Source organism: Ectobacillus funiculus, assembly GCF_004138295.1.
GTDB lineage: Bacteria > Bacillota > Bacilli > Bacillales > Bacillaceae_G > Ectobacillus > Ectobacillus funiculus.
On sequence record NZ_SCFM01000014.1, the window covers coordinates 57,317 to 157,763 of the forward strand.

Sequence of the window (100,447 nt, forward strand, 5' to 3'; positions counted from 1 at the left end):
AGGAAATGGATGTAGTTGGAGCGCTTCAACAATGTATTCGTATTATGGTGACAGCAGAAACGACGCTAACACAGCAAGAGATTATACACGTATATAAAGAGAAGGCTGTTCAGCTGCGTCCCGATTTACAAAATTGATTGACTGAAGTGAGGGAATTTTTATGAACGTAAAACAACAGCTATTATCGTTAAAAGCTTATTCGCCTGGAAGAACGATTGAAGAAGTAAAAAAGCAATATGGATTGGAAAAAATCATCAAACTTGCATCAAATGAGAATCCTTTCGGCTGCTCTCCGAAGGTTGCGGAGGCATTAGCAGCTCTTTCCTCACAGTTTGCATTGTATCCGGATGGTGCTGCAACAGTATTACGCCAAAAGGTTGCAGAGCATGTTGGAGCTGAGCAAAATCAACTGTTGTTTGGAAGTGGATTGGATGAAGTAATCCAAATTATTAGCCGAGCACTCTTAGATGAAACAACAAATGTTGTTATGGCATCACCGACGTTTTCACAATATCGCCACCATGCGGTGATTGAAAATGCGCAAATTCGTGAGGTGCCATTGCGAGATGGTGTTCATGATTTGGAAGCTATGCTTGGACAAGTAGATGAAAATACAAGAATCGTTTGGATCTGTAACCCGAACAATCCAACGGGAACATATGTGAATGAGGCAGAGATTGTTTCCTTCCTAGAGCGCGTACCAAAAACAGCGCTTGTTATTATGGACGAGGCGTACTATGAATATGCAACGGCGGCGGATTATCCGAATACATTGGCGCTTCTTCCTCGCTACGAAAACTTAATGGTACTGCGCACATTCTCGAAAGCTTATGGTATTGCGGCACTTCGTATGGGGTATGCGGTCGGTCATGCAGATCTTATTCAGAAAATTGAAGTGACAAGATTGCCATTTAATACATCAACAGTTGCACAAGCGGCAGCTATTGCAGCATTAGACGACAAGGAGTTTTTAGAATATTGTGTGAAAGTAAATGAAGAAGGTCGTCAACAATATTACGAGTTTTGCAAAGCGCATGACATCCCGTATTACCCATCTCAAGGAAACTTTGTGTTTATGGAGATCGGTAAGACAGGTGATGATGTGTTCCAGTATTTGATGCAAAAAGGCTTCATTGTTCGTTCTGGTGCGGGTCTAGGACTTGGAAGAGGTGTTCGTGTAACTGTTGGGAAACGGGAGGATAACGAGCAATTAACGCAGTTGTTGCTTTCATTCTTAAACAGCAGCCGTGAGGAGACACGTTCGTGAAACAGCGCGTTTTGCTTGTCGGTGTTGGGCTCATCGGTGGTTCGGTAGCACTTGCTATCAAACAGGAGCACGATGTAACCATTATCGGACAAGATGTTAATGCGGAGCACTGTAAGCTTGCCCAATCATTAAATATTATTGATGAAATCACAGATCAGTTTATGGAGGAGGCCGAGCGGGCAGATTTAATTCTGCTCGCTGCTCCTGTGCAGGAAACGGAAAAGCTTCTTACGCAGCTAGAACAATGTTCCTTAAAGGAAAATGTGATTATTACTGATGTAGGAAGTACAAAGGAAAGAATTATGGAGCGCGCACGCGTGCTGCATGAGAAAGGCATTACCTTTATCGGTGGCCATCCAATGGCTGGTTCCCATAAAACCGGTGCTGGCAGTGCAAAGGCTCATCTATTCGAAAATGCTTTTTATATTCTCACTCCGTTTGCAGATACGAAGAATGAGAAGGTTGAGCAGTTGAAGGAATGGCTCAAAGGGACAAAAGCACGATTTTTAACGATGGATGCGATGCAGCATGATAGGTTGACAGGGATTGTAAGTCATTTTCCTCATGTCATTGCGGCAAGTCTTGTACGCCAGGTTAAGCAGCATGCTGACAGGGATGACCTTGTAAATGGGCTTGCAGCAGGCGGATTTCGTGATATTACGCGTATCGCGTCCAGCAGTCCGTTTATGTGGCGTGATATTATCAAACACAACAAGGAAAATATTCTCTCGTTCCTCGATGAATGGATGGAGGAAATGCGGGAGGTACGCAGCATGGTAGAGCAAGGAAATGGGGAACAGTTATACGATTATTTCCGCGGCGCCAAGCAGTTTCGGGATACACTTCCGATTCGGTCAAAGGGTGCCATTCCATCCTTTTACGATTTATATGTAGATATCCTTGATCGTACAGGTGTTGTCTCGCATATTACAACCTTGCTCGCTATTAAAAATATCAGCATTACGAATATTCGAATTCTTGAAACGCGTGAGGACGTATACGGCGTACTGCGGCTTAGCTTCCAAACGGAAGAGGACAGGGCGAATGCGAAGCTTTGTCTCGAGCAGCACGGATACGGAACCTATACGACGATGTAGGGGTGACAACGATGACAAAATTGATGAAAGCAACGCAAGGCTTACGCGGAACGTTGCAGGTACCGGGAGATAAGTCTATTTCTCACCGAGCTGTCATGTTCGGAGCAATTGCAAAAGGGAAAACAACAATTAATGGATTTTTGCCAGGTGAAGATTGCCTAAGCACGATTTCATGCTTTCAAAAACTTGGCGTAACGGTTGAACAAAATGGTGACTATGTTGAAGTATACGGAAATGGAATTGACGGCTTACAGGAGCCAAAGGAAGTATTGGATGTCGGCAATTCTGGCACGACGATTCGCTTAATGATGGGTATTTTGTCGAACACGCCGTTTCATTCTTGCTTAGTGGGAGATAGCTCTATCGCCAAACGTCCAATGAAACGCGTAACAGAGCCCCTAAAGCAGATGGGCGCACAGATTGATGGGAGAGAAGGCGGTCAATTTACGCCAATCAGCCTTCGCGGCGGGCAAGTGAAGGGAATGCATTACGATTCTCCTGTTGCAAGTGCGCAGGTAAAATCAGCTGTGCTTTTAGCTGGTTTAAAAGGAGAAGGCGTGACTTCTGTAACAGAGCCACTGCAATCACGTGATCATACAGAGCGAATGCTGCGTGCTTTTGGATGCAGCGTACAAACAGATGGACGCACTGTTTCCTTACAGGGACAGCAAGAACTGAAGGCAGTTCATATTGAGGTACCTGGCGATATTTCCTCAGCGGCGTTTTTCCTAGTAGCAGGTGCGATTGTGCCAGACAGCAAAATTACGTTGAAAAAGGTTGGACTCAATCCAACAAGAACAGGTATTTTAGATGTGCTAAAGGCAATGGGTGCAGCTATTACCATTGAAAATATCCAAAATGAAGAGTTTGAGCCATTCGGTGATGTAACAATCGAGACTTCTCAATTACAAGGAACAGAAATAGGTGGGGATGTAATTCCTCGTTTAATCGATGAAATTCCAATTCTTGCATTAGCAGCAACTCAAGCACAAGGAGTAACAGTTATTAAGGATGCGGCGGAATTAAAAGTAAAGGAAACAAACCGCATTGATACGGTTGTACATGAATTGCGCAAAATGGGTGCAAACGTGGAAGCAACAGAAGACGGCATGATCGTATACGGAAAATCCAGTCTTTCTGGCGCTGAGGTAAATAGCCATGGAGACCATCGGATTGGTATGATGCTTGCAGTGGCGGCATGCTTGGCTGATGGAGAAACGGTTATTGAAAACAGTGAAGCGGCAGCTGTGTCCTATCCGAATTTCTTTGAACAGTTGAAAGAATTGCAACAGTAAGAATCTCCCTTTGGGGGATTCTTTTTTTCACTGTCGGAAAGTATAAATTTCCAGCCAGAAGCCAATTCGACGTAATCGGAAATGTTAGGAATACAGTATAAGTGCAGCTACGCCTCTGTGGAACATTTACAGTGTGATAAAGAGGTTGTACGACCGTTACTTAAGGGGGGAGAGGTTCTATAGTTGCCCTATTCTTCTCAATTGTTTATCATAATAAAAATGGCAGTATTACGGAAAAGGAGTACTATATACGATGAATAAATTGAGTCAAGCTATTGATTACATAGAACAAGGGGAAATTGAGGAAGGTTTAAAGCTCCTTAATGCTTGCGTTCAAGAAGGTACGGATGAAGAAAAATATAATATCGCTCGCTATTATCATACATTAGGTTTTGTTGAACAAGCGTTAAAAGTGACTGAGGAACTGCGCATGCGCTATGAAACCGAGAGTGAGCTTACGCTGTTTTTGGCTGAGCTATATACTGATTTGGACAGGGAGGATGAAGCCATTGAAGTGCTCGGTGAGGTTACGGAAGATGATGATTTATACGTACAGGCATTATTGACGCTTGCTGATTTATACCAAATGCAAGGATTGGAGGAAGTTGCAGAGCAGAAGTTGTTAATGGCACGCCGCTTGATGCCTGATGAATCTGTCATTGCGTTTGGATTAGGAGAACTGTATAGCGGACGCGGCAGTTATGCAGAGGCTGTTCCTTATTACAGAGAGGTACTTGCTGAGCATGACGATATAGCGGGGGTCAATATTTCACTTCGTTTAGCAGAATGTTTAAGTGCGCTTGGACAGTGGGAAGAAGCTGTTCTTTATTATGAATCAGGTTTGCAGGAGCAGCGAGATATTCATTCATTGTTTGGTTATGCGTTTACACTCTATCAGGCTGCTTTGTATGAAAGAGCAATTGCGGCTTTCTTAGAGGTGAAACAAGAGGATCCGGAATATGCATCGCTTTATTTATACTTGGCGGAGTGTTATGACAAAGAGGGATTGTTTCAGGAAAGCTATGACACGTTAAGAGAGGGATTGAAAACAGATGAATACTCTGCCGATTTGCATGTTCAAGTGGCAGAGGCGGCAGCAAAACTTAGTAGAATGGATGAAGCACAGCTAGAGCTTGAGCAAGCTATTGCAATAGATCCGTCTCATCTGCGAGCAGCGTTACAACTCATACATCTATTTAAGCAGCAAGAAAAGTATGAAGAGGTGATTGAGATAGCAGCAGATGCAATAAAATATGGAGAAGATGATCCGCAACTCATATGGGAGACGGCATACGCAAAAAAACAGCTTGAGTTGTATTCAGATGCATTAAACCATTATCGCGATGCATATACTTCTTTTAAGGATGATTCTTCCTTTTTGGAAGAGTACGGTTACTTTTTGCTGGAGGAAGGGCTGCGAAAAGAAGCAAAAGACGTGTTTCAGCGTTTGCTGCAACTAGACCCGACACAAGTCCAAATTGAGGAACTGCTATATAATTTAGAGGATTTACAGTAATTTAGGAAGGAAACTTGGTCGCGTTTCTTGAATGTAAAGGGTAAAGAAAAAGAAAGACAGAGGAGGGACGGCGCGCGATGAATACCCCTGTTTCTGTGAATGAAAAGAAAGATTTCGTCAAATGGTTTTTAGGCAATTACCAGCTTAAACAGCGAGAGTGTGTATGGATTTTAAACTATTTGATGAGCCATGACCAGCTCATGAGAAAGGTGCATTTCGTAGAGCATGCGAAATACTGTCCACGTGGGCTAGTAATGTCTACAAGCTGTGTAAAAGAGGCTCCATTTCATTTCTATAAACAAAATGTTATGACAACGGATGCAGAAAAGTCCTTTCATGACATTCGGCTAAATCGGGACGAGGACATATATATTCAACTCAATTTTAAAAGTTCGTTTCAAAATGCAAACTACGTTGCAGTATTGGAAGAAAACCCATACGTCCCAAAAAGCATGGAAGTGAATGAGAAGGATCGCCTTTTAGCAGAACGATTTTTAGAGGAGAGCGTGTTCAAGTTTCAACGCGACAGACTAATGACTTTAATTGATGAGGCGCTTGATGAGCAAAATGAAGCTGCTTTTTTGCAGCTGACAGAGCAGTTAAAGAGAATATAATGAAATTGATAGCATTGTCTTGGTATAGTCAAGATTATGATGAGTGAAAAAGAAAAACCCTTATTTAAGGGTTTTTCTTTTTTTTTCCTGTAGTTCTATGATTTAATAGAAGAAAGAGGAAATTTGAAGGGGGAGTGCATATGAATTGGACCGTTAAGGATATACAGCTGTACGAACAGGCGAAGGAATATGTTGATACGGCCATTATTCCGCTTATTCCGCTTTCTTTCGGAAGCAATATGCAAAACACTGTGCAAAAAGGGGAGTTTATCTCTATTTTTGCTGAGGCGCTAGAACGGGAATATCGAGGACGGCTCCTTTTATTTCCGCCATTTACCTATCTGATTGGACAAAAGGAAGAAGAGAGCCGCCTGCAAAAATGGACTGATTTCGTTACACAAAATGGAATGCGTCACATTGTGTACATAACGAGTGATTACGAGTGGAAGCAAGCTTCCTTAGAGGGCAATTTGTTTTGGCTGCCGGCAATGTCACTTGAGCAGCTTGATGACAAAGCGAAGCGCGAAGTTATGGGGTCACAAATTCGCGAAATCATGGCTATTTTGACTGAAAAATGGGAAAATACAGAATAAATTGATTGTTTATATCATTATGAGTAGTCTGATATTGACCAATGAGAGTGCTTATTATATCATGATAGTGTCTTAGTTTTTTTTCCCATTTTTTCTTGTATTATCCTAATGGGTATAACTTTTGATAGAGGGGGGAACTTTCATGAGCGAGAAAGAACATAGGGTTTCAAGACGCCAATTTCTTAACTACACGCTAACAGGTGTAGGCGGATTTATGGCAGCCGGTATTATTATGCCGATGGCGCGTTTTGCACTTGATCCGATTTTAGAGAAGGAAGCAGGAACCGAGAAGGTAGCTGTTGCGCAGGTCAAGGATATTACAACAGAACCGAAGCGTTTTGACTACAAAGTGAAGCAAGTGGATGGCTGGCACAAATCTGATGAGCCGAAGTCAGCTTGGGTATTTAAAAATGAAAGCGGCGACATCATAGCACTTTCTCCCATTTGTAAGCATTTAGGTTGTACGGTGAACTGGAACGCAAACAAGGATCATCCCAATCAATTTTATTGTCCTTGTCATGGGGGGCGGTATGAAAAAGACGGCACGAATATTCCTGGGACGCCGCCGCTTGCACCGCTGGATGTGTATGAATCACAGATAAAGGATGGCACACTGTATCTTGGTAAAGCGAAGCCGCGGGGAGGTGCGAAATAAATGTTAAATAAGATTTATGATTGGGTAGATGAGCGTCTTGAAATCACACCGTTATGGCGCGATATTGCAGACCATGAGGTTCCTGAGCATGTAAATCCAGCGCACCATTTTTCTGCTTTTGTATACTGCTTTGGCGGACTTACCTTTTTTGTTACAGTGATTCAAATTCTTTCCGGTATGTTTTTGACGATGTATTATGTACCGGATATTAAAAACGCTTGGGAGTCTGTGTATTATCTTCAAAACGAGGTAGCATATGGACAAATTGTGCGCGGTATGCATCACTGGGGAGCGAGTCTTGTTATCGTAATGATGTTTTTGCACACCCTTCGCGTATTTTTTACGGGTTCGTATAAGAAGCCTCGTGAATTGAACTGGATTATTGGTGTTTTAATTTTTGGTGTTATGATGGGACTAGGTTTCACAGGTTATCTCCTGCCTTGGGATATGAAGGCATTATTTGCAACAAAAGTAGGTTTGCAAATTGCAGAGCAAACACCGCTGATCGGAAAGCAAATCAAAACACTGCTCGCAGGGCACTCTGAAATTGTTGGTGCTCAGACTTTAACTCGCTTCTTTGCTATTCATGTCTTCTTCTTGCCAGGCGCACTACTGGGTCTTATGGCCGCACACTTCTTAATTATTCGTAAACAAGGTATTTCCGGTCCTCTATAAAAGATTGTTAGATTATAGGAACCGTATTAAAGGAGGGAGATTATGCATCGGGGCAAAGGGATGAAGTTTGTCGGAGATTCACGCGTACATGCTGTCCGGCATTCCAATATTCCGAAGGATTATTCGGAATATCCAGGAAAAACAGAAGCATTTTGGCCGAACTTCCTATTGAAGGAATGGATGGTTGGAGCTGTATTTTTGATTGGATATTTAAGCTTGACGGTTGCTCACCCGTCACCGCTAGAACGTATTGCGGATCCAACAGATACAGGCTACATACCGCTTCCAGACTGGTACTTCTTATTTTTATATCAAATGTTGAAATATTCATATGCGTCAGGTCCATACACAACTATTGGGGCATTTATTATGCCGGGAATTGCAGCTGGTGGATTACTTTTAGCGCCATTTATCGATCGTGGGCCGGAGCGAAGACCTATTAAGCGTCCATTTGCAACGGGATTTATGCTCCTTGCACTTGCTTCTATTATTTTCTTAACATGGGAGTCAGTTGTAAATCATGATTGGGAAGCTGCAAAAAAACAAGGTGCGATTGTGAAAACAGTGGCTGTTGATAAAGAGGCAGAAGGCTATCAGCTGATGCAGAAAAATACGTGCTTAACCTGTCACGGTGATAATTTGCAAGGTGGAGCGGCAGCACCGACACTGCAAAATCTGTCATTAACACCAGAAGAAATTGCTAAGATTGCTAGAAACGGTAGAGGCGCGATGCCAAAAGGAGTATTTAAGGGGACGGATGAGGAACTGAAAAAAGTCACTGAGTATATTACTCAATACAATAAAAAATAGTGGGGAGGCCGGCTGCGCATTGTAGTCGGCTTTTCTACTTTACACTTTAAGAATAATTTTCCAGCCAGAAGGTCCATTCGACGTAGCCAGAAAACTTAAGAATAGAGTGTAAGTACAACTCTGCCTGATGGCGGGCTTTCTTTATGATAGAAAAATTTAGTATTATGATAACTATATGGATTTGGACGAAAGTTGAGGGGGAACATGTCATGTATTTGTATCATATATTGCGTAGTCGATCTTTTTTAATCCTGCTTCTCATTGTAAATTTACTTGGGACCGCATATGGGTATGTATGGTATGGTTACCAGTTGGTAGAAACTGAGCCGAGATTTCTTCTTTTTGTACCAGACAGCCCTACCGCTAGTTTATTTTTTTCATTTGTTTTGCTTGCCTTTTTATTTAAAGTGAATTGGGGGATGATGGAGGCTTTCGCAATTGTAACACTGTTGAAATATGGAACATGGGCTGTTGGTATGAATATTTTGTTGCTCTTGATGGAGGGAACTTTGGATTGGACAGGATACATGCTCATGATTTCACACGCCGCAATGGCGATACAAGGGATATTATATGCTCCTTTTTATCGAATGAAGCGTTGGCATCTTGCTGCAGCATCTATTTGGACGCTTCATGATGTCGTCATTGATTATGTGTACAAGCAAATGCCTAGGTACGGCATATTAGACCAGTATTATCAGCCTATCGGATATTTTACATTTTGGCTGAGTATATGCTGCATTGGCGCCGCCTATTTCTTCTGTTTGCGGGAGAAGCGTTTAGAGTTACTGTTGCAGTAAGGGAGGTATCATTTTTGGCATTTTCTTGTCCACCCCTTCATACATTGTAACTAGAAGGTGTAGGGGGGACAAGAATGAAAAAAATCATTGCCTTTCTAATAGCAGTTTTTCTCTTAGTCGCACCGACTCGCATTTACGCAGCTGATTGGAGCGAATTAAATCGGTTGCTTGACGAGTCATTGCAACTTGTGAAGCAGGAGGAATATACGAAAGCAGAACGAATTTTGACATATTTCTCAACCGAGTTTGCGGATTTAAATAAAAAAGAGGATTTTTCGGCGGAGCACACTCGGGTCATCTCCATCGCTTACGATAAAGCGGTGCAAGCTATGCGGGAAGAAACGATGAGTCAGAAGGAAAAGGAAGATGATGTGACAGCGCTTCGACTTGTGGTCGATGCGGAATCTTCGCAATTTCAGCCTCTTTGGCTCAGTCGTGAAAATACAATCATGAGTGCGTTTTCGCAGATGGAAACAGCGGTACAAAAGCAGGATGATGAGCAATTCCAAAGAACACTTAATACATTTTTATACGAATTTGATATTATCTATCCAAGCTTAGTGGTAGATCTACCTAAGGAAGAAATTGAGCGTTTGAACGCACATCTGTCTTACTTGGATGAGTTTCGCAACGTAATGGCGAAAAATGAGAGCGGACAAAAGCAAATGCAGGTGATTCGTCAGGACTTAGAAACAGTATTTCAAAGCCCGAACAAGGATGAAGCAACTCCTTCTTTAATTTGGGTTATGATCTCCACAGGTAGTATTATTATTTTTACATTAACTTATGTTGCTTGGAGAAAATATAAAGGTGAACAAGAAAAGCGAAAAAATCGCATGAAGTCTAAGAACCGATAATATCTTCTAGGTTTTCGTTGACAAGGAAATAACGGCAAAATAAAATGAAAATTATACCACTGGATAATTTTCATTCCTTGCTTGTCTAGTTAGTAAAGAAGCGCTTCAAAATTGGAGGATAATAATGCTTTACGTAATCTATTTCATCATCATTTTGCTTATCCCATTGTATGCACAAATGAAAGTTCGCAGTGCTTATAGCAAATATTCACAAGTGTACTCAACATCTGGAATGACGGGTGCACAGGTTGCTAGAAGGGTACTGGATGCGAACGGATTATACGATGTAGCGGTTGAGGAAACGCCAGGACAGCTATCAGACCATTATGACCCGCGCACGAAAACAGTTCGCTTGTCTACGAATAACTATTACGGCCAGTCAGTTGCCGGAACTGCAGTAGCAGCTCATGAGGTCGGTCATGCAATTCAGGACGCGAAAAATTATAACTTTATGCGTGTCCGTCATGCACTGGTGCCAGTTGCTAACTTTGGCTCTAATATGTCTTGGATTTTTGTTATGATTGGCATGTTTGCAGGCCTTTCCAAGATGCTTCTTCTTGGAATTGTTCTTATGGCAGCTGGGGTGTTATTTCAGGTTGTTACGCTGCCTGTTGAATTTGACGCATCAAGCCGGGCGATGAAGCAAATTTCTTCTCTTGGTATTGTGTCGCACAGTGAAGAAGTGCAGGCACGTAAGGTATTGAATGCAGCAGCCCTTACATACGTAGCGGCAGCGGCTGTTGCTGTTTTTGAATTGCTGCGGTTGCTTCTTATTTATACAGGTATGCAGCGGAGCGATGATTAGACAAAAAAGCTATCGAGGACTCGATAGCTTTTTTGTTTCGATTTGCCTAAGGATTAGAATGTGCTTTGTTCATTGTGTAGTTGCAGCATGTATGCAGCAACCAAATCTGCGAATCCTTTTTCTCACCGTCAATTATGAAGAGGATTTTTATTTTCATCAAGTGTAAATCCTTCCCCAATGACATCATGGACATCATTGACAGCAACGAAGGCATGTGGGTCAATAGATGTGATAATGCTTTTTAGTTTGATGAGTTCGTTTCTTGCTACTACACAGTATAATACGTGTCGCTCCTTCTTTGTATATGTCCCCATTCCGTGTAAAAATGTAGCGCCACGATCCATTTTTGAGAGGATTTTCTCTGCAATTTCCGCATTTTTCTCCGAAATGATTGTCGCTCCTTTTGCAGCGTAAGCACCTTCTTGCATAAAATCAATTACTCGTGCACCGACAAATACCGCGACAAGCGTGTACATCCCTTGCTGATAGGAGAGATATGTAATAATTGAGACGAAAATTACAACTGCATCGAATAAAAACATAGTTTTCCCCATGCTCCAACCGATGTATTTATGTGCGAGTCGTGCGATAATATCAACACCGCCTGTTGTACCGCCGTAACGAAAAATAATCCCAAGTCCCACCCCGATAAACAGGCCTGCAAACAGTGCGGCCAATGTCATATCCTTTTGTAGATTTAAGTGGAGATTAAATAAGCCGTATCGTTGAAAGACCCAAAGGAAGGCAGAAACGCTAAATGTTCCAATTAGTGTATACAGAAAGGTTGTGCGACCAAGGAGCCTCCAGCCAACGAAAAAAAGCGGGATATTTAGAAGTAAATTCGTATAAGAGGGATCCCAGTGAAACAAAAAGTACAGCAGTAGTGTAATCCCTGTAAATCCGCCCTCCGCCAAATGATTTTCGATGTTAATATTGACGATACCAAATGAAAAGATGGCAGATCCAATGACAATAAAAATAATATTGCTGATCCTCAGACCGAAGTTCATGCTAATCCCCCTGTTCCATTGTGCAATATCATATTATAATTTATCTGTTTATTAGTGGGAAATTATGTACAAGTGAAAAGAAATTTGTCAAATGCCATAGAATTGGCTAACATGAAAAGAGGAAGAAAATTGAGGTGAATGGAATGGGACATAAAACGATACATAAGATGCAGCAAGAAGTCGATGAATATATTAGTCAATTTAAAGAGGGCTATTTCAGTCCGCTTGCGATGATGGCGAGATTAACAGAAGAGATGGGTGAATTAGCGAGAGAAATCAATCATTATTATGGGGAAAAGCCAAAAAAATCGACAGAAAAAGAACGAACCGTCGAAGAAGAGCTAGGAGATGTACTTTTTGTTATGATTTGTATGGCAAACAGCTTGAACATTGACCTCGAAACAGCCCATAATGTAGTGATGGATAAATTTCAAACGCGTGACAAAAACCGTTGGACACGCAAGGAAGAGGGAGAGACACAACAATGAACACAATTCGTATTGCAGTAGCTGGTCCAAGAGGAAGAATGGGGGTAGAGGCGCTTCGTCTCATTGAACGAACTCCGCACTTTCAGCTTGTTGCGGCTGTAGACCGTACAAATGGTGGAAAACTGATTTCTGATATCGATGGACTTCCGTCTTTGGCAGCGCCAATTTATGAAGATTTAAATGTATGTTTATCAGAGGTACAGGTGGATGTGCTGCTTGATTTAACGACACCGGAAATTGGGAAAAACCATGTGTATATTGCCTTAGAACACGGTGTACGTTCGGTTATTGGAACAACGGGTTTCACAGAGCAAGAACTCCGTGATCTCGAGGCAGCCGCGAAAGAGAAAGGTGTAGGAACGATTATTGCTCCGAACTTTGCAATTGGCGCCATTTTGATGATGAAGTTTGCACAAATGGCAGCAAAATATTTTCAAGACGTTGAAATCATTGAGCTTCATCATGATCAAAAGCTTGATGCTCCATCAGGAACTGCGGTGAAAACAGTGGACTTAATCCGTTCAGTTCGTGAACCAAAAAAGCAGGGGCATCCGAATGAATCAGAGCAGCTGCAAGGTGCGAGGGGTGCAGAGGTAGACGGCATTCATATTCACAGCGTCCGCTTGCCGGGATTAATCGCCCATCAGGAAGTACTATTTGGCGGCGATGGTCAAATGCTTACAGTTCGTCACGATTCGTTTAACCGCGTTTCCTTCATGTCCGGTGTTCAACTTGCTGTTGAAACGGTTATGAAGGTAGATGGACTTGTGTATGGATTAGAAAATATTGTAGATTAAAAAAGAAACTACATACAATATTAAAGGGGAGACGGAGATGAAAATTGCTTTAATTGCTCACGATAAGAAAAAACAAGATATGGTTGCGTTTACGTACGCATATAAACCAATATTGGAGCAGCATGAACTATTTGCGACAGGGACGACAGGGCTTCGGATTATGGAGGCGACAGAAATGGCGGTTACACGTTTTCAGTCTGGTCCGTTAGGCGGTGACCAAGAGATTGGTGCGATGATCGCAAAAAATGATATGGATATGGTCATTTTTTTCCGCGATCCACTTACAGCGCAGCCGCATGAGCCGGATGTCAATGCATTGCTTCGATTATGCGATGTATATTCGATTCCACTTGCTACAAATATGGCGAGTGCTGAATTATTGATGCATGCTTTAGAACGGGGAGATCTAGATTATCGAGCATTAAGAAAATGAGGGAAGTACAGCATGAGTGATTTACATATATTAGCTTTTGGCGCACATGCGGATGATGTAGAGATCGGGATGGCTGGCACAATTGCCAAGTATGCGCGATTGGGATATAAAGTGGGGATTTGCGATTTAACAGAAGCTGAGCTGTCCTCTAATGGCACCGTAGAAGGAAGAAGATACGAAGCGGAGGAGGCGGCCCATATATTAGGGGCCGTTCAACGCATCAATCTGCATATGCCGGATAGGGGATTGTACATGCAGGGGGAACGCATTTGGAAATTGGTAGAAGTGATTCGCTTGTATAAGCCTCAGCTTGTGTTTGCTCCATATTGGGAGGACCGTCATCCTGATCATACAAATTGCGCTCATCTTGTAGAGGAAGCAGTGTTTTCGGCGGGCATCCGCAAATATATGCCGGAACGTGACGCACACCGCGTACAAGCGTTGCATTATTACATGATTAATGGATTTCATCAACCGTCTTTTTGTGTAGATATCAGCGAAGAGATGGACAAAAAAATTCGTTCTTTACAAGCATACAAAAGTCAATTTGTAAAAGGGGAGAACGGTGTTAGCACCCCGTTGACGGAAGGCTATATTGAAACGGTCGTTGCACGCGATACATTGTTTGGAAAAGAAGTGGGAACAAAGTATGCGGAGGGCTTTATAAGTAAAAAGCCGCTTCTCATCAGACATGGTTTACTGGGAGGGATAGAATGAAGCTGAAAATTGGGATTACATGTTATCCTTCCGTCGGCGGCTCAGGTGTTGTCGGGACGGAATTAGGGAAGCTGTTAGCAGAACGTGGACACGAAATTCATTTTATTACCTCAGGCATGCCATTTCGACTGAATCGTTTCTATCCGAACATTTACTTTCACGAGGTAGCGGTGAATCAATATTCTGTTTTTCAATACCCACCTTATGATTTGGCGCTTGCAAATAAAATGGCCGAGGTAGCAGAGCGGGAAAATCTTGACTTGCTTCATGTGCATTATGCAATTCCGCATGCTGTCTGTGCATATTTAGCAAAACAAATGACGGGTGATCATCTGAAAATTGTTACTACCCTGCACGGTACGGATATTACAATTCTTGGATATGATACATCTTTAAACAGTTTAATTCGGTTTGGTATCGAAAAATCGGATATCGTAACAGCTGTTTCGGATTCGCTTGCACAGGAAACCTATGATTTAATTAAGCCTAATAAGGAGATTGAAACAGTATACAACTTTGTGGATGAACGCGTATATCGCAAACGCGATATGTCTCATTTGCGCAATGAATATGGCATTGAGCCGGATGAAAAGGTTATCATCCACATTTCAAATTTCCGGAAGGTTAAGCGAGTGGAAGATGTTATTCAATCGTTTGCACTCATTCGAGAAAAAACACCTTCCAAGCTTCTGCTAGTAGGAGATGGACCAGAGCTGTGCGGGATGACAAAGCTGGTAAAGCAGCTCCAGCTAGAAGGAGATGTGTTATTTTTAGGAAAGCAGGATAATGTAGAGGAACTCTTGTCCATGAGTGATCTGCTGCTATTGCTTTCTGAAAAGGAGAGCTTTGGTTTGGTGCTGCTTGAGGCAATGTTTTGCGGTGTGCCTTGCATTGGCACGAATGTGGGCGGTATTCCTGAGGTGATTCGAGATGGGGAAACAGGATTTATCTGTGAGCTGGGAGATGTGCAAGATATTGCGGAAAAGGCCTTGCATGTTTTAACAAATCCAACATTACATACGGAGATGGTAACGCGTTCAATGGATATGGCAAAGGAGCGCTTCCGTTCGAGTCACATTGTTTCTCAATACGAAGATTTGTACTATAAACTGCTAGGGACTGAGCGAAATGCAACCGTTTAAACATGCGTCCGCTATTATAGAGAAGCTAGAGAAACACGGATTTGAAGCCTATTTTGTAGGCGGGAGCGTGCGTGACTTTATCATTGGAAAGCCAATTAGTGATGTGGATATCGCGACATCAGCGCTTCCTAATGAAGTGATGAGGATATTTCCTCATCATGTTCCAATTGGGCTGGAACATGGAACTGTGCTTGTTTTGTATGAAGGTATTTCATATGAAGTGACAACATTTCGAATGGAAGCGGAGTATGATGACTTTCGCAGACCGAGCCATGTCTCGTTTGTAAGGTCTCTTGAGGAAGATTTAAAGCGAAGGGATTTTACGATGAATGCGATTGCCATGACAGCGAACGGCGATATGATTGATTCATTTGGAGGACAGGAAGCAATACATCGCAAACAAATTCAAACTGTTGGAAATCCAGATGAACGTTTTAGGGAGGACGCGCTTCGCATGATGCGAGGTGTTCGCTTTGTAAGTACGCTTGGCTTTCATTTGTCGGATGAAACGAAGCAGGCTATACAAGAACATGCAGGACTGCTTGTACATATTGCAATTGAACGTATTGCTGTTGAGTTTGAAAAGTTGCTGCTGGGAGAGGGCGTTCGACAGGCACTTTTACTTCTGGTAGAAACAGACTTATATGCATATCTTCCTTATTTTGAGAAAAAGGGAGAACAAATCGCCAGTGCTGCTATGTATAATTGGGATGTCATTCAATCAAGCGAAGAGGCGTGGGCCTTGCTATTGCGTGCGGTGAAGCCTGAGAATGCGGATGCTTTGCTTAAGAACTGGAAGTTATCTAACAAAAAGGTTCACACGATTACGTCTATTCTCCATTGTTTAGTGCAGCGGGAGAAATCAGAGTGGAATGACATGCTGCTATATCAGAGCGGAGAAGAAATATCAATCATGACAGAGCGTGTTGTGTCTGCTCTGCAAGGAGAGCAGCCTAGTATCGAGCATGTGCACAGTCTATATAAAAAGCTGCCCATTCACAGTCGAAAGGATTTAGCAGTGACCGGTACAGATTTGCTGCAATGGACAGGCAAACAAGGAGGTCCGTGGCTTGCTGCTGCCCTTGGGCAACTAGAGCGTGAGGTTGTATGCGGCAGGCTTGCCAATTCAAAGGAAAGTGTGAAGGAGTGGCTGAAACAATGCAATCTTCTATAAGAAGACAATTGCTCGAAATTTTTTCTAAGTCAGATGGGGAATTCGTGTCCGGACAAATGATTAGTGATGAATTAGGTTGTTCTCGGACAGCTGTATGGAAGCATATGGAGGATCTTCGAAAGGAAGGCTATGAGCTTGAGGCAGTGCGGCGGCTTGGATATCGAATTGCTCGTAAGCCTGATAAAGTAACTGGAAATGAAATCCATCTCGGCTTACAAACGGATTATATTGGAAAAAATATTTATTTTGAAGAAACGGTGGAATCTACACAAAAGATTGCTGCCCGTCTCGTTTATGAAGGTGCTTCCGAGGGCACTGTTGTTGTAGCAGAAGAGCAAACATCGGGGCGCGGCCGTTTAAGCCGCACATGGCATTCTCCGAAGGGAACAGGCATTTGGATGAGTATTATTTTACGTCCTGATATTCCAGTGCAGAAAGCGCCTCAGCTTACGCTCTTGGCTGCTGTTGGCATTGCGCAGGCGATCGAGAAGTGCACAGGTCTTTCTGTGGGCATTAAGTGGCCAAATGATATTCTCATTAACGGTAAAAAAGCAGTCGGTATTTTAACGGAGCTGCAGGCAGATCCGGATAAGATTCATGCTGTCATTATCGGCATTGGCATAAATGTTAATCAGCAGCATGAACACTTAGCGGAAGATATCCGTCAGATTGCGACGTCTCTGCTTATTGAAACAGGACGGGAACAAAAACGTGCAGAATTAATGCAGGCGATTTTTTTGCAGCTAGAAAAGCTGTATAAGCAATATATGGCAGAAGGCTTTGGGATTATTAAGCTGCTCTGGGAGAGCTATGCGGTAAGCATTGGCAAGGAAATTACGGCTCGAACTATGACGAATGCCATTACCGGAATAGCAAAAGGGATTACGGAGGATGGCATATTAATGCTGGAAGACCGAGAAGGTGTTATCCATTATATTCATTCTGCTGATATTGAAATCTAGTACCGCAAAAGGAAGTTTGCTATAATGGTTACTGAACAAGGGCAGTATCGAAAGAACTGCACCATCATATCTAAGTAAGAAAAAAGGATTCTGCCTTGATCCGCAATATAGGACTAGGACAGAAGGATGAGAATAGCTGTCATATATCCTTCTTTCTGTATTGGAAAGAGGGTTTTTAGGATGGCCCTTTCCTTCTTCCTGCAAATGAGGAGGAGAATGATGAAAAGCTCTAAGGATTTTTTGCAAATGAAGCAGCATGATGAACCAATTGTAATGGTAACAGCATATGATTATCCGTCTGCCAAGCTGGCGGAGCAAGCTGGTGTGGACATGATTTTGGTTGGTGACTCGCTCGGTATGGTGGTGCTCGGGTACGATTCTACAATACCGGTTACAGTTGAAGATATGATCCATCATACAAAGGCGGTCCGTCGAGGTGCTGCCGAGACGTTTATTGTAACGGATATGCCATTTATGTCCTATCACGTTTCTAAAGAAGAGGCGATGAAAAATGCACGCCGCATTATGCAAGAAGGCGGGGCGCATGCAGTAAAGGTTGAGGGAGCAGATGAAGTGGTTGATATCATCGGTCTTCTTACACGCGCTGGTGTGCCTGTTGTTGCGCATCTTGGTTTAACGCCACAGTCAGTCGGTGTATTAGGCGGCTATAAAGTGCAGGGCAAGGATGCAGAAAGTGCCCGTAAGCTGCTGGAGGATGCGAAAAAGTGCGAACAAGCAGGGGCGATTGCGCTTGTATTAGAATGCGTGCCGAAGCAATTGGCAGCGCAAATATCTATGCAGTTGAACATTCCGACAATTGGTATCGGTGCAGGTAATGATACAGATGGCCAAGTTCTCGTTTACCATGATGTTATCACATATGGCGTAGGTCGCGTACCGAAGTTTGTAAAGCCGTTCGCATCTGTTCAGGATGAAATCGTGCGCGGGATTACGCAATATACGAAAGAGGTAAAAACAAGACAATTTCCAAGCGAAGAACAATCTTTCACAATGAAGGAAGAAGAATTGCTTGCACTGTACGGAGGAAGTATTTCATGCAAATAATTTCACATATTACACAAATGCAGCAACTCGTGTTAAAGCTGCGCGAGACAGGAAAAACAATTGGTTTTGTTCCCACAATGGGGTATTTACATGAGGGGCATGCAACGTTGCTTCAACAAGCAAGAGAAGAGAATGATATTGTCGTTTTAAGTGTATTTGTAAATCCCCTACAATTTGGTCCGAATGAGGACTTTGATCGATATCCGCGCAATATCGAACGCGATGAATGCGTGGCGAAGGAAGCAGGAGCTGACTATTTGTTTTATCCGAGTGTTACAGAGATGTATCCATCGAAACGGACAACAACAATTACGGTGACATCCCGCACTGATGTGCTATGTGGACAAAAGCGGCCTGGACATTTTGATGGTGTAGCAACGGTACTTCTAAAGCTGTTCAATATTGTCATGCCGCACCGAGCTTATTTCGGCTTGAAGGATGCCCAACAAGTGGCTGTTGTACAAGGGCTTGTTTCCGATTATAATATTCCGGTGACCATCGTTCCGGTTCACACGGTACGGGAAAATGATGGACTGGCAAAAAGTTCCCGTAACGTTTATTTGTCCGAAACAGAGCGTGCGCAAGCTCCGAGTCTATATCAAGCATTGCAGCTTGCACAGCAGGCAATTGCAAACGGTGAACGAAACCCTTCGATTGTCCGCTCTATTGTAGAAAAGCAGATTGTAACACATACAGATGGTGAAATTGATTATGTGAGTATATATTCGTATCCGGAACTTGAGGAGCTAGATGTGCTACAAGGAACCGTGATAGTAGCAATTGCAGTGAAGTTTTCGAAAGCAAGACTGATTGACAATCTTGTACTGACAGTAGAATAAGGGGGAGCAGCTATGTATCGCATGATGATGAGAGCGAAATTGCACCGTGCAACTGTAACGGAAGCGAATTTAAACTACGTAGGAAGCATCACGATTGATGAAGATTTAATGGATGCGGTCGGTGTTGTAGAAAACGAAAAGGTACAAATTGTAAACAATAATAATGGTGCACGTTTTGAGACGTATATTATTAAGGGAGAACGCGGCAGCGGTGTGGTTTGTTTAAATGGTGCAGCGGCGCGTCTTGTTCAGCCTGGAGATAAGGTTATTATTATTTGTTACGGATTTGTATCAGAGGAGCAGATACACGAACATAAGCCGAAAATTGCTGTTCTAGATGAACAGAATCAGATTGTGGAAATGCTTGGGCAGGAACCAGCTGCAACGATTAAATAAAAAAGCAGGTCCGATGCCTCTAGCAGGAGAGAAATATTTTGCCTCATTGGGTGAAAAAGGCTTTTCACACTGTGGGAGTTAAACAGCGTTTGAAATTTTATACATTTCGATTTTGTACGAAGAGAAAAGTCCCCAACAACTGGGGATTTTTCTTTTGGTTCCACTTTAAGAAAGGATAAATTCCCAGCTAGAAGTTTATTCGAAGCAGTGGGGAATTTTAGGAATAAAGTATAAGGGTAACTACGCCTCTGTCTTCGCCCGAGCCGTGTCTGCTTTTCTTAAGTAAGATTGATGGAAACGTGGTATAGTAAGAGTAAGCATGTCTTGGTGTTGTGAAAAGTAAAGAGGTGTTCATTATGTACAACCGCTATGTTGTGGTAGATCTTGAAACGACAGGAAATATATATAAAGGCGGAATTGATAAAATTACGCAAGTGGCAGCTGTTGTCATCGAGAATGGAGAGGTTATAGAAATCTTTTCAACGTTTGTGAATCCAGGTAAGCCAATTCCTCCTTTCATTGCTGAATTAACGGGAATTAATGATGATCTAGTTCAACACGCTCCTTCTTTTCAAGATGTGGCTCCGATGATTGCTGAGCTTTTAGAAAACTCCTGCTTCGTTGCTCATAATGTTCATTTTGATTGGAGATTTTTGCAGGAGGAACTGAAACTATCTGGTTTTCCTTCAGTTGTCTGTCCTTCTATTGATACAGTAGAACTCGCGCGTATTTTGTTGCCTACTGCTGAAAGTCATAAGCTAGGTGACTTAGCCAAGCTTTTTGCGCTTGAACATGAAAATCCGCATCGCGCTGATAGTGATGCGATGGTAACAGCAGAATTATTTTTGCTGCTATGCAATAAATTAGCGGCTTTACCACTTGTTACACTTCAGTCATTATATAATTTGAGCCGATCCTTTAAGAGTGAAATCAGTGAATTGCTGTCCGCTCTTATTCTGGATAAACTAGTAAGCAGTTCTCCAAAAGAGGAGTATGACATTTACCGTAATCTCGCGCTCCGTAAACGTAGCTATGAAGCACCTGCGGAAGAAGCGAGTCCTATAGAGTTTTCTGCATGGAAAACGCTGATGCAACAAAATGGCCATCCGAATGGATTTGAATATAGAGCAGGACAAATACAAATGGCAGAGGAAGTGTATGATGCCTTTTCTTCGGCACGCATTTCGTTAATTGAGGCAGGAACAGGAACAGGAAAAACGCTGGCATATTTAATTCCGAGCTTGTTCCACGCTCGAAAAGCTGAACAGCCTGTTGTCATTAGCACACAAACAGTGCAGCTGCAGCAGCAAATTGTGGAGAAGGAAATCCCGGTTTTAAGAAAACTGCTTCCTTTTTCCTTTCAAACAGCCGTGATGAAAGGAAGAAAGCATTATATATGTCTACAAAAATTTGAACATGTATTAGAAGAGCAGGATGAAAATTATGATACTGTATTAACGAAGGCAAAAATTTTAGTATGGCTTCTTGAAACAGAAACGGGAGATGTAGATGAGCTGAATTTGCCGACTGGCGGAAAGCTGCTATGGGAACGGATTTGCAGCGGTGGAAATAGCACTGGAACGAGTAATCCATGGAACAGCCGTTGTTTTTATCAGCAGGCGAAGCATCGTGTATTATTTGCTGATCTTATTGTTACAAATCATGCGCTGCTGCTGCAGGATGCGACAAATGAAGATTCTTTGTTATCCTCATATGAATATGTCGTGCTCGATGAGGCGCATCATATTGAAGAAGCGGCGAGTCATATGCTTGGTGAACAGTTTTCATGCATGCAGTTTCAGCTCTGGTTATCAAGGATGGGGACACTTGAAACAAATGATGTGCTCTCAAACATACGCGACATACTGGGCGATACATTGGATCCAGCGTGGAAGAAGATTCATCATGTATTAAAAGAAGTGAAATGGGAAAGTGATGAATTATTTCGGTTGCTTCGCTCCTTCATTTTTGAAAAAAACAAAAGCAAGCAGGCTGATAGTAATGTTCGGGTTCTGTACCGATATGAACGAAAAACGGAAAAGGGAAAGCTTTGGAATGCTATTACAGAAGGGGCTGACCGTTTAATACATATACTGGAAGAGCTGTGTGTTCTATTACAAGGGCAAGTGCAAAAAAGTGGAAGGTTTGCTGAGTATGTAATCGTGCAGCAATTTATTACGCTTGTTGATTCGCTTGACGAGATGAGGCAGACGCTGCTCCACTTGTTGCTGCAGGAGCAGCAGGATGGTGTAACGTGGTTTGAAGCAGAAACGAAGGGGAGTATTCACTCTACCATTATATACAAGCAGCCGATTGACGTAAGTGACCTGCTCGCGGACCGCTTTTTTGCGAAAAAGAAAAGCGTTGTTCTTACATCTGCGACGTTAACTGTCAACCAGACATTTGACTATATCATTCGAGCGCTCGGACTCTCTGATTTTTGTCCATCTGTGATGGCTCTTTCCTCCCCGTTTCAATATGATCAACAAGTTCGAATGATGGTTCCGACGGATTTACCTTCTATAAAACAAGTATCACAAGATGAGTATGTAGAGGCAATCGCACGCCATATCATAAAAATTGCTAAGGTAACAAACGGCCGGATGCTCGTTTTGTTTACCTCTTATGAGATGCTGAGGCAAACGCATGCAGCAATCAAAGAAACCGGAGCATTGGAGGAATTTGCGCTTCTTGCGCAAGGGGTGAGCAGCAGCCGGATGCGAATGACAAAGCAGTTCCAACAGTTTGAAAAGTCAATTTTGTTTGGTACAAGCAGCTTTTGGGAGGGAATTGATATACCTGGAGAAAGTTTGAGTTGCCTTGTGATGGTGCGTCTTCCATTTGTTCCACCGGATCATCCGATTATGGCAGCAAAAGGGGAAAAAATAGAGAGAGGTGGGGGCAATGCCTTTATTGAATTGGCTCTTCCACAAGCTATTCTTCGATTTAAGCAAGGCTTTGGCAGACTGATTCGTACGGAAAGTGATACAGGTACGTTTTTTGTGTTAGATCGTCGTATTACAACGACCTTTTACGGAAAACGATTTATTGCATCTATTCCTGCGATTCCTCTATATGAGCAGCCATTGCAAAATTTGTTAGAATTGATGGAGAATGGATAGGTTCCCTGTATTTCAATAAAGAAAACTCACTGTTAGGTGAAGACGAAGGTGCAGTTGCATTTATCTGTTGTTCCTAAAATTCCCGACTACGTCAAATTCGCTTCTAGCTAGAGGTTTATCCTTCTGAAAGCGTAAAAAGACCTGCAGAAACATCCGCAGGCGTTCATGTGGGTTAGAAGAAATTTTATTGTAGAATCTTTCACTTCGTTGATTCATCAAAGATTGTGCGATAAAAAGGCGAGACGATATGAGTCCAAACCTTTTTTCCCGTGTAATGACCTGCTATAATAAGTGGTGATGCAGCAGGGGTTATAAGAATGTACTTTTATTGTAACCTCGTTGCCCGCTTCTATGATTAGAAATTTTGTGTAACGGAGGAGTCAAGATGGATAAGAAGATGGGGGTGCTTTCTACAATGCGTTTTCAATATACAAGCAATCTGTATAAAATTGTAGATAGCCTTAACCCAACCCTTAGGGAAAAAGATTTAATGTTTGGGCTGGCTCTTGATGAGAAAGAGAAAAAAACAGCTGTATTTACTATATATAGAACGTAGTGATACAATGAAAAAGTGGCTACTCGGAGCCATTGCGTTGCTGGTCTTGCTTCTCCTCTGGGGTTTGTATATTTATAAGGAAGCGATGAATGGAAAGACTCATGGTGAGGCTCATGCAATCGAAATGGCAAAGAAAAATGCGAATCTTGTCAGCATTACAAGAACAGACTATTATCATGGTTATAAGGAAAATCTATCTTATACTGTTGTAGAGGGCTCTGATGCAAAACGTAAGCAGTGGATTGTACTTGTGCCAGAAAAAGATGATGAGAAAGTGTTAACGGTCAAACAAAAGGATGCGATTTCAGCAAAGCAAGCCCTGGAGAGCATCATGAAGGATTCAGAGGTGGTTGGGAATTCCGAAAAGCCGAAGGAAATCATCAAAATGAAGATGGGTGCTGAAAAAAACGTTTCACTTTGGGAAATTACATATGTAGATGTAGAGGACCGTTATAGTTTTTGTTATGTTGATTTGAAGACTGGGAGAGTTTTACGCTTATACACACTTCAAAAATAGATGTTGGGGGAACTAAATCATGAAATTGGCAAAACGCGTATCTGCTTTAACACCATCTACAACGTTAGAAATTACAGCAAAAGCGCAAGAATTGAAAGCACAGGGATATGATGTAATCGGTCTAGGCGCAGGTGAGCCAGACTTTAATACACCACAGCATATTATGGATGCTGCTTATCAAGCAATGTTGGCAGGACATACAAAGTACACGCCTACAGGCGGCTTAGCTACTTTGAAAAAAGAGATTATTTCTAAGTTAGAGCGTGATCAACAGTTGTCGTATGAGCCTACTGAAGTGATTGTCTGCAATGGAGCAAAGCACGCGTTATATACATTGTTCCAAGTTATTCTTGATGAAGGGGACGAAGTCATCATTCCGACTCCATACTGGGTAAGCTATCCGGAGCAGGTTAAGCTTGCAGAAGGTGTGCCTGTCTTTGTAGAAGGCAAGGAGGAGAACGAGTTTAAGATTACACCCGAGCAGCTGAAAGCAGCGATTACGGAGAAAACAAAAGCAGTTATCATTAACTCACCAAGCAATCCAACTGGCATGATTTATAGTGAGAAGGAACTAACAGCGCTTGGAGAGGTATGTGTAGAGCATAATCTCGTTATTGTTTCCGATGAGATTTACGAAAAGCTTGTTTATGGAGATGCAAAGCATGTTTCCATTGCCCAGCTTTCTCCGGAATTGAAGGAACTTACGGTGATTATTAACGGTGTATCTAAATCGCACTCTATGACAGGATGGCGTATCGGCTATGCGGTTGGAAATAAAACTTTGATCAAAGCAATGACAAACTTAGCAAGCCATAGCACGTCCAACCCGACTTCCATTGCACAATATGCGACGATTGCCGCTTACCAGCAGCCACAGGATGCAGTAGAAGAAATGCGCGAAGCATTTGAAAGCCGTTTAAATATTATTTATGACAAATTGATCCAAATTCCTGGATTTTCTTGCATCAAACCGCAGGGTGCATTTTACTTATTCCCTAATGCACAAGAGGCAACAGTGTTAGCAGGTTACGAAACAGTAGACGAGTGGACAAAAGCGCTTTTAGAAGAAGAAAAGGTTGCGCTTGTACCAGGCTCAGGCTTTGGTGCACCAAATAACGTCCGTTTATCTTATGCAACATCGCTTGAACAATTAGAAAAAGCGTTAGAGCGCATTCAAGCATTTATGGAAAAGAAAATGAACCGCTAAAGAAAACTTGCCGATTGGCAAGCCGTTAGGCGAGGACAGAGGCATAGTTGCACTTACACTGTGTTCCGAAAATTTCCGACTACGTCGAATTGGCTTCCAACTGGAAATTTATGTTTTCTTACAGTGTAATATAAAATTCCCTTTTCTTTACAGAAAAGGGAATTGTTTTGTATAATGAAAAAAAGAGTTGGACTGAGGTTTCTGTTGGAGGGACTAGAGAAGTGAAAATAACAATTGCTGAAGTAAGTCAGTATGTAAACCAAGAAGTGACAATGGGAGTTTGGCTTGCCAACAAGCGTTCTAGCGGGAAAATAGCCTTTTTACAGCTTCGTGACGGTTCTGGTTTTATTCAAGGGGTTGTTGTCAAAGAAGAGGTAGGGGACGAGATATTCCAAAAAGCTAAGGCGCTTACGCAGGAAAGTTCTTTATACGTAACAGGTATTGTACGTGAAGATGAGCGTTCTCCATTTGGATATGAACTTGCAGTTCAAAATGTGGATCTTATTCATGCTGCGACAGATTACCCAATTACGCCTAAGGAGCATGGTACAGAATTTCTGATGGACAATCGTCATCTTTGGATTCGTTCTAAGCGCCAACATGCAGTTTTGCGAATTCGTCATGAGATTATTCGTGCTACATACGAATTCTTTCATAAAAACGGGTTTGTGAAGGTAGATCCGCCTATTTTGACTGGGAGTGCACCAGAAGGAACAACTGAGCTTTTTCATACGAAATACTTTGATGAGGATGCGTATTTATCACAAAGTGGTCAACTGTACATGGAAGCTGCAGCAATGGCGTTTGGAAGGGTATTTTCGTTTGGACCGACATTTCGTGCGGAAAAATCAAAAACACGTCGTCATTTAATTGAGTTTTGGATGATTGAACCGGAAATGGCTTTTATGGATCATGAAGATAACCTGCGCATGCAAGAAAATTACGTATCCTATCTTGTACAGTCTGTTTTGCAGAATTGTGCACTAGAACTAAAAACATTAGGAAGAGATATTGCTAAGTTGGAAAAGGTAAAAGCTCCGTTTCCTCGTATTACATACGATGAAGCGATTAAAATGCTTCATGATCAAGGCTATAATGATATTCAATGGGGCGATGATTTTGGTGCGCCGCATGAAACAGCAATTGCCGAAAGTTTTGAAAAACCGGTATTTATTACGCATTATCCGGCAAAAATTAAAGCGTTTTATATGAAACCGGATCCAAACCGTCCAGATGTTGTCTTGTGTGCAGATTTAATTGCACCAGAAGGATACGGTGAGCTCATTGGTGGTTCGCAGCGGATTGATGACTATGATTTCTTAAAACAAAGATTAGATGAGCATGGACTGAATGAAGAGACGTATAAGTGGTATATGGATCTTCGTAAGTATGGCTCTGTACCTCACTCAGGTTTTGGACTTGGATTAGAGCGTACTGTTGCTTGGATTTCAGGAACAGAGCATGTACGTGAAACAATTCCATTCCCGCGTCTGCTCAATCGTCTGTATCCATAATACAAAGAACAATACGGCCTTTCCTAAGATGGTACTTATGACGTTTCCATCTACAGGGAGGGTCTTTTTATCCTCTTTTTTCTTACACTGTAGGAAAGGATAAATTTCTAGCTAGGAGGCCATTCGACGTAGCGGGAAATTTTAGGAATAAATTATAAGTGCAACTACGCCTCTGTCTTCGCCCAAGAGCGGGGCTCGCCAATCAGCGAGTTTTCTTTATGTAGAAAAGGGGCTAAAAGGAACTTCCCGATTCAGGCAAACATAATCGATTGTGGTATACTAGAGGGCGAGGTGTTAGATAGATGAAAAAGAAAATTATGATTCAATGGTTTGAACAAGGCAGCATTGCCATTCCAAAGCTTCTGATGATTCATTACCGAAAAATGGGATTGAATGAAATAGAATTTATGGTTCTTCTTCATGTTCATACATTTTTAGAGTCAGGAAAGACCTTTCCAACTCCGGATGAAATTGCAGACCGAATGACCATTTCCTCGGTACAATGTATGGAGGTGCTTCGTACGCTTGTACAAAACGGCTTTTTAATGATTGAAGGAAGTCAAAAAGATGGAGCTCTATGTGAGAGTTATTCACTCCAACCATTGTGGGAGAAAATTTTGCAATTGCTTATGAATGAAACTATCTCAGAAGAGCTGGAAATGCAACAACAACTAGAAAACAGTTTATATAGCATATTTGAACAAGAATTTGGCCGTCCGCTATCACCGTTTGAATGTGAGACATTAACAATGTGGCAGGATCAAGACCATCATACGCCAGTTATCATTCAGACTGCTTTACGTGAGGCCGTTCTTAGTGGCAAACTCAATTTCCGCTATATTGACCGTATTTTATTCGAGTGGAAGAAAAACGGGATCAAAACGGTCGAGCAGGCGCAGCAATATGGGCAAAAGTTTAGGGCGAATCAAACGCGTAATAGTGCTCCTATGCGGCAGGAAACGAAGTATACAGGGAAAGTTCCATTTTATAATTGGCTTGAACAATAAAAGAATGCAATTGCATCAGGAGTGAAAGAAATGCTAACTGTTAAACAAATTCGCCATTGTCTTGATACAATGGGAGAGATGTTTCCAGACGCACATTGCGAATTGGTACATTCTAACCCATTTGAATTAGTCATCGCTGTTTCTTTATCAGCACAATGTACAGATGCGCTTGTCAATAAAGTGACAAAAGATCTGTTTCAAAAATATAAAACACCCGAGGACTATTTGAGTGTCTCGCTGGAGGAGCTCCAAAACGACATTCGTTCCATTGGTTTATATCGAAATAAAGCCAAAAACATTCAAAAGTTATGTCAGCTACTTTTAGACGAGTATGGTGGAGAGGTTCCACGTGATCGGGATGAATTGACGAAGCTGCCGGGGGTTGGCAGGAAGACAGCGAACGTTGTTGTATCTGTTGCATTTGGTGTACCAGCTATTGCGGTTGACACACATGTTGAGCGCGTGAGCAAGCGTCTTGGATTTTGTCGCTGGAAGGACTCTGTACTAGAGGTGGAAAAGGCGTTAATGAAGAAGGTGCCGATGGAGGAGTGGAGTGTTACGCATCATCGCATGATCTTCTTTGGACGTTATCATTGTAAAGCACAACGTCCGCAATGTGAAGTTTGTCCACTGTTGGAAGTGTGTCGTGAAGGAAAGAAACGGATGAAAGAAAGGAATAAGTGATGATGCAGTATATAGCTATTCCAGATCTTTTTTTTCGACGCCCCTTTTTTGGAAATGGGGAAAGGAAAGTCAGGTATGATGAAACAACTGCTTTTACAGAGATTATGCGACACGCTTATTTTGTATATGATATTGCTGCTGTCCAATTAGTAGAGCTGTATAAGCCTTGGGAGAATCCAGAAGAAGCAATTTCAGCTGTACTTTCTCTTTGGAAGGAGGCGAAGCAGGAGATTGCGCTTCTGCTTCGTCAACGTAAACGGAGGGAAGCAGAAGGACCGATGATTCACTTCACAGCACATTTTTTATCCGTTCTTCATTGGATGAATGGAGTTGGGATCTCATCCTTGCAGGATATGGACCAAAACATGTGGCATCTACCAGTAAAGCCTATCAACGTAGGAGAACGGATTTTATTTATTTTGGATGGACCTAGTCACTATCATTCGTTTATCCAACTGTCTGAACTGTATGAAGAAGCTGAAAAGCAGTTCCTTAAGCAAATGGTTGTAAAGAAAACTCGCTTAAAGCGCAAAAAAACATCTCCTTTGTAGGAGATGTTTTTTTTAAGGAACTTTAGGAATTCCCACGTCTTCTTCACTAACAGACTGTTCTGGCGTGGATGGTGAAGTTGCGTTTTCACCGTTGGTATTACTATTATTAGTGTTATTGTTAGGTTCGGCAGCTTCATTGTTCGTGCTATTGCCGCTGTTGTTTGTGCTGTTGTTTCCATTGTTTGCACTGTTATTTCCATTGTTTGCACTGTTATTTCCATTGTTTGCACTGTTATTTCCGTTGTTTGTACTGTTATTTCCGTTGTTTGTACTATTATTTCCGTTGTTTGTACTATTATTTCCGTTGTTTGTACTATTATTTCCGTTGTTTGTACTATTATTTCCGTTGTTTGTACTATTATTTTCTCCGTTAGAAGCATTATTATTGTTCGGCGTATTGGAACTTGCAGCAGCCGGAACAACAACTGTTACAGTAGCTGCACTGCTAGTTTTTCCTCTTGATGTTGCAGTAACAGAGAAGGTATAGCGCCCTCCAGCCTTTGCATTACTCAATGTGAGCGCGACATCCTTTGTATTTGTTTTAAGAGCGGTACTTTGACCACCATCTAGTGAATAATTCACATTAAAAGTTGTATTTTGTATTTTACTTTGTGGGTATGACCAAGACAGGGAAATCTCCTTTTTCTCCTGATTATACTTTGCCTGTAATCCGCTCGGCGCATCTGCTTTTACGGGAACATAGTCGCTCATTTGGCCCTTTACATAAAGCTCGTTATCATCTTGGCGGACAACACTTGACGGTTGTGCAAATGCAGAATTATCATTTCCGAACTTTCGCATCATTTCTTTGAAAATATATTTTGCTATATTCTGTGTGTTACCAACCATATAATTCCCTGCACCGTTTTGGGCGTAGCCGGTCCAAACAGACATTGTATATTGCGGCGTATAACCGACAAACCAACTGTCACTCGTTGCGTTGCTTGGATAGCCAAACTTGGCAATTACCTGCTTTTCAAAGTTTGTTGTTCCAGTTTTTCCTGCTACATCAAGACTTGGAACATTGGCTGCCGTTCCTGTACCGGAGTCTACAACCGTACGGAGCATATCAGTCACCATATAAGCTGTATAATCGCTCATTGCACGTTGCGGTTTTTGCTCAAAGCTCAGCTCCTTGCCGTCTGGAAATACGATTTTACGAATAAAGTGAGGCTTCGTATACATACCATCGTTTGCAAATGCCCCGTATGCGCCAGCCATTTCCAACGGATTTACTGCATTACTTCCGATAGCATAGGATTCGTATACAACATCTTTGTCAAATGTAATACCGAGTCCTTCTGCAAATGTTCGAGCTTTGTCTAATCCAACTTGCTTCAATGTATTTAACGCTGGAATATTATAAGACCATTGCAGGGCTGTACGAATGGAGATATCTCCTTTATAGTCATTATTCCAGTTTTTAATCGGTGTCCCATTGGAATACGTTGTTGGTGCATCCTGGACGATGTGAGAAGTAGCCCACTTTAAATTTTCGATTGCCGGACCGTAGTCAAAAATTGGTTTGAATGTCGAACCCGGCTGACGATTCATATCAATCGCGAAGTTACTGCCGCGGAATGTTGCTTTATATTCCTTGCGCCCGCTGCCGATTGCACGTACTTCTCCAGTACTTGTGTCCATAAATACAAAGGCTGCTTGAAAACGATCATTCGGGTAGTCAATAATGTCTGCTGTATCTAGCATCTTATCGGCATAACTTTGTTGCTCTGGATCAAGCGTTGTATAAATTTGCAAGCCGTCAGTGCTAATGTCAACATTCTTGAGCTGGCTTTCTACTTCCTTAACGGCTGCATCGAGAAATGCTTGATATGGCATTGGATTATTCTGACGTGGAAGCACCCCTTCTGTTACAGGAACCTTCATTGCGTCATCCATTTGCTGCTTTGTAATAAAGTTTTGCTTGTACATAGCTGATAAAACAATATCACGTCGTTTTTTAGCATTCTCTACATTTTCAGGATTCGATGGGTCGTATATACTTGGACCTTGTGGGAGACCCGCGAGCATTGCTGCTTGAGGGAGCGTTAAATCCTTCAAATTGTCAATACCATAATATGCCTTAGCAGCCGCGGCTACGCCATATGCTTGATTGCCAAGGTAGATTTTGTTCAGATACATTTCTAAAATTTCATGCTTCGAGTACTTTTGCTCTAGTTTATAAGCTAAATACCATTCTTGTACTTTACGCTCAAGGGTCTTTTTTGGTGATAAGAAGTAGTTTTTAATAACTTGCTGTGTAATTGTACTGCCCCCTTGAGAGCCGAATCCGCCTGTTATATTCTCTAAAATAGCTTTAGCAGTACGTTTTATATCAATGCCGTGGTGTTCATAAAAGCGTGAATCCTCAGTTGCTAAAAAAGCATTCTCTAACACTTTTGGAATTTGGTCGTACGTAATTTTTGTGCGTTTTTGTGAACCATATTCATGAAGAAAAGCATTGTTTCGGTCATAAAATTTTGTAGAGAGCGGGTCTGCTAATTTTGACTCGTCGATCTTTGGGGCGTCCTTCACCATAGCGAAGAAGGTGGAAACTCCAGCTCCAAGAACGACAATGCCGGTAAGCAAGCAGGCGATTAAAAACTTTTTCAAGAATGACCCTTTTTTCTTCGGTTTTCCCGATTTCTTCGGCTTTCCCGACGGTTGTCCTTCTTGTTTTTTTCTTTCTGCTTGTTTTCGTTCTTCGCGAGAACGATATGTGTCTGACATTATTCTTTCTCCTACCTTTCACTTTTCCAAGAAGTGTCGAAAAATGCGCTTTATTGTTGACTTTATCACGAAAAATACAGTGTGTCTAGTACGTGCAGGTAATCGACTCTTGGGCGATAACCGCACTTAATTAGATATCCTTTCGTTTCAATTTCCTGCTTTGTTACTGACTTTCGTCCACCGTTCGTTTGCCTTTCCCAGTATTCAATCATATGCTTTGCATCAAGGAAATAGATTTCATTATGGAAGGTAAACTTAATGATTACAAAGGCAATTCCTCCATGCTGCAGTATTTGCTTCATATGCTCAATTTGATGCAGATGCAAATTTTGCAGGGGAAAGCTCGTTTTGTTTTTTGTTTCCTTTGCTTCAAAATCGATATATCTTCCTTTGTATACACCATTATAGTCTGTCGTAGAAGGCTGTTTAAAATATGCTTCTCGCACTACTGCTGCGCTCCGCTGTGGATAATCTACCTTTACGATCTGTAGGGGAGTCGGTTTTTTATGTATACAGGCAATATCAGCTGCAGAATAGTATTCGTTCGTTTCGTTCAGTTCTTCTTCCAAGGACATTCCTCTGTTACTATAAGTATGGTTCTTTATGTAGGGATTATGAATCTCCTTCTCACTTGCATAGGGCTTGCCGTTCGGATATCGGATGGACATTATGTACTCACTCCAGACAAAAGTCACTTACAAAGGAGATTATATCAAAAAAAATAGGAGAATAGACTATAAAGTTTTCATAGGAAAAGGTAAAGATAGAAATGAGGTGGAAAAAATGGAAATCATTCGAGCGGAATATGAGCAAATGAACAAGCGGCGGCAAGGAATCGTCTATACAGAGCAGGAAAAAAGTCTGATTAAAGCAATCAAGCAAGGCACTATTCTTGAAAACAGGGATAATATTTCGCGTACGCATGCGTATAAGGAGTATTATTTACGAAATTGTGAGATTCGTTGGTCTTTCTTAGCAAGTATGGTATCGCGTAATGCAGGGTGGAATATGACAGATTTAGAAGGAAAGTATTATCCGAAAATACTGCCTCAGCAGGTACGGAAGCGTTTGTTTTTAACATATGAACGTGCGAATTGGTATATTTTTTCCGATGCATATCCACAGCTGTTATTGTATGAAGAGAGTAAACAGGCTGAAAAACCGTTATTTCACCTTCTAAAAGCCTTTTCTGTATCTGTTTTTATGGAGGCTGAGTGGGAACGTTATTGGTATGAAAAGGATGACAATCGCCTTATGACAGCACTTATTATAAATGAGCAGCAAATGATCCAGCGGCCTGTTATTGAACATCCGTTCTTTCAAAAGCACGTATTTCATTCGCTGCTTTTTAAGGTACAGGAACTATTTCATTTTAGCGCTGTGCTGTTTCCCACTATCCAAGGGAAATTATACGGTTTTTCCGTATCTGACTTTGAAAGACTTTCCAAACGTGTTGAACTTGGTAAGCGGTTAGCGTGGCTTTTATTTTGCCCAAGGTATCAGGAGGGATTTCAGCGTTTTTCTGATGAAACCGTCCACACAGGTTCACGCAGGGACTACGAGCAGTATTTTTCTTTTACAAAGGAACAGGATACCCCGTATTTACGGGATGTCTTTCCGGTGATTCCGCATCAAAGATACGTTGAAAATGATTGGTATAATACAGATGTAGATTTGGAAAGCTTATTTTCTTTTGAAGAGCCTCAGCAGCCGTTTGATTTGACGGATTGGTTTATGATAAAGCAAAAGCAACTACATGTATTGATTGAGGTTCAGGATTTTTTTTAATGAAGGGGAAAAATCGCTTTCTTTGCCGAATGAAAACTAGTTTTGTCAGCCAGGAAGGGAGTGGGAATAGGCGCGTCGAAATAGACACGCATGAAAGCAATGAGGGAGGTTTTATAATGAAGATAGTTCCGATGGATGACGTGTTGAATGGGATGGATCGTCTGCTGAGCGCTCTTGATTTGCTGGAAATGAATGTAACGTTACGTGTGAATCATACTGTCAAACATAAAGAAGATGAAGTAATGGATGATATAGAGGTTGTGAACATGCACTTGACGCATTTGGATTCTAAGCTTGAGCATCATTTAAAGAAGGGGAGCTGGCTGCATAAGCTAGAGACACTGGCAGCTATATACTAGAAGAGGCAGGGGTAACGTATGTTGGTAGAATTGACGAAACAATTGCTGGATTGGAATGAGCAGGTACATCAAGTATTTGTGCGGGAAACAAAGGATGCAGATTTTAAGGAGGAGATCCAGCCATTTGTGGAGCAGGTAGATCGTGTGCTAGAAGAATGGAGGCGTGCGGCGGAATCCTGGGTGAAGAAAGAACACCCTAAGCATATACATCTTTTACAAATCGAGCAGGTATGCGAGAATGTAAGAGTAAATGCTGTAGAATGTTTTGGAACTGCCAAGCCAAAGCGTTTTAAGGAAAGATATAAATCTGTAGAGTATGTGTTGCGTAACATTCTAATGAATAGGAATATGTAAAAGCGGCAGTACAAGGGTACCTTGCTGCTTTTTTGTATGGTTCAACAACGAAAAAAATGAGAGGTTTCCCTCCCAAATTAAGAGTTTCCTTGCGCAATGCCTTCTTCCACAAGATAATCAGGCTTTCTTGCCCCCATTGCTTCAAGTTCACGAATTAAATCCCGGTACTGTAAAATGCAAATTTCTCCCATTACATAACGTTGCTGCACAAAATCGAGTAATTCATTTGTTTCTGTTGGCTCATATTGTCTTACCCCGACAAAAACCGTGCGCAATTCCCCTAATGTCATTCCGTTTCCCCCTTAAGAAGAAATCACCTTTTACTTCTTTATGGTAGCATAAAAAAAGCGTTTTCACCGATTTCGAAAAATTTAAACTTCCGACAAGAATAGACAGATTGTAAGAGGATTCTGGCTACACATCTGCCCTCGATTCTTCATATTGTAATGTGTAGATGATGATAAAGAGGAGGGGATTCTATTGTTTCCAAATCAACCTATGCATACCGACGTAAGAAATCCGTATCTGCAGTATAATATGTATCCGTTTGAGCCGTATTACGGAACACAACCTAACTATTTTCAGCCATTTCAGCTTTCTTTTATGAACGGAATGAGTCAGCCAACCTTTTATCCACCACAGTCTCCTGTTTCGCCGCAAATGAATCCGTATACGCTGTATCCGGCAACAAATAAGCAGAACTATAAGAAACAGTCAAAGGGACAAAATGCAGGTGTGATGTCGCAATTTAAAACAGCGGATGGCAATTACGATATTAATAAAATGATGAACACTGCAGGACAAATGATGAACGCGATGAACCAAGTCACGGGACTCGTTAAACAAGTCGGAGGATTTTTTGGAAGGTAAATAGATAATACTTTTGAACACATTGGATAATTCCAATAATCTCCCCCTTTCTGTAAAATAAATTGCTTTACAAAAGGAAAAAGGGTTTCCATGGTGAAGAGCATACGAACCTTTTTTATAGAGTAAGCTTCGCTGCACGGTGTGCTGGTTGTGCGCAGGTTGTTTTACTAGGGGAGTAAAGGCGGACTGTGTCCGCTTTTTTTACACTTTAAGAAGGGATAAATTTCTAGCAGGAAGACAATTCGACGTAGCTGGAAATTTTAGTGATAAAGCATAAAGGCAACTACACCCCTGTTTTCGTCTGGGGGCAGGGCTCGCCAATTGGCAAGTGTTTCTTATTGCTTTCTACTTGTCGTAAAGATCGAATTGAATATTCTGAAAAGTGAAATTTTTATTTGTACTTATAAAATGGTTGTCTCTCTTTCTCATAGGTTTTACAATTAGGAATAGCTTGTTTGTATTATTATGAGTATGGAGAGGAAGACAGTGAAAAAGGCAATTCTGTATATGTTCTTTGCAATGATTACGTTAACATTTTTGGTGTTTACGAGCTTTAAACATGTTTTGTACACGATTTTCTCATGAAATAGGTATTTGTAACAGTCATGTACCACTTCTCTGTCATATTGTAAAGTGTAAGTTCATTCTCAAATGATGGAGAGGAGAAAAACTATGTTTTGTAACCCTTGTTTTGGAGGACCGAATTTTGTAGGTCCAGCAGCAACAGGTCCTGTTTGTACAGCACCTCCAGTGGTGCATCCAACAAAATATTGTGATACACAGACATTTTCTACGACAGTAGTTCCGCACATTCATCCAACACACAACACTTTGATTAATCATCAATTGATTCAAAATCAACATTATTTCCCGCAAACGCAATCTGTGTTGAACACTGTTTCTCAAACTGATGTTCCGGGATATGGCCCTGTGCCGCAAGTAGCCGGTGCGATGACAGGCCCTGGTCCTTATGGTCCTGGCCCTTATGGTCCTGGCCCTTATGGTCCTGGCCCTTATGGCGGTTATCCGTCGCCAATGGTAGCTGGCGCAATGACAGGTCCAGTGGGAGGAGTTCCTGGAATGATGGATCCTGGAATGCCTGGGATGGTAGCAGGTGCATCAACTGGTCCAGGTATGAATCCGATGGGAGCCGGTGCTGCGAACGCAAATCCAATGGTTGGCGGAATGTTTAAAAAATAAGCTGCAAGAACCGGTTATGGTATGCCGGTTCTTTTTCTATGAATTTAGAAGTCGCAGTCCTTTGAAATGGAGTTGAACAGCATGGGGGATAAACAGCTTTATTTGTGGAACAGCAGTTTCATGGTGAGATGCATGTTTTAGGAGCGCGCATATGCCTGCTTTTATGATATGCTACGAAAGGGTGAGGTAATGCGCATTGTAACAGTGACAGGCTATAAACCATTTGAAATTGGAATATTCTCTGTGGATCATCCTGGTGTATTTTACATAAAAAAGGCTATCTCCAGACAATTGACTGCTTTCTTGGAGGAAGGCTTGGAGTGGGTGCTAATAAGTGGTCAGCTTGGCGTAGAGCTATGGACAGCTGAGGTTGTGTTTGAGCTGCAAATGGAGTATCCGGATTTAAAGCTGGCAGTGTTTACCCCGTTTCTTGAACAGGAAGAAAAATGGAATGAAGCCAACAAGGAATACTACGAGTTTATTCTAGCACAAGCCGATCACGTTGATAGTATTACGAAACGGAAATACGAAAGCCCACAGCAATTTCGTTTGAAAAATCAGTTTTTAATTGAAAAAAGCGATGCTTTACTAGCTGTATACGATGAAGAAAAAGAAGGAAGTCCAAAATTTCTGAGTGAGTTGGCAAAAAGACGAGTGGAGCAGGGAGAATATGCATATTACTCGATAGGATTTGCTGATTTGCAGCTTTTAATGGAGGAGGAACAGTGGGACGGCGAGTAGTCCATCTGTAGTTCATATTGACAAACTGCTATCTTTTGTGGAAAAATTTAAGTGTTGAAAGTTATGGCAAAGATTTGAGGTGAAGGAAATGTTTTCCGATAAACTAAAATTAACAGCAAAGGATATTTTAGAAAAAGAGTTTAAAACGGGTCTTCGTGGTTATCAACAAGAGGAAGTTGATAAATTCTTAGATTTAATCATTAAGGATTATGAAACACTTCATAAGGAAATCGAAGCATTACAACAGGAAAATACCCGCTTAAAACGAATGATGGATGAGCAAAAGATAAAGCAACCCACACCACCACCTGTGCAGCAGCCTGTTTATACAAGCGCAAATACGGATATTTTAAAGAGATTATCTAATTTGGAGAAGGCTGTATTTGGAAGTAAGCTATATGAATAAATGAGTGTTGGTATAACCTGTGGAAACTTATATATAAAAATGTTGCATCATGCGTAGTTTTTTACTATACTTAAGAGTATCATGACGTTTGGGTGATTGCTGCAATGTATGTTGTAGAGGAAAGTCCATGCTCGCACGACCTGAGATGGTCGTAGTGTTCGTGCTTAGCGAAGTCATAAGCTAAGGTAGTCTGAAAGGGCTAACGGCAGGGAAAGAACCTAAGTCCTGCGGGATATGGTTCAAATACCTTGAAAGTGCCACAGTGACGGAGTCCCGAAAGAAATGCCGGGAGTGGAACGCGGTAAACCCCACGAGCGAGAAACCCAAATTATGGTAGGGGCACCTTTTCCAAGGAAATGAACGAGGGGAAAGGACAGGCAATTTGTCTGTAGATAGATAATCGCCACCGGAGTACGAGGCGGGAGCCGCTTGCAGTACAATGGTACAGAACATGGCTTACAGAACGTTATGAACCAGTAACTTAAAGAGAACAGCTCTCCTGTGTGAAGGGGAGCTTTTTGCTTGTACATAAAACTGTATGACTTTCACACTAGCGAGTTAAAATGGTAAAGAAAGCTACTGTTGTTAGGAGAATGAAAATGAGTAAATTAACACTGATTGCGACGGCGGCGATGGGACTTGAAGCGCTTGTTGCAAAGGAAGTTCGAAACCTTGGCTATGAGTGTCAGGTTGATAACGGAAAAGTCATCTTTCAAGGGGACGAAGATGCGGTTTGTCGTGCAAATTTGTGGTTGCGAACTGCAGATCGGGTAAAAATTCAAGTTGGGGAATTTAAGGCTACTACATTTGATGAACTGTTCGAGAAAACAAAAGCACTGAATTGGGGACAGTATATACCGGAAAATGCGGAATTTCCTGTTATTGGAAAATCGGTGAAATCGAAATTATTTAGTGTTCCAGACTGCCAAAGCATTGTCAAAAAAGCTGTGGTGGAGAAGTTGCGTAGTACATACAAACGTACAACATGGTTTGAAGAAACGGGGCCATTATATCGCATTGAAGTAGCGCTTTTGAAGGATATTGCAACAATTACGCTTGATACGAGCGGTGTTGGCCTTCATAAAAGAGGCTACCGTGTAGCACAAGGGGAGGCTCCGCTAAAGGAAACACTAGCAGCATCGCTTGTGATGCTGACAAACTGGAAGGCAGACCGTCCGTTCGTTGACCCGTTTTGCGGCTCCGGCACAATTGCGCTCGAGGCGGCTCTTATCGGTCAGAATATTGCACCAGGCTTTAACCGTGAATTTGCATCCGACGGTTGGGAGTGGGTTGGGAAGGACAGATGGCGCCGTGCTCGTGAAGAAGCTGAGGATTTAGCGCGCTACGATCAGAAGCTCCATATTATTGGTTCTGATATTGATCACCGTATGGTGCAAATTGCAAAGGAAAATGCAGAAGAAATTGGTCTTACGGACTTAGTTACATTTAAACAAATGCAGGTAAAAGATTTTACGACAAAAGAGGAATATGGATATGTTGTGACGAATCCTCCATATGGCGAGCGTTTAAGTGAAAAGCCGTTGGTTGAAAAGTTATATGCAGAAATGGGAAAAGTATTCCGAGGTATGGATACTTGGTCAATCTATGTGCTTACGAGTTATCCAGAGTTTGAAAAATGGTACGGAGCTGAAGCTTCCAAAAAAAGAAAGCTGTTTAACGGATTTATTCGAACAGACTATTATCAATATTTTGGCAAGAGACCGCCACGTCCGCAATTGTAATAGGTAAAATCGGGCGAGCGCTGAAGCAAAATGAATAAAGATTCTTTAGAGCACATATACTGTTTATTATGTAAACTGTTCTAGAGGAGGGCTCAGAAGATGACAGGGAACTTTCCTGAGTTTGACATTATTCAAAGAGCGATTCACCGGACGTACCATATGCTTGAAAATGATGAATCTGCTAGTATGGCGGTCGATGGCCTGCGGGTGGCACAGGAGCAATACTTGCTGGCGCTATCCCATAAAACATTAATTGATACGAATTATTTAAAAGCGATGATGGAGTAAAAAGTTTTCCTTTTCGGAAAACTTTTTACGTTTTTTGCAGTTATCGTGTGTTGGAGGAGAATGATTTTGACGAGAGAAAAGCTGCCGTTTGAAGTAGGAAAGCAAGATAATTTTTATGACAAATTGAATGAATGGATTGGCGATGTGTTTTACGACATTTTGCCAGATGCTGGTTTTGAACTGCGTGATGAGCAGATTTTTATGGCGTTTCAGCTCGACCGTGCGTTTCGAGAGAAAAAGGTTATGTTTTCCGAAGCAGGAGTTGGAACGGGAAAAACAATTGTGTACTTGTTGTACGCGATTTGCTATGCACGTTATACAGGAAAACCAGCTATCATTGCCTGTGCGGACGAAACGTTAATCGAACAGCTTGTAAAAGAAGAGGGAGATATTGCAAAGCTTTCCCGCGCACTTGATCTGCAAATCGATGTTCGTCTTGCGAAATCAATGGATAATTATTTGTGCTTGAAAAAGCTAGACGATGTGATGAGCGGGGCGGCGTCCGAGGAAATTGAGGACTTATATTATGAACTGCCTGAATTTGTTTTTGATCATGGTACGCTGCAAAATTTTCATCATTATGGCGACCGCAAGGAATACCCGTCCTTAAGTGATGAACAATGGTCACAGATTTCCTGGGATTATTTTCAAGATTGCCTTGCGTGTGAGAAGCGTCATCGTTGTGGACAAACATTGTCTCGCGAGCATTACCGAAAAGCAGCGGATATTATTATTTGCTCACAAGACTTTTATATGGAGCATGTATGGACATACGATGCACGAAAGCGCGAGGGGCAGCTGCCGCTTTTGCCAGAAGGCAGCTGTGTTGTATTTGATGAAGGGCATTTGGTGGAATATGCAGCGCAAAAGGCGCTTACATATCGATTGAAGCAAAGTATGATGGAGGAATTGCTCTCTAGGCTGCTTCAAAATGATATTCGTGAAGAGTTTGCTCAGCTCATCGAAGATACGATTTGGCAGTCAGAGCAGTTTTTCTATGCAGTCAAAGATGCCGCAAGAGAAGTGCCAGGATCGGATCGGTTAGAAATCGCCATCACGAATGAGGTGCGAAAAGAGGGAGAACGGCTTTATCGAAAGGTGCAGGAAATTGGCGATGCGCTCGTCTTCGAGAGTGAATTGTATACAATTGAAGAATACGACTTAAAGATTGCGGACGAGCATCTCGATATTTTAGATCATTCCTTGAAGCTGTTTTTGCACGAAAGAAATGTGATTTCTTGGGCAGAAGCGGGAGATGGAATGCTCACGCTTGTCATTATGCCACGCGCTGTAGAAGAAGTGCTTCAGGAAAAGGTGTTCTCTAAACAAGTTCCGTTTATTTTTTCTTCTGCCACATTATCAGAAAATGGATCATTTTCGTTTATAGCAAGCAGTCTTGGAGTACAGGATTATCTTTCGTTTTCAGTAGCATCGCCGTTTGATTATGAAGAGCAAATGAAGGTATATTTGCCAACGTATAATGCAGACGGATTGTTTGAGAAAAAGATTGCATATACACTCGAGGAAATTGAGAAGCTGCAAGGGCGCACTCTCGTTTTATTCCGAACCAAGCAAGAGCTTGCGGCATTTAAACAGCATATGCAGGGAGTAGATATGCAGATCCCGTTCTTATACGAAGGAGATCAAGAAATTAGCCGCCTTGTTTCACAATTTCAGAATGAAGAAGAAACAGTGCTTTGTGCCGTCCATTTATGGGAGGGTCTTGATATTCCAGGAGCCTCATTGTCACATGTTATTATTTGGTCGCTGCCGTTTCCTCCGAATGATCCAGTATTTGAAGCAAAGCGCAAGCATGCGTCTGACTCATTTGCGCAGGTGGACATGCCATACATGATTCTCCGCTTACGTCAAGGGATTGGCCGCTTGATTCGTACGAGCGAAGACAATGGATGTGTTTCTATTTTCTTGACAGAAGATGAAAATCCAAAGGTGGCAGATGCTGTATTCAGCTCTTTACCAGTGCAAGGTGAAATCATTCGTTAATCTTAATGCGTTAGTATGTTAGACAAGGAGGTTAGCTATGACGGTGGTTACGTATGAAGCAGAGCTGAAATTTTTGGATTATGTAAAAAAGATGATGAATTATGAAGAAGCGCTGAATGTGATGTTTTGGGATTTACGTACAGGAGCGCCAAAAGACGGTGTAGAGCAGCGTTCAGAGGTTATTAGTCAGCTATCAACTGATGTATTCAATATGTCTGTATCTGACGAGATGGCGGGTTATTTGGAGAAGCTAGAACACTTGGCGGCAGAAGGGAAGCTTTCTGAAAAGACGCAAAAAACAGTAGAAGAGTGCCGTAAAGAATATGATCGTAATACAAAAATCCCGGAAGCAGAATACACAGCGTATGTGAAGCTGCAAGCGAAGTCTGAGAGTATATGGGAAACGGCAAAGGCAGAGTCGAATTTCGAGATGTTCAGGCCGTATCTAGAGGAAATTGTCGCATATAAAAAGAAGTTCATCTCCTATTGGGGATATAAGGAAAATTGCTATAATGTACTCCTAGATATGTATGAGCCGGGGATGACTGTGGAAGTGCTGGATCGCGTATTTGGTGAACTGCGCGAGCGGATTGTACCACTTGTTAAGCAAATTGCCGCATCTGGTAAGCTGCTGAAAACGGAGCCGTTAACAAAGCATTTCCCAAAGGAGCAACAGCGCACCCTCAGTCTTGAACTGCTGCGGCAGCTCGATTATAACTTCGATGCAGGGCGCTTAGATGAAACGGTACATCCGTTTGCGATTACGCTAAACCCAGGTGATGTACGCATTACAACAAAATACGATGAGTCGGATTTTCGTACAGCTATCTTTGGAACCATCCATGAATGCGGCCATGCTGTGTATGAGCAAAATATTTCAAAGGATTTGATTGGCACACCGTTATGTGACGGAACATCTATGGGAATTCACGAATCACAATCGTTGTTCTTTGAGAACTTCATTGGTCGTAATAAACAGTTTTGGAAAAAGAATTACGATGTTCTGAAGAAGCATGCAAGCGGGCAATTTGATGATGTATCGCTTGATGAGTTTTATGATGCAATTAACGAAGCGAAGCCATCGTTGATTCGGATTGAGGCGGATGAATTAACATATGTACTTCATGTAATGGTTCGGTATGAAATAGAAAAAGAGTTGTTTGACGGCAGCTTAGATGTGAAGGATTTACCGCGCGTTTGGAATGAAAAGATGGAAGAGTATCTAGGAATTCGTCCACAGAATGATGCGACGGGTGTTCTTCAGGATGTGCATTGGTCCGGCGGTGATTTCGGATACTTCCCGTCATATGCGCTTGGCTATATATATGCTGCGCAGCTTAAGCAGGCAATGCTGAAAGATATCCCAAACTTCGATCAATTGTTGCTCGATGGAAATATTGCACCTGTTCGCAGCTGGCTGACAGAGCATATTCATCGATATGGAAAACTCAAGAAGCCTCTTGAAATCTTACAGGATGTAACGGGTGAAGGATTGAATGCAGCCTATTTAGCGGCATATTTAGAAGACAAATATAAAAACATTTACAATATATGATGCGAAAAAAGCTGGTAATACATTAAATATATAAAGGCCTTTAAACGTTAAATTGAAAAGCCTGTATCTTATATGACTGAGTCATCATAGGTACAGGCTTTCTTCTTTTATTAGGTTAATGCACATGTTAATGAAGCTGATCATAAGTATTTTTTGCCAATAACAAAAAGGTTACTAAAATAAACAGTGCACGGACATAGCCGCTTCCTCGTTTAATCGCAAACTTCGAGCCGCAAATCGCACCAGCAATTTGTGCAAGCCCCATAGGTAAACCATAAGCGTAATTGATTTGCCCCAAATACATGAACATTAATAATGCGGCAATATTGCTGCCAAAGTTTAAAAACTTCGCGTTCCCTGCAGCCTTTAAAAAATCAAAGCCGATCATTAAAAAGGCAAACATTAAAAATGAACCTGTTCCGGGACCTAGAAATCCATCATAGAAACCAATAGCAAAGATTACAATCATAAAGATAATAAAGTGGCGGATGGATAATTTTTTATAGGTTGAAATGCTGCCCCAATCTTTCTTGAAAACGGTATAAATTGCAACGGCAGCGAGCATGACAAGCATCAGTGGCTTTAGCACTTCAGGATTCATCAAATGAACGGTCCAAGCGCCAATCATTGAGCCGATAAAGACGAGTGGAAACAACCGATATATGGAGGTTAAATCGAGTTTGCCCGAACGATAAAACATAATGGTACTCGTTAAAGAGCCGAGTGTCCCCGCTAGTTTATTTGTTGCAACAGCTGTTGCTGGTGTCAGACCTGTAAATAACAATGCCGGCAATGCGATCAGCCCTCCTCCGCCGACAACGGAATCAATAAATGCTGCCAAAAAGCCAAAGACAATCAGAATAAGTAATAACGATGGATCCAATTCAGATAGCATATAATCAGCCCTTCTTTTAGTTACTACTTGAATAGTAACTAAAATATATATTGTTGTAAATAGTTATCGTAATTTTGATATGATAAGGATAATTAACTAGAGGAGGGAGAACATTGGAAAATATATTACAGCAGCTAAAAAAATTAGGATTTAATGAATATGAAGCCAAATCCTATGTTTCTCTTGTTAAACAAGGAACAGTTACCGCCTACCAAGTTAGTAAGGATTCGGGCATTCCGCGAGCACGAATTTACGATGTCTTAAGCAATCTTGTTGAAAAGGGGATTGTTCTGAAGGAAGAAATAGAAGATGGAACCAAGTATTCACCATTGCCTGTTGATATCTTTTTGAAGAAGGCTCAATCAGATTGGCAATCTAATTATGAAGCGATAAGTGACTCATTAAAACGGCTTGAAACAACTGAGAAAAAACCGGACAATCGTGTAATGACGTTAAAGGATCGTGAAATGATTATTAGCTATTGTCAAGCATTACTCAAAAAAGCAAAAAAACGTGTTGTTATTTCGATGTGGGACGATATGTATGAAATGCTGAGAGAGGATCTGCAGCAGACCGCTGCTCGTGTTACGGTACAAGGTATAACGCTTCATGTTGAAGATCCTGTTGCACATGTAGATGTGCATCGTATCACCCCTTTTACTGAAACCCCTTCGAGTGAGCATTGGTTTATCCTGTCCATAGATGCGGAAGAGATGATTTATGGTCCCTCATTTAAAGAGCGCAGCATTGCCTTTTATACAGATGACCCGGTTCATATTTATTTACTGGAGGATTATGTATGGCATGATGTATTGGTGAATCGACTTGTCCGACGCAGCCAAGACAATTTAGAACAATGGATTACTGCGGAGCGGAGAGCCTTCTTTATGGAAGCGTAAAAAGCTCTGCAAACCAGAATAGTAAAAATCCATTAATGCTTAAGAAATAGTTCAAAGGTATTGTGCGTATTTTAGTAAGCTGCTTCGTTTAACCGGCAAGAAGGAAAGATAAGAAAATCCGAAAAAAACTTTACTTTTTGGATTTTGGATTAGGTGTTAAGTTGATTTTGGTTTTTAAATCGAACGAATCTAATTTTTTTTGTTTTATTGTACGTGTTTTTTTCGAAAATTCCTTTTCGAAAGTGGAAAATACATGTATAATTCGGTTATAAAACTACATAAATAACGCTCGTATAATCGCAGAAATATGGTCTGTAAGTTTCTACCAAGTCACCGTGAATGACTTGACTATGAGTGAGGATGGTTAATAGACAACGTCTTATGGGTAAGTACACCGATCATTTACCGAAACTCCAAAAGCCTTCCCCTCACTTGTAGGTGGATGCTTTTGGAGTTTTTTATTTGTAGCAACGGGAGGAGAACAACATGAAGGTATTAGAAGAGAAGATTCGAGAAGAAGGCAGAGTATTATCAGAAGGTGTTTTAAAGGTAGATGCTTTTTTAAATCATCAAATAGATCCGTCTTTGATGGTGCAAATTGGTAAGGAATTTGCCAATCGCTTTCGGGATAATCCTATCACAAAAATTATCACACTTGAGTCCTCTGGTATTGCGCCTGCGTTAACAGCAGTTTTGTTAAATGCACTGTTCAATCTTGCTCCTGCTAGAGCAGTAAAGCAAAGTAAAGGTGAAAAGGCAGCAAACCTTGCTAGTTAAGCGCATTTTTTAACGTTACTGTATCCAATATATTAATGCTTAAAATATGTTAAAACGTCGTCTACATGTTCTTTCCTTTTGGTAAGAATTTGGAGGGGACGTTTTTTTATGAAAAGAGTTTATACGATTTCGATTTCCAGCAGGCATATGATTACTTTTTATCTGCAAAAAAGAATGAAGCCGTTAGAAAAGGAACTAAGAAAAAGCAAAAGAAAAATTGTAACTATTGGTTATCTCCTTCATACAGCGTAGTTTTAGCGTTTATTTATCGGCTTTATACAGAAAATAATTATAACATTTGTTTTAAATAAGGAAGGGGTTTTCTTATGAGAGAAATTACAGTGAAGCTAGACGGAAGGTTTTATGAGATGTTTCAGGACATTAAGGAACATCAAGAAAAGGAACTGGGAAAAACAATAGGAGATGCAGATGTAATACAAACATTAATTGTTGGACACTGGCATACAGAAATAGGGGTACATAAAGTACCAGAAAACCAATCACTTGAAGCCCCTTTTTATACGTAATAACAAGTAGCAGTGACTCGGTATCATTAAGAGCATTATACTAAACAGTGGAAATATCTTCAGGTGACTTTTTCCCTATTAATAACTAAGGTGCATACCGATAAATATAAAGAGAACAGTAAACAAATAAAACCTTGAAAATGTTGATATGCACTTTTCCTTTATACACGTAAGAACTGTGTGATCTGATGATATGAAATAAACGCCACTTGAAGTTGCTTGAGGGTAATGAAAAAGGCCATAGAAGAAAAAAAAGCGAACTACGACACAGTGGTTCGCTTCTTTTCATTTCCTGTATATAGATACAATTGCTATCACTGACCCAGCGCAAATATTTTGTTAACAGCATCTCGTTGCTTCGGTGTTTTCTCATGTGGTCATGCTTGTCGGTGCTTTGCTTTTTTTCCATACGTGCCTAGGCGCCATACATATTCAAATGGCCCATACTGAAAGCGGGACAGCCACCATTTGCTCCAAAAGATCTGCAAACTATACAATGCCATGCAAAATACGAGACCTGCTAGCAGCGGCAGCTTAGGACTATTAGGAGCTAAAAGTCCGAATAGGACAACGGTACCAATTGTTTGTGTAAGGTAGTTTGTAAGTGCCATGCGACCTGTATATTGAAGCGGCTGAAGAATTCGCTGCCAAGTTTTATGCTGCATCAGTCGTGCAAGAGTAATTGTATAGAGGATAAATAATGTTTTTCCGCTTAATAGTATATAGATATACATTTCCGCCGAATTATACACATCTGTGTAAGCATAATAGTGTAGGATCATATACCAGCTCGGCAAGGTGAGGAGAAAAGCAGCAATCTGCAGCCTGCGAAGCAGTTTATTCCATTCTTTAACTCGGTGGAATAAGCGGATTTTACCAGCAAACAATCCAAGCAGAAATAATCCTAAAGTTTCGGGTACATACAGTAGGTTTAATGCGATATTTTCTCCTGAAAATCGCTTCCATCTATCTGCGGTCTGTTCTGTCCAATGCTGCAAAGGGTTCATTCCTTTTATTTCATGTACCGTACTGACAGAAGTATCAATAAAAATAAATACAAGCAGCATCAGAAGCTGAAACAGTGTGAGCAGCAAAATGGCCCAAATCAGAATTGTTTTCGGACGCCGTTTGTAAAAGAGCAGGAGAAATATTCCCGAGATTGCATAGCTATGAAGGATATCTCCACTCCACAGCAGAACATAATGCAAGGCGCCAAATAGAAATAAAAAGGCAAGGCGGCGGAAGAAGAGCAGTCTCGGATATTGTGTTTTTTCGATAGCATTCGTCACAAAGATGAAAAAGCCGAGACCAAAGAGAAAGGAAAAAATCGTATAAAATTTTGTTTGAATGAACAGGTCATATATAAGCCGAATGCATGCATCAATACCTACATATGTTTTTGTGCCATCAAGTGTTTCAATTCCAGTGAGTGAGGGCCAGTTCACAAGGAAGATGCCAAATACCGCAAATCCTCGAATCACGTCTAACGTCTGGATTCGTTTGTGTTCATTTACATCGATACCCACCTTATTCCCCCTTAATAGTTGCTTTCCCTATTATAGAAGGAGAGAGAGAAAGAAATCTATCTTCACCTAGCGATATTTCCAATTTTTTTTACTGTTAACATGAAAGGAGTGCGTTATAATAAAAGTGCACAACAGTTTGAAACCACTCCTTTCAAACAGGCAGTTCAAATGGGAGCCCCTTACGCAAAGGGGCTTTTTTTTGCACTGTAGGAAGAGTTTCCTCTCTGCAAAACTACGTAAGTAAAGCCGGGCTGTGTCCGCTTTTCTTACGATGCATAGTTTAGCAGATGGTAGGGGAAGTTATAGATATTTAAATAAGATGGAGTGGGAAATCGTGCCGAAAATTGTTTCAGTAGGAATTTGCAAGCCGCCATATAGTATGACGCAGGAAGCGGTAGTTGCCTTTGCAAAAGAGATGTTTAGCGGAGCGTTTAGTGATATTCAGCGGCTGCTGCAGGTGTTTCAAAATGGCCAGATTGAAACACGGAATTTTGCTAAAGATTTGTCATGGTTTCGGCGTGAGCATACATGGGAAGAGAAAAATTATGCTTATATAGAATGCGCCACTTTGTTTGGAGTAAAGGCCATACAGACGTGCTTGCAAAATGATGCCTTTTTGCAACGCCGTGTGGAGGAGAATGAAGTAGATGCCTTTTTCTTTATTTCATCTACTGGTCTGTCCACACCTACAATTGACGTAAAAATTATGAATCGGCTATCGTTCTCTCCGCATACGAAGCGCATTCCGATTTGGGGACTCGGCTGTGCTGGGGGTGCTTCTGGTTTGGCGCGAGCACTTGAGTATTGTAAGGCGTTTCCACGTGCGAAGGTAATTGTTCTGGCAGTAGAATTGTGCAGCCTTACCTTTCAACGCCATGATGTATCAAAAAGCAATCTCATTGGAACATCACTGTTTGCGGATGGTGCCGCCTGCATCCTTGTTGCAGGGGAGGAGGCTGATATATGTTCTTTATCTCTCCTGCCTGCTTTGCCTGCCTATCTGGATGCACAATCTACGTTATTAAAAGATTCAGAGGATGTTATGGGATGGGATGTAAAAAATGAAGGTCTGTACGTTGTGTTTTCAAAACATATCCCGACACTCATTAAAACATGGCTTAGACCGAATATAGAGCCATTTGTGAGGAAACATGGGCTAACGCTTTCTGATATCACACATTTTATTGCGCATCCGGGCGGCAAAAAAGTATTAGAAGCTTATCAAGAGGCGTTGGATATGCCTTCACAAAAAACAGAGACATCACTTAATGTATTAAAGGAAAATGGCAATATGTCATCGGTTACTGTTTTCTATGTGCTAGAACGATACATGCGGCGTGTGAGGAAGACAGGGGAAATAGGGATGATTGCCGCGCTTGGTCCAGGATTTAGCTCTGAGCTGGTACTTGTGCGATGGGAGGACATATAATGACATTTTTTTCTTTTTTTGCATTTGTAGTGATGCAGCGCCTCGCGGAATTGCTATTGGCACGGCGAAATGAGCAGTATCTGAAAAAAAGAGGCGCACTGGAGTTTGGGAAGGGGCATTATAAGTATATTGTGCTGCTTCATATGTTATTTTTGGTTTTCATAGTTGCAGAAGTCACCTATTTAAAAAAAGCTCCTTCTCCTATGTGGCCTGTGCTGCTCGCTTTGTTTATCGGTACACAGTTTCTTCGTGTTTGGGCGATTGCTTCTCTTGGGGTATATTGGAATACGAAAATCCTTGTTTTGCCCCATAGCAAGCTTGTGCCAAAGGGACCGTATAGGTTTATGCGCCATCCAAATTACATAGTTGTTATGATGGAGTTTTGGATCATCCCGATTTTGTTCCAAGCTTATATCACTGCCATTGTGTGCAGTCTGTTAAATATGCTTGTGCTCTCGGTTCGCATTCGTGAGGAAGAACGGGCGCTGCAGGAGCTCACAAACTATAAACAGTCATTTCAAAAGATTTCACGATTCATTCCATAATGTATATTGATAATCATTCTCCCTCATGCTACAATACAAACTAAGTATGATAATCATTATCAAAATAGGTGTGGTGAAAACGATGGTATATGCTTTTGTAGCAGGTACAATTGCTTTATATGCAGTGCTAGCGAAAGTAGTATTAAATAAGGCGGCAGGAGCAGCATAATGAATGTAGTATTATAAAAAATCCCTTTCATGTAAGCCAAATGAAAGGGATTTTTATACTTTAAGAAAGTATAAATTTCTAGCTAGGAGACCATTCGACGTAGCGAGAAATTTTAGGAATAAAATATAAGTAGGGCTACGCTTCTGTCTTCGCCCAAGAGCATGGCTCGCCAATCAGCGAGTTTTCTTTACACTGTAAGAAAGTATAAATTCCCAGCTGGAAGTTCATTCGACGTAGTGTAGAATTTTAGGAATACAGTATAAGTGCAACTACGCTTCTGTCTTCGCCCAAGAGCATGGCTCGCCAATCAGCGAGTTTTCTTTATTTTTGTACTGTGAAGAGAGTGAAAATTTAGTAAGATAAGAAGGGGTACATCTTTAGATAAAGGGGAACGTGTAAGATGATTGAAACTTTGCCTGTCAATTCGTTGCAGCGACTTCTTTTTATGTATGAAACATGGAAAGAAAAAGGAGATGTCCAGCATAGCCTAAAGTTGCTAGACGTTATTCAGAAGTATGGAAAGCAGGAGTTTATGATTGCGTTTTGCGGACACTTTTCCGCTGGCAAGTCAACGATGATGAATTATTTGTACGGTCAAGAGTTGCTGCCGACGAGTCCGATTCCAACAAGTGCGAACGTTGTTCAAATCCAAAAGGGAAGCGACCGCGTTGTAATAACTCTTCAATCAGGGGAGAAGCATTCATATGAAGGGATGTATACGGATACACAGCTGAAGCAGCTATGTAAAAATGGTGATGAAGTAACGGGTGTCCACATTTATCGGCATGATGCCCCGCTGCCAGCAGGCGTTATGCTCGTCGATACACCGGGAATTGATTCTACTGATGATGCGCATAAGCTTGCAACTGAATCAGCTCTTCATTTAGCAGATGTAATCTTTTATATGATGGACTATAATCATGTCCAATCAGAGGTGAATCTGCAGTTTGTAAAGGAATTAAAGCAACGAAATAAGCGTGTTTACTTGGTTGTAAATCAGATTGACAAACATAAGGACGATGAGCTTTCCTTTGCCTCTTATCGAAAGAGCGTGAGCGAGGCCTTTGCGAATTGGAATATTGAGACGGACGGGATATACTATACATCGCTGCGTAAGCAGGATCAAGCCGATAATGAGCTGCCGGAGCTTAGGAAGCTGTTAGAATCGCTTGTTGCGCAAAGAACGATGTATATGCAAGAAAGTATGCAAAACGAGACGGAGTATTTGCTTAAGGAGCATATGCGTTTTGTTGTTAAACAGGCAGAGGAGGAAATAGAGCCGCTTCGACGTTCGTTATCAGAAGGATCGCTTTCGCGTGAGGATATTGCTGCTAATTTACAACGGCTATATGAGGAGAAGGAACAGGCGGAGCGAAAGGAAGTTACTATTAGAAACACTTTCACAAAAGAAATCGATCATATTTTGCATAACGCGTATTTAATGCCGTATGAAGTACGGGATCTGGCGGAGCGCTATTTGGAGACAGAGCTGTCTACCTTTAAGGTTGGATTTTTCTTTTCGAAATCGAAAACGAAAAAAGAAAAGGAAGATCGCTTGCATGCGTTTTATGAAAAGCTGAAAGGGATTGTGGAGACGCAGCTTGATTTTCATGTAAAGGAGCAGATGCTGTCATTTCTAAAAAGGGAGAATCTATATTCAGAGGCCTTGGCACAACAGGTATATGGGTTGCAGGTGGCATTTGAGCCGGCGATGTTAACCTCTGCTGTGAAACAAGGAGCCGGACTGACTGGCGATTATGTGTTGAACTACACAAATGATGTGGCGCACGTACTAAAGAAGACATATCGCGATGCAGCGAATAGATTTTTTGAAAGGCAGCTCCCATTAATAAAAGAACATATGCAGTATGAGTTAGCAAAGCTGCATAAGGATATTCAGCAATATGAGCAGCAGCAGGCGGCGTGGGAAGAGACTGCTGTTGTCGATGAGGATATCAAGCAATATGAACAGCTATTGTCTAACGCTTGGAAGGGAAATGCAGAGGCTCAGGCGACGATCCAGCTTAAGGATGTCATGAACATGAGACAGGAAATTACAACAGCTAAACCAATTGTATTTGAAGCGGCGCAGCCGCATGCAGAAATCGAGCCAGCACTCCCTGCAGTGAATACAGAGCTTACGGCTGAAGAACGTATTCAAACAATTCTTGCTTCTGTGAAGCAGGTAGAGGAAACAATTCGCCCAATCAGCCTACTTCGTCATGTATATGATGAAATTGTTGAAAAACGAAAACGGGTTGAAACGAAGCAATTTACTGTAGCGCTGTTCGGTGCCTTTAGTGCGGGGAAATCATCGTTTGCTAACGCGTTGCTTGGTGAGAAGGTGCTTCCCGTTTCACCTAACCCAACAACGGCAACGATTAATAAAATTTTGCCCATCACTGCTGAACATCCACATGGTACAGTGTTAGTACAGCTTAAGTCTGAGCAAACGCTTCTGCAAGACTTACAGGAGATTTATAAACTGTTTGGAAAACGTATAACGACGTTTGAAGAAGGAATGATGCAAATTGATGAATTGCTGCGGCATCCGTCTCCAAGCGGACGCCAAAAAACAACATTCAGCTTCCTAAGGGCGTTGCAGAGGGGCTATAGCGCATTTCAAGATCAGCTAGGTCAAATGATACGTACTGCATTTGATGATTTTAGCGAGTATGTCGCAAATGAAGAAAAATCGTGTTTTGTTGAATACATCGAGCTCTATTATGATTGCGAGTTTACGCGAAAGGGAATTACGCTGGTTGATACGCCGGGGGCAGATTCTGTGAATGCCCGCCATACAGATGTGGCGTTTCAGTATATTAAAAATGCCGACGCTATTCTATTTGTAACCTATTACAATCATGTATTTTCCAAAGCCGACCGTGAATTCTTAATTCAGCTTGGTCGTGTAAAAGACTCCTTTGCGATGGATAAAATGTTTTTCTTAATTAATGCTGCTGATCTTGCAGAGTCCGAAGCGGAACTGCAAACAGTTAAGCAGTATATCGCCGATCAGCTGCTTCAATATGGCATCCGCCATCCGCGTCTGTTTGCATTATCAAGCTTGTTTGCGCTTGATGAAAAGAAGGGGTGCTCTGCTGAGAAGGGGCAATATGGCATTTTGCAGCAATCCGGTATGTCAGCGTTTGAAGAGGCCTTCACATCCTTTACAATGCGCGATTTAATGATTGTATCCTTAACAGCTCTTAATGCTTCTATAAAAGGAGCAAACAGCCTGCTGGCTAATATTATTGCTAATGCCCTTGAAGGGAATGAGCAAAAAGAAGCGAAGAAGAAACGTTATGGAGAAGAGCGGCTGCATATTGTAAAAGAAATAGCGGCTTATAGTGTGTTAACGGAGGAGAAGGCACTTGAGAAGGAAGTGCATGAACTGTTGTTCTACGTTAAGCAGCGTGTCTTTTTCCGCTATCAGGATGTGTTTGCCGAAATCTTTAACCCGGCTGTGCTCCGCACTGATGGAGGCGATATAAAGCAAAGGCTACGTGAATGCACGAGTGAGCTGAGCGATTTTCTTATGCATGATTTGCTGCAGGAAATGCGGGCAACCTCGCTTCGCCTTGAAAAATGGATGAATGAAAAGCTTCACTTTTCCTGCCAGGAGCTGCAAAAAACATGTTTATCATATAATAAGGAGCTATCGTTTGTTCCAATCGAAGATGCCTCCTATACGTCTGCTGCGCATATTGAGCCATTTGCTGAGCTTGATTTGCAGCAGTTCAAAAAATCGTGGAGCATTTTTAAAAATGCAAAAAGCTTTTTTGAGCATAACGAAAAGGCTCGTATGCAAGAAGAAATGAAAAAGGTGTTAGAACCGCTCGTTTCGTCCTATATAGAAGAAGAGCAGCAGCTGCTTGCTCGGCACTATGGAAGCGAATGGCAGCGTGCGTGGGGGGATGTTAAACAAAATATGGAGGAACAGGCGACGCAATATTATGAGGGTGTATTGGCTGCTTTGTCTGAGAAAATTGATGTTTCAGTATACAAATCGGTAAAGCATGCAGTACAATGCTCAATAGAGGATGTGGAGCAGGAGCTGTCTGTTCTGTAACGTATCCTTGTGTAAGGTTGAAGGAGAATAAGGAAACAATAAGGCAAAAGACAATGATAGACAGCACTTGTATAGGACGTAGTGCAGGGCAAATGCTCTGCATTGCGTTAGCAAGTGCGCTTCTATGCATAAGCGTGTTAGAAATTGTCTTTCTATTGATTTTATGAAGAGGTGGAAAAAATGGCAGAGGTACATAAAGCAATTACAGCTCACTCACAAAAACAACATGAAATTGTTACAACATTTTTACGGCTTGAAGCGCAGCGTGAAGCTGCGATTGAAGCAGCTGTTGCGCTTTGCACGAATGGCAAGTCGTTCTCAACAGAAGGCATTAATGGTGTAACACAACAAATTAACGAGCTTGCAGGAAAATATGGTGTTGTACCGACTCGTAAATATGTAACGCCAGAAATGGTAGAAGAGTATGTGAATCGTTTAAAGCATTCATAAGTAGGAGGAGAACAGGATGAATGGGGTAGCGGAAATCGGTTGGTTAGCTGAGCATTACAATAGTGAAGCGGTCCGCATTATTGACTGCCGCTTTCAATTAGGTGATCCCTCTTGGGGAAGAAAACAATATGAAGAGGAGCATCTTCCATATGCGCTCTATTTTGACTTGAATAAGGATTTGTCGGGTGAGGTTGGCGTACATGGAGGACGCCACCCATTGCCTGATATTGAGCTGTTCGCAAGGAAAATAGGCGCAGCAGGAATTGATAAGCATACGACCGTAATTGCATATGACAGTCAAAATGGAGCAATGGCTTCCCGGCTTTGGTGGCTGCTTACGTATCTTGGGCATGAAAAGGTATATATTCTAAACGGCGGCTTTACAGCTTGGAAGCAGGCAGGATTACCGACAACAGATGCCATCCCTGTTTTTGAAAGCAAAGAGTTCCTTCCGCATCTGCAGTCAGATATGCTTGTTAGTATGGCAGATGTTAAGAATAGAATTGAAAGTGGCGCAGACTTCTTATTAATCGATTCACGTGAACCGATCCGTTATGCAGGAATTGAGGAGCCGATTGACCGTAAGGCTGGACATATCCCAACAGCTGTAAACAGCTTTTGGATGGACGGTGTGAGTGCAGAAGGAGTATTTCAAGGTGAAAAAGAGCAAGAAGCGCGTTTTTGCATGTTTGACAAGGAAAAGGAAACAATTGTATATTGTGGGTCAGGTGTAACAGCATGTCCGAATGTGCTCGCGCTTAAGATGGCTGGCTTTCAAGATGTAAAGCTCTATGCCGGAAGCTGGAGTGATTGGATTTCATACGATGAAAATATTGTAGAAAAAACGCAAAAGATAAAATGAATTAGGCTGTTGCGTATGCGCCTGCTTTGTATTACAATAAATTACACAGAGTTAAACAAACGCTTTGAAAACGGTTTTACATGATAAAGCGAGTATGTTACTATAATATTAAAAGAAACATCCTGCCGTGTACGTATCTTTTTTATGTCTTAAACCAACGGTGTAAATACGGAAGTTCGATATTTAAGTACTGCCATCACGCCTTGTTGCAAGGAAGATGAAGGTGCTTGTGAGAGCATCCCCCTGCGAGAGCGGGTTTACGGACATATTCAAGCAACGGCACAAGCGGGGTTTCCTAACCTTACGTAATTACGCGTGAGGTTTTTATTTTTTTGTAGGAGAGAGACGAGAAGAATGAAAAAGGTATTATTAATAGATGGGATGGCGCTTTTATTCCGCTCCTTTTACGCAACAAGTGTATATGGCCGATATATGGAGACAAAAAGCGGCGTGCCGACGAATGGTGTAAATGGTTTTGTAAAACATGTTACGGCAGCGGTTCAAGCTGTGCAGCCGACTCATGCGGTTGCCTGTTGGGACATGGGAAGTACGACTTTTCGAACGGAATCATATGAACATTATAAAGCAAACAGAGCAGCTCCCCCAGATGAACTCATTCCGCAATTTGATTTGGTGAAGGAAGCGTCAGCGATGCTGGGTATGCCCAATATAGGGTTAAAAGGCTATGAGGCAGATGACTGTATTGGAACGCTTGCCAAGCAATATGCATCCGAAGCAGAGGTAATGATTTTAACCGGCGATACTGATCTTCTTCAGCTCGCTAACGAGACAGTTACCATTATGCTGTTGCAAAAGGGGATGGGAAATTACAAATATTACACACCGGAAGTGATTTTTGAGGAGAGAGGCATAAAGCCATGGCAAATCGTCCATGTTAAAGCCTTTATGGGTGATACGAGTGACAATTATCCCGGTGTAAAAGGAATTGGAGAAAAAACGGCGCATAGGCTGATTCAGCAATTCGGTACCACAGAAGGTGTATTGCAAAATCTAGCACATCTTACAAAAGCGCAACAAACAAAAATAGAGAATGATTTAGAAAACCTTCAGTTATCTCTTCAACTGGCGGCGATACATTGTGAAGTACCAATTGTTTGCTCTCTGGATGAAGCGTTGCTCGATTGGAATGAACAGCGTATCCAAACGGTATATAGAGCGATGGAGTGGCGAGATCCATTTGTGCGCGGGTAGGAAGCCTGAACATGGCTATGTTTTATTTACAGAATACAGTATAAGTAGGGCTACACCTCTGTCTTCGCCCGGGGAGCGGGGCTCGTCAATCGTCGAGTTTTCTTTACAAGATAAGAAAGTATAACTTTTCGGGCCTTGTCCACTTTTCTTATATTTCTTCCCTATTTTCAGGGTCCCCTAAACAATGTATGATAAGAGTGGGAATGAAATTTTTAGAGGAGAGGCACCATGGGGACAGTACAAGACTATCTTTTCCACCTGCAAACAAAAGGGTTTAAGCTTTCACAGGAAGCGCTTGGGTTTATTATGTTTGGACAAAAATATACAGGGGCTTCGGACAAAATTGTGAAGATAGCGATTGAGGCAACCTTAAAGCATCAGCGTGATTTTGATGGCAGTTATTTTATTGCTTTGTTAGAAGGCTTGAAAAGAGATCATATTGAGGATGAAAAAAGCGCACAGGCATATGTACGCAGGCTCGAATCCTGAGCTTACGCAGCCTGTGCGCTTTTTTCTTTTTGTTTGCTGGGTAGTTCTACTAGAATCATGCCGAGGAAGATGCAAGCGCAGCCGATTATTGTTGCTGAGGACAACTGTTCATTGTTTACAAGCATTGCTGTTAAAGCAGCGAATACCGGTTCTATTACTAAAATCATCGCTACCTTGGTAGGTGAGATACTTTTTTGTGCGGCTGTTTGAATAAAAAAGGCGAGAGCGGTCGCGAAGACAGATGTTAAAAAGAGTGCGAATAAAAATGAATTGTTTTGCCATAAATCGTTAGATAGGGCGCGTTCCCAATCCTCAAATATAATTGCACAAATTGTAGAGAGAGTCCCTACTGTTAATATTTGCACGGTACTTAAGAAGAGCGGTGAAAGTGTGTGTGAATAGGCCCCATTTATGAGTATGTGAAGCGCAAAGGAAACCGCGCAACATAGCACCAGGATGTCTCCTTGATTCAAACGAAAGGAATTCTCTGCTGTTAGTAAAAATAATCCAGCCGTTGCCGTTAGGATACCAATTATGGCAAATAACCCTGTTTTTTGTTTTAAAAAAATATATGAAACAATGGGAATCATTACAATGCTCAACCCTGTTAAAAAACCAGCCTTAGATGAGGTAGTATACAGTAAGCCAAATGTTTGGAATAAATAGCCTCCAAACAAGAAAAAACCAATGAGTGCACCAGATATAATGTCTTTGCGTGAAATAGAGACAGTTGCTCGTTTGGTATATATCATTTGAATGATGAGTAAGATAAACCCGGCAATGAGAAAACGAATCGCGTTAAATGTGAACGGTTGTACAAGTGATATGGCATGTTGTACGACAACAAACGTTGCTCCCCATATAAGGGTAACAAACAGAAGCGATACGTGAGCAATCCATTTTTTGCTTAACATGTTAATTATCTTTGCTCATTTTGCAGGATGGCTCTACGCGCAAGCTCATCTGCAACTTTATTTTGACTGCTTGGAATCCACTTAATGAAAAATAAATCAAACTGTTCCACGAGCCGGAATGCTTCTTCTAACAATGGCAGAAAAGTTTTGTTTTTTACATATTGTTTTTCAAGTGCTCGTTCTACAAGCTGTGAATCCGTGCGAAAAGAGACAACCTTAAAATTATGCTCAAGACAATACTGCAAAGCGATGAGCAGTGAACGACATTCTGCTTCATGATTACTCATAATTCCAAGCGGCATGGACAGTTGTACTGGTTGCGGAATTCCTTTTATAAAAACACCCGCACCAGATGGTCCTGGGTTCCCTTTTGATGCTCCATCAATATATACTTCGATCAAAGCCTTACCTCCATTTTTCCATTAGGAAAATATAATTCATTTACCAAAATGATGTCGCAATCTGTATGCGATTATAACTCTATCATGTTTGTTGCTGTAAATCGAGAGGTTTATCATGTTTTGGGTATAATAAGGATAGATAGATTATTGCATTTGTCCGGTAAACCGGAGCAGGCAATAATGAATGCAAAACAAGAGCTCTTCAAGTTATATGCATGAAATTGGAAATTTATTGTAAAATAAAGGGAATAGGTCCATTTCTTGTACTTTAAGAAAGTATAAATTTCGAGCCGGAAGCCAATTCGACGTAGTAAGAAATTTTAGGCATAAAGTATAAGTGCAACTACGCTGCTGTCTTCGCCCAAAGGCGGGGCTCGCCAATCAGCGAGTTTTCTTTACACTGTAAGAAAGTATAAATTTCCAGCTGGAAGTGAATTCGACGTAGTCGGAAATTTTAGGAATACAGTATAAGTGCAACTACGCTTCTGTCTTCGCCCAAAGGCAGGGCTCGCCAATCAGCGAGTTTTCTTTATTAAAATACTTATTTAAAGATAAAGGAGAAGGTTCATGAAATATAAAATTGAGTGGACATATAAGATAAAGAATGGAAGTGAGACGGTTCTGACAACCGATTTTCTCCGCTTAGAGGAGGCACTGCACTTTGCAAATGATTTTGAAAAGACAGGAAGAGTCAAGGAACTGAATTTTTATGATGAAGTCGGAACACATTGGACGAAGAAGGAGGCAGAGAAGCTCGCGAGAAAGATCGAGGAAGAGCCGCACGATATTGTGATGTATTTTGATGGAGGCTATGATTTGCAAACGAGGGAAACGGGTGTTGGGGTTAGCATATATTATGTTAAGAACGGAAAAACATACCGCGTGCGCCGCAATGGGCAATTAACAGGTTTAGAAAATAACAATGAGGCTGAATATGCTGCCTTATTATATGGCATGGGGCTTTTGGAAGAGCTGGGAGTACGGTATCAGACTATAGTACTAAAGGGCGATTCGCAGGTTGTGTTAAAGCAGCTGTCTGGCGAATGGCCGTGCTATGAAGAAAACCTAAATCGGTATCTTGACCGTGTAGAACAAAAGGCAGCGGATATGCAGCTGCGCTTTTCATATGAGCCGGTTTCAAGAAAGGCGAACAAGGAAGCGCATCAGCTGGCATCACAGGCATTGCAGGGTATTGTGATTGATAGCCATGCGGCAGTGGAGGAGTGAAAGAGTGAGTAAGTCGTTAAACCGAAAGCAGTGGATTGGAGAGGTGCATCAGCTGCTCGACACGTATTGCGATGGCTGCTTTCTAAATAGCCATTTCCGAAAGGAGAACGGTCCACGATATGCACAATCATTTTGTATCAAACATTGTACTGTTGGAGAAAAGTTGAAGGATTACGGCAAAAAACTATCATGAAGCATGAATAAAACCGCCGATACGGCGGTTTTTCTAGCAAGATAAGAAAGTATAACTTTTCGGAGCGATATCTAGCTCCCAAGACCTAAAATGGCAGACTCCGGGCTGAACCTCCGCAAAAGACAAACAGCGTCTTTTACTCCGGCCCACCCCTATGCTGCCATAAAAGGCGAACCTTGTCCGCTTTTCTTAAGATTATTGCATTGCTTCATTTAGTTGGTGTTCGCATTGCTCGAGCATTTCTTCTTGTTTTGAAAGAAATGCCTCGTCGAGATCTGTTGCTATTTCCTTCATGTGTGTAAGCTGACGACGTGCTTCCTCTACTATTTTGGCCGCGTTATGCAGCTGAGCAGGATCCATACTCATAGTGGCAGAGCCGACCACTTTCTGGGCGGATGCCACCCGCATTCCTACGTCTTCAAAGCCGTTAAAGCCATTATGAGAGGCATGGTATGGATCTCCCGCGCCTCGTATATCTTGTGCCATAGATAAAACACCTCCTGCGAGTTACTACATGTAGTTTGCGCATAGGAGGTGTTTTTTAATCTTAGGAAATGAGTATGTATTTTTTGGTTTTTCTCGTTAATCAATATGCCTGCTATTTTATATATAACCAAGGGAGGGGAATTAGGATTTCGTGTTTGATTTTTATACAAAACAGACATGCTAGGGAAAAGAATTGAATTAGGGAAATTTTTGAGTTATTTGTTTACAATTTAATATATAAATTCCTATGTATCAGTTTAATTTTACATATTAGGAAATTTTATGAAAAATTGTAAATGTAACTACACCTCCGTTTTCACAATCAGTGAATTTTCTTTAAAAATTTTATTTTTGCTGCAAATTTTGTGAAGAATAAACAAGGGTTTTTTATGTTCAGAATGGAATATAGATGAATAAGAAACAGGTTTCTGCAAGGGACTGAGGTTACCTTGGGGGAGATTGTTGGAAAGGGAATATTTTTGTAAGGAAGCACATTCTTCAAAAAAAGCTAACCTGTTTTTTTTGTACATGTAGCACAATCTCTTCTTGTATAAGAAAGTACGGCTGGTTAGTATGCTTAAAGGGAGGATACGAGTATGTATCGAACGACGATAAACGGAAAAGAAGTAATTGTTAAACTCTCAACAAAGCTAGGAAAAGAAGTGCAGGAGCGTACTGAAATTTATGAAGCGGTACTATCGGTTGTTGAGCGCGTTCTTCCGCGAGAGAACCAGTATAATTTTGCAGTACATCACAAAAACACGGGATTAATTATAGGTGAGGTGCATAGAGGAGAGGTAATTGTATTTTCGGTAGAGCATATTGTTGATCAGCAAAATATATTTCAGCAGCATATAAGCAATCGCTCTTTTGAGCAAGGAGCCAATTTTTAAAAAGTATTGAATAAATAGAATAGAAAGTATAGCTGTATATAAGAATCACTCTTTTGCGTCGCTGAAAAAGGCGGCGTTTTTTATGGGAAAAGCGGACAGATTTAATGTCTGCCCAGTCACTCCTTCTATAAAAGGATTTTGCCGATTGTGCATAGGCCTCCTAGAAAGTGGCTTATGGATACATGGTATGCAGAATAAAAGGCTAAAAAATAGCTCTCCATGACTATTAGCGGTTTTTTGAAAAAAAGAAATTGTAAAAAAATGTCTACTTAAAATACTTTCCATATGAGGGAATATTTAATAAAATTAGATTTGCATTTGGTAATCTCTTTTTAATTGTAAGCGCTTTACTAAGGTGGTTCGGGGGAGGTGTTATTTTAGCTGTCTCATGATTGCAACGGCATATAATTTGAGAGGAGAGTGTAACAATGGAAGTAAAACAAGAAAGTGCTGCTCGCTCACAGACCGATGGAATCGATTACACGCAGATTGTACAATCCCCTGAGTTTAAACAGCTGCTACAAGCGAAAAAGAAATTTATTATCCCTATGACCATCTTCTTCTTCACGTTTTATTTTATCCTTCCGATTCTGACATCCTATTCTAATGTTTTGAACACACCCGCTATTGGAGAAATTACATGGGCTTGGGTTTTCGGATTTGCCCAGTTCGTTATGACATGGGCACTTTGTATCCTTTACAGCAAAAAGGCTCAGTCGTTTGATAAGCTGTCCACCGATATTTTACAAAAACTGAATAAAGGGAGGGGCTAATCGTGAACGTTACAGCTTTTACACTATTCTTAGCAATCGTGCTTGGTACACTCGTCATCACATACTTCGCATCGAAGAAGACAAAGAATGCCAGTGAGTTTTATACAGCGGGCGGCGGCTTGACAGGCTGGCAAAACGGATTAGCTATTGCAGGTGATTATATGTCTGCTGCATCATTCCTTGGAATTGCAGGCACAATCGCGCTGGCTGGATTTGATGGCTTCTTTTACAGCATCGGCTTTCTTGTAGCGTATCTTGTTGTTCTATACTTAGTAGCAGAGCCCCTCCGAAACCTTGGAAAATATACATTAGCTGACATGATTGCGGCACGATTTGAGGAAAGAAAAGTACGTGGCGTTGCAGCCTTGAATACGATGACAATCTCCATTTTCTACATGATTGCACAGCTTGTAGGAGCAGGTGCACTTATTAAGCTATTATTAGGGCTAGAGTATACTACTGCTGTGTTAATTGTAGGAACATTAATGACGGTCTATGTTATTTTTGGAGGGATGACGGCAACAAGCTGGGTACAAATTGTAAAGGCTGTGCTGCTTATGGGTGGCACACTGGTAATTTCTATTATTGTATTTGCGAAATTTGGCTTCAGCTTTACGGAGATGTTTGCGCAAATGAAAACAGCAACCCCGTTAAAAGAAGCATTTTTGAATCCAGGCGTGAAATACACAAACGGTATCGACACGCTTTCCTTGAACATGGCACTTGTACTTGGAACTGCTGGATTGCCGCATATTCTCGTTCGATTCTTTACCGTGAAAGATGCTAAAACAGCGCGTCAATCCGTTGTGTACGCTACGTGGCTAATCGGTGCCTTCTATGTTATGACGATGTTCCTCGGCTTTGGTGCGGCTGCATTTGTAGGGAATGCAGCAATTGTCAAGGCAAACCCGGCAGGAAACATGGCGGCCCCTTTATTAGCGCGGGAGTTAGGCGGGGATTTCTTATTTGCGTTTGTTTCCGCTATTGCATTCGCGACGATTCTTGCAGTGGTAGCAGGCCTGGTATTAACAGCTGCCTCGGCGTTTGCACATGATTTTTATAATGAAATTATCCGGCGCGGCAAAGCATCCGAAAAAGAACAGGTTGTAATGGCCCGTTATGCTTCTATCGGTGTTGCTGTCTTATCTATTGTGTTAGCACTTTTTGCCCAAACGTTAAACGTTGCATTTTTAGTCGCTCTTGCTTTTGCAGTAGCAGCAAGTGCCAATTTACCTGTTATTTTGTTGACGATTTATTGGAAGCGTTTTAATACAGCGGGAGCGGTTTCGGGTATGCTTGTAGGTCTCATTTCTGCCATCATTATTGTGGCAATCGGTCCAAATGTATGGAGTCCGGAGGCAGGGAAGGCAATTCTTGTTGGCGAGCCGCTAATTCAGCTGACAAACCCAGGGATTATCTCTATTCCTCTTGGATTTCTTGCAGCGTATTTAGGTACAGTATTATCAAGCAAAAAAGCAAGTCAGGAGAAATTTGATGAAATTCTTGTAAAATCAAATACAGGCCATGGTGTGAGTGGTGTATCTGGTCATTAAGAAAAGCGGATAAGGCCCGCTTTTTATGGCAGCGTAGGGGTGGGCCGGAGTAAAAGGAACTTTTTGCCTTTTGCGGAGGTTCAGCCCGGGGTCCGCCATTTTGGGTCTTGGGAGCTAGACATCGCCCCGAAAAGTTATGCTTTTCTACAGTGTCAAAAAAGCGGGATGTCTTGTTGTGTAAGACATCCCGCTCTTATTATTCCGTGCCTTTTTCCGGCGGCGATTCAGGGACCTCAGGTGTTTGCGGTCTTTGTTTTGGTTTGAGGACAAAGGCAAAAATAATGAGAAAGATAATAATGACAGCAGCAACCCCGTCATATATATAGAAATAGGTTTTGTACTTTGGCCAATAGGTTTTGTTTTGCCCCATTTTTTCTCGTGATTCACTAATGAGTTGTTTAATTTTAGGATGTTTGTCGTACAGTTGCTCTACCTTTTGGAAGCGATCTAGTGCTTCTTCATAATAACCAGCCCAGAAAAATTCTAAGCCCTCTCTATACAGAGTGTCCACAGGTCCAGGAGCATTTTTGGCGCCAGATTGTGCGACAAATTCTTGTACAGTGGAGGAAGGCACAGCAAAGTTAAGTTGCTCGGTTGGACCAGCTGTGAGCAGACCGATAATTTTTCCGTTTCTGTCAACTACTGGACCGCCGCTATTTCCAGGCAAGGCTGCGGCGTTAATTTGAATGAGTGGGCTTCCTTGCTCGGACTTCTTATCCTTTGCTGAAACCTGCCCGGCAGCTATCGTAGATACAATCTGCGAATCCTCAGATAGTTCACGTAACTCGGCGGCGCCTGGATAACCGATAACCCATATGTCATCCTGCAGCTCTACAGCATCAGAATTCCCAAGCTGAAGTGTCGGTAAATTGTTCGCATCAATTTTGATAACCGCTACATCTTTTCCTTCCCCGATAGGAGCCCCAAATGCTTTAGTATCGCTGTCATAGGCTTCCCCGCTTGGTAAAACTACCTTTTGCACCCGTTGGATGGATGTAAAACCGAGGGTGTGGATTAGGTAAGCATAAACAAGAGAAGGGTCGAGGCTGTATATGTCTGCAATTTCATATGCTGTGCTTTCTAACCCTGCCGCGATGAGCTCATCATCACTTTTTCTTGTTGCATCAACAACATGAGCATTTGTTACGATATAGCCATTTGAACTTATAATAGCTCCGGAACCGCGACCACCTACATAGGACCGTCCCTCTGTCGCAACAAAGTACTCATTTATCGCACCCAGGTAATTATATTCCTGTTCCGTAGCAGCGTAATACTGAAATGCTTCCACAGCTGAAAAGTCCCAATTTATAACTGCATAGTTATAAACCTGAACAACAGCAGGCTCTGCATAAGCAGCAATTCGTTTTGCATCTTTTACATTTGTCGCATCAATCTTTGTATTGCCTAGAATAACTGTTGCAGCAATGCCAGCAAGAAGCACTATAATAATAGGCAAGCTAATCCATGCGCGTTTCCCCACAGCAGTCCCTCCTCGTTAGAATATATTACTCAAAGCATTGTATTCGTAGTGTTGTTTGTCATATTCTTATATCAAGTAGGAAAAATATAAGCATGTGAAATACATCTTGTACACAAAATGGAATGTTTTTGTTTAGTTGGGGTTGTTGTGGATATACAGTTGGAAGCTTAATATTGAAAACGATATAATAGAATGGGATATAAAGAGAAGAGGTCTGAAATAAAAAACTATAGATTCCCCAAAAAAGCATAAATAGAATGCTGCTTACAAGCAAGAATTTTTTATATCCGCCTGCTGAGAAGCTACACCTTCTCCGATCAACACAAACTGAATGCAGGAATGAAGGATATTGCGATATGCAGCTATGCAGCAAAGAGCAAATGTTTTAAAACTTAAGTTGCAGCCGCAAAATCAAAAAATGAGAAGCATCCTGAAGCGGTGGTAGCGAAAATGAAGTTGGAAATATGAATCCAAAAAGAAAGGTGGTGAATCCTGCTATAAAAACATCTAAAAACAAAGAGTAATCATTCAAAAACTTCACATGAGCACGCATTTATGGGGAAGCTGTGAGGCTTTGTGTATAAACCAGTGATTCCATTTGTTTATGTTTTTAGTAGCAGATAATAAAATTGAAGGTTGTGATTGCAGAGAAACCGGACCAAGCAATGAAGCTGGCCGCGCCATTCTCGTTTCGGAAGAGGGACGGCTATATAGAAGTAGGAAAATGCGAGTTGTTTCCGAACGGAGCTTATTTTACATGGGCTGTCGGTCATATTTGCGAGTTGCTGTCTCCTGAGGAATATGATAAAGCGTGGAAGCGGTGGACACTGGAGGCTTTGCCGCTTATCCCTGATAAGTTTCAATATAAAGTAACAAAGTCCAAAACAAAGCAATTTTTTATGATAAGAGATTTGGTCAAAAGACCAGAAGTGAAGGAAATTATCCATGCGGGCGATGCTGGGCGAGAAGGTGAGCTCATTATCCGGACTATTTTGCAAACAGCACGCATTTCTAAGCCAATGAAGCGGTTGTGGATTTCCTCTCTAACTGAAAATGCAGTACGGGAAGGATTCAGGAATCTACTGGGGGAAAAGGATACGCGCAATTTATATTTTGAGGCATACAGTCGTGCCTGTGCCGATTGGCTTATTGGCATGAACGCCTCACGAGTTTATACAATTTTGTTAAAACAACGAGGCATTTCGGATGTGTTTTCAGCTGGACGTGTGCAAACACCGACACTTGCTCTTGTAGTGAAACGAGAAAAAGAAATCGAGAGCTTTGTCTCCAAGCCGTTTTGGGAAGTAGTAGCGACCTTTTCTATGAACGGAAAAGAGTATGAAGGGAAATGGCATAAGGATGGAGAATCCCGCCTTGAGAACCCTGAGTTAGCGCAGAAAATTGCTGCGTTTTGCTGCGAAAAGAATGCAGAAATTACTGAGGCCCAAACGGAGCGAAAGGAATTTCAGCCGCCTCAGCTCTTTAACTTATCAGCTCTGCAGGCAACAGCAAACCGAGCCTTTAAATTTTCCCCCAAAAAGACGCTTGATCTTGCGCAGAGCTTGTACACGAAGGGATATATCTCATACCCCCGGAGCGATTCGAGCTTTGTGACAAAAGAAGAAGCTTCCAATTTTTCAGACATATTGGAAAAATTGAGTCAACAAAATGCCTATAAAAGCTACTTTCCAACACCGGTTGCATCTATTCTTCAGAACAAGCGCTATGTAAATGAAAAGAAGGTAACGGACCATTACGCGGTAATTCCGACAGAACAGGTTCCTGATGTGGCAAAGCTGAGCGGGGATGAGCAGAAAATATATGATTTAATAGCAAAACGCTTAATTGCAGCCCATTATAAAGCGGCTATCTTTGATTATACAACCATTACAACATTGGTAGACGGTCGTGCTACTTTCTTATCAAAGGGAAAGCAGCAAATTCAGGAGGGATGGCGAAAGGTTTTGTTTTCTGAAGGAACAAAGGATGAGGATGACGAAAAGCTTCTGCCTTCGCTGCAAAATGGAGAGAAGGGACAAGTGTGTGATGTGCAGGTGAAGGAAGGCAAAACTCAGCCACCGAAGCGATATACAGAAGGGCAGCTTATTACTCTTATGAAAACAGCAGGTCGTCACCTTGATAATGAAGAACTGGAAAAGGTGCTGATGAAAACTGAAGGGCTCGGTACGGAGGCAACGCGTGCGGGCATTATTACGATGCTCAAGGACCGGAAGTATATTGAGGTAACGAAAAATCAGGTGTATGCAACAGATAAAGGAAAAGTTTTAATTGAAGCGATCGGTAATAAAATTTTGGCATCCCCAGAAATGACAGCAAAGTGGGAACAGCGGCTTGCTGAGATTGGAGAGGGGAATGCATCTGCCGCAAGTTTTATGGAGCAAGTTAAAAAGCTGTCCGCTAAAATTATCGAGGATGCTGTACAAATGTCTGCGCAGTGGACATTTTCTGGCATTGATACGGGTGCGATCGAGCAGACAAAATCGAAGGCGTCACTTGGCAAGAAAGTTGGATCTTGTAAATTGTGCGGAGAAAATGTTGTTGATAAGGGCGATTTTTATGGTTGCTCCCACTATGCAAAAACAAAATGCAGCTTTACAGTTTCTAAAAAAATATTAGGAAAAAAGCTATCGGTGACAAATGTAAAAAAGCTTCTTGAAACAGGAAGGACAGATGTAATTAAGGGGTTTAAAAAGGGAGAAAAGACTTTTGATGCGAGGCTGGAGTGGAAGGACAATAAAATACAGTTTCTATTTGATAAATAGCAGATGTATTCTCTTTCGTAGCGTAGACATTAAAGAGAAATATAAACAAAAAGCAGCGGATCCTTGCACACTGGATTCGCTGCTTTTTGTTTGCAGAATAGAATGTCTGAGTTTTTTACACTGTAAGAAAGTATAAATTTCCAGCTGGAAGACTATTCGACGTAGTCAGAAATTTTAGGAATACAGTATAAGTAAGGCTACACCTCTGTCTTCGTCCGGGGAGCGGGGCTCGCCAATCGGCGGGTTTTCTTTACCAAAAAACGGGTGAGAATACTCCTTCCTCAATCATGTGAAGAAGCATTAGCGAGTAAGTAGAGGGTAGTTCAAGTAACTATGTATGGGCTGCTGTATAATGAAGGAATATAGTTTGTAAAGGTAGGTAGGTTATGTAGGCATATAGCTTGTGATAGATTGTACGATATGGCAAGATGCTTATTATGAAAGGCTTAGATAGAAGTGGAGGGATAAAAAGATGATCCAAGATGTGTTACAGTCCTTTTTCGGGATGAGTCCAAAAGCTGATTCTAAAGGATATCGATATATTGCAATTGAGCAAGAACAAGGATATGTAGTGTGTACCTCCGTTTGTGATATGGAGGATGTGGGCAAAGGATCGATTTCAATCGGCTATAATGATGAGCAGGAAGTATGGATCGTGTGGCATCAAAACCATCATCCTATTGTGACTATTCAGCGTTTTACTGCACAGCAAGTCATTGCTTCTAAAGAAGATGGTGAGGAGCTGCTGCAGTTTGTATTTGAGCGATGGCCGAGCCGAATGCTGCAGGTGCAGTTTAAACCACATTTTGCGGTAGAAATGGGGATGTATTGGGAAACCTGCGAGGAATGTGACTAAATCAGGAGTCTATTCATAGGGTGCACCTTATACATATATCGGCTATTACGGTGTTTTACAATCACGCTGTAATACTTGAGGCGACTCAAAATGGGACGTTGCACCCCTTTCGAGTCACCTCTCTACAATTTTGTTTTGCCTTGCATAATTATGAGTGGAAGGAAAATAATGCTTAGCCAGCCGATCAGCGGATAGAGCGTATGGAGAAGTGGACCATAGCCGATGTAGCTAATACAATAGCTGATAAATAAAATGACTAGCACAACACTGTAGCCTTTCCAGCCAGTCATTGAATGCACCTGCTTACTCATGCCAAATACATTGCCAACGAGCGTTGTAAATACTTCTCCGAAAATAATAAGCACGAAGAAAAAATGAAAAGTTGGATTGAGGCGCCGCACAACCTCGGCCATCGGGATGCTATATTGATAAAACTGCTCCACAGATAAAATAGCAAATTGACTGCATAATAGGATAAGAAATAATCCTGCTCCCCCAAGGATACCTCCCATTGTAATAACCTTCTCATCTTTGATTTCGTGCGCAAGCGGGACAAGAACGCTTTGAGAAAGAGAGATATTTAGGGAAACGTATATTAGAGGACTAGTGATCCAACGCCAATTCCAGCTTTCTTCCGGAATAGCTGTGAAAAGGGTAGGCCATGTTTGTAAAAAGGTAGTAGAGTAGAGCCCAATAATAAAAATCATCATAATAGGTACAACAAGGGAATTTACTTCAAAAACACCTTGCAGCCCCCTTGTTAAGATTAAAAGACAAGCTACGATTGTAAGTAAAATGCCAAACTGCCTAGGCAAACGAAGTTGTTCTTCAAATACCGCACCTGCACCAGAAAGCATAACGCTTGTTGTACCAAGAAGAAATAGGAGGAGCACGGCATTTACAATATTCCCGAACACATCGCCAAATAAGTATTTATTAAATTCCTGCGCTGAGTACGCTTCGATACGGGCGGCCAGGAGCATCATTTTTGTTCCAATCCAAATGAATAAAATGCCACTCGCCAAAATACCGATGGTTCCGTATGTACCGTGCACCGTGAAAAACTCAACAATCTCGCGTCCTGTCGCAAATCCTGCCCCGACAATTGTACCGATATACGTAGCGGCAATTCGCTTCGCCGTTTTCCATTGTTGTTGGTCCATACAATCCCCCCCTTATGGGTTTGTTATATACATATGAGTGAGCATGGACAAATAGACGGACATGTAAGGGGAAAGGAGCATATTATCGGTTTTCGGCGAGTTTTCTTTACACTTTAAGAAAGTATAAACTTCTAGCTGGATGTCGATTCGACGTGGCGAGAAATTTTAGGAATAAAGTATAAGTAGGGATACGCCTCTGTCTTTGCCCAAAAGCAGACTCACCAATCGAGGAGTTTTCTTTACACTGTAAGAAAGTATAAATTTCCAGATAGGAGGAAATTCGACGTAGTCGGAAATTTTAGGAATACAGTATAAGTGCAACTACGCCTCTGTCTTCGCCCAAGAGCATGGCTCGCCAATCGAGGAGTTTTCTTTGTACGGAATTGTTATTTTCGTTTTTTCTGAGAGGAGCGTTGCAGACCTCGATTAAAATGGTTCATATCGACTAGCTCTAAAATATACTCATAATTAGCTATTGACATGTGGAGCGTTTGTTGTTCCTTGGAGGTGAGCTTTCGTTCCTTAAGCTGTTGGATTAGCTTTTGTTTTTCTTGTTCCAACAACTCTTTAATTTCATCATAGCTGTAAGATTTCTTCATGCTGCATGACCCCTTTGCATTTGAATTGGTGGTTTGCTTCTTTTGTATAGATATATGACTGCAAATAGAAAGAAGTACCTGTTGATGGGTTTGAGGCATTTATAGCATTTCAAAAGGGGCAACTTTTCTTTTTTTATACAGGGAGGCTCACTACAAATAAAATCGAAATAGAGGTATGGATTTGCTATAATAACGAAATAGAACAAGCAGAGAAGAGAGGTAACGAATTTGAGTGTACGACGGAAAATTCCGGTGACGCTTGTAACAGGCTTTCTCGGTTCAGGCAAAACAACGTTGTTAAACCGTATTTTATCAGAGCACCACGGTCATCGATTTGCTGTGATTGTGAATGAAATTGGGCAAATTGGGATTGATAATGAATTAATCGTAAATGTGGAAGAGGAAGTTATGGAAATGACGAATGGCTGCCTCTGCTGTACTGTACGAGAAGACTTGCTTGTAGCGTTGAAAAAGCTATTACAAAGCAGAAAAAAGGGAGAAGCACGGTTTGAAGGCTTGCTTATTGAGACGACAGGTCTTGCTAATCCTGGACCGATTATTCAAACATTTTTTCTTGATGAAACAATACAGACCTATTATGAATTAGACGGTATTGTTACGGTGGTGGATGCCTATCATATTCAGCAGCACTTTGAAAAAGGCATGGAGGCGGAAGAACAAGTCGCTTTTGCCGATCTTATTATATTGAATAAACAGGATTTGGTAACAACTTCGCAGCTTGAGGAAGTCAAATACCAGATACAATCCCTAAATCCAACCGCTCAGATTGTGCCAACTGTAAATGGCGAAATCGATTTTAGCTTGTTATTTGGCATACAAACATTTCGGACACGTGACACTCTTGACGTACGGCCTCATTTTCCTAAAGAGCACCTAACGGGGGTACAGTCATTTGTACTGCGTGAGGAGCGCCCTATAGATATGGTAAAGCTTAATCACTGGATGACTGCAGTTGTGTCAGAGTTAGGGGAATATTTATATCGTTATAAGGGAATTATAGCTGCGCAAGGAATGGACAGACGTGTTGTATTTCAAGGTGTGCATACGCTGTTCGCAGCTTCTTATGATCGTCCGTGGAAACAAGGGGAAGAACGAAAGAGCGAAGTTGTGTTTATCGGGAAAGGGTTAAATAAAGTTTGGTTTGAGGAACATTTTCATAATTGTGTTGCCGATCATTAAGAAAGATGATGCAGTTGTGCTCGCTGCGCAGAGTTTTTCACAGCGAGCATACAGAAGCTTAGATATGTTTTAGCATTATTCTACATAATCCAAAGATGCTTGAACACCACGCTGCTCTTTTTTTGTCATCGGAGAGGGTGTATCCTTTGGTACATGGTTTGTCGCTTGCTTTCGTGCTTGCTTCTTTTTTCCTTTTGCCATCATTTGCACCTCCTTGCTCTGTTACATATAATGTAAGTCTTTTCTTAAATCTTTATGCAGCAAGGGGCGCTAGTCAGCGCCCCTTATCTTATGGATTCATAGCTTTCTTTAAAGTTTCTAAATTTTCTTTCATCAATGTAAGATAGTCTTTGTTTTTCTTTGCATCTTCCTCAGAAATAGTTGCCAGATGGTTTAAACGAAGAATTTTTGTTCCTGTTTCCTTCTGTACAACCTCAGCCACTTTTGGAGTCGCAAATGTTTCAAATAAAATATATTGTAGGTGATGTTCTTTTGCCAGCTTTGCGATTTCTGTCAGCTTTTTTTGTGAAGGCTCTTGAGAAGCTGATAGACCGGCGATTGCGATTTGTTTAATGCCATAGCGGTGTTCCCAGTAACCGTACGCAGCATGGGATACGAGTATTTCTTTTGTTTTTGCGTTGTTTACTGCGGTTTGGAACTCCTTGTCTAAATCGCTTAGTTGTTGATTGAGGACTTCATAATTCTTTTCAAATTCGTCCTTATGCGCTGGCTGCAGCTTTACAAGTGCATTTTTGATGGCCTCTGCTTGCCGAGCAGCTAAAGAAGGGTCGAGCCACACATGTGGATCTTGATCGTGATGATGCGCTTCTGTTTCTTCATGCTCTTCCTCTTCTTCAGAGGATGTGATAAGCGGCAGACCTTCGGATGCATTTACAATTGTTACTTTCTCCTGTTTAAGAGATTCCTCGAGTTTATCTACGAACGGTTCTAATTCCGCCCCATTGTATACAAATAAATCTGCTTTTGCGATACTTACTGTTTGTTTTTGCGAAGGCTCGTATGTATGTGAATCTGCGCCTGCAGGATAAATAGCTTGTACATCTACATAGTTGCCGCCAATTTTTTCTGCAAAATCTTTTAATGGAAAAATAGTTGTATACACGGTAATCTTTTCGTTTTGCTGCTTTGCTGTGCTGCTTTCTTTACCACATCCCGTAACGAAAGCTGAGATGATAAGAAAAAGCGACAGGATTATAGCTTGTTTCTTCATAGTAATTCTCCCTTTCAAATGTTTAATGCGAATTATATCGTAACAATTTCGATTTACTAAGTATACTATGGAATCCTTGGATGTGCAATAGTCGAAATCATTACGATTTCAGTCTGCTATGGTGTATAAAGAAGTATGTCATAGAGCGTTCGGACAAGCATATATTGCTAGTATAGGCAATCTGTATGTTAGGAGGATTATTATGGCTTGGTCACGCTTTTTGCGGGAAACGATTGGTGTTGTACTCATTGCGTTGTTTTTATTTTTATTTTTCTTTGTAGATTTTACTAGTTTAGCACATATAAAGGACATTATTCCGAAGAACTGGATGAATGTAAATACAATATTCTTAAGTATTTTTCTTGAAGCTGCTCCATTCGTTCTTATTGGTGTATTTGTTTCTTCTATCATTCAAACGTTTATAACAGAGGAGCAGCTGAAAAAGGCAATACCGCGCAACCCGTTTTTGGCAGTGGTACCAGCAGCACTTGCCGGGCTCGTGTTTCCAATGTGCGAATGCGCAATTGTTCCGGTCGTTAGACGTCTCATTCAAAAAGGAATGCCGCTGCATATTGGCATGGTCATTTTAGTAAGTACACCTATCCTTAACCCGATTGTATTTGCATCAACATACTATGCGTTTCGGACAACCCCCTATATTGCCTATTACCGGCTTGGCTTAGCCTTTGTTGCAGCAGTTATTATCGGGCTCGTCGTGTATTGCCTGTATCGCAATCAGAATGTGCTGAAAGATCAGACCGTTGTGAATCCGCATATACACTTAGGATTTGAAAGCCGGTGGAAACAAATTTTGCAGCATGCTGCTGATGAATTTTTCAGTACAGGAAAGTTTTTACTCATCGGCGCGCTGATTGCCAGTTGTTTTCAAACCTTTCTCGATCGGCAGCTTCTGGAGCAGGTTGCATCTAATCATGTATTGTCACCGGCGGTTATGATGGGATTAGGGTATGTTTTGTCACTTTGCTCAGAGGCAGATGCTTTTATTGCAGCTTCGTTGAACCATACATTTTCGGCTCAGTCCTTGCTCGCATTTCTTGTATTTGGTCCTATGCTCGACATTAAAAATACGCTTATGCTCCTCGCATATTTTAAGAAGCGGTTTGTTGCAAGTTTCTTCGTTATTGTAATAGTTGTTGTATACATTGTTGTTCAATGTGCTAGATTGTAGAAAGGAGGATGGAGATGAGTGAGCAAGAATCTTTCCATCAATACATACGGGGGCTTTTACTAATTGGCTTTGGTATGCTGCTATTTAAATTGCTTATGACGGGCCATATTGAGAATTTTATTGCTCCAAAGATGCGTGGATTTACCTATTTTACCCTTATAGTTTCCTTTGCATTAGGTGTGTTTCAAGTGTGGAGTCATCCAAAGCAGCAAAGCTGTGATTGCGGGCATCATCATGAGGAGCAAACAAGGTTCGGTAAAGGCTTGATATATGCTTTATTCCTTTTTCCGATTGTGAGCGGGTTTCTTTTTTCTAATGCTGCATTAGATGGAAGCGTTGCTGCAAAGAGAGGAGTAACGCTAGCAGGGACAACGTCTTCACAACAACCGGCTGGCGGAAATGATGCCGTAAGCAGTTTATTGACGGACGCGGAAGAGAATCCCCAGTTACTACCGCAAACAGCACCTCCTGGCTATTATGAGAAGCTCGAAAAAAAGTTACTTAGCCAGCAGCATATCACTGTGAATGATGCAGATTATATGTCTGTTATGGATGTCATCGGAAAAGACGTAATGGGCTTCAAAGGGAAAGGAATTACATTTATTGGCTTTGTGCATCGTGAACCAGATCTTGATCAAAATACAATTATCTTAGCACGTTACGGCATTACCTGCTGCACCGCAGACGCTTCTGTGCTTGGGATGATGGCCAAAGGACAGAACGTTTCTTCATTGGAACAAGGGGATTGGGTCCAAATTACGGGTACGTTGGGAGATACGATTTACATAGATACGCTTCTCCCGATTGTGTCGATTCAATCTGTCAAGAAAATATCTGCACCAGAGACGCCATATGTGTATCAACAGTTCCAGTAGCAATTCTCGAAACAGAGGTATAGAATCCTTTTCCCTCTTCATATAGTGAAACAAGAATGGGGAAGGGGAGAGACTATGGGGTATTGGTTTGAGGCGGTTGCTATTTTGCTAGCCGTACTAGTTCCTTTAGGCGGTGTTGTTTGGTTTTTAAGAGACTTAATCGAAAGTTTTGGAGATGCAAGCACGATTACGCCCCTTCAGGATGAAGAGACGCAGTAAAAATAAAGGAGTGTCTTTTACAACAGGAAGAGGCACTCTTTTTCTAATGTTAAAAAAGAAGGGTTTTTATTAAAAAGCAGGTTGCTTCCTGTTCTTCCCTTACAGTATACTTCAAGTATCCAATTTGATTCATAAAGAGGGAAACACATGGAAAAGAGAACTGCTTTAGTACTTGGAGCCAGCGGTTTAGTTGGACAAGAGGTCACAAGACTTTTGCTTGCTTCTTCTCGTTATCGATCCGTAACGGTATTAGTTAGAAAGAAATTAGATTGGAAGCATGAGAAGCTGCGGCAGCAGCTGGTTGATTTTGCTGCCTTAGAACAGTACGAAAGCGTTTTTTCCGTACATGATGTGTACAGTTGTCTAGGAACCACCATCAAAAAAGCGAAAACAAAGGAGAATTTTTGGAAGGTCGATTATGAGTATACAATGAGCGCTGCGCGATTGTCTCAACAAAAGGGCGTACATAACTTTCTAACAGTCTCCTCTATCGGAGCAAATCCCAGGTCTATATTTTTTTACTCGCAAGTAAAGGGGAGAGTGGAAGAAGACTTAAAGAAGCTTTCTCTGCAAGGTCTCCATATTTTTCGACCTTCTTTGCTTTTAGGAGAACGTGAGGAGGTTCGATTAGGAGAACGGGTGGCAGAAAAGTTTTTCGGTATTATGCCCTTTCTGTTTACAGGTCCATTGCACAAGTATAAGCCAATTGCTGCCGAGCAGGTGGCAAAGGAGATGTGTAAGGTAGCATTATGGGACATGAGAGGTGTGCATATATACGAATCCAATGACATTGCCAACATGCAATAATGTTGGCTTTTCGTTTACTATTTATAAGGGAGTGGGAGTATGAACAGGTATATATTAGATTTGTTTAGTTTAGTTGTCGAAGCTGCTACCGTCGCACACGGCAAACAAACGAGAAAAGGAAATGGAACACCATATATTACTCATCCGTTTACAGTGGCGCTTCTTTTGCTGCAGGCAGGGTGTTCAGAGGAAACGGTTGCTGCCGGCTTGCTTCATGATACCATAGAGGATACGAACCTTTCTTTTGAAGAAATTGAACATAAATTTGGGCAACAAATTGCTCGCGTTGTACGCGAATGTTCCGAGTATGACAAAAGCAAGGGCTGGGAGGAAAGAAAGCAACATAAAATTGATCACCTCCATACCGTCTCGTTAGAAGCATGCATGGTGATGTGTGCTGATAAGCTTCATAACATTCGTGCTACTGTCCGCGAATTTGAAGCAAAGGGAGACGATGTTTGGGGTCGTTTTAATCGCGGCAAGGAAAAGCAAGAATGGTATTACCGCAGCGTAGTAGACGTGCTCGGGAAAAGGGTACCTGACTTTTCGCTGTACAGTTTGCTGAAACAGGAGGTAGACGAGCTGTTTCGTTAGGGGTGGAACCTGGCTTTAACAAATTTGCAGCGGCTACAAGTATTAGAAATCTTATGATATCTCTCAGCACCGGTAAAGCTTCTTTGACATATAATAAGGACAAGCTTACACGGTAGATTGGTTAGTTCCTGTTGTATAAGCTAATGATTCAAATAAGGAGATTTATCATGAATCTCACAAAAGAAAATATTGTAAAGTGCTTGAGCAACTGGAAGACATGGGTTGCTCTTTTGTTCTGTTCTAGGGCTTGTGTTTAAAAAGCAACTGCTTGGAGAAGACAGGGAAGTAAAGAAAACAAAGAAAACAAAGCCGTTGGCGTACTATCTTATGAGCAATGAAGCCTAGCTTTGGTTGTATTGTCCTGATAAATTTTGACCATAAAAACGCTCACGAAGTTAAAAAAGTTTGAAAAAACTCGAAATGAGTTATAGGATGAGTGATAAGGAGATAAGTAAAAACAAGGTTTTCCGGAACTTTATGAAGATATCTGAAACCTAAAAATAAAATAGCACTATGAATGAAAATGGAGTGAGAATATGGATTATACTGCGTATTACGAAAGCCCGTTAGGTTGGATAGAAGTAAAGGGAAATGACCTTGGAATTATATCTGTTTTGTTTGTGGACGAGCAAGGGCAGACTTGTAAGAGCCCACTTGTTGCACAATGTGTGGAAGAGTTGGAGGAGTATTTTCAAAATAAGCGAACTACGTTTACAGTGCCGTTATGTCCGGATGGAACTGATTTTCAAAAACGAGTGTGGACGGCCCTGCGAACGGTTTCATATGGAAAAACTGCTTCGTACTTAGATATGGCAAATGAGATTGGAAACCCGAAGGCTGTACGAGCAATTGGCGGTGCAAACAGTAGGAATCCCATTTCAATTATTGTACCCTGTCACAGGATTATTGGGAAAAATGGCACGCTTGTTGGGTATGAGGGAGGTCTTTGGAGAAAAGAATGGTTATTGAAGCATGAAGGGAGCTTGACAAAGTAACGTGCAGATTAAGATAATCTAGCTTTATATACTAGAAACACCTGCTGTAAAAAGGAGTTGAATGAGGGTGTTTTGTATGAATTGCGGAAAACCGTGTGACCGTGCTTCACTGAACTGTGAACAATGCCGGCAGCAGTTGTACGAGGGAGAGCAGGAGTTAGAACGGGAGTTAAGACTGTTTGTCGGCAAACAATATCCTTTTTATAAGCGTAAATGGGAACGGGAGCAGACAAGAAAGTTAAAATGGAGCTGGAACGGCTGGGCAGCTTTTTTTAATGTTCTGTGGCTGGGATACCGAGGAATGTACAGAACAGCATTGTTGTTTCTTTTTATGGTAGTAATTATGAACGCTGTTTCATATTACATTGGCTGGAACTACGGGCTTCCGATTATCAACACAACGCCCGCGGCTTTGCTGCTTGTGTTTGTTGCTTGTATTGGCTTGGGTCTTTTTGCTAATCAACTGTACTATCAACATGCGATTCGCCGTATTTATAAGCTAAAAGCAAAAGGAATTGCGAACGAGGCAGCGGAAACATACTTGTTACAGACTGCAGGAGGAACGCGTAAAGTAGGTATCGCTCTGCTGCTTGCAGCAAGTGTTGTCTTATCCTCTATTAGCCACAGGCTATTTCCGACAGACCTTGATATTGTGAATACGGTGAGAAACGGCTCTCTATACAATTATCCTTTGTATTCTATCGGTGAGTCATTTGAGCAATATTTTCATCAGCCATCATGGCAGTATTACCGTGCGCCTGATGGACTAGAGCTCGTTGAATTTCATGGTTTTAAAGCGGGTACTGAGCGGACAAAGATTGTAATTCAGTTTCTTGTCGACTATCAGCTAGGGGAAATTGAACCATATTCTCTTGAAATAAATGGTGTTGTGCAAGAGGAAGCTGCTTTCTATGAATTAATGGACTCAGTATACAGCGTGCAGAATCCATTTGAGTTAGATGATGATTTAGATAAAGGGAGCGAAAAAAATGCATTGTAATACAAAAAGCTGTCAGGAACTCTGACAGCTTTTTTGTATTACCATGAGAAGTAGTCTTTTTTGTTGGTATTTTCAGTGTTTTCGGATTTTTTGCAGCAGCAATCGCAGCAATCGCAGTTCTTTTTCTCTTTCTCTTTCTCTTGATACTGCGGGTTGTACCAGTGAGTGCCACTTCCTTTGTAATAAGGGTTGTAATGAGAGTAAGCATCTTTATAGGAATATTTGTACTTTTTATAGCATTTGCAGTGATAGTCGTAGGAACGATTATATTTATGGGAACATTTGCTTCTGTTCGATCTGTGCGATTTGTTCGATCTGTGCGATTTGTTCGATCTGTTCGATCTGTTCGATCTGTTTGATCTGTTTGATTTGTTCGATTTGTTTGATTGGTTCGATTTGTTTGATTGGTTCGATTTGTTCGAGTTTTTGTTTGATCTGTTAGAGCTATTGGACGAACCTGGATCTTGGCTTAAAAATTCTCCCATACCCGCAGCTTGTACTTGTTGAACTGCAAGTTGGATGTCTTGTTTGTTATAATTTTTCATCTAAAATCCCCCATGGATGAGTTTTGTTATAAGTGCTGCTCATCAAATATATTGACTTGCAACTTTCAATATTAAGATATGTACAACCATGACAAGTTGTTTCAGTATTCTTTGAAAATAGTTTTATACCTATTAAGAATGGGTATAGTGTCAACGAGGTGACAGAGTACATACACTGGGGATAGATGTTACTAAAAGGGGAGGAAGAGGGATGCTGCCTTCTTATGATTTATTTATCCATCCTATGCATTTAGTTGAGCTTCGGAGAGACGTGTGGAGTGATGAACCTGTTCCGGGAAAGCTTACACATGAGAAGAAGAAGTACAATATTGAGATTGTTTATCGTGGATCTCATATCCGTGAGTTTGAAAAAAGGTCCTACCATATTGTATTCTATAAACCGAGAACGTTTTATGGAGTAAATGAAATCCATATAAATTCCGAATTCAAGGATGTCTCGCTTATTCGTAATAAGCTGTCGCTTGATTTTTTTCAAGATATTGGAACACTATCTCCAAAATCTCAACATGTTTTATTAACAATAAATGGGAAGTTTCATGGTGTATATTTGCAGCTTGAATCAGTAGATGAGCAGTTTTTACGGCATCGTCATTTGCCAAAAGGCTGCATTCATTATGCGGTAGATGACGATGCGAATTTTTCGTTACTTAGTGACTTGGATCAAGATGTGAAGGAGTCATTATCTGCTGGATTCGAATTAAAATGTGGAGATGCTCAAAGTGAGGGCCACCTTATAGATTTTATGTATAAAGTAAATACAATCTCTCGAGCCGATTATGAGAAAGAGATTGTGAAGTATGTAGATGTTGATAATTATTTAAAATGGCTCGTTGGAATTGTTTGTACACAAAACTTTGATGGCTTTGTACACAATTATGCACTTTATAGAAATAGCGAGACAGGCTTATTTTATATCATTCCATGGGATTATGATGCCACCTGGGGACGTGATATACAAGGTCGTGTGTTGGAACATGACTACATCCGTATTCAAGGATATAACACCTTAAGTGCTCGTTTGCTTGATGTACCAGCTTTTCGAAAGCAATATGCAGCCTTGATGAGGAGAGTTTTAGATGAACAGTTTACGACTGCATATATGAAACCTAAGGTGGAGCAACTTCATGCACTCCTTCGTCCTTATGTACAAAAGGATCCGTATATGAAAGATCGGATAGATACTTTTGATCAAGAGCAGGGAGTTATTTTACAATACATTGAAAATCGCAATCGTTTTCTTAGAGAACGTCTTACAGAGCTGGATTAAGCGCAGATATGAAATCTGCGTTTTTTATACTGTAAGAAAGTATAAATTTCTAGCTAGAAGCCAACTCGACGTAGCGAGAAATTTTAGGAATACAGTATAAGGGCAGGGCTCGCCAATCGGCGAGTTTTCTGTACTGAAAAACAAGAGTTAATTTCTAATGATTATGAAAATATAATGATATTATATAATAAAGTAGAAGATGTTGTGTAGGGAGAGGAGGTGTAGAAGGCTGTCGATATTTATGTCATACTATAAGCTGCTCACGTAGTACTTGGATGTAACATGGCAGAGACTGAAGAAGGGTTTTATCTGGGAAAATAAAAAATTTCATGTACTGTAATGGGAATATTAAAGAAACTAAGAAGGACTTGGCAAGATGAGCATTTCATGGAATAATGGGAGAGGGATATAGGGCAGAATGCAAAATTGAGGAGAATTTTATGTTTTCAAATATTGTCGAGACATTGTTAAATTTTTTTATGGATTTGGGTTATTTTGGTGTGGCGCTTGGTCTTATGATCGAGGTGATTCCAAGTGAAATTGTGTTATCATATGCGGGGTTTTTAGTAGCTCAAAATGAGATTAATTTTATTGGTGCTGTCGTTGCTGGGACAATTGGCGGAACATTGGCGCAGATTTTCCTATATTGGCTTGGCTATTATGGAGGGCGTCCGATTGTCGAGAAGTATGGGAAATATTTATTGATTAAGAAAAGTCATCTTGATAAGTCGGAGGAGTGGTTTCAGCGCTATGGCGTTGGTGTTATTTTTTCAGCGCGTTTTATTCCTGTTGTACGCCACGCTATTTCGATTCCTGCTGGTCTTGCGAAAATGCCGCTTGGCAGGTTCACACTTTACACAGTACTTGCTATTATTCCATGGTCGATTTTTTTCATTTACTTAGGAGAACAACTCGGCACGAATTGGCGTCATATTAAGGAGTATGCAGCACCTTATATGCCATACTTTATCGTAGGTGCCCTTTTATTTATTGCGCTGTATATCTTCTATTCTTTATTTAAAAAGAAAAAAGCTATTTAGGCCGCCTTGTGCGGCTTTTTGCTTGTTCTAAAATCAAACGGTTGTCCATAGCTTTGTATAAAAAGCCGTTGGAGGACAATATGAAGGGATCACCTTTTTTACGGGGAACGTTATTTTTAACAATTGGCACACTCATTTCTAAAATGCTTGGCTTTGTATATGTAATTCCGTTTACAGCTATGGTTGGTACGAGTGGCTATGTGCTTTATACATATGCATATCGTCCCTACACGATTATGCTCAGCATTGCGACAATGGGTTTGCCGCTTGCGGTTTCTAAAATGGTGTCAAAGTATGATCAATTGAATGATTACCATACAGTGAAGCGAGTGTTACGGAGCGGTATTACAGTGATGATAGGGATGGGAGTCGTTTCATTTTTACTTTTATATGTATTAGCTCCGGTGCTTGCCGGCCTTGTCATTGATACAAAGGATCAGACAGGGAACAGCGTACAAGCTGTTACATATAATATTCAGGTTGTAAGTTTTGCTTTACTTATCGTTCCGGTAATGAGCTTGCTGCGCGGCTTTTTTCAAGGTTTCCAGTCGATGGGGCCTTCAGCGGCCAGCGTCGTTGTGGAGCAAATGTTCCGTGTATTAACAATTTTAATTGGCAGCTATGCAATGTTAAAGCTGTACAATGGAGACATTGGTATGGCAGTAGGTGCTGCTACGTTCGGTGCGTTTATCGGGGCAACTGCAGGGCTTTCTGTTTTACTGGCCTTTTACCTGAAGCGGAGACGCTATTTGAAACAAAGAGAAAGGAATAGTCTATCGACAACAACGAAATCATTTCGTTCCCTATATAAGGAGTTGTTTACATCTTCTATTCCATTTGTTATCGTCGGTCTTGCTATTCCAATGTATCAGACAGTGGATACATTTACGGTAAATCAGCTGCTTATGCATATTGGTTATGCACAAGTCGAGGCAGAGAAAGTGAATGCTATCATTGGTCTTGTGCAAATGGTTGTGCTGATTCCAGTGTCTCTTGCAACCGCATTTAGTATGTCGCTTATACCTGAGATGACGAAGGCGTTTACTGCCGGAAATCAACAGCAGCTTTACAAGCATTTTACTCGCACGAATATGTTTGTAGTAATTGTAACACTGCCTGCGGCAATCGGCCTTATTTTACTTGCGGAGCCTGTTTATACAATTTTGTTTGGAGTAGACAATGATCCGGTATTAGGTAGTGAAATGCTGCGTTACTATGCAGCGGCATGTATTCTATTTTCCTTATTTTCTGTTTCGGCAGCGATGCTTCAGGGGATTAATCAGCAACGAAAAACAGTAATTGGACTGCTGATTGGCTTGTTTTTAAAAGTGGTACTGAATGTTTTGCTCGTCCCCCAATTTGATTTTGTCGGACCAATTATCTCTACATATGTTGGGTATACGTTTTCGGTATTGTTCAACCTATGGATGCTGCAAAAACATGTTGGAGATTCATCGAGGTGAGGAAGAAGGTTGTATAATTTGCTTTGTTCCACTGTAAGAAAGTATTAATTTCCAACGTGAAACGAATGCGGCGCAGTAGGAAATTTTAGGAATACAATATAAGTAGGGTTCGCCAATCAGCAAGTTTTCTTTACAAGATAAGAAAGTATAACTTTTCGGGGTGATGTCTAGCTCCCAAGGCTCAAAATGGCAGACTTCAGGCTGAACCTCCACAAAAGGCAAAAAGCGCCTTTTACCCCGGCCCACCCCTACGCTGCCATAAAAGGCGGGCCTTGTCCACTTTTCCTAACTTGTACAAGACAAAGGCTTGAACGCTCCGACCTATTCCTGAGCTATGCTCGCTCTTCGCAACATTAAGGATGGGTTTCTTAGCTGAAATAATAAAAACTATCCATTTTTCACGTGTATCTTATATTTTTCTATTGAAATCTGTTTGTTTGTTGCATATGCTTGAAATGGTGCTAGAAACGGTCTTAATATGATAACAGCTAGGTCGCTTCTTATATGCAGGAGAACTGGGGTGAGCAGAATGCTAAACATTTACTTGTCAGAGGAAAATGGCAAATTACAAGAAATTGATTCTATTCAAAAGGGCTGCTGGATTAACGTCCTTCATCCAACGGAAGAGGAAATTCAATATTTAATTGAAACATTGAATGTAGAGCTTGATTTTATTCGAGATCCGCTTGATGATGAAGAACGTTCCCGTATTGAAAAAGAAGATGATACGACGCTTATTATCATGGATATTCCAACTGTCCGTCACGGTGAAGATGGAAACTCCACGTATGATACAATCCCAATCGGTATGATTATTATGCCGGAGTGCTTTGTTACGATTTGTTTAGAGGAAAATCCTATTTTTGAACGATTTACAAATCAACGTATTAAAGGTTTCTATACTTTTAAAAAGACGCGCTTTGCGCTGCAGCTCTTATATATTATTTCTACTTACTACTTGCGTTATCTAAAACAAATTAGTCGTAAGACGGTGGATCTCGAGAAAGAATTGAATAAATCAATGAAAAACAAAGAGATTTTCACGCTGTTAGGGCTAGAGAAAAGTTTAGTATATTTTGCGACCTCTTTAAAATCAAATAAGGTCGTGATTCAGAAGCTTATGCGAAGCAGAAGCGAGTATTTAAAGATGTATGAGGATGATCAGGACTTACTGGAAGATGTACTTGTTGAAAACAAACAGGCCATTGAAATGGCTGAGATTTACAGCAATATTTTAAATGGGATGATGACAACGTTTAGTTCTGTCATTTCTAATAACCTGAACAGTGTAATGAAGCTGTTAACATCAATTACCATCATCTTATCGCTTCCGACAATGGTAGCAAGCTTTTTCGGAATGAATGTTCCTGTGCCGCTTACACATCATAAGCATGCCTTTGCATTTATTATGGCGATTGCGGCTGCATTATCATGTACAACAGCTGTTATTTTTTGGAAGAAGCGATACTTTTAAGGCCTCTGCAGAGAGGATTTTCTATCACCTTTAGTTCAGTGCACTTGGTGTCTTTGGCATCGGGTGCACTTTTTTACATTGTAAGAACGTAAAAATTTTCAGCTAGAGGTCAATTCGACGTAGTTAGAAATTTTTAGAATACAGTATAAGGGCAACTACGCCTCTGTTCTCACCCAAGAGCAGTGCTTTTTTTATGGAAAAGAAAATTTTAGCCTAGGTCTAGGGTCCCAAAAAGCCTTCAGCGTGGTAATTAAAAAACTCTTCCGTGGTACTAAATATTTCGGGTTTATCAGCTGAAATATCGGTATACGGAGGAGTTTTTATGTCAAAAGATACTAAGATTCTAGCACATACGGCTTGGAATTGTAAGTATTCGGCTGTATTTGCACCGAGGTACAGAAGACAAGTCATGTATGAGAAGTTAAAAAGGACATTAGAGGAATACTCCGCACTCTATGTGAAAGAAAAGGTGTGAATATTATATAAGAAACGTTATATAAAGATTATGTACATATGTCGGTGGATCTTTCGCTTAAGTTAAGTATGTTCGCATTTGTAGGACGGATGTTTTGACTTATAAGTCATGAGTAAAATCATACATTTTGGGCATACTCAAATACAGCTTCTTTTATGTTCTCTTTATTACAAAATTTAAACTTGACAAAAGGAAAAGGGAAGAACTTTGAAAAAACTTACACTCATTGTAACTACTCTTATTTTTGTGTTCATTGGATCAGGCTGTAATTCTTTTCAATCAATGGAACACTCGAAAGCGGAATACTCGAACTCGGAAGACGATTTTTCTTTATCGGCTGGTGGCTGCCTTGTGTTAAACTATCATCGCATTCGCTCTCCGGACTGGTTCACTAAAACGTTAGAAAAGCTGACTCATAATACAGAATTAACTACATATTCGGTATATACCAATGAATTTAAAAAACAGATTTTGTATTTAAAAGAAAAGGGTATACCATTCATTACACCAGCCGATTTAGAAACGTATGTTTCAGGTGAAAAGCCAATGCCTAAGAAATGCGCACTTATTACATTTGATGACATTGATGTAAGTGTGTATGAACATGCTTATCCTTTTTTGAAAGAGGAGAATATTTCATTTACCGTCTTTATTATTACAGGACAAGTGGGAAATCCTGATTTTGATGGATTAAAAATGGTTACTTGGAAGCAGTTGGAGGAAATGAATCGTTCGGGTCTAGCTACAATAGGAACACATACACATAAGCTTCATTATATAGAACCAAATGAGAAAGCTCCGTTCTTGAAAGAAAAAAATTTGAATTTGTTTAAACAGGATTCTCTAGAAGCGATAAAAGTATATAAACAGCACTTTGGTACAGAGCCTATTTATTTTGCTTATCCATATGGATATGGCATCCCAAAGACTGACGAAATTTTATTAAATCAAGGGTATCATTTGATTTTTTCATTGAATCCTGGAACTGTAAAAGTGAATGATCCGCGATTTTTCATTAATCGGGTGTTAGTAGATCGGGGTGATTGGAAAGTAATAGAGAGGTGGGCTAATAGCTGATAAAAAAGTGGAGATTATTGGGATCTCCATTTTTTTACATTGTAGGAAAGTATAACTTTTCGAGATGGTGTCTAGCTCCCAAGGCCCAAAATAGCAGACTCCATGCTGAATCTCCGCAAAAGGCAAAAAAGCGCCTTTTACTCCGGCCCACCCCTCCGCTGCCATAAAAGGCGGGCCTTGTCCGCTTTTCTTATACAATCGTATCTTTCAGCTTAATAATGTTATTCTTCTGAAAGTATTGAATTTCTTCTTCTGTAAGGGAGAAATACTGTGCCAAGTCCTGTGGTTGTACATCTTTCGGGAAACGGCGACGTTTCAAACTTCCGAACATGCGATAGTTATATTGAACCCACACGAATTGGATGATAAAGAAAATAACGCTGAACATTCCAATTTTGTATATAATATTTTGTACATCCTCCGCTTGAATTTGGAAAATCACCAATAATATTCGTTTCCATTCAAAATCTAAGTCACATGTAATGGTGACTACAAGCGTCAATATACTTAAGAGATAAAGCCAAAGAAGTACGGTAACAAGCACCTCTATAGACTTGATAACTAAGGGGCGTTCCTCTTGAATAATTATGCCCCCATGTTTCCTTTTACGCCGCGGTCTGGACTTTCCCATATCGCAAATGTTCCTTTCTTTCTAAAAATGGCCTTTGGAATGGCTCTTACAACGACAAGGGTATTCATATACCAGTACAGAACAGGATACCAAGCGGCCCAGAAGTAATACTTTTTCATTTCTTTATCGTACTTAGAATCTAATGCAATCGAAATAAAGAATTGCAAAATGCAAATTACGGATAAAATACAGGAAAACAGTGTAAACAGATTGAAAATATTTGCAGTTACAGCAGTGTTAAACAAAACGAGAAAAGTGAAAATAACCCATAAGACTGACCAGAGAATACTGCAAAGCTGTTCAACATAAATTAAATATAATCGCCGCTGCCGCCAATCTAAGAAAATATCCCAATGTCTCAATAGCACTTCCACACCGCCCTGTGCCCAACGAACACGTTGGTTCCAAATCCCTCGGATAGTTTCCGGGACAAGCATCCAGCAAATAGCATTTGGTTCGTAGCGTACATCCCAGAATCTTTTTTGAAGTTTCCATGTTACGGCTATATCCTCTGTAATCATATCGCGGTCCCATAGACCTACATCCATCAAAGCTTTTTTTCGGAATGCTACGATAACACCGGAAACAGTCATAATTTTTCCTAAAACACGCTGTGTACGTTTAATGCTACCAATAATACTCGCATACTCTACGAGCTGCATACGCGCCAATAAAGAACTGCGATTCCGCACACGTGGATTTCCCGTTACCGCACCTACCCGCTCTCCATTATGTTCGGTTGTAAAATGTGGAATCATGTACAGTAGTGCATTTTTGTCGAGCAGGGCATCAGAATCGATGCAGACGAGGAATTCTCCTCGTGAAGCAAGTAAACCAAGATATAGCGCATTCGCTTTTCCAGAATTTTTCTGAAGGTCAATAAAACGAACATTTTTATGTTCTAAAGCTAATGCCTTTGCTACTACTGCTGTTCCATCTGTACTGCCATCATTTATCATAATTATCTCATAGTTAGGATAGTTAAGATTTAATAAGTGAGCAATTGTTTCCCGAACTGTCTCCTCTTCGTTATAACAAGGAACAAGAATAGATACGAGGGGTGATTCTTTCAAGGGTAATGGCTCCTTACGTTCTCGACGGAAGTAAAATAATAAAGAACCCGTTATCCAAAACAAACTCATGATAACGGGATACCAGAATAGATATCCAGAAAAAAATGCAAACATATTTCATGCCTCCAAACCTCAGGTGGTGGATAGGGGATGTTTTTGTGAAAAAATATTATCTTTTTTACAATGTGAAAATAAATATAAATATAAGTTAATATGGCGTTATAAAGATGTTAGCAATAAAATCTCTGCATGTAAATAGTGTTCCTATGGAAATTGCTTGCATATTATCTTTTCAAATTAAAGGATTTTCCATTCATCGGTTTTCTTTTTAATTGATGTAATTATTCTAAACCAGTATTTTTTATATACTACACTCTAGAAGTCGCAATAGGGAGTGCTTACAGAAAAGAGGGTGAAGAAAACTTGCCGACTGGCGAGCCATGCCCCCCAGCGAAGCTGATACTTTACTCCTAAAATTTCTCGCCACATCGAGTCGGCTTCCAGCTAGAGGTTTATATTTTCTTATAAGTGAAAAACATCTAAACCATTCGTTAGCTTGAAACAAGCAAAACGCCAACTGGGGAAGGGTGTCCAAATTTCGTTGCTTTATGCATTTCCTTAAGTTGATGAAAAAGCCCCCAGGTTGGGGGCTTTTTCATCATATACTGTTACTACACACATGTGTTAGCAATAGCAAACTGCTCCAATAATAATTAAAAGAATAAACAACACAACGATTAAAGCAAACCCGTGATGGTGGCCATAGCTCATGTTTTTTTCCTCCTTACCTGCATCTACAATATAACGTATGTCGTTTTGCCCGTTTTGACATTGGGTATATGTTGGGCGAATGTGTATTTTTTACGAAATATTGGGTGAATTCTCAGATAAGTATTAGAGCCAAACTGTAAGGAGGCAGTAACCACGCTTGCAATTATGTAGAAAAGCTGCGATGTACCTTTTCTAGAAACCCTGCTTTTCCTTCTTGAAATTGTTTATGCCGATGCCCGTTCGCACCTGAAGGATGAGGAAAACCAAACAGGCAGGCCTGTTCATCAATCGCATGTACTTTTGACAGTTCAAATAGGGTATCGGAAACCGCCTTTCCGAGCGGAATGATGAGAGTGGGGTGGACGGAACGTAGCTCAGGCAAAAAAGTGGCTGTAATCCATTCCATTAGAATGTCAGAACGTATCATAGACGGATTATGACCTGTATAGTTTTTTTGAGAGATAAATACAGGGTAGCGCAGCATAGAGCACGGATGTAAAAGCGCCCTGTCTTCTCCAAATAGCGATGCTGTTGTTTGAATTCCTAAGTAAGCAGGGAGCCCGAGCTCATCAAGCATAGATGTTAAATGTGTACGCATGGAACCGGCAAAGCTTGCGTGTTGCTTCACGTGCTTTACCCCATCTTCTAAGGATTTGCCGTTTTCTAAGGCCTGTATAACTGCCTCATAAGAGAGGCGCATTTGGGTCCAGCCAGGTGTGATACCGACAATCATAATCTGTGCTTGATTATTGATATAATCAAACGGCGCGTAATAGATTTCCAATTCCTTTTCTTTATCAAGCAAAAAGCGAGGATGAAGAAGTTGTTCTTTTGTGAGCGGTTCTTTTGCTACTTCTTTGATAGCGGGTAGGAATTCTGTTGCTTGGTAAGCTCGTTTCATAAAAGCACACCTTCAATTCTTTCTAAATTTACAACGCATTTTCTGTTTTTTTCCTTGATCCTTCTGAATAAAGGGAGGTGTAGCAGTCGTAATACAACGATATATATATAGTAACCAAGGAAAGAGCTAAAGATAAGTAATACTGAAATTAAGGAAAAAGGGCTGTTGTGTATAGGATAGAAAAAATGCTTTCTTGCGCGAAACGAAAGGGGCTTGTGTGGGTATTATGTATTATATTCGTAAAGAAAACTCGCCGATTGGCGAGCTCTGCCTTTGGGCGAAGACAGAGGCGTATCCCCATCCCTACTTATACTGTATTCCTAAAATTTTTCACTACGTAGAAGGGTCTTCTCGCTAGAAATTTATCCTTTCTTAAAGTATGAAAAAACCCCATCTATGAACGGGGTTCCTCTTATAAAAATATGTATAGAAGGAAGACAGCAACCATAATGAACTGTATAATTGCTTTTGCAACAGAACTGCTTAAAAAGCTGATGACCGTGGCAAACGCTACAAGGAATGCATCTTTCATCTCTTTTTTGTGTAAGAGCTCTGTTAAAAATACAAATAAAAATGGGATAATCAGTAAGCCAAAGGGCGGAAAAAAGAACGAGCCGATAATAATGGAAAGCATACCAACACGCTCACCCCATTTGGTACTGCCATATTTCTTTAAAAAGTAGCTATTCGCGAGAAAGTCAGCTACAAACAAAAATACAGTAAACAGCACCTGCAGAATCCAAAAGAGTACAGGTAAATCTGAACGGTCTATGCCAAACTGATACAGCAAAAATCCGACCCAGAGAAGAGGTATACCGGGAATAATCGGGTATACAAGGGCAACAAACGCTAATACGAAGCAAGCAATGACAAGAACCCATAGCAAGATACTCAAGTATCATACACCTCCTGGTTTTTCTTCTTTCATCATAAGGGGAAACAATAAGGGAGTCAAAGAAAACAAGAAGGTATAGTAAGCTGTCAGAATGTCATATGCACAATAGAAAAGGAATTTTTGCTCACGATGTGCTTGCTGAAAAAAGCCGAAATACGATAGGCAATGGATGGAATCATAAAGAGAAAAGATTGTCTGTAAGACGTACTGATATAAATGCTCGAGGAAATAGACAATGCAAATGGTTTGTAGAATAATAGAAGTATATAGAGAGAGATGAAAGGTGGCGGCAGTAAGATGCGTGTGTTTTCATTTGTTATACAAACGGAATTAGATGTAGAAAAGTTGCAGGAATTGGTGCATACCGTAAGCTGCTTTGAATCGGATACTCTACTATCTATAAAAGGAAGAATAGTAGATATGAAAAGTATTCTTGGCCTATGTACGGTGATGCCCTATTCAGGTGATGAGATCGAGGTACGTACATCCGGCTATGATGAAGAGGAAGCTATGTTAGCTATTAAACGATGGTTTTGTCTGTAGCACTTTGGGCTATTCTATTATTCCAAATGGAAATCTCCTTTGTTTAAAAGGGGTTTTTTACACTGTAAGAGTATAAATTCCCAGCTGGAAGTTCATTCGAAGTAGTGGGGAATTTTAGGAATAAAGTATAAGGGCAACTACACTTTAAGAATGCATAAATTTCTAGCTGGAAGACCATTCGACGTAGCGCAAAATTTTAGGAATACAGTATAAGTAGGGCTACGCCTCTGTCTTTACTCAAGGGCAGGGCTCGCCAATCGACGAGTTTACTTTATCCCTAATCTAGCAGTCGGCGTTCTATTCCCGATAGTTTGTACATATATTGTCAACGAAAGGGTGATAGGATGAGCCGAAGCTATTTTTATGTGAAAAAAGCAAATTTTATAAAGATTATAGCATTCTGTTTCATTGGTGTATTGACTGCTTTTTTGTTTACAGGGGTAATGGTCACTTCACTCAAGCAAGCGAAGTCCTCCTATCTATACAACTGGATGAGCGAACTTTCTATGGGGGGATATATGTACGCCTTTGGAATGGAAAATCATTACTTTACGCAGGAATATAGAAATTTAAATAAAGATTTTTCCATATCGTCATTATTACTGTCTACTGCGACAAATATTCGCTTTAATGATGTAAGAAGCCTTCTTGGAACAGAATTGCCGGGACTTGCTAAATATGACATGGAAATCATTATTGCTGGAGAAGGGACAAACTATTCAAACCTGCCAATTGAATCTAATATCCCCCTAGAAGAGTTACTACAGGAGCGAAAGGGAGACAGTACGCAACAGTCAAAAACAGAAACTTCGCGGACAGTCAAACCGCCTGCTCAAACAACAGGGGATAAAAAGGTTGTTTTCATATATCATACGCATAGCTGGGAGTCATATTTACCGCAGTTGAATCTGACTGGAGATGCGAATCCAAACAAAGCATCTAGTTCTGTTTCTAATATCTCAATTTACGGAGATCGATTAAAGCAGCAGCTCGAAAATTACGGAATTGGAACAATGAACGATAAAACGGACGTTGGGAAGCTGCTCGTAAGTAAAGGATTGAATTCAAACAGCTCTTACAGGGTATCAAGAGAAATTGTAAAGGAAGCAATGGCAAGTGACCCTGATTTACAGTTTATGTTCGATTTGCACCGTGACAGCGCTAGAAAGCCTGTTACAACTGCAATGGTAAACAATAAGCCGTATGCAAAGCTAGTATTTGTAATTGGGACAGGCAATCAAAATTACAAGAAAAATCTTGAGGTTGCCAGTGCCCTTCATGACATTTTGAATAAAAAATATCCAAATCTTAGCAGAGGGGTCATGTACAAAGATTTTAGTACAGGAAATGGAATATATAATCAAGACTTATCTGGACAGGCTATTTTAATTGAGGTAGGTGGCGTCGATAATACAGCAGAAGAACTGAACCGAAGTATTGATGCGCTAGCTGAAGCGTTCAGTGAATATTACTGGAAAGCTGAAAAGGTGAATGGGTAAACGCAAACGGATTGTTTGCGTTTTTTTATATTGTAAGAAAGTACACATTTCCGGCTGGAATCCAATTTGACATAGCTAGAAATTTTAGGGGTACAGTGTAAATGAAGCTACACCTCTGTTTTCGCTAAGCAATGAGTTTTCTTTATGCGTAGGTAAGAAAGCTTTCCTTAGCGTGTAGCTGGCTCTTATCTCCATGTGATAGATAAAATGCATCTTGTGCACAGGTAAAAATGGGAGCTCTCATAAGTTAGCCGGGTGTTGTGCTTGTATTCATTTTCTTGCTGAAATATCGAACCTTGGGGTTTAATGTCTGTTTAATTGGAAATATATAGGAAGGTATAATGGCGTAAAAATGGAATTTTAAGAAAGAGAAGGCTTTAAAATAGACAATAATTTAATTATGTAAACAATTTGAAGGTTTTTCATGGTCATCAGACATTCAGGACAAGGAGTATCAAGAAGGTGATACTTTTGGATATCACGATGTACGATACTTTGTCTTTGTGAGGGACAACTATACTTGCCAAGTCTGTAAGAAAAAAGGTGGAATTTTACAAACGCACCATATCATCGACAGAAGCCATGATGGTAGCAATGCATCATCCAATTTGATTACGGCTTGCACAAATTGCCATACCCATGAAAATAACAACTGGCAATTCTCGGTCTTGTAGGCTTGTGCCTACCGGAAATTCATCCCCCACCTACTCATTGGGCTACGCCCTTCTTATTCCTTGAGGAGGGGGACTTCTTTCCGGAAACTCTGTTAAAAGTATTATTGAAGCGACGGCAAAGGAGAATAAGCCGGAAACATGAATCGAAAAAGAAAGGTGGTGACATTGCTCTAAAAACGTATAAAAACAAAGAGGAATCATTGGAACGCTTCAAGCCTGCGGAGAACCAAGCAAACGATAGCAGCAAGCGGTGAGGCTGGGGTTTATCGGGGCAGGAAGTGCCAGCACGAATCAATCATTCCATTTGTTTTTGTTTTTAGCAGCAGGTGTAATGAGAAGACACTATCTCTTTTCAATCTCCGGCGTTTTACTTGTAGCGGCAATTGCGATGACTCTATGGAAGAATCCTGCTATTTATTTTCATGCTTCTGATGAAGATGCATCAAAGCAACTGTTTCCGAGCTATTGGTCCACTGTGGAAAAGCGTGAGGGGGCGATAGATGTAGTCAACAATCCTGATTCTATCCTCGTTCTTGTGAATAAAGAACGAAAGCTCCCGGATTTTTATGTTCCAAATGATCTAACCATACCAAATGTGCGCTTTTCTTTTGATGGAGATAAAGAAAAAATGAAAATGAGAAAGGAAGCAGCGGCCTCTTTGGAGAATTTATTTAAAGGAGCGGAGCAGGATGGTATATATTTATTTGCTGTGTCTGCGTTTCGCTCCTATGATCGGCAGAAGGCTTTGCATACGATGTACAGACGAACAGAGGGGGAAGCAGCAGCTGCGGCATCCAGTGCTTCGCCTGGAACGAGTGAGCATCAGACCGGACTGGCTGTTGATCTTACAGCACAATCTGTTAAGTTTGAGGTAACGCCTGCTTTCGAAAAGGTGAAAGAGGGGCAATGGCTTGCTCGTCATGCTCACGAATTTGGATTTATCATTCGATATCCAAAGGATAAAACTGCTGTAACAGGCTATACATATGAGCCATGGCATATCCGGTACGTAGGGAATCCACATGCGACGTATTTGTATGAGCATCGTCTTACATTAGAGGAAGTCATGCCGAAGAAGTAACTGGCATATATGTAGAAGGGGGAGAAGCAGGGGATGAAGGAATTGTACAAAAAGAAGGTATATGCTTACATCACGCGAGAAAAGGAAGGACAAACACAATTGCTCATCTGTACGCATCAGGGCGTCCCAGAAGCAGGTGTACGAGTACCAGGTGGAACAGTTAGACAAGGGGAAACACTTGAGGATGCATTGCTTCGCAAAATTCAGGAGGAGTCTGGTTTGCGGCAGGTCTCTCTCGGACATCTTGTGGCCGACGAGCTTATACATGTGAAAGACAAAAATGAATATCAGAAGCGGCACTTTTATCACGTGGCCCTTTCGGAAAGTTCCGTGGATGTATGGGAGCATTCACTAGAGCATGATGGGAAAAATAATGGGTGTGTACTTTCTTATACGTGGATGCATATCGACAAATGTCCTCGTCTTTTAGTAGACAGACAGGGAGCTTACACTCATCTATTGGAAAAGCCATATACGAGGGCAGTTTCATATTAAACTATTGATACGTAGCGGATCCGCTTAAACCTATAAATAAAAAGCAATGCCTTTGAGAGGTATTGCTTTTTTGTGTGAAAAAACAAAAAAATAGAGGGATTTGCCGGAAATATGAAGAATAACAGTATTTTGCTTATTTATAAAAGGAAGTCCTCCTTTTTGCATATGAGTCAGAAGCATAGTTTAATGGATAACATAACATTTTGTACTGTTTGTAAATTTCTTGTTTGTGAGATTCATATACATAATAGGGAGGAAGGTTTGGGGAGAGAAAGGGGCGATGTAGGTTGGCAGGATGGGTCGTATGGCTTATAATTGCAGGCTGCCTATTCATTGCAGAAATGCTGACACTTACCTTTTACTTACTTTGGCTTGGTGTGGGTGCATTGTTCGGTGCAGTGGCAGCCCTTGCTGCGCCAGAATCTCTGTTTGTGCAAGTCATTGCAGCTTCTATTGTCAGCTTGCTGCTTATCTTAGGATCGAAGCGCATTTCGCAGCACTTTCGGATGGGAAAGGGATATAAGGATGCAGTAGATGCTTTAGTTGGAAAAACAGCAGTTGTGACACAGGATATTACGGAGCAAGCAAATGGCATTGTGAAAATTGGCGGGGATGTGTGGAGTGCCACAGCAGACGAACACATCCGTCATGGAGAAAAAGTAAAAGTCGTTGAGAGACGAAGCACTGTATTATATGTCAGAAGGGAACGTGATTCATCATGGTTGGAGTAATTCTATCTATAGTACTTATCATTATTGTTGTTGTATTTGCAGTGCTTACTGTTAAAATTATTCCGCAACAGCAGGTTGGCGTCGTTGAGCGTCTCGGTAAGTTTAATCGTTTAATGAACCCAGGATTAAACATTCTTGTACCTATTATCGACCGCGTACGTGTGTATCATGATTTACGTATTCAACAAACGAATGTTCCGCCGCAAAAGGTTATTACGAAAGATAACGTACAAGTTGAAATTGATACGATTATTTTCTATCAAGTAATTGACCCGGAACAAGCGACATATGGTATTTCCAATTATGTAAACGGCGTTCGCAATATTACGACAGCTACTATGCGTCAAATCATTGGTAATATGGAGCTCGATGAAACGCTGTCTGGTCGCGAGAAAATTTCAGCAGAAATTCGTCTTGCTTTAGATGAAGCAACGGAAAAATGGGGCGTCCGTATTGAGCGCGTTGAGGTTGTTGATATAAATCCCCCAAAGGATGTCCAGGTATCCATGGAAAAACAAATGAAGGCAGAGCGCAACAAACGCGCTATTATTCTAGAAGCAGAGGCTGCCAAACAAGATATGGTATTGCGTGCAGAAGGGGATAAGCAAAGTAAAATTCTTATCGCAGAGGGAGATCGAGAAGCTCGCATTCGTGAGGCGGAGGGGGTTCGCCAGGCGAAGGAGCTTGAGGCGCTTGGTGAAGCAAGAGCTATTGAAGCCATTGCACAGGCAGAGCAGAATCGGATTCGTCTTCTAAAGGAAGCAGGTTTGACAGAGCAAATTCTTGCTTATAAATCGTTTGAGGCGTTAAATGAAGTGGCAAAAGGTCCTGCTAATAAAGTGTTTATCCCATCTAACGCAGTTGAAACCTTAGGCAGTTTAGGAGCGCTTGGAGAACTGTTTAAGGAAAAGGGGAAGTAAGGATGAGAGAACCCGAGAATTACGGGTTCTTTTTGTTTCACTGTAGGAAAGTATAAATTTTCAGCTGGAAGACAATTCGACGTAGTCGGAAATTTTAGGAATACAGTATAAGTAGGGCTACACCTCGGTCTTCGCCCAAAGGCAGGGCTCGCCAATCGGCGAGTTTTCTTTACACTGTAAGAAAGTATAAATTCTCAGCTCGAAGTTCATTCGACGTAGTGGGGAATTTTAGGAATACAGTATAAGTGCAACTACGCCTCTGTCTTCGCCCAAGAGCAGGGCTTGCCAATCGGCGAGTTTTCTTTACACTGTAAGAAAGTATAAATTCCCAGCTAGAAGTTCATTCGACGTAGTGGGGAATTTTAGGAATACAGTATAAGTGCAACTACGCCTCTGTCTTCGCCCAAGAGCAGGGCTTGCCAATCGGCGAGTTTTCTTTACACTGTAAGAAAGTATAAATTCCCAGCTAGAAGTTCATTCGACGTAGTGGGGAATTTTAGGAATACAGTATAAGTGCAACTACGCCTCTGTCTTCGCCCAAGAGCAGGGCTTGCCAATCGGCGAGTTTTCTTTACACTGTAAGAAAGTATAAATTCCCAGCTAGAAGTTCATTCGACGTAGTGGGGAATTTTAGGAATACAGTATAAGTGCAACTACGCCTCTGTCTTCGCCCAAGAGCAGGGCTTGCCAATCGGCGAGTTTTCTTTACACTGTAAGAAAGTATAAATTCCCAGCTAGAAGTTCATTCGACGTAGTGGGGAATTTTAGGAATACAGTATAAGTGCAACTACGCCTCTGTCTTCGCCCAAGAGCAGGGCTTGCCAATCGGCGAGTTTTCTTTATTTACACTGATAGAAGAAAGGGGAGAAGCAATTGTAAAATATATGTTTACTTCCAAGTTTTTAGGAAAAACTATGAGAAGAATGAACAGAAGGAGGGGCTTACATATGGAACACCCGATTCAAGGGCTTATGAAGGCGGCAATGGAAAATTTAAAGGAAATGGTAGATGTAAATACAATTATAGGAGAACCAGTGCAAACAGCAGACGGTGGTGTTGTACTGACTGTTTCCAAGGTAGCGTTTGGCTTTGGTGCGGGGGGAAGTGATTTTTCCACTAATGGAAACGGAACGCGAGAAGCAGAGGCTGCGTTCGGCGGCGGAAGCGCAGGGGGGGTATCCATCACTCCAGTTGCTTTTCTTGTTGTAAACAGTGATGGTATTAATATTTTACACCTGCAAAATACAACGCATCTTGCAGAGAAAGTAATTGATTTAGCCCCGCAAACATTAGACAAATTGCAAACAATGTTTAGCAAAAATAGTTCATCAGCGCAGCAGGGGAATCAGGCCTCGCAAACAACTGGAGTGCAATCACAGCATACAAATGGAAATGATTTGATGTAAAAGTGCCTGTGAAGCTCACAGGCTTTTTCACTGTAGAAAAGGATAAATTTCCAGCCGGAAGTTATTCGACGTAGCCGGAAATTTTAGGAATACAGTGTAAGTGCAGCTACGCTTCTGTCTTCGCCCAAGGGCAGGGCTCGCCAATCAGCGAGTTTTCTTTATTGTAATCATAATGTAATAAATATCATGAAAACGTAATAGGGAAATTTAACTCTTTGCGGCAGTTTGTCTATGTTTCAAAAAATTTTCATGATAGAATAAGAAGATGAATTGAAACATATTACACAAAGGTGGCTAGGTGCTTTGTCTGGAGGATCTGACCAAAGAAAAGATATTATTTATATTAACGGAGATCGACGTAATCATTGCTTTTTAACATCTGGCATTACCTTTAGGGAATTTGCTAGCAATATTCCTTCTCCACTCCATAATCTCCTTCTTTTAAAGCACGACTTCGAATGGACGGATATCAATTACCATACTCTTTTGGAGTTTGTAGAAGAGGAGAATATTCCAAATCTTATCTCAGCAGATGTAGAGCAATTCGGTGAATTTTGTTGGGTCGATTTTCATGATATACATGACCTGGATGAACTAGATCCGATGGAAATTGCTGAGCTTTTATATTTAGCACATAAAAAAGAACCCATTGGCAAACCGTTTTTTCCATTGTTAAAAAATAAGTATGTGTACTTGTCTCATGATGATGGTTGGTATAACAAGGTATATTACAGAAGGCTCCCGGATTTTGCGGCGGCGCTGAGTAAAATTGTTCCATACAAGCTAGGCTTGTTCGGAAAAAGAAAGTTTATGTTATTTCAAAAGACTAAAATGTACCCAGCCATTGCACGAGAAGTAATGGAGCAACTTATACCGTTAACGGAAGACGGCTTGTTGATCGATCTTGTACATAAAGAAGAATCAAAGCGGGGACTTGAGATTCCAGTATACGTTGTAGGTTCATATGAGAATATGGACGAAATTTTTGAGAATATCGTACAGCTTCGAGAAGAGGCTGTTGAACAGGGAGTTCTTTTATTTGATAAAAAAGATCAAGAATGGAAATGGATGACGGATTGAAAAACTTGACTGTTTAGTCAAGTTTTATTTTTCGCCTGACAAAGGGGAATCGCGGGATGAATAAAGTTTTTTTGTATGTTGGTTTCGTTACACTTGTTCTTGTTGCTATTGCAATTTTAACGCGTCCGACTGAAGCTGATTACAATCATTATCTAGAGAAGCAAGAGAAGATTAGATGCAGCGGGGAGGATTTTGCTTGTGTACAAGAGAATACAGGGGAGAAGCTGGAATTAATTGAAACAAAGCTGCAGAATCGTGTATTTTTTATGGTGATTGAAAAAACATTTCAAGGGGAAAGAGATATGAAAACAACAACACGTGCGTTTGGAATGTTTCATATGTTTTTTAATACATCTATTGAAAAAGCGGGCTAATTGGCGTCGATATGTATAAGGAAAGCAGTAGGACTATCTCCCTTTTGCGACATAATCGGTCTAACTAACACACCAAGCGATTAGCTTGGTGTGTTTTTTGGTGTTATTAAACGGACGAAAGAAGCGGATACAAAATGCTGAACAATACGGAGAAGGCGCCAAAGCCAATTGCTGTATAGCCAAGTGTTTTCGAGCCGTAGTTGACAGCTAATAGTCCCATAAGGATGGAAAGAGAACCGAAAACAATCGGATACAGTGCGATAGAAAACAGTGCTAAAAACAATCCGATATATCCTACAACTACGCCTGTATTTGCTCGCTCTCCTTCTGCGCTGCGCTGCATATGCTGCGGCGCTAGTTCAACTGCATATTCCTCCTGCTTCTTTCCGCTTTTTAAGTGGTGTGTGCGTTTTCTCAATGGAAATCCCTCACTTTCAAGTGGAGGTGTTTTTATTGTGCACATTCATCGGTGGATGATGAACGCCATTTTCTTCTTTTATATGAATATGTTACCTATTGGCTGTATTTTGAATTAGCTACAATGCTTTAGAGAGCTGCATATAGGGATTGGTTCGTATTTTGTAGAATAGTTCAGTAAAAAGATAAAAGGTGGGACAAGTATGAGCGATTTTAACTGGCATAGTGAGGCTAAGCGGCAATGGGATGAAAGGGCTGACAGCTGGAATCAAAGCAGCCAAAGTATGTGGGATAGCGGGAGCCGGAGTACTATTCTTCCGTTTTTTCAAAAACATGTTCCCAGCGGGGCATCAGTTCTTGATGTTGGCTGTGGGGACGGATATGCTACATATAAACTCAGTCAGGCAGGATACACAGCGTACGGAACAGATTTGTCGGAACGAATGATTGAAATGGCAAAAGAGCGTGGAAACATGAAGGGGCTATCATTTGTGCAGGCTGATTTGGCGAGGCTTCCATTCGAGGCAGAATCCTTTGATTCCATTATAGCAATTAATTCCCTAGAATGGACCGAGCGGCCGCTAGAGGCGTGGATAGAAGTAAATCGGGTACTAAAGCCAGGCGGTTATGCTTGCGTTGCCATTTTAGGACCGACTGCAATGCCGCGTATCAATAGCTATCGCCGCTTGTACGGGGAGTCTGTCATTTGCAATACGATGATGCCCTGGGAATTTAAGAAGCTTGCAACAGAGAATGGTTTTATTCCTTTGGATGGACAAGGTGTGTATAAGCGGGAGGTGAAGGAGCAGCATCTGCATGGCTTATCGGAGGAACTTAAGCAATCGTTAGCTTTTTTATGGACGTTCATGATGAAAAAGAAGTAATGAGCTTAGGAGTATTTTGTTGTATTTATTCATGATGTGAAGAAACGGCTTTTGAAATAAGAAAAGCGGACAAGGCCCGCCTTTTATGGCAACGTAGGGGTGGAACGGAGTAAAAGGCGCTTTTTGCCTTTTGCAGAGGTTCAGCCTGGAGTCTGCCATTTTGGGCCTTGGGAGCTAGACACCACTGCGAAAAGTTATACTTTCTTACAGTGAAATAAAGCG

The 100,447-nt window shown here is 41.1% G+C and carries 105 protein-coding genes, 2 other RNA genes, 2 pseudogenes and 1 riboswitch (1 of these 110 only partly in view); of the genes and pseudogenes, 88 read left to right on the forward strand and 21 right to left on the reverse strand.

From position 1 onward, the window contains the following. The 13 genes from aroH to EP737_RS11650 all read left to right on the forward strand — a co-directional run. On the forward strand, nucleotides 1-137 hold the 3' portion of the coding sequence (gene aroH / locus EP737_RS11590) for a chorismate mutase (protein ID WP_129728231.1). The gene continues 229 nt to the left of window position 1, outside the view; the window shows 137 of its 366 coding nt (coding positions 230-366); its start codon lies beyond the left edge, outside the window; the stop codon is at nucleotides 135-137. 23 nt (nucleotides 138-160) lie between these two features. Continuing rightward, nucleotides 161-1,267, forward strand: coding sequence for a histidinol-phosphate transaminase (gene hisC / locus EP737_RS11595; protein WP_129728139.1), 1,107 nt, complete (start codon nucleotides 161-163; stop codon nucleotides 1,265-1,267). Then, a complete protein-coding gene (locus tag EP737_RS11600) occupies nucleotides 1,264-2,364 on the forward strand; it encodes a prephenate dehydrogenase (RefSeq protein WP_129728140.1) in 1,101 nt (366 codons plus the stop codon). Before hisC ends, EP737_RS11600 begins: the two co-directional genes overlap by 4 nt. A gap of 11 nt (nucleotides 2,365-2,375) precedes the next feature. After that, complete coding sequence (aroA, locus tag EP737_RS11605; RefSeq protein WP_246040233.1) at nucleotides 2,376-3,659, forward strand: 3-phosphoshikimate 1-carboxyvinyltransferase; 1,284 nt, start codon at nucleotides 2,376-2,378, stop codon at nucleotides 3,657-3,659. Nucleotides 3,660-3,912: 253 nt separating this feature from the next. Beyond that, a complete protein-coding gene (locus EP737_RS11610; protein ID WP_129728141.1) occupies nucleotides 3,913-5,175 on the forward strand; it encodes a tetratricopeptide repeat protein in 1,263 nt (420 codons plus the stop codon). A 77-nt stretch (nucleotides 5,176-5,252) separates the two neighbouring features. Beyond that, nucleotides 5,253-5,789: a ReoY family proteolytic degradation factor gene (locus EP737_RS11615; RefSeq protein WP_129728142.1), complete on the forward strand. Its 537-nt coding sequence runs from the start codon at nucleotides 5,253-5,255 to the stop codon at nucleotides 5,787-5,789. Nucleotides 5,790-5,929: 140 nt separating this feature from the next. Beyond that, a complete protein-coding gene (locus EP737_RS11620) occupies nucleotides 5,930-6,382 on the forward strand; it encodes a YpiF family protein (RefSeq protein WP_129728143.1) in 453 nt (150 codons plus the stop codon). 142 nt (nucleotides 6,383-6,524) lie between these two features. After that, nucleotides 6,525-7,037 (forward strand): QcrA and Rieske domain-containing protein, encoded by a 513-nt coding sequence (locus tag EP737_RS11625; RefSeq protein WP_129728144.1) that lies wholly within the window; start codon nucleotides 6,525-6,527, stop codon nucleotides 7,035-7,037. Further along, a complete protein-coding gene (gene qcrB / locus EP737_RS11630) occupies nucleotides 7,038-7,712 on the forward strand; it encodes a menaquinol-cytochrome c reductase cytochrome b subunit (protein WP_129728145.1) in 675 nt (224 codons plus the stop codon). A 42-nt stretch (nucleotides 7,713-7,754) separates the two neighbouring features. Beyond that, nucleotides 7,755-8,522 (forward strand): menaquinol-cytochrome c reductase cytochrome b/c subunit, encoded by a 768-nt coding sequence (locus tag EP737_RS11635; protein ID WP_129728146.1) that lies wholly within the window; start codon nucleotides 7,755-7,757, stop codon nucleotides 8,520-8,522. A 209-nt stretch (nucleotides 8,523-8,731) separates the two neighbouring features. Beyond that, entirely contained in the window at nucleotides 8,732-9,322 is a 591-nt protein-coding gene (gene lhaT, locus EP737_RS11640) for a lipoprotein heptaprenylglyceryl N-acetyltransferase LhaT (protein WP_129728147.1), read from the forward strand. Between the two features lie 74 nt (nucleotides 9,323-9,396). Continuing rightward, entirely contained in the window at nucleotides 9,397-10,179 is a 783-nt protein-coding gene (ypjB, locus tag EP737_RS11645) for a sporulation protein YpjB (RefSeq protein WP_129728148.1), read from the forward strand. A gap of 124 nt (nucleotides 10,180-10,303) precedes the next feature. Next, nucleotides 10,304-10,984, forward strand: a complete 681-nt coding sequence (locus EP737_RS11650; RefSeq protein ID WP_129728149.1) for a zinc metallopeptidase — start codon at nucleotides 10,304-10,306, stop codon at nucleotides 10,982-10,984. Nucleotides 10,985-11,112: 128 nt separating this feature from the next. On the opposite strand, the gene EP737_RS11655 is transcribed toward EP737_RS11650, so the two are convergent. Continuing rightward, nucleotides 11,113-11,994 (reverse strand): YitT family protein, encoded by an 882-nt coding sequence (locus EP737_RS11655; RefSeq protein ID WP_129728150.1) that lies wholly within the window; start codon nucleotides 11,992-11,994, stop codon nucleotides 11,113-11,115. Between the two features lie 143 nt (nucleotides 11,995-12,137). Between EP737_RS11655 and EP737_RS11660 the strand changes: the two genes are divergently transcribed. From EP737_RS11660 to EP737_RS11745, 18 genes are all read left to right on the forward strand, one after another. Continuing rightward, the gene (locus EP737_RS11660; RefSeq protein ID WP_129728151.1) at nucleotides 12,138-12,482 is read left to right on the forward strand and encodes a nucleotide pyrophosphohydrolase; all 345 of its coding nucleotides are present in this window, start codon (nucleotides 12,138-12,140) and stop codon (nucleotides 12,480-12,482) included. Continuing rightward, on the forward strand, nucleotides 12,479-13,279 hold the full coding sequence (dapB, locus tag EP737_RS11665) for a 4-hydroxy-tetrahydrodipicolinate reductase (protein WP_129728152.1): 801 nt from the start codon (nucleotides 12,479-12,481) through the stop codon (nucleotides 13,277-13,279). Before EP737_RS11660 ends, dapB begins: the two co-directional genes overlap by 4 nt. A 37-nt stretch (nucleotides 13,280-13,316) precedes the next feature. Further along, nucleotides 13,317-13,712, forward strand: coding sequence for a methylglyoxal synthase (gene mgsA / locus EP737_RS11670; protein WP_129728153.1), 396 nt, complete (start codon nucleotides 13,317-13,319; stop codon nucleotides 13,710-13,712). Nucleotides 13,713-13,724: 12 nt separating this feature from the next. Continuing rightward, nucleotides 13,725-14,429 (forward strand): bacillithiol biosynthesis deacetylase BshB1, encoded by a 705-nt coding sequence (bshB1, locus tag EP737_RS11675; RefSeq protein WP_129728154.1) that lies wholly within the window; start codon nucleotides 13,725-13,727, stop codon nucleotides 14,427-14,429. After that, nucleotides 14,426-15,571 (forward strand): N-acetyl-alpha-D-glucosaminyl L-malate synthase BshA, encoded by a 1,146-nt coding sequence (bshA, locus tag EP737_RS11680; RefSeq protein WP_129728155.1) that lies wholly within the window; start codon nucleotides 14,426-14,428, stop codon nucleotides 15,569-15,571. The genes bshB1 and bshA overlap by 4 nt, the downstream gene beginning before the upstream one ends. Then, complete coding sequence (locus EP737_RS11685; RefSeq protein WP_129728156.1) at nucleotides 15,558-16,745, forward strand: CCA tRNA nucleotidyltransferase; 1,188 nt, start codon at nucleotides 15,558-15,560, stop codon at nucleotides 16,743-16,745. Before bshA ends, EP737_RS11685 begins: the two co-directional genes overlap by 14 nt. After that, complete coding sequence (locus EP737_RS11690; protein ID WP_129728157.1) at nucleotides 16,730-17,707, forward strand: biotin--[acetyl-CoA-carboxylase] ligase; 978 nt, start codon at nucleotides 16,730-16,732, stop codon at nucleotides 17,705-17,707. Before EP737_RS11685 ends, EP737_RS11690 begins: the two co-directional genes overlap by 16 nt. A gap of 219 nt (nucleotides 17,708-17,926) precedes the next feature. Then, complete coding sequence (panB, locus tag EP737_RS11695) at nucleotides 17,927-18,772, forward strand: 3-methyl-2-oxobutanoate hydroxymethyltransferase (RefSeq protein WP_129728158.1); 846 nt, start codon at nucleotides 17,927-17,929, stop codon at nucleotides 18,770-18,772. Continuing rightward, nucleotides 18,763-19,611, forward strand: coding sequence for a pantoate--beta-alanine ligase (gene panC / locus EP737_RS11700; protein ID WP_129728159.1), 849 nt, complete (start codon nucleotides 18,763-18,765; stop codon nucleotides 19,609-19,611). Before panB ends, panC begins: the two co-directional genes overlap by 10 nt. A gap of 12 nt (nucleotides 19,612-19,623) precedes the next feature. Then, nucleotides 19,624-20,007 (forward strand): aspartate 1-decarboxylase, encoded by a 384-nt coding sequence (gene panD / locus EP737_RS11705; protein ID WP_129728160.1) that lies wholly within the window; start codon nucleotides 19,624-19,626, stop codon nucleotides 20,005-20,007. Nucleotides 20,008-20,363: 356 nt separating this feature from the next. Then, the gene (gene dinG / locus EP737_RS11710) at nucleotides 20,364-23,129 is read left to right on the forward strand and encodes an ATP-dependent DNA helicase DinG (RefSeq protein WP_129728161.1); all 2,766 of its coding nucleotides are present in this window, start codon (nucleotides 20,364-20,366) and stop codon (nucleotides 23,127-23,129) included. Nucleotides 23,130-23,514: 385 nt separating this feature from the next. Further along, a complete protein-coding gene (locus EP737_RS11715; RefSeq protein WP_129728162.1) occupies nucleotides 23,515-23,685 on the forward strand; it encodes a YpmA family protein in 171 nt (56 codons plus the stop codon). 7 nt (nucleotides 23,686-23,692) lie between these two features. Continuing rightward, the gene (locus tag EP737_RS11720; protein ID WP_165350766.1) at nucleotides 23,693-24,202 is read left to right on the forward strand and encodes a cell wall elongation regulator TseB-like domain-containing protein; all 510 of its coding nucleotides are present in this window, start codon (nucleotides 23,693-23,695) and stop codon (nucleotides 24,200-24,202) included. 19 nt (nucleotides 24,203-24,221) lie between these two features. After that, nucleotides 24,222-25,409 (forward strand): pyridoxal phosphate-dependent aminotransferase, encoded by a 1,188-nt coding sequence (locus tag EP737_RS11725; protein ID WP_129728164.1) that lies wholly within the window; start codon nucleotides 24,222-24,224, stop codon nucleotides 25,407-25,409. Nucleotides 25,410-25,630: 221 nt separating this feature from the next. Continuing rightward, nucleotides 25,631-26,923, forward strand: coding sequence for an asparagine--tRNA ligase (gene asnS / locus EP737_RS11730; protein ID WP_129728165.1), 1,293 nt, complete (start codon nucleotides 25,631-25,633; stop codon nucleotides 26,921-26,923). Between the two features lie 302 nt (nucleotides 26,924-27,225). Further along, nucleotides 27,226-27,930 carry a DnaD domain-containing protein gene (locus EP737_RS11735; protein WP_129728166.1) on the forward strand — a complete coding sequence of 235 codons (705 nt, stop codon included), beginning with the start codon at nucleotides 27,226-27,228 and terminating at the stop codon, nucleotides 27,928-27,930. Nucleotides 27,931-27,960: 30 nt separating this feature from the next. Then, nucleotides 27,961-28,614, forward strand: coding sequence for an endonuclease III (gene nth / locus EP737_RS11740; protein WP_129728167.1), 654 nt, complete (start codon nucleotides 27,961-27,963; stop codon nucleotides 28,612-28,614). Then, nucleotides 28,614-29,165: a YpoC family protein gene (locus EP737_RS11745; protein ID WP_129728168.1), complete on the forward strand. Its 552-nt coding sequence runs from the start codon at nucleotides 28,614-28,616 to the stop codon at nucleotides 29,163-29,165. The genes nth and EP737_RS11745 overlap by 1 nt, the downstream gene beginning before the upstream one ends. 12 nt (nucleotides 29,166-29,177) lie before the next feature. On the opposite strand, the gene EP737_RS11750 is transcribed toward EP737_RS11745, so the two are convergent. Both EP737_RS11750 and recU read right to left on the reverse strand, forming a co-directional pair. Then, nucleotides 29,178-31,895: a penicillin-binding protein 1A gene (locus EP737_RS11750; RefSeq protein WP_129728169.1), complete on the reverse strand. Its 2,718-nt coding sequence runs from the start codon at nucleotides 31,893-31,895 to the stop codon at nucleotides 29,178-29,180. Between the two features lie 65 nt (nucleotides 31,896-31,960). After that, the gene (gene recU, locus EP737_RS11755; RefSeq protein ID WP_129728170.1) at nucleotides 31,961-32,563 is read right to left on the reverse strand and encodes a Holliday junction resolvase RecU; all 603 of its coding nucleotides are present in this window, start codon (nucleotides 32,561-32,563) and stop codon (nucleotides 31,961-31,963) included. Between the two features lie 115 nt (nucleotides 32,564-32,678). Between recU and EP737_RS11760 the strand changes: the two genes are divergently transcribed. The 3 genes from EP737_RS11760 (at nucleotide 32,679) to EP737_RS11770 (ending at nucleotide 34,396) form a co-directional block, all read left to right on the forward strand. Beyond that, nucleotides 32,679-33,683 carry a DUF2515 domain-containing protein gene (locus EP737_RS11760; protein WP_129728171.1) on the forward strand — a complete coding sequence of 335 codons (1,005 nt, stop codon included), beginning with the start codon at nucleotides 32,679-32,681 and terminating at the stop codon, nucleotides 33,681-33,683. A 116-nt stretch (nucleotides 33,684-33,799) separates the two neighbouring features. Next, nucleotides 33,800-34,042, forward strand: a complete 243-nt coding sequence (locus EP737_RS11765; RefSeq protein WP_129728172.1) for a hypothetical protein — start codon at nucleotides 33,800-33,802, stop codon at nucleotides 34,040-34,042. An 18-nt stretch (nucleotides 34,043-34,060) separates the two neighbouring features. Continuing rightward, on the forward strand, nucleotides 34,061-34,396 hold the full coding sequence (locus EP737_RS11770) for a YppE family protein (protein ID WP_129728173.1): 336 nt from the start codon (nucleotides 34,061-34,063) through the stop codon (nucleotides 34,394-34,396). A 77-nt stretch (nucleotides 34,397-34,473) separates the two neighbouring features. Here EP737_RS11770 and EP737_RS11775 read toward each other — a convergent pair whose 3' ends face one another. Further along, nucleotides 34,474-34,686 (reverse strand): YppF family protein, encoded by a 213-nt coding sequence (locus EP737_RS11775; RefSeq protein WP_129728174.1) that lies wholly within the window; start codon nucleotides 34,684-34,686, stop codon nucleotides 34,474-34,476. Nucleotides 34,687-34,894: 208 nt separating this feature from the next. Here EP737_RS11775 and EP737_RS11780 point away from each other — a divergent pair, with 208 nt between their 5' ends. The 9 genes from EP737_RS11780 to EP737_RS11820 all read left to right on the forward strand — a co-directional run bounded on the left by EP737_RS11780 (nucleotide 34,895) and on the right by EP737_RS11820 (nucleotide 43,202). Next, complete coding sequence (locus EP737_RS11780) at nucleotides 34,895-35,266, forward strand: YppG family protein (protein ID WP_129728233.1); 372 nt, start codon at nucleotides 34,895-34,897, stop codon at nucleotides 35,264-35,266. A gap of 672 nt (nucleotides 35,267-35,938) precedes the next feature. Further along, nucleotides 35,939-36,466, forward strand: coding sequence for a spore coat protein (locus EP737_RS11785; protein WP_129728175.1), 528 nt, complete (start codon nucleotides 35,939-35,941; stop codon nucleotides 36,464-36,466). 189 nt (nucleotides 36,467-36,655) lie between these two features. Further along, nucleotides 36,656-37,207 (forward strand): SLOG family protein, encoded by a 552-nt coding sequence (locus tag EP737_RS11790; protein ID WP_129728176.1) that lies wholly within the window; start codon nucleotides 36,656-36,658, stop codon nucleotides 37,205-37,207. An 88-nt stretch (nucleotides 37,208-37,295) separates the two neighbouring features. Continuing rightward, a complete protein-coding gene (gene gpsB, locus EP737_RS11795; protein ID WP_129728177.1) occupies nucleotides 37,296-37,613 on the forward strand; it encodes a cell division regulator GpsB in 318 nt (105 codons plus the stop codon). 84 nt (nucleotides 37,614-37,697) lie between these two features. Continuing rightward, nucleotides 37,698-38,077: RNase P RNA component class B (gene rnpB, locus EP737_RS11800), an RNA gene on the forward strand. 135 nt (nucleotides 38,078-38,212) lie between these two features. Beyond that, entirely contained in the window at nucleotides 38,213-39,355 is a 1,143-nt protein-coding gene (locus tag EP737_RS11805) for a THUMP domain-containing class I SAM-dependent RNA methyltransferase (RefSeq protein WP_129728178.1), read from the forward strand. Between the two features lie 99 nt (nucleotides 39,356-39,454). Further along, nucleotides 39,455-39,643: a DUF3921 family protein gene (locus EP737_RS11810; protein WP_129728179.1), complete on the forward strand. Its 189-nt coding sequence runs from the start codon at nucleotides 39,455-39,457 to the stop codon at nucleotides 39,641-39,643. A 60-nt stretch (nucleotides 39,644-39,703) separates the two neighbouring features. Next, nucleotides 39,704-41,647, forward strand: coding sequence for an ATP-dependent DNA helicase (locus EP737_RS11815; protein ID WP_425455886.1), 1,944 nt, complete (start codon nucleotides 39,704-39,706; stop codon nucleotides 41,645-41,647). A 37-nt stretch (nucleotides 41,648-41,684) separates the two neighbouring features. Continuing rightward, on the forward strand, nucleotides 41,685-43,202 hold the full coding sequence (locus EP737_RS11820; protein WP_129728180.1) for a carboxypeptidase M32: 1,518 nt from the start codon (nucleotides 41,685-41,687) through the stop codon (nucleotides 43,200-43,202). Between the two features lie 127 nt (nucleotides 43,203-43,329). Here the strand turns inward: EP737_RS11820 and EP737_RS11825 are convergent, their stop codons facing one another. Then, a complete protein-coding gene (locus tag EP737_RS11825) occupies nucleotides 43,330-44,097 on the reverse strand; it encodes a TSUP family transporter (protein ID WP_129728181.1) in 768 nt (255 codons plus the stop codon). 113 nt (nucleotides 44,098-44,210) lie between these two features. Here EP737_RS11825 and EP737_RS11830 point away from each other — a divergent pair, with 113 nt between their 5' ends. The 4 genes and pseudogenes from EP737_RS11830 to EP737_RS11840 all read left to right on the forward strand — a co-directional run bounded on the left by EP737_RS11830 (nucleotide 44,211) and on the right by EP737_RS11840 (nucleotide 46,300). Next, nucleotides 44,211-44,996: a TrmB family transcriptional regulator gene (locus tag EP737_RS11830; RefSeq protein ID WP_129728182.1), complete on the forward strand. Its 786-nt coding sequence runs from the start codon at nucleotides 44,211-44,213 to the stop codon at nucleotides 44,994-44,996. 269 nt (nucleotides 44,997-45,265) lie between these two features. After that, a riboswitch (purine riboswitch) is annotated at nucleotides 45,266-45,367 on the forward strand. Between the two features lie 115 nt (nucleotides 45,368-45,482). Continuing rightward, nucleotides 45,483-45,692 (forward strand): annotated as a pseudogene (locus EP737_RS11835) (type I phosphoribosyltransferase); the annotation flags it as partial. Nucleotides 45,693-45,881: 189 nt separating this feature from the next. Beyond that, a complete protein-coding gene (locus tag EP737_RS25570) occupies nucleotides 45,882-46,025 on the forward strand; it encodes a hypothetical protein (RefSeq protein WP_165350767.1) in 144 nt (47 codons plus the stop codon). 74 nt (nucleotides 46,026-46,099) lie between these two features. Further along, complete coding sequence (locus tag EP737_RS11840; RefSeq protein ID WP_129728183.1) at nucleotides 46,100-46,300, forward strand: hypothetical protein; 201 nt, start codon at nucleotides 46,100-46,102, stop codon at nucleotides 46,298-46,300. Nucleotides 46,301-46,677: 377 nt separating this feature from the next. Here EP737_RS11840 and EP737_RS11845 read toward each other — a convergent pair whose 3' ends face one another. Beyond that, entirely contained in the window at nucleotides 46,678-47,826 is a 1,149-nt protein-coding gene (locus EP737_RS11845; protein ID WP_129728184.1) for a DUF418 domain-containing protein, read from the reverse strand. 334 nt (nucleotides 47,827-48,160) lie between these two features. On the opposite strand from EP737_RS11845, the gene EP737_RS11850 reads away from it, so the two are divergent. The 9 genes from EP737_RS11850 (at nucleotide 48,161) to EP737_RS11885 (ending at nucleotide 57,054) form a co-directional block, all read left to right on the forward strand. Then, nucleotides 48,161-49,255, forward strand: coding sequence for a type III polyketide synthase (locus EP737_RS11850; protein ID WP_129728185.1), 1,095 nt, complete (start codon nucleotides 48,161-48,163; stop codon nucleotides 49,253-49,255). Continuing rightward, on the forward strand, nucleotides 49,255-49,800 hold the full coding sequence (locus EP737_RS11855; RefSeq protein ID WP_129728186.1) for an isoprenylcysteine carboxyl methyltransferase family protein: 546 nt from the start codon (nucleotides 49,255-49,257) through the stop codon (nucleotides 49,798-49,800). The genes EP737_RS11850 and EP737_RS11855 overlap by 1 nt, the downstream gene beginning before the upstream one ends. A 25-nt stretch (nucleotides 49,801-49,825) precedes the next feature. Then, nucleotides 49,826-49,969, forward strand: coding sequence for a hypothetical protein (locus EP737_RS26015; RefSeq protein ID WP_205650926.1), 144 nt, complete (start codon nucleotides 49,826-49,828; stop codon nucleotides 49,967-49,969). A gap of 400 nt (nucleotides 49,970-50,369) precedes the next feature. Next, nucleotides 50,370-54,041, forward strand: coding sequence for a dynamin family protein (locus EP737_RS11860; protein WP_129728187.1), 3,672 nt, complete (start codon nucleotides 50,370-50,372; stop codon nucleotides 54,039-54,041). A 180-nt stretch (nucleotides 54,042-54,221) separates the two neighbouring features. Continuing rightward, nucleotides 54,222-54,491, forward strand: coding sequence for a YpbS family protein (locus EP737_RS11865; protein ID WP_129728188.1), 270 nt, complete (start codon nucleotides 54,222-54,224; stop codon nucleotides 54,489-54,491). 16 nt (nucleotides 54,492-54,507) lie between these two features. Then, complete coding sequence (locus EP737_RS11870) at nucleotides 54,508-55,353, forward strand: sulfurtransferase (protein WP_129728189.1); 846 nt, start codon at nucleotides 54,508-54,510, stop codon at nucleotides 55,351-55,353. Nucleotides 55,354-55,469: 116 nt separating this feature from the next. Next, nucleotides 55,470-55,649, forward strand: a non-coding RNA gene (gene ssrS / locus EP737_RS11875) — 6S RNA. A gap of 58 nt (nucleotides 55,650-55,707) precedes the next feature. Continuing rightward, nucleotides 55,708-56,565: a 5'-3' exonuclease gene (locus tag EP737_RS11880; protein ID WP_129728190.1), complete on the forward strand. Its 858-nt coding sequence runs from the start codon at nucleotides 55,708-55,710 to the stop codon at nucleotides 56,563-56,565. A 228-nt stretch (nucleotides 56,566-56,793) separates the two neighbouring features. Beyond that, complete coding sequence (locus tag EP737_RS11885; RefSeq protein WP_129728191.1) at nucleotides 56,794-57,054, forward strand: DUF6123 family protein; 261 nt, start codon at nucleotides 56,794-56,796, stop codon at nucleotides 57,052-57,054. Between the two features lie 2 nt (nucleotides 57,055-57,056). Here the strand turns inward: EP737_RS11885 and EP737_RS11890 are convergent, their stop codons facing one another. Then, nucleotides 57,057-57,968 (reverse strand): DMT family transporter, encoded by a 912-nt coding sequence (locus tag EP737_RS11890; RefSeq protein WP_129728192.1) that lies wholly within the window; start codon nucleotides 57,966-57,968, stop codon nucleotides 57,057-57,059. 5 nt (nucleotides 57,969-57,973) lie between these two features. Next, nucleotides 57,974-58,369 carry a reverse transcriptase-like protein gene (locus tag EP737_RS11895; protein WP_129728193.1) on the reverse strand — a complete coding sequence of 132 codons (396 nt, stop codon included), beginning with the start codon at nucleotides 58,367-58,369 and terminating at the stop codon, nucleotides 57,974-57,976. A gap of 567 nt (nucleotides 58,370-58,936) precedes the next feature. On the opposite strand from EP737_RS11895, the gene EP737_RS11900 reads away from it, so the two are divergent. Beyond that, a complete protein-coding gene (locus EP737_RS11900; RefSeq protein ID WP_129728194.1) occupies nucleotides 58,937-59,596 on the forward strand; it encodes a ribonuclease H family protein in 660 nt (219 codons plus the stop codon). 4 nt (nucleotides 59,597-59,600) lie between these two features. Then, nucleotides 59,601-59,789 (forward strand): zinc-finger domain-containing protein, encoded by a 189-nt coding sequence (locus tag EP737_RS11905; protein ID WP_246040234.1) that lies wholly within the window; start codon nucleotides 59,601-59,603, stop codon nucleotides 59,787-59,789. Between the two features lie 195 nt (nucleotides 59,790-59,984). Here the strand turns inward: EP737_RS11905 and EP737_RS11910 are convergent, their stop codons facing one another. Continuing rightward, nucleotides 59,985-60,275: a DUF2564 family protein gene (locus EP737_RS11910; protein WP_129728195.1), complete on the reverse strand. Its 291-nt coding sequence runs from the start codon at nucleotides 60,273-60,275 to the stop codon at nucleotides 59,985-59,987. 596 nt (nucleotides 60,276-60,871) lie between these two features. Between EP737_RS11910 and EP737_RS11915 the strand changes: the two genes are divergently transcribed. From EP737_RS11915 to EP737_RS11925, 3 genes are all read left to right on the forward strand, one after another. After that, nucleotides 60,872-61,168 (forward strand): cytoplasmic protein, encoded by a 297-nt coding sequence (locus EP737_RS11915; protein ID WP_129728196.1) that lies wholly within the window; start codon nucleotides 60,872-60,874, stop codon nucleotides 61,166-61,168. A 428-nt stretch (nucleotides 61,169-61,596) separates the two neighbouring features. Continuing rightward, a complete protein-coding gene (locus EP737_RS11920) occupies nucleotides 61,597-61,941 on the forward strand; it encodes a DUF485 domain-containing protein (RefSeq protein ID WP_129728197.1) in 345 nt (114 codons plus the stop codon). 2 nt (nucleotides 61,942-61,943) lie between these two features. Further along, nucleotides 61,944-63,494 carry a solute symporter family protein gene (locus EP737_RS11925; protein ID WP_129728198.1) on the forward strand — a complete coding sequence of 517 codons (1,551 nt, stop codon included), beginning with the start codon at nucleotides 61,944-61,946 and terminating at the stop codon, nucleotides 63,492-63,494. A gap of 196 nt (nucleotides 63,495-63,690) precedes the next feature. Here EP737_RS11925 and EP737_RS11930 read toward each other — a convergent pair whose 3' ends face one another. After that, nucleotides 63,691-64,977, reverse strand: coding sequence for a S1C family serine protease (locus tag EP737_RS11930; RefSeq protein WP_129728199.1), 1,287 nt, complete (start codon nucleotides 64,975-64,977; stop codon nucleotides 63,691-63,693). Between the two features lie 629 nt (nucleotides 64,978-65,606). Here EP737_RS11930 and EP737_RS11935 point away from each other — a divergent pair. Beyond that, nucleotides 65,607-67,760, forward strand: a complete 2,154-nt coding sequence (locus EP737_RS11935) for a DNA topoisomerase III (protein WP_129728200.1) — start codon at nucleotides 65,607-65,609, stop codon at nucleotides 67,758-67,760. A 472-nt stretch (nucleotides 67,761-68,232) separates the two neighbouring features. Then, nucleotides 68,233-68,616, forward strand: a complete 384-nt coding sequence (locus tag EP737_RS11940; protein ID WP_129728201.1) for a DUF3979 family protein — start codon at nucleotides 68,233-68,235, stop codon at nucleotides 68,614-68,616. A 122-nt stretch (nucleotides 68,617-68,738) separates the two neighbouring features. On the opposite strand, the gene EP737_RS11945 is transcribed toward EP737_RS11940, so the two are convergent. Both EP737_RS11945 and EP737_RS11950 read right to left on the reverse strand, forming a co-directional pair. Continuing rightward, entirely contained in the window at nucleotides 68,739-69,779 is a 1,041-nt protein-coding gene (locus EP737_RS11945) for a YkvI family membrane protein (RefSeq protein ID WP_129728202.1), read from the reverse strand. A gap of 386 nt (nucleotides 69,780-70,165) precedes the next feature. Beyond that, complete coding sequence (locus EP737_RS11950; RefSeq protein WP_129728203.1) at nucleotides 70,166-70,378, reverse strand: DUF3896 family protein; 213 nt, start codon at nucleotides 70,376-70,378, stop codon at nucleotides 70,166-70,168. Between the two features lie 246 nt (nucleotides 70,379-70,624). Here EP737_RS11950 and EP737_RS11955 point away from each other — a divergent pair, with 246 nt between their 5' ends. After that, nucleotides 70,625-71,578: a CobW family GTP-binding protein gene (locus EP737_RS11955; RefSeq protein ID WP_129728236.1), complete on the forward strand. Its 954-nt coding sequence runs from the start codon at nucleotides 70,625-70,627 to the stop codon at nucleotides 71,576-71,578. A 75-nt stretch (nucleotides 71,579-71,653) separates the two neighbouring features. Here the strand turns inward: EP737_RS11955 and EP737_RS26550 are convergent, their stop codons facing one another. Both EP737_RS26550 and EP737_RS11960 read right to left on the reverse strand, forming a co-directional pair. Beyond that, nucleotides 71,654-71,779, reverse strand: coding sequence for a hypothetical protein (locus EP737_RS26550; RefSeq protein ID WP_281278893.1), 126 nt, complete (start codon nucleotides 71,777-71,779; stop codon nucleotides 71,654-71,656). Nucleotides 71,780-71,867: 88 nt separating this feature from the next. Further along, nucleotides 71,868-72,809, reverse strand: a complete 942-nt coding sequence (locus tag EP737_RS11960; RefSeq protein WP_129728204.1) for a metal ABC transporter substrate-binding protein — start codon at nucleotides 72,807-72,809, stop codon at nucleotides 71,868-71,870. Nucleotides 72,810-73,011: 202 nt separating this feature from the next. Here EP737_RS11960 and EP737_RS11965 point away from each other — a divergent pair, with 202 nt between their 5' ends. The 7 genes from EP737_RS11965 (at nucleotide 73,012) to EP737_RS11990 (ending at nucleotide 78,488) form a co-directional block, all read left to right on the forward strand. Beyond that, entirely contained in the window at nucleotides 73,012-73,998 is a 987-nt protein-coding gene (locus EP737_RS11965) for a permease (protein ID WP_129728205.1), read from the forward strand. 14 nt (nucleotides 73,999-74,012) lie between these two features. Continuing rightward, nucleotides 74,013-74,873, forward strand: coding sequence for a TIGR03943 family putative permease subunit (locus EP737_RS11970; RefSeq protein WP_246040236.1), 861 nt, complete (start codon nucleotides 74,013-74,015; stop codon nucleotides 74,871-74,873). Nucleotides 74,874-74,948: 75 nt separating this feature from the next. Then, nucleotides 74,949-75,092, forward strand: coding sequence for a hypothetical protein (locus EP737_RS25575; protein WP_165350768.1), 144 nt, complete (start codon nucleotides 74,949-74,951; stop codon nucleotides 75,090-75,092). 147 nt (nucleotides 75,093-75,239) lie between these two features. After that, nucleotides 75,240-75,899 carry an oxidoreductase gene (locus EP737_RS11975; protein WP_129728207.1) on the forward strand — a complete coding sequence of 220 codons (660 nt, stop codon included), beginning with the start codon at nucleotides 75,240-75,242 and terminating at the stop codon, nucleotides 75,897-75,899. A 39-nt stretch (nucleotides 75,900-75,938) separates the two neighbouring features. Continuing rightward, entirely contained in the window at nucleotides 75,939-76,493 is a 555-nt protein-coding gene (locus tag EP737_RS11980; RefSeq protein WP_129728208.1) for an HD domain-containing protein, read from the forward strand. A 536-nt stretch (nucleotides 76,494-77,029) separates the two neighbouring features. Further along, nucleotides 77,030-77,488 (forward strand): methylated-DNA--[protein]-cysteine S-methyltransferase, encoded by a 459-nt coding sequence (locus tag EP737_RS11985; protein ID WP_129728209.1) that lies wholly within the window; start codon nucleotides 77,030-77,032, stop codon nucleotides 77,486-77,488. Nucleotides 77,489-77,564: 76 nt separating this feature from the next. Further along, nucleotides 77,565-78,488: a DUF2628 domain-containing protein gene (locus EP737_RS11990; protein WP_342045527.1), complete on the forward strand. Its 924-nt coding sequence runs from the start codon at nucleotides 77,565-77,567 to the stop codon at nucleotides 78,486-78,488. A 38-nt stretch (nucleotides 78,489-78,526) separates the two neighbouring features. On the opposite strand, the gene EP737_RS26885 is transcribed toward EP737_RS11990, so the two are convergent. Then, on the reverse strand, nucleotides 78,527-79,033 hold the full coding sequence (locus tag EP737_RS26885; RefSeq protein ID WP_425455888.1) for a CotG/ExsB N-terminal domain-containing protein: 507 nt from the start codon (nucleotides 79,031-79,033) through the stop codon (nucleotides 78,527-78,529). A gap of 211 nt (nucleotides 79,034-79,244) precedes the next feature. On the opposite strand from EP737_RS26885, the gene EP737_RS11995 reads away from it, so the two are divergent. From EP737_RS11995 to EP737_RS12015, 6 genes and pseudogenes are all read left to right on the forward strand, one after another. Next, nucleotides 79,245-80,321, forward strand: a complete 1,077-nt coding sequence (locus EP737_RS11995) for a CotH kinase family protein (protein ID WP_129728211.1) — start codon at nucleotides 79,245-79,247, stop codon at nucleotides 80,319-80,321. A gap of 440 nt (nucleotides 80,322-80,761) precedes the next feature. Next, complete coding sequence (gene uptA / locus EP737_RS12000) at nucleotides 80,762-81,361, forward strand: undecaprenyl phosphate transporter UptA (protein ID WP_129728212.1); 600 nt, start codon at nucleotides 80,762-80,764, stop codon at nucleotides 81,359-81,361. A gap of 80 nt (nucleotides 81,362-81,441) precedes the next feature. Further along, nucleotides 81,442-82,824 carry a putative polysaccharide biosynthesis protein gene (locus EP737_RS12005; RefSeq protein ID WP_129728213.1) on the forward strand — a complete coding sequence of 461 codons (1,383 nt, stop codon included), beginning with the start codon at nucleotides 81,442-81,444 and terminating at the stop codon, nucleotides 82,822-82,824. A 529-nt stretch (nucleotides 82,825-83,353) separates the two neighbouring features. Further along, complete coding sequence (locus EP737_RS12010) at nucleotides 83,354-84,298, forward strand: magnesium transporter CorA family protein (RefSeq protein ID WP_129728237.1); 945 nt, start codon at nucleotides 83,354-83,356, stop codon at nucleotides 84,296-84,298. A gap of 322 nt (nucleotides 84,299-84,620) precedes the next feature. After that, nucleotides 84,621-84,859, forward strand: a pseudogene (gene tnpA, locus EP737_RS26255) (IS200/IS605 family transposase); the annotation flags it as partial. A 196-nt stretch (nucleotides 84,860-85,055) separates the two neighbouring features. Then, nucleotides 85,056-85,850: a polysaccharide deacetylase family protein gene (locus EP737_RS12015; protein WP_205650927.1), complete on the forward strand. Its 795-nt coding sequence runs from the start codon at nucleotides 85,056-85,058 to the stop codon at nucleotides 85,848-85,850. A 190-nt stretch (nucleotides 85,851-86,040) separates the two neighbouring features. On the opposite strand, the gene pgaD is transcribed toward EP737_RS12015, so the two are convergent. From pgaD to EP737_RS12040, 5 genes are all read right to left on the reverse strand, one after another. Continuing rightward, on the reverse strand, nucleotides 86,041-86,481 hold the full coding sequence (gene pgaD / locus EP737_RS12020; RefSeq protein ID WP_129728215.1) for a poly-beta-1,6-N-acetyl-D-glucosamine biosynthesis protein PgaD: 441 nt from the start codon (nucleotides 86,479-86,481) through the stop codon (nucleotides 86,041-86,043). Then, a complete protein-coding gene (gene pgaC / locus EP737_RS12025) occupies nucleotides 86,436-87,668 on the reverse strand; it encodes a poly-beta-1,6-N-acetyl-D-glucosamine synthase (protein WP_129728216.1) in 1,233 nt (410 codons plus the stop codon). Before pgaC ends, pgaD begins: the two co-directional genes overlap by 46 nt. 570 nt (nucleotides 87,669-88,238) lie before the next feature. Further along, complete coding sequence (locus tag EP737_RS12030; protein WP_129728238.1) at nucleotides 88,239-88,325, reverse strand: YjcZ family sporulation protein; 87 nt, start codon at nucleotides 88,323-88,325, stop codon at nucleotides 88,239-88,241. A gap of 163 nt (nucleotides 88,326-88,488) precedes the next feature. Next, nucleotides 88,489-89,226, reverse strand: coding sequence for a uracil-DNA glycosylase family protein (locus tag EP737_RS12035; protein WP_129728217.1), 738 nt, complete (start codon nucleotides 89,224-89,226; stop codon nucleotides 88,489-88,491). Nucleotides 89,227-89,638: 412 nt separating this feature from the next. Then, on the reverse strand, nucleotides 89,639-90,121 hold the full coding sequence (locus EP737_RS12040) for a DUF456 domain-containing protein (RefSeq protein WP_129728218.1): 483 nt from the start codon (nucleotides 90,119-90,121) through the stop codon (nucleotides 89,639-89,641). Nucleotides 90,122-90,418: 297 nt separating this feature from the next. Here EP737_RS12040 and EP737_RS12045 point away from each other — a divergent pair, with 297 nt between their 5' ends. The 10 genes from EP737_RS12045 to EP737_RS12090 all read left to right on the forward strand — a co-directional run bounded on the left by EP737_RS12045 (nucleotide 90,419) and on the right by EP737_RS12090 (nucleotide 98,924). Then, entirely contained in the window at nucleotides 90,419-90,664 is a 246-nt protein-coding gene (locus tag EP737_RS12045) for an HPr family phosphocarrier protein (RefSeq protein WP_165350770.1), read from the forward strand. Between the two features lie 344 nt (nucleotides 90,665-91,008). Beyond that, nucleotides 91,009-92,163: a stage II sporulation protein P gene (gene spoIIP / locus EP737_RS12050; protein ID WP_129728220.1), complete on the forward strand. Its 1,155-nt coding sequence runs from the start codon at nucleotides 91,009-91,011 to the stop codon at nucleotides 92,161-92,163. A gap of 503 nt (nucleotides 92,164-92,666) precedes the next feature. Beyond that, nucleotides 92,667-92,837: an HNH endonuclease gene (locus EP737_RS12055; protein ID WP_246040238.1), complete on the forward strand. Its 171-nt coding sequence runs from the start codon at nucleotides 92,667-92,669 to the stop codon at nucleotides 92,835-92,837. 331 nt (nucleotides 92,838-93,168) lie between these two features. Continuing rightward, nucleotides 93,169-93,918, forward strand: coding sequence for a M15 family metallopeptidase (locus tag EP737_RS12060; protein WP_425455890.1), 750 nt, complete (start codon nucleotides 93,169-93,171; stop codon nucleotides 93,916-93,918). Nucleotides 93,919-93,951: 33 nt separating this feature from the next. After that, entirely contained in the window at nucleotides 93,952-94,413 is a 462-nt protein-coding gene (locus tag EP737_RS12065) for an NUDIX hydrolase (RefSeq protein ID WP_129728221.1), read from the forward strand. A 287-nt stretch (nucleotides 94,414-94,700) separates the two neighbouring features. Beyond that, nucleotides 94,701-95,144: an NfeD family protein gene (locus EP737_RS12070; RefSeq protein WP_129728222.1), complete on the forward strand. Its 444-nt coding sequence runs from the start codon at nucleotides 94,701-94,703 to the stop codon at nucleotides 95,142-95,144. After that, entirely contained in the window at nucleotides 95,132-96,064 is a 933-nt protein-coding gene (locus tag EP737_RS12075) for an SPFH domain-containing protein (protein WP_129728223.1), read from the forward strand. The genes EP737_RS12070 and EP737_RS12075 overlap by 13 nt, the downstream gene beginning before the upstream one ends. Nucleotides 96,065-97,011: 947 nt before the next feature. Further along, entirely contained in the window at nucleotides 97,012-97,470 is a 459-nt protein-coding gene (gene ytfJ / locus EP737_RS12080; RefSeq protein WP_129728224.1) for a GerW family sporulation protein, read from the forward strand. A gap of 303 nt (nucleotides 97,471-97,773) precedes the next feature. Continuing rightward, complete coding sequence (locus EP737_RS12085; protein WP_129728225.1) at nucleotides 97,774-98,550, forward strand: oxalate:formate antiporter; 777 nt, start codon at nucleotides 97,774-97,776, stop codon at nucleotides 98,548-98,550. A 56-nt stretch (nucleotides 98,551-98,606) separates the two neighbouring features. Further along, a complete protein-coding gene (locus EP737_RS12090) occupies nucleotides 98,607-98,924 on the forward strand; it encodes a hypothetical protein (protein ID WP_129728226.1) in 318 nt (105 codons plus the stop codon). Nucleotides 98,925-99,030: 106 nt separating this feature from the next. Here EP737_RS12090 and EP737_RS12095 read toward each other — a convergent pair whose 3' ends face one another. Then, nucleotides 99,031-99,342 (reverse strand): permease, encoded by a 312-nt coding sequence (locus EP737_RS12095; RefSeq protein ID WP_425455889.1) that lies wholly within the window; start codon nucleotides 99,340-99,342, stop codon nucleotides 99,031-99,033. A gap of 184 nt (nucleotides 99,343-99,526) precedes the next feature. On the opposite strand from EP737_RS12095, the gene EP737_RS12100 reads away from it, so the two are divergent. After that, the gene (locus EP737_RS12100; protein ID WP_205650928.1) at nucleotides 99,527-100,225 is read left to right on the forward strand and encodes a class I SAM-dependent methyltransferase; all 699 of its coding nucleotides are present in this window, start codon (nucleotides 99,527-99,529) and stop codon (nucleotides 100,223-100,225) included. The last annotated feature ends 222 nt before the right edge of the window (nucleotides 100,226-100,447 follow it).

Excerpts from the sequence above, each read along its gene's own strand:
- hisC (WP_129728139.1), top strand. The coding sequence starts at position 161 with ATGAACGTAAAACAACAGCTATTATCGTTAAAAGCTTATTCGCCTGGA.
- aroA (WP_246040233.1), top strand. The coding sequence starts at position 2,376 with ATGACAAAATTGATGAAAGCAACGCAAGGCTTACGCGGAACGTTGCAG.
- EP737_RS11610 (WP_129728141.1), top strand. The coding sequence starts at position 3,913 with ATGAATAAATTGAGTCAAGCTATTGATTACATAGAACAAGGGGAAATT.
- EP737_RS11615 (WP_129728142.1), top strand. The coding sequence starts at position 5,253 with ATGAATACCCCTGTTTCTGTGAATGAAAAGAAAGATTTCGTCAAATGG.
- EP737_RS11620 (WP_129728143.1), top strand. The coding sequence starts at position 5,930 with ATGAATTGGACCGTTAAGGATATACAGCTGTACGAACAGGCGAAGGAA.
- EP737_RS11625 (WP_129728144.1), top strand. The coding sequence starts at position 6,525 with ATGAGCGAGAAAGAACATAGGGTTTCAAGACGCCAATTTCTTAACTAC.
- qcrB (WP_129728145.1), top strand. The coding sequence starts at position 7,038 with ATGTTAAATAAGATTTATGATTGGGTAGATGAGCGTCTTGAAATCACA.
- EP737_RS11635 (WP_129728146.1), top strand. The coding sequence starts at position 7,755 with ATGCATCGGGGCAAAGGGATGAAGTTTGTCGGAGATTCACGCGTACAT.
- lhaT (WP_129728147.1), top strand. The coding sequence starts at position 8,732 with ATGTATTTGTATCATATATTGCGTAGTCGATCTTTTTTAATCCTGCTT.
- ypjB (WP_129728148.1), top strand. The coding sequence starts at position 9,397 with ATGAAAAAAATCATTGCCTTTCTAATAGCAGTTTTTCTCTTAGTCGCA.
- EP737_RS11650 (WP_129728149.1), top strand. The coding sequence starts at position 10,304 with ATGCTTTACGTAATCTATTTCATCATCATTTTGCTTATCCCATTGTAT.
- EP737_RS11655 (WP_129728150.1), bottom strand. The coding sequence starts at position 11,994 with ATGAACTTCGGTCTGAGGATCAGCAATATTATTTTTATTGTCATTGGA.
- EP737_RS11660 (WP_129728151.1), top strand. The coding sequence starts at position 12,138 with ATGGGACATAAAACGATACATAAGATGCAGCAAGAAGTCGATGAATAT.
- dapB (WP_129728152.1), top strand. The coding sequence starts at position 12,479 with ATGAACACAATTCGTATTGCAGTAGCTGGTCCAAGAGGAAGAATGGGG.
- mgsA (WP_129728153.1), top strand. The coding sequence starts at position 13,317 with ATGAAAATTGCTTTAATTGCTCACGATAAGAAAAAACAAGATATGGTT.
- bshB1 (WP_129728154.1), top strand. The coding sequence starts at position 13,725 with ATGAGTGATTTACATATATTAGCTTTTGGCGCACATGCGGATGATGTA.
- bshA (WP_129728155.1), top strand. The coding sequence starts at position 14,426 with ATGAAGCTGAAAATTGGGATTACATGTTATCCTTCCGTCGGCGGCTCA.
- EP737_RS11685 (WP_129728156.1), top strand. The coding sequence starts at position 15,558 with ATGCAACCGTTTAAACATGCGTCCGCTATTATAGAGAAGCTAGAGAAA.
- EP737_RS11690 (WP_129728157.1), top strand. The coding sequence starts at position 16,730 with ATGCAATCTTCTATAAGAAGACAATTGCTCGAAATTTTTTCTAAGTCA.
- panB (WP_129728158.1), top strand. The coding sequence starts at position 17,927 with ATGAAAAGCTCTAAGGATTTTTTGCAAATGAAGCAGCATGATGAACCA.
- panC (WP_129728159.1), top strand. The coding sequence starts at position 18,763 with ATGCAAATAATTTCACATATTACACAAATGCAGCAACTCGTGTTAAAG.
- panD (WP_129728160.1), top strand. The coding sequence starts at position 19,624 with ATGTATCGCATGATGATGAGAGCGAAATTGCACCGTGCAACTGTAACG.
- dinG (WP_129728161.1), top strand. The coding sequence starts at position 20,364 with ATGTACAACCGCTATGTTGTGGTAGATCTTGAAACGACAGGAAATATA.
- EP737_RS11715 (WP_129728162.1), top strand. The coding sequence starts at position 23,515 with ATGGATAAGAAGATGGGGGTGCTTTCTACAATGCGTTTTCAATATACA.
- EP737_RS11720 (WP_165350766.1), top strand. The coding sequence starts at position 23,693 with ATGAAAAAGTGGCTACTCGGAGCCATTGCGTTGCTGGTCTTGCTTCTC.
- EP737_RS11725 (WP_129728164.1), top strand. The coding sequence starts at position 24,222 with ATGAAATTGGCAAAACGCGTATCTGCTTTAACACCATCTACAACGTTA.
- EP737_RS11735 (WP_129728166.1), top strand. The coding sequence starts at position 27,226 with ATGAAAAAGAAAATTATGATTCAATGGTTTGAACAAGGCAGCATTGCC.
- nth (WP_129728167.1), top strand. The coding sequence starts at position 27,961 with ATGCTAACTGTTAAACAAATTCGCCATTGTCTTGATACAATGGGAGAG.
- EP737_RS11745 (WP_129728168.1), top strand. The coding sequence starts at position 28,614 with ATGATGCAGTATATAGCTATTCCAGATCTTTTTTTTCGACGCCCCTTT.
- EP737_RS11750 (WP_129728169.1), bottom strand. The coding sequence starts at position 31,895 with ATGTCAGACACATATCGTTCTCGCGAAGAACGAAAACAAGCAGAAAGA.
- recU (WP_129728170.1), bottom strand. The coding sequence starts at position 32,563 with ATGTCCATCCGATATCCGAACGGCAAGCCCTATGCAAGTGAGAAGGAG.
- EP737_RS11760 (WP_129728171.1), top strand. The coding sequence starts at position 32,679 with ATGGAAATCATTCGAGCGGAATATGAGCAAATGAACAAGCGGCGGCAA.
- EP737_RS11765 (WP_129728172.1), top strand. The coding sequence starts at position 33,800 with ATGAAGATAGTTCCGATGGATGACGTGTTGAATGGGATGGATCGTCTG.
- EP737_RS11770 (WP_129728173.1), top strand. The coding sequence starts at position 34,061 with ATGTTGGTAGAATTGACGAAACAATTGCTGGATTGGAATGAGCAGGTA.
- EP737_RS11775 (WP_129728174.1), bottom strand. The coding sequence starts at position 34,686 with ATGACATTAGGGGAATTGCGCACGGTTTTTGTCGGGGTAAGACAATAT.
- EP737_RS11780 (WP_129728233.1), top strand. The coding sequence starts at position 34,895 with ATGCATACCGACGTAAGAAATCCGTATCTGCAGTATAATATGTATCCG.
- EP737_RS11785 (WP_129728175.1), top strand. The coding sequence starts at position 35,939 with ATGTTTTGTAACCCTTGTTTTGGAGGACCGAATTTTGTAGGTCCAGCA.
- EP737_RS11790 (WP_129728176.1), top strand. The coding sequence starts at position 36,656 with ATGCGCATTGTAACAGTGACAGGCTATAAACCATTTGAAATTGGAATA.
- gpsB (WP_129728177.1), top strand. The coding sequence starts at position 37,296 with ATGTTTTCCGATAAACTAAAATTAACAGCAAAGGATATTTTAGAAAAA.
- EP737_RS11805 (WP_129728178.1), top strand. The coding sequence starts at position 38,213 with ATGAGTAAATTAACACTGATTGCGACGGCGGCGATGGGACTTGAAGCG.
- EP737_RS11810 (WP_129728179.1), top strand. The coding sequence starts at position 39,455 with ATGACAGGGAACTTTCCTGAGTTTGACATTATTCAAAGAGCGATTCAC.
- EP737_RS11815 (WP_425455886.1), top strand. The coding sequence starts at position 39,704 with ATGATTTTGACGAGAGAAAAGCTGCCGTTTGAAGTAGGAAAGCAAGAT.
- EP737_RS11820 (WP_129728180.1), top strand. The coding sequence starts at position 41,685 with ATGACGGTGGTTACGTATGAAGCAGAGCTGAAATTTTTGGATTATGTA.
- EP737_RS11825 (WP_129728181.1), bottom strand. The coding sequence starts at position 44,097 with ATGCTATCTGAATTGGATCCATCGTTATTACTTATTCTGATTGTCTTT.
- EP737_RS25570 (WP_165350767.1), top strand. The coding sequence starts at position 45,882 with ATGAAAAGAGTTTATACGATTTCGATTTCCAGCAGGCATATGATTACT.
- EP737_RS11840 (WP_129728183.1), top strand. The coding sequence starts at position 46,100 with ATGAGAGAAATTACAGTGAAGCTAGACGGAAGGTTTTATGAGATGTTT.
- EP737_RS11855 (WP_129728186.1), top strand. The coding sequence starts at position 49,255 with ATGACATTTTTTTCTTTTTTTGCATTTGTAGTGATGCAGCGCCTCGCG.
- EP737_RS26015 (WP_205650926.1), top strand. The coding sequence starts at position 49,826 with ATGCTACAATACAAACTAAGTATGATAATCATTATCAAAATAGGTGTG.
- EP737_RS11860 (WP_129728187.1), top strand. The coding sequence starts at position 50,370 with ATGATTGAAACTTTGCCTGTCAATTCGTTGCAGCGACTTCTTTTTATG.
- EP737_RS11865 (WP_129728188.1), top strand. The coding sequence starts at position 54,222 with ATGGCAGAGGTACATAAAGCAATTACAGCTCACTCACAAAAACAACAT.
- EP737_RS11870 (WP_129728189.1), top strand. The coding sequence starts at position 54,508 with ATGAATGGGGTAGCGGAAATCGGTTGGTTAGCTGAGCATTACAATAGT.
- EP737_RS11880 (WP_129728190.1), top strand. The coding sequence starts at position 55,708 with ATGAAAAAGGTATTATTAATAGATGGGATGGCGCTTTTATTCCGCTCC.
- EP737_RS11885 (WP_129728191.1), top strand. The coding sequence starts at position 56,794 with ATGGGGACAGTACAAGACTATCTTTTCCACCTGCAAACAAAAGGGTTT.
- EP737_RS11890 (WP_129728192.1), bottom strand. The coding sequence starts at position 57,968 with ATGTTAAGCAAAAAATGGATTGCTCACGTATCGCTTCTGTTTGTTACC.
- EP737_RS11900 (WP_129728194.1), top strand. The coding sequence starts at position 58,937 with ATGAAATATAAAATTGAGTGGACATATAAGATAAAGAATGGAAGTGAG.
- EP737_RS11910 (WP_129728195.1), bottom strand. The coding sequence starts at position 60,275 with ATGGCACAAGATATACGAGGCGCGGGAGATCCATACCATGCCTCTCAT.
- EP737_RS11915 (WP_129728196.1), top strand. The coding sequence starts at position 60,872 with ATGTATCGAACGACGATAAACGGAAAAGAAGTAATTGTTAAACTCTCA.
- EP737_RS11920 (WP_129728197.1), top strand. The coding sequence starts at position 61,597 with ATGGAAGTAAAACAAGAAAGTGCTGCTCGCTCACAGACCGATGGAATC.
- EP737_RS11940 (WP_129728201.1), top strand. The coding sequence starts at position 68,233 with ATGATCCAAGATGTGTTACAGTCCTTTTTCGGGATGAGTCCAAAAGCT.
- EP737_RS11945 (WP_129728202.1), bottom strand. The coding sequence starts at position 69,779 with ATGGACCAACAACAATGGAAAACGGCGAAGCGAATTGCCGCTACGTAT.
- EP737_RS11950 (WP_129728203.1), bottom strand. The coding sequence starts at position 70,378 with ATGAAGAAATCTTACAGCTATGATGAAATTAAAGAGTTGTTGGAACAA.
- EP737_RS26550 (WP_281278893.1), bottom strand. The coding sequence starts at position 71,779 with ATGGCAAAAGGAAAAAAGAAGCAAGCACGAAAGCAAGCGACAAACCAT.
- EP737_RS11960 (WP_129728204.1), bottom strand. The coding sequence starts at position 72,809 with ATGAAGAAACAAGCTATAATCCTGTCGCTTTTTCTTATCATCTCAGCT.
- EP737_RS11965 (WP_129728205.1), top strand. The coding sequence starts at position 73,012 with ATGGCTTGGTCACGCTTTTTGCGGGAAACGATTGGTGTTGTACTCATT.
- EP737_RS11970 (WP_246040236.1), top strand. The coding sequence starts at position 74,013 with ATGAGTGAGCAAGAATCTTTCCATCAATACATACGGGGGCTTTTACTA.
- EP737_RS25575 (WP_165350768.1), top strand. The coding sequence starts at position 74,949 with ATGGGGTATTGGTTTGAGGCGGTTGCTATTTTGCTAGCCGTACTAGTT.
- EP737_RS11975 (WP_129728207.1), top strand. The coding sequence starts at position 75,240 with ATGGAAAAGAGAACTGCTTTAGTACTTGGAGCCAGCGGTTTAGTTGGA.
- EP737_RS11980 (WP_129728208.1), top strand. The coding sequence starts at position 75,939 with ATGAACAGGTATATATTAGATTTGTTTAGTTTAGTTGTCGAAGCTGCT.
- EP737_RS11985 (WP_129728209.1), top strand. The coding sequence starts at position 77,030 with ATGGATTATACTGCGTATTACGAAAGCCCGTTAGGTTGGATAGAAGTA.
- EP737_RS11990 (WP_342045527.1), top strand. The coding sequence starts at position 77,565 with ATGAATTGCGGAAAACCGTGTGACCGTGCTTCACTGAACTGTGAACAA.
- EP737_RS26885 (WP_425455888.1), bottom strand. The coding sequence starts at position 79,033 with ATGAAAAATTATAACAAACAAGACATCCAACTTGCAGTTCAACAAGTA.
- EP737_RS11995 (WP_129728211.1), top strand. The coding sequence starts at position 79,245 with ATGCTGCCTTCTTATGATTTATTTATCCATCCTATGCATTTAGTTGAG.
- uptA (WP_129728212.1), top strand. The coding sequence starts at position 80,762 with ATGTTTTCAAATATTGTCGAGACATTGTTAAATTTTTTTATGGATTTG.
- EP737_RS12005 (WP_129728213.1), top strand. The coding sequence starts at position 81,442 with ATGAAGGGATCACCTTTTTTACGGGGAACGTTATTTTTAACAATTGGC.
- EP737_RS12010 (WP_129728237.1), top strand. The coding sequence starts at position 83,354 with ATGCTAAACATTTACTTGTCAGAGGAAAATGGCAAATTACAAGAAATT.
- EP737_RS12015 (WP_205650927.1), top strand. The coding sequence starts at position 85,056 with ATGGAACACTCGAAAGCGGAATACTCGAACTCGGAAGACGATTTTTCT.
- pgaD (WP_129728215.1), bottom strand. The coding sequence starts at position 86,481 with ATGGGAAAGTCCAGACCGCGGCGTAAAAGGAAACATGGGGGCATAATT.
- pgaC (WP_129728216.1), bottom strand. The coding sequence starts at position 87,668 with ATGTTTGCATTTTTTTCTGGATATCTATTCTGGTATCCCGTTATCATG.
- EP737_RS12030 (WP_129728238.1), bottom strand. The coding sequence starts at position 88,325 with ATGAGCTATGGCCACCATCACGGGTTTGCTTTAATCGTTGTGTTGTTT.
- EP737_RS12035 (WP_129728217.1), bottom strand. The coding sequence starts at position 89,226 with ATGAAACGAGCTTACCAAGCAACAGAATTCCTACCCGCTATCAAAGAA.
- EP737_RS12045 (WP_165350770.1), top strand. The coding sequence starts at position 90,419 with ATGCGTGTGTTTTCATTTGTTATACAAACGGAATTAGATGTAGAAAAG.
- spoIIP (WP_129728220.1), top strand. The coding sequence starts at position 91,009 with ATGAGCCGAAGCTATTTTTATGTGAAAAAAGCAAATTTTATAAAGATT.
- EP737_RS12060 (WP_425455890.1), top strand. The coding sequence starts at position 93,169 with ATGAGAAGACACTATCTCTTTTCAATCTCCGGCGTTTTACTTGTAGCG.
- EP737_RS12065 (WP_129728221.1), top strand. The coding sequence starts at position 93,952 with ATGAAGGAATTGTACAAAAAGAAGGTATATGCTTACATCACGCGAGAA.
- EP737_RS12075 (WP_129728223.1), top strand. The coding sequence starts at position 95,132 with ATGGTTGGAGTAATTCTATCTATAGTACTTATCATTATTGTTGTTGTA.
- ytfJ (WP_129728224.1), top strand. The coding sequence starts at position 97,012 with ATGGAACACCCGATTCAAGGGCTTATGAAGGCGGCAATGGAAAATTTA.
- EP737_RS12090 (WP_129728226.1), top strand. The coding sequence starts at position 98,607 with ATGAATAAAGTTTTTTTGTATGTTGGTTTCGTTACACTTGTTCTTGTT.